Source organism: Streptomyces sp. NPDC050806 (genome assembly GCF_055586425.1).
The window spans coordinates 1-115,343 of the sequence record NZ_JBVJIF010000014.1 but is presented as its reverse complement, the minus strand read 5'-3'; the positions used below and the strand labels follow the sequence as shown (position 1 = coordinate 115,343).

Below are 115,343 nucleotides of genomic sequence, written 5' to 3'. Positions count from 1 at the left end.
CTCGTCCTCCGTACTGGGTGTCCTGCTCTGCCTGCTGGCGGCGGTGGCGTACGGCGCCGGGGTGGTCTCGCAGAAACCCGCCCTGCGGCACGCGACGGCGATGCAGACCACGACGTTCGGCTGCCTCATCGGCACGGTCTGCTGCCTGCCCTTCAGTGGGCAGCTGGTGTCGCAGCTGTCCGAGGCGCCGCTCTCGGCGACCCTCAACGTCGTCTACCTGGGGCTCTTCCCGACGGCCCTGGCGTTCAGCACCTGGGCGTACGCGCTGTCCCGGACGACCGCGGGCAAGATGGGGGCGACCACCTACGCGGTGCCCGCCGTCGTGGTCCTCATCTCCTGGCTCGCCCTGCGGGAGGTGCCCGGCTGGGTCACCCTCCTCGGCGGCGTCATCTGCCTCGGTGGGGTCGCGGTCTCCCGGAGGCGCGGCGTCCGCGCACCGCAGGAGCCGCCGGCCGCGCCCGGACCGGAGCCGACCGGGTCCGAGGCCCCCGCAACGGAGAGCACGCGCTGAAGCGCACGGAACGGCACACGGGAGGGGCCGGCCGGGGAATGCTCCCCGGCCGGCCCCTCCGTCATGTGCACCGCCCCGTGGCGGTCCGCGCCGCTCTTCGTGGGAGCGGGCACGTCACAGGACGATCGTCGTCTCGTTCCGTGCCAGCAGGTAGCCGAGCTGTACCCGGGTGTGCGCCCCGAGCTCCTGCTTCATGGCCGCGATGTGCCCCTGCAGCGACCGTTCGCTGATGCCCAGCCGGCGCGCGATCCGCTTGTCCGAGTACCCCCCGATCAGCAGGCTGCTGATCGATTCCCGGAGTGACGGAATGACCTCGCCGGCCGCTTTCGCCGCATGCAGTGGAACGAACGGAAAATCCTTCGCCCGGTCCCAGGAACGCTCGAAAGTGTCCTTGAGGAACCGCACCACCGCCGGCTCGCGGATAGCCATTGCATGCGTACGGCTTTCATTCGCCGAAATGAAGGCGACCGCGTCGTCGATGACGATCAGCCGGTCGAAGAACTCGGCCAGCGTCCGGACCCGTACGCCGTAATCGGATACCGCCCGCACATACCTTTTGGTCGCCTCGTCGAATCGCGTGGTGTGCTGGTAGAGCGTCCGCATCGCGACACCCGCCTCGATATGTCGCCGCACCGAATCGAGTGCCTTTTCCAGAACAGGTCCCGGCCGGGGCCCGTCCGGCTGTGCGGTCAGGATTTCCCTTCGGGCGCCGGAGAGTGCCTCATTGATGGCCTTCTCTATGGCTTCCAGCCCGTCCAGATGGGAAATGAATGGTTCCGGAGGCCCCGCCGGCACCTCCGGAACGCTGTTGATGCCGTCGATCGGACGGCCCACCGTGAGCCGCGACAGCTCATCCAACTGCGCGGCCAGCCGCCGCAGAGTGCCTTCCGTTCCCTCCGGATCTTCCGGCATGGACTCTAATCGCGCAGATTTCTGTCCGTTTTGACCTGTGTTAGTGCCATTTGCGTCATTCACGCCTCTAACCCCCATGCTGTCTGCATGTCCCTTTAGTGCGTGTAAGTCCCCTCAGTTTCCCGTAGTACGGAAACCCGAACCATCTTAGATCTTCAACTCCGGCTCCAGGCAAGGGACATTGATTGCAGGCGATCAAACGGAATGCGTTCGCTTCGGCCGGGCGGCGCTCTCCTCTTTGTTGATCGGACTCCCCACCACTTCGCAGGGAAGGTTCAGAGAACATGCGGGAAAACTTTTCCTCGTCCAGCCGTTCACCCCGTCGGCCGAACTTCACTCTTCGTATCGGGTTCGTCGCGGTAGCGAGTTTTCTGATGGTCGTCCCCGGGGTGAACGCCGCGGACACCTCGCTATCCGCGGCCCCCACGGGTGACACCAGACTGGACGATGTCGGCTGGAATGCGGCCGGCTCCCGGTCGACTTCCTGAGTCCCCGTCAGGTACGAGAGATCGGTTCCCCACTGTGTCTTCTTCCCCCTGGTTTCTGTGCGACGAAGCCGGACCCCGGCGTGCCGCCCGCGTCTACTGCTTCCCCCACGCCGGAGGCAATCCACGTTCCTTCCTCAGCTGGCAGAAGGACCTGGGAGAGGACGCGGAAGTGGTCGCGGTCTGTCCGCCCGGACGGGGGCCCCGGTACCGGGAGACCGCCCTCACCACCGTGCCGGACCTCGCCGACGGAGCCGCGGCGGCGATCGCCGCGGCCGCCGACCGCCCCTTCCTCCTCTTCGGGCACAGCTTCGGCGCCGTACTGGCCTTCGAGGTCGCGCGGCGCATCGAAGGCCTGCCGGGCTTCCGGCACCTGGTCGCCTCCGGCTGCTCCGCCCCCGCCCTGCTGCCCACGCAGCGTGTGGTGGAGACCGCGCGGCTGGACGGGCGTGCCTTCACCGAGGCCGTGGGCTTCTTCGGCGGACTGCCGCCGGAGGTCGTCGCCGACGAGGCGCTGCAGGAACTGCTGCTCCCCAACCTGCGGTCGGACTTCCGTATGGTCGCGGAGTACGCCTACCGGCCGGCGCCCCCGCTGCACGTCCCCGTCACCCTGATCAACGGCTACGACGATCCGCATGTCACCAAGGACGGCCTCGACCCCTGGGAGCGCGAGAGCAGCGCCGGGGTCACCCAGCACTGGGCCGACGGCGGCCACTTCTACTTCGACGGCAGTCCCGGCGCCGTCACCGGCCTTCTGCGGTCGCTCATAAGTGGGGCACCTGGCGCGAACGCGCCTGTCGATGAGCACGTTGAGCTTATCTGAGCAGTGCCCGACACCTATGACACCCGTACCGCAGAGGGGACCCGCACCATGAACCGCTCCACCGCAGACCAGCAGGGCCGTGCCGAAACGTTCCGGAAGCTCCACGAGGGCCCCCGGCCCTTCGTCGTCCCCAACCCGTGGGACGCCGGCACCGCGCACATCCTGACCGGAATGGGCTTCCCCGCGCTCGCCACCACCGGCGCCGGCCTGGCGCACGGACTGGGGCTGCCCGACGGCCGCTTGGGCCGCGAGGAGATCCTGGCCAACGCGGCAGCGATCGTCGCGGCGACCACGCTGCCGGTCTCCGCCGACCTTGAGAGCGGTTTCGGCGACACACCGGAAGAGGTCGCCGAGACCATCCGGCGCGCCGCCGCCGTCGGCCTGGTCGGCGGGTCGATCGAGGACTCCACCGGCCGTGCCGCGGATCCGATCCGGCCGCTGGAGGAGGCCGTGGAGCGCGTGTCCGCGGCCGTCGCCGCGGCCAAGGAGCTCGACTTCCCCTTCATGGTGACCGCCCGCGCGGAGAACTTCTTCCAGGGCGTCCCCGACCTCGACGACACCATCCGCCGCCTCCGGGCCTACGAGGCCGCGGGAGCCGACGTGCTCTACGCGCCGGCCCTGCCGGACGCCGACGCCATCCGCGCGGTGTGCTCCTCGGTCTCGGCGCCCGTCAACGTCCTGATGGGCTCGCCCGCGCTGCGGCTGTCCGTCACCGAACTGGGCGACCTGGGCGTACGGCGGATCAGCGTCGGCTCGGCGCTGTCCAGGGCCTCGCTCGGCGCCGTCGTCCGCGCCGCCCAGGAGATCCGCGACCACGGCACCTTCGGCTTCGGGGCGGACGCCGTCCCGTATGCCGAGGCCAACACGATGATGGCGCCGGACCAGCCGGCCGGCCCGGAAAGTGACCCCACACCGTGAACACAGCACCGGCGTACCTGTCCGCCCCCTCCTACGTCCTCGGCGAGACGGAGGCCGACCACACGACCATCGCCAACCTGCACGCCCGCGCCCGTGAGTTCGGGATGCCACCGAAAGCCGAGCTGTGGGGGTGGGGCACGGTCCGGCGTACGGCGAAGAGCCTGGAGACCCTCGCCGTGGAGAGCGGCCGGGCGGCGCTGCGCGCCGCCGCGGTCGAGCCCGGCACCGTCGACGGCCTCATCGTGTGCTCGACCAAGTTCCCCGGCGGCCCCCGGACCCACGGCAGGTTCGTGGAGACGGTGATGACCGGTATCGGCCTCGGCGACGCGGCCTTCACCGGCATCACCCTCAACCGCTGTACGAACCTCCTGGTGGGCCTGCGCACGGCCCATGCGCTGGTGGCCGCCGGACAGCACCGCCGGATGCTGGTCCTGTCCATCGACCGGATCACCGACGAGTCCGTGCGCATGGAGAACTTCGCCCTGTTCAGCGATGGCGCGGCGGCCTGTGTGGTGGGGGCGGAGCCGCACGGTGCGGACAGCTACGAGCTGGTCGCCGGGGCCTCCGCGCAGGACCCGGCGTCGCTGGACTGGTCGAACGAGATCAGCTCGGACCTCGCCCGCGTGGTCAACGAGCGGGTGCTCACCGCGGCCGGTATGAAGCCGGGGGACATCGACGGCGTGCTGCACCTCAACCTCTTCAAGCCGCTCGTGGTCATGAAGGAGCGTCAGGCCGGGTTCTCCGCCGAGCAGTTGTTCCTCGACAACATCAGCCGGGTCGGCCACTGCTTCGCCGCCGACCCGCTGATCAACCTGGTGGACCGGGGAGCGGCAGGACAGCTGCGGGACGACGGCCACTACCTGCTGGCCGCGAGCGTTCCCGGTGTCCGGGTGAGCGTCATGCTGCGCAAGCTGCCCGCCACCCCCGCCCCGGCAGCCACCACTTCCCAGGAGCTCTGATGAACGCGCACACCGGATTCCCTCTTCCGGACCTGACCACGTCCCTGCCCCGCGCCCCCTTCCTCTTCAGCCCCAAGACGTTCGAGGAGGCCGCCGCGGTCCTCGACGGCGAGCCGGCCGGCGTCTTCCAGCAGCTGCTCGGCGACCAGGAGAGCGAGACCACGCTCCTCGTCGCCCTGCGGGTCCTGGAGGCGTTCCTCGGCCGTGCCCGCGACGAGGCCGACCCCGCCGCCCTGCAGGAGTGCACGGACGCCGAAGCGGTCGCCGCGTACGTCGGACGGGCGCGTGCCGGCCTGGTGCCGGCCCTGACCGCGCTGCGGGAGGCCGGGGAGGAGACCCGCGACCTGGTCCTGCGGCAGCGTGCGCCCCTGGGACTCCTCGCGGGCTGCTGGCTGGACGTCGTCTCCCAGGCCGCCACCCAGCCGTCCGTCGTCGTCAACCGCCTCCACGGGCAGTACTTCCTCCTGCGGGGCGAGGGCACTCCGCAGCGCGGGCTCCTCGACCGGCGCCGGCGGGCCCTGGACGAGCAGGGCGTCCATCTGCCCCGGATCGAGACCGTCGACTTCCTGCACCGGGCCGGCGCCCGCCCGCTGACCGCGCTGCACGCCGCGTTCCCCCTCGCGCTCTCCCGGCTGCCCGCGTCCTTCCTGCCGGAAGTGGTGGGCGTGCACTACGCGATGTCCGCGCTGGGCGTCGACGACCTGCTGCTGGGCACCGAGGCGTTCCTGCCGGAGGAGGCGACCCGGCCGGTTCTCGCCGAGTACCTCGCGTTCACCGAGCAGTCGCCCACCGGCGACGCGGACCGGCGGCGGATGCTCACCGCGATCGGGCTGGTCCTGCGGCTGGAGCGGGAGCACACCGACATGCTCACCGAGCTGGCCGCGTGGCACGACAGCCTGTCCCTGGACGCCAGGGTCGCCCAGATCGTGGCCCGGCACGCGCCGTTCGCGGGGAAGCAGCACCGCAGCGTCCGGATGGGCGGCCGGCGGCTCTCGGAGTGGCTCGACGACGACAACCTCGACCTCGCGGAGTTCGTCGAGGCGTTCCGGCAGGCCCGGCAGACGCAGCCCGGCCGGTCCGGGACCTGCCGGTTCCTGCAGTCGATCAAATTCGGCGGGCCGATGTTCGGCATCTTCGACGAACGGGAGGCCGCCACCTTCGCGGCGTGGGCGGACTCCATCGCCGCGGGCGAGCCGGCGGACCTAGATTTCCGGCCGAACACCGCGGGTGACGAGCAGGCCGCCGAGTGGGCCGGGGCGCTGCGCCGCGCCGAGCCCGCCGACGCCGTGGCCGCCGAGGTCGCGGCCGGCCTGGACGACCGGGAGCTGTTCCACCGCATCGTCAACGTCGAGCAGTTCCCGCACATCCTGCCGGTGGCCCGGGACCGGGCCGAGGCCGGGCTCGCCGAAGCGGAGCTGCTCTTCACCCACGGCGGCGGCGGGAAACTCACCAACGCCGAGTTCTTCGAGTACACCCCCGAGGCGCTCATGGAGCGCGTCGAGCGGATCTACTGGGACAAGCTGGTGAACCCGTACCGGCCGCTGACGGAGATACCCGACCGCGACGAAGTAATCTTCGGGCAGTCGACGTTCGCGCTGGGCAGCCTGATCGACGGCAGCTGGGCGCACCGCATCGGCAACCTCGGGCGCGACCACCGGCAGAGCGACCACATGCTGTTCGCCATCTACGCCGACGAGATGGGCCGCGGCGACGTCGCCAAGAACCACATCACCCTCATCCACCAGGTGCTGGCCAGCATGGACATCCACCTGCCGCACATCCGGCAGGAGGAGTTCCGGGAGCAGGGCGATCTGCCGGACGGGCTCTACGGGTTCTCCATCCACCAGGTGTGCCTGTCGCTCTTCCCCGACACGCTCTACAACGAGATCCTCGGCTACAACCTGGGCATCGAGATGTTCGGGCTGGGCGAGATGCGGCTGCACGAGATCCAGAAGCTGCGCCGCCACAGCTTCGACGTGGGCTACGAAGAGGCGCACCTGTCGATCGACAACTTCTCCGCGGGGCACGCCCGGCAGTCGGCCGACATCATCGTCTCCTACCTGGACGACGTGCGGCGGGCCTCCGGTGAGGAGGCCGTCCAGCGGGAGTGGCGCCGCATCTGGCGCGGCTACGCGTCCTTCGCGTACTTCGTCGAGCACGAGCTGGTCAAGCAGGTCCGCGACCGGCCGGCCGGCCCGGCCGCGCCGGCGCACGACGCCCGGCCCGACGACGCCGACCTGGTCATCTGACACCGCGCCCCGCGCCCGTACCCGCCCGGAGAACTGCCTTGTCACAGCTCACGAGTTTTGACCCGGAGATCCTTGAACTCCCCTTCTACGAGGAGCCGCACCGCCGGCTCGCGGACGCCGTCGGCGCCTGGTGCGACGACCGTCCGGCCTTCTGGGACGAGATCCGCGCGGAGTCCCCGGAGAAGGCCGGGCTGCGCCTGGTGCGGCAGCTCGGCGAGGACGGCTGGCTCGCCTTCCTGGACCCCGATTCCGGGGCGGCGGGCCTGCCCGGTGACTTCCGGGCGATCTGTCTGATGCGCGAGGCGCTCGCGTACGCCGAGGACCTGGCCGACTTCGCGTTCTCCATCCAGGCGCTGGCCGCCACCCCCGTCATCCGGTACGGCAGCGAGGCGCAGCGGCGGCACTATCTGCCGCGGATGGCCACCGGCTCGCTGATCGGCGCGTTCGCGGTCTCCGAGGAGGAGGCGGGCTCCGACGTCGCGGCGGTCGCGCTGCGGGCCGAGCGGGACGCGGACGGCGGTTACGTGCTCAACGGGCAGAAGGCCTGGATCGCCAACGGCAGCATCGCCGATGTGTACGTCGTCATCGCGCGTACCGGGGAGGGCCCGGGGCCCCTGGGGCTGTCGGCGTTCCTCGTGCCCGCCGACACCCCCGGCGTACGGGTCGGGCGGCGGCTGGACGCCCTCGCGCCGCGCTCGTTCGCGCACCTGGTGTTCGAGGACTGCCGGGTGCCGGCCGACGCCGTGCTGGGCCGGCCGGGCAAGGGCTTCGTCATCGCCATGGACCTCCTCGAACGCTTCCGGATGACCGTGGGCGCGGCGGCGCTCGGCTTCGCCCGCCGGGCCGCCGACACGGCCCTGGCCCGGGCCCGTACGCGGCAAATCGGCGGTGGGAAGCTGATGGACCTCCAGCTGACGCAGGCGTCGCTGGCGGACATGGACGTCCAGCTCAACGCGGCCGCGCTGCTGGTGGCGCGGGCCGCCTGGGAGGCCGACCGCGGCAGCCGGCGCTTCGCCCGGCACTCCAGCATCGCCAAGCTGCACGCCACCGAGGAGGCGCAGCGCATCATCGACGCCTCCGTGCAGCTGCTCGGTGCGTCGGGGGTGGTGAAGGACAGCGTCACCGAGCGCCTGTACCGGCAGATCCGCTCCCTGCGGATCTACGAGGGCACGTCGGAGGTCATGCGGCTGACCATCGCCGGGACCCTCGACACCCGGCGGGCGGCCCGCGCCGCCGCCGACGTCTGACCGACGGCCGCCCCCGTTCCCCCGCCGTTTTCTCAACCGTTCCACCGAGCAAGGAGTTCCACGGGTGACCACCCCCATCGAAGCGGTCCGGCTGCCGGACCCCTACGCCTACTACGCGCCGCTGGTGGCCGAGCGGCCCTTCGCCTTCGACCCCGCGGTGGGCGCCTGGGTGGCGAGCGACGCCGCGGCCGTGCGGGCCGTGCTGACCGACGACGCGCTGCGGGTGCGGCCCGCCGCCGAGCCGGTGCCGGCCGGGATCGACGGCACGCCCGCCGGTGAGGTGTTCGGGTCGCTGGTGCGGATGACCGACGGGGACCTCCAGCGGCGCCTGAAGGCGGTGGTCGTCGACGCGCTGGGCCGGGTGGACACCGCGCACGCCGCCCGGCTGGCCGCGGAGCGCACCCGGGCGTGCCTGACCGGTGCCCGGCCGCCCTTCGAGGAGCTGATGTTCGCGGTGCCCGCGCGGGTGGTGGCGGCGCTGTGCGGGCTGGACGACGGCTCGGACGCCGAAGCGGCCCGGCTCATCGGGGACTTCGTGCAGTGCATCCCCGCCTCGGCCACGCCGGAACAGCAGCAGGCCGCGGCCCGGGCCGCCGGGCGGCTCCAGGAGCTGCTGGGGCCGGGCATCGAGCGGGGCGGGGACGGCACGGGCCTCCTCGCCGAGCTGGTGCGGGCGGCACGGCGCGCCTCCTGGTCCCGTACGGCGCCGCTGCTGGCCAACGCGGTGGGGTTTCTGTCCCAGACGTACGACGCCACCGCGGGGCTGATCGGCAACACCCTGCTGGCGCTGGCCCGGGAGGGGCGGCCGCGGGGCACGATGGACGCCTTCGTCCGGGAGGTCGTGCGGCACGACGCGCCCATCCAGAACACGCGCCGGTTCGCCGCCGAGGTGTTCCGGTACGGCGACGCCGAACTCAAGCCGGGCGAGCAGGTGCTGGTGCTGCTGGCCGCCGCCAACCGCGACCCGGCGGCCAACCCCGACCCGCACGCCTTCCGGCCCGGCCGCACGGACCCCGCGGTGTTCACGTTCAGCACGGCCGCCCACCGCTGTCCGGGAGAGGAGCTGGCCGTGGCCCTCGCGGGCGGCGTCGTCGGTGAGCTGCTCGCCGCCGGCTTCGACCCGGCGGAGCTGCCGGCCGAGGTGGCCTACCGGCCGCTGGCCAACGCCCGTATCCCGGTGCTGTGAGCGCGGTCCGTACAGCTCTTTCCTCCTGACAGCCGACCCCTGAAGAGGAAGTACCAGCCTGATGCCGGACATGCCACGCCTGTGGATGCGCCACGAGACCCGTGCCAGTGAGCGGCGCGCGCCGCTCGTTCCCGAGGACGCCGCGAAACTGGTCGAGCAGGGCGTCGAGATCACCGTCGAGGAGTCGGCGCAGCGCGCCTTCCCGCTCGCGGACTACACCGCCGCCGGCTGCCGGACCGCGCCGGCGGGCAGCTGGAAGGAGGCGCCGGAGGACAGTTACGTGCTGGGCCTGAAGGAGCTGCCCGGCCGGCCGGACCGGCTGCGGCACCGGCACATCTTCTTCGGCCACGCCTACAAGGGGCAGTCGGGCGCGCGGGAGCTGCTCGGCCGGTTCACGGCGGGCGGCGGTGCGCTGCTGGACCTGGAGTACCTGACGGACGACGACGGCCGGCGTCTCGCGGCGTTCGGCTACTGGGCCGGTTACGTGGGTGCCGCGCTGGCCGTGCTGCACCACCGGGGCCGGCTGGAGACGCCGCTGCGCCCGTCCGACCGGCCCGGCCTGGACGCCCTGCTGGGGTCCGGCACCGGGGGGACCGCGCTGGTGATCGGCGCGCTGGGCCGCAGCGGCCGGGGCGCCTGCGACGCCCTGGAGGCCGCCGGCATCGCGCCGACCCGGTGGGACGTGGCGGAGACCCGGAATCTGGACCGGGCGGCCCTGCTCGACCACGACATCGTGGTCAACACCGTGCTGACCACGCGGCCCGTGCCGCCGTTCGTGACCCAAGCGGACCTCGACGCGCCGGACCGCCGCACCGCCGTGATCTCGGACGTGACCTGCGACGTGACCTCGGACTGCAACGTCCTGCCGGTGTACGACGAGGTCACCACGTGGGACCGGCCCGTCCTGCGGCTGCGGGACGGCGACCGGCCCGCCGACCTGATCGCCATCGACAATCTGCCCTCGCTGCTGCCCGCCGAGTCCAGCCGGGCGTTCTCCGCCGAACTGGCGCCCCAGCTCGGCCAGTTGACCGACACCGACCCGGCCTGGGCGCGCTGCCTGCGCACCTTCGAGGCCGCCGCGCACGCCGACCACACAGGGAGCACTCATGTCCGCTGACCGGCCGACCACCGGCCCCGCCGCGGCCGTACCCGCCAGCGGCACCGTCCACTGGATAGGCACCGGCCTGTCCACCGGCCGCACCGGCCTCGGCGTGCTCTGCGAGCAGGCCGAGCGGGTGGTGCTGTGGGACCGTACCGCCGCTCGCGCGGCCGACCGGCTGGCCGCCCTCGGCCTGACCGGCCGGGCCGAGGTGCGGGCTTTGGACGACGGGGCCCTGGAGTCCGCCGTGGGCGCGGGGGACGTGCTCGTCTCCATGCTGCCGGCCACCGAACACCCGCGGCTGCTGCGGCTGGCCGTCGACCGCCGGGCGCACTTCGCCTGCACCAGCTATGTCTCCGACGCCGTGGCGGAACTGGCCGTGGCCGCGGCGGAGGCCGGCCTCGTCGTGCTGACCGAGGCCGGTCTCGACCCGGGCATCGACCACCTGATGGCGCACCGGCTCGTCGGGCACGCCCGGGAGGCGGTCGGCGACACGGCCGAGTCGGTGGAGTTCACCTCGTACTGCGGCGGCATACCGGCCGTGCCCAACGACTTCCGCTACCGGTTCAGCTGGGCGCCCTACGGCGTGCTGGCCGCGCTCGGCTCCCCCGCCCGGTACGTCGACGAGGGCGCGGAGCGCACCGCGGCGCACCCGTGGGAGGCCACCCGCGTCCACCGCCTGGGCGGCGAGGACTTCGAGGTCTACCCCAACCGCGACAGCCTGCCCTTCGTCGCGCAGTACGGCATCCCGGACGGCTGGCGGCTGCGGACGTTCGTCCGCGGGACGCTGCGCAACGCGGGCTGGCGCGCCGCCTGGGAGGAGGTCTTCCGCACCGTACGCGCCGGTGACGAGGCGCGGACCAGGGCGCTGGCCAAGGAGCTGGCCGACCGGTACCCCACCACGGAGGCCGACCGCGACCGTGTGGTGCTCTCGGTCGCGCTCGGCGTCCGGACGGCGGGCGGCGACAGCTGGCAGGGCTCCTACCTGATGGACCTGACCGGTGACGAGACCGAGAGCGCCATGGCCCGCTGCGTGTCCCTGCCGCTCGCCTTCGGCCTGACGCGGCTGCTGGCCGGCGCGCTGCCGGCCGGCCTGAACCGGGCCGCCGAGTCCGCCGGGGAGGCCGGCCGCTGGATGGACTTCCTGGCCGGTCACGGCTTCCGCATCACCTTCGAGTAGTCCGTTCCGCACATCCATCACGGGGAGAAAGATCATGACTGTCGCCGCTCTGCCCGAACCGCCGCCGCGTGCCTTCGTTCTCACCGGTGCCTTCTGGGTGGTCTGCCGCAATCCGCGCTACCTCCGGGAGCTGTCGGCGCGGGGCCTGAAGGTGCTGCTCATCACGCCGGAGAGCTACCGCGAGTCCGCGCAGCGGTGCATGAAGGACGCCGAGCACCCGGCGTCCCTCATCGACGACGTCGCCTTCGTCGACGGCTCCCTCGACCAGGAGGGCTCGTTCGTGCCGGGCTTCATCGCCCGCGCCCGGGCCTGGCGGCGGCAGTACACGATCGTCGGCGCGTACGCCGTGGGCGAGACCCTCGTGGAGCCGACCGGCCTGCTCGGGGACGCCCTCGGCCTGCCGGGCCCCGGGCTGCGGGCGACGCGGGCCTGCCGCAGCAAGTACCTGCAGCGCTGGTACCTGGACGAGTTCAGCCCCGCCTCGCTGGTGATCCCGCCGGGCGAGCGCGAGGAGACCGCCCTCGGCGGCCTGCCCTACCCGGTGGTGGCCAAGCCCGCGACCCGGCACTCCAGTTCGGGGGTGGCCCATGTCGCGGACGCCGCCGAACTGCGGGAGCTGCTGGCGGAGTACCCCGGGTACGAGACCGTGCTGGTCGAGCAGAAGGTCGAGGGCCAGGAGTACTCGGTGGAGAGCCTGGTGCAGGACGGGAAGGTGATCTTCGCTTCCGTCACGAGGAAGGAGACGACCGAGTCGCACGCCCGCACCTTCGTCGAACTCTCGCACTCGGTGCCCAACGCCCGTACGGAGGACGACGGGGCACTGCTGACGGCCAATGAGCAGCTGCTGCGAAGACTCGGCTTCGGCGACGGCATCGCCCACGCGGAGTGGCGGGTCGCCGCCGACGGCCGGCCGTACCTGATGGAGGTCGCGGCCCGCACCCCCGGGGACGGACTGCTCGCGCTCTACCGGCTCGCCACCGGGCAGCCGCTGGAACCCGAGATCGTCCGGATCGCGCTGGGCGAGCCCGCTTCCTACCCCGCCCCGCGCCGCTGGGCCCGCCAGGTCTACCTCGACCACGAGCCCGGCACGCTGGAGGACGTCACGGTCGACTGGCCGGGCGTCGCGCCGGTGTGGGTGGGCGAGGGCGGCATGTGGCCGGAGATCGCGCCGGGCGGCCCGGACGCGCCCCCGACGCTGCGCGCGGTCCTGGTGCTCAAGCCCAAGGGTGCCGAGCTCGCCCCGCTGGCCAGCTCCGACGACCGGGCGGTGACCTTCCTCATCGACGCGCCGACCCCCGGGGAGCTGGACGAGCTGGAACGCCGGGTGCGCGCCGCGGTGACGCTGACCACGGGAACGGCGGGCGGTCACGGTGTCTGAGCCGATCGCCGCGGAGCGGGCCACGGTGTGGCGGACGTTCCGGGAGGCGCCGCTCGCGGTGAAGACCGTGCTCGCCGGCGTCCTGGTGAACCGCCTCAGCGGCTTCCTCCACATCTTCCTGGTCCTGTTCCTGACCGCCCGGGGCTACTCCGACGGCCACACCGTCGCCGCCCTCGGCGTCTACGGGGCCGGGGCCGTGGCCGGCTCGCTGATCGGCGGCACCCTGGCCGACCGGATGGGCGTGCGCACCGCCACCGTGGTGTCCATGGGCAGCACCGCGGCGCTCACGGCCGCCCTGCTGTACCTGCCCGACTTCGCCACGCTGCTGGCGGCCATCGCGCTGGTCAGCCTGGGCGCGCAGCTCTTCCGGCCGGCGTCCGCGACGCTGCTGGCGGAGCTGACGCCCGGCAACCGCCAGGTCATGATCTTCGCGATGTACCGGTTCGGGCTCAATGTGGGAGCGACCGCCGCGCCGCTGGTCGGCTACGGCCTCTACCACGCAGGCGGGCAGCAGTACACCCTGCTGTTCTGGGGCGAGGCGGTGATCGCCCTGGTGTACGCGGTCTTCGCCTGGTCGACGCTGCCCGCGCGTGTCCGGCCGGCGCCGGTGCCGTCCGGCGCGCCGGACGGCGGCCGGTCCCGGGGCGGCTATCTGGCGGTGGTCCGTGACCGGCGGTACCTGCTCTACCTCGTCGCGGCCTTCTGCCACTCCGCGGTCTACATGCAGTACCTGTCCACGCTGCCGCTCTACATGAAGGACGCCGGGCTCGCGCTCTTCTGGTACACCTTCGCGGTCTCCCTCAACGGCTTCATCGTCATCGCCTTCGAGCTGCTGATCACCAAGGTCTCGCAGGAGTGGCCGCTGAAGCTGACGATCGGACTGGGCTTCGCGCTGGTGGGCGCCGGGGTGGCGTTCTACGGGCTGCCGATCGGCCCGGCCGCCGTCGTCGTCGGCACGCTCATCTGGTCGCTCGGCGAGATCATCGGCGGGCCCGCGGTGTTCGCCTACCCCGCGAAGGCGGGCCCGGAGCACCTGCGGTCCCGGTACATCGGCAGCTTCCAGTTCATGTTCGGCCTGGGCACCGCCGTGGGCCCGATGCTCGGCAGCTGGCTCTTCCTCCAGCTCGGCGGATGGGTCTGGCCGGCGGTGGCCGTCGGGTCCTTCCTCGCCACGGTCTTCGGCCTGATCGCCGTACGCCACCGGCCGCCGCCAGTACCGGCGGAACCGGCCCCCGCGGCTCCCGCCCCCGAGGAGAGCGAGGAGCTGCCCGAAGCGCACAAGGCCGCCGCGCCGGCCTGACCCCCCACAACTTCCCTCCCCCGCCGGCCCGGACGGGTCGACCGCCCGTCCGGCCGGAACCGCACGACCGTCCCTCTGCCCGACATCACGCCAAATCACATCTCATATCCGGCACCACTGAGTCGGCTACCGCCGACATCCGCCTGAAGGAGAGATCTCAATGGGGCACGCGAACACCCAGGCCGATTCCGCGCAGTACCACTGCGTAGGAGTGGGTGTGGGACCCGCCAACCTGAGCCTGGCGTCGCTGCTGCACGGCCGCCCGGAGGTGCGCAACCTCTTCCTCGACCGCAAAGCCGCCTTCGGATGGCACGACGAGCAACAGATACCCGGCGCCACGCTGCAGGTGTCGATGTTCAAGGACCTGGTCAGTCTCTCCGACCCGAAGAGTCCGTTCTCCTTCCTGTCCTACCTGCACGACCAGGGCCGGGTGTACCACTTCCTCAACGCGCAGTTCGACGACGTGCCGCGCCTGGAGTTCCGCAACTACCTGGCCTGGGCGAGCCGCCGCAACGAGAACGTCGTCTTCGGCGAGAACGTGGAGGAGGTCGGCTTCGACGGCGTCTTCACCGTCCGCACCGACCGCCGCACCGTGACCGCCGAGAACATCGTCGTCGGCGTCGGCAGCCGGCCGTGGGTCCCGCCGCTCGCCGACGGCCTGCAGGGCGAGACGCAGTTCCACGTCAACGACTACATGAGCGCCGCCAAGAGCCTGGGCGGGAAGCGGGTCGTGGTGGTCGGCGGCGGGCAGTCCGGCGCCGAGGCCTGCCTGGACCTGATGTCGCGCCCCGACAGCGAACTGCCGCGCCGCATCTCGTGGCTCTCCCGGCGCCGCAACTACTTCCCGATCGACGACTCGCCGTTCACCAACGACTACTACATGCCGTCCCACTCGGACTACTTCTACGGCCTGCGGCCGGAGATCCGACAGGCGTTCAACGCGCAGCACATCCTCAGCAGCGACGGCATCTCGGAGTCGACGCTGCGCGACCTCTACCAGCGCATCTACGTCCACCGCTTCGTCCAGGGCAACCCGGACCTCGTCGGGCTGCACCCCAACCGCGAGGTCACCGGTGTCGAGGCCGGCGCCGCGGGCGGCTGGGACATCAGCGTCCGGCACAACGACGAGCCCGACGGCGTCGAGCACTTCGAGGCGGACGTCATCATCTGGGCCACCGGCTTCCGCCCGGCCCGGATGGACTTCCTCGCCCCGATCGCCGACCGCCTGGAGCGCCACGGCGACGAACTGAGCATCGACGAGCACTACGCGGTGCGCTGGGACGGCCCCGACGACCGCCGGATCTTCGTGCAGAACGCGGCCCGCGGACAGCGCGGCCTCGCCGACCCCAACCTCAGCCTGAACGCCTGGCGCAGCCAGCGCATCGCCGACCGGCTGAGCGGGGTGCGCAGCGACGAGCAGCTGGCCTCGTTCATCGAGTGGTCGTCCAAGGCCGGCGCCAAGGTCCTGTGGGGCGCGTGATGACGGGGAACCGTACCGACTTCGCGGTGGTCGGCGGCGGCGTGCTCGGCTGCATGATCACCCGGGAGATCCTGTCCCGCGCCCCGGACGCCTCCGTGGTCGTGCTGGAGCAGGACGCGGTCGGCAGCGGCGCCACCCGCCGCTCGGCCGGCCTGCACTTCCCCCGCGGCTCCACGGAGCGGGTGCGCGGCATGGCGGCGTACAGCCAGGACCACTACGCGGCGCTCAAGGCCGCCCGCCCGGACCTGCCGATCCATCCGCTGGCCATGACGGTGATCGCCGACGCGGCGAACGAGGCGCGGCTGCACGAGACGTACCTGCCCGAGGCGAAGCTCCGGCCGGTCACCGAGGTGGCCGGGGGCACCGCCCTGGTGCCGGACGGCAAGGCCGCGTGGGAGGGGGACGGCTGCCAGTACGCGGACGTCCACGCCCTCACCCAGGTCCTGGCCCGCGACCTGCGCCGTAGCGCGGAGTTCCGCGAGGGCGTCCGGGTCACCGGCGTGACGGCCGGCGCGGACGCGGTGGAGCTGGCGCTGGGCACCGGCGACAGCCTGACCGCGGGCCACGTCGTGCTGGCGCCCGGGCCCTGGCTCGCGGCCCCCGCCTGGAAGGACCTCGTCGCGCCGCTGGGCGCCCGGGTGAAGAAGATCGTGGCCCTGCACATCGAGGTGCCCCCGGTGCCCGGGGACCGCGCGGTCGTCTTCCAGGACGAGGACGCCTTCCTGCTGCCGTACCACGAGCGCGGGCACTGGCTGTTCAGCTACACCTGCCAGGAGTGGGACGTCGCCCCGGACACCCTCCCCACGAGCGTGTCGGCCGCCGACCGGCGCGAGGCGCTGGCGACCCTGAACCGCTACGCCCCCGGCCTGGCCGACCGCTGCGTGTCGGGCCGCATCTTCTGCGACGCCTACGGCCCCGCCATGGAGCCCGTGGTCAGTGCGGTCACCGACGACGCGCGGGTGGTCTTCGCGGGCGCCGCCAACGGCTCCGGATACCGGCTCGCCCCCGCCATCGCGGCGGAGACCGCAGGCCTGCTCCCCCTTCCCTCCCAGCGTAAGGACACGGCGTGATCATCAACACGTACGACGACACCGCCCTGCACGAGGCGTTCGGCATCGACATGAGCGACATCGAGGGCCTCGGTGTGGGCGCGGGCTGGGGACGGGTCGCCCCCGGCCGCAGCTCGGCCAGCCACCAGCACGACGAGACCGAGTTCTTCGTGATCGTCGCCGGCCGCGGCGAGTTCGTCGTCGACGGGCGCCGCCACCCGGCGGCCCCCGGCACGGTGGCCCTCTTCGAGCCCTTCGAGTCCCACGTCCTGGAGAACACCGGCGACACCGACGTGGTCTTCCTGACGCAGTACTGGCGCGACGCGGACCGTGCCCTCGCCTCGGCCCGCAACACGCAGCGCACCAACTTCGGCGAGCGGCCGGTCTTCGTCTTCTCCACCCCGCCCACGCCCAACGGGGACCTGCACCTCGGGCACCTGTCGGGCCCGTACCTCGGCGCCGACGCCTACGTCCGCCACCAGCGGATGAACGGCACCAAGGCGTGGCACCTCACGGGCAGCGACGACTACCAGAGCTATGTGGTGGGCGCCGCCCGCGCCGAGGGCCGCGAGCCGGCCGAGACCGCAGCGCACTACAGCGCCGAGATCGCCCGGACGCTGGCGCTGATGGACATCACGCCCGACCAGTACACCGTGACCGACGACGACCCGTCCTACCGCCCCGGGCTCCAGGACTTCTTCTCCCGCGTGGTCTCCGACGGCACGGTGCGGCCCACCGAGGCCGAGGCGCTCTTCGACGCGGAAAGCGGGCAGTACCTCTACGAGGTGGACGTCAAGGGCGGCTGCCCCGGGTGCGGTTCGGGCACCAGCGGCAACATCTGCGAGGAGTGCGGCGAGCCCAACACCGTCACCGACCTGGTCGACCCCGCCTCGGCGCACTCGGCGGCGACCCCGCGCAGCGCCCCCGTGGCGCGCTGGACGCTGCCGCTGCACTCCTTCCGCGAGCAGATCGCCGACCACCACCGCCTCGGCCGGGTCCCCGCCCGGCTGCGGGAGCTGAGCGACCGGCTGTTCCGCCGCCCGAGCCTGGACATCCCGATCAGCCACCCCTCCGGCTGGGGCGTCCCGCCCGCCGAGAAGGACGTGGACGGGCAGGTCATCTGGGTGTGGCCGGAGATGTCGTACGGCTTCCTGCACGGCATCCAGTCCCTCGGCGCCCGGCTGGGCGAGGAGTGGAAAGCGGCCGCGCCGCAGCAGGACTGGAAGGTCGTCCACTTCTTCGGGTACGACAACAGCTTCTACCACTCCGTGCTCTACCCGGCCCTCTACCGGCTGGCCCACCCGGGCTGGAACCCGGACATCGACTACCACGTCAACGAGTTCTACCTGCTGGAGGGCAGCAAGTTCTCCACCAGCCGGCGGCACGCCATCTGGGGCAAGGAGATCCTCGGCCCCGACTCCGTCGACGCGGTCCGCTACTTCCTCGCCGCCACCCGCCCCGAGGGCCGGCGCACCAACTTCCAGCGCGCCGCGTACGACACGACCCTCGACGAGACGCTGATCGGCACCTGGCAGGGCTGGCTGAACGACCTCGGGGCGCGGGTCACCAAGCGGTACGGCGGCAACGCGCCGGACGCGGGCACCTGGACGCCGGAGCACTCCGCCTTCCTCGGCCGGCTCGGCGCCCGCCTCGCCGCGGTCACCGGCAGCCTCGGCTCCGAGGGCTTCTCGCTCAACCAGGCGGCCGCCGAACTGGACGGCATCGTCCGGGACACGCTGCGCTTCTCCCGCCAGGAGGCCGTCCTCGCGGAGACCGCGGGCTGGGAGAGCGAGGCCCGTACCGCCATCGCCCTCGAACTCGCCGCGGCCCGCCTCCTGGCGCACGCCGCAGCGCCCGTCATGCCCCGCTTCGCCGCGCGGCTCGCCGCGGCGCTCGGCCTGCCCGAGCCGGCCGTATGGCCGCGCACCGTGGAGCTGGTCCCCGCGGACAGCGAGATCCGCCTCGCGGACGCCGTCTTCTTCCGGCCGACGGCCCCCGCGCCCCGGCCCGCGCACGCCGGCCCGCAGCTGGTGCCGTGGCTGAGCGAGCAGGTCCGCACCGTGCTCCAGCTGGCGGCGGACACCGAGGTCAGCGCCAGCAACCTCAGCCAGCTGGGCACCAGTTCGCTGCAGGCCGTGACCTTGCAGTACCAGATCCTGGAAGCCCTCGACGTGGACGTCAGCGTCGAGGAACTGCTCGGCAGCCACGACGTCAACGCGCTGGCCGTGCTGATCGAGGAGCGAGCCGACGAGGCGGCGCTGACCGCCTTCAGTGAGGGGGCCCGATGAACTACCGCGAAGTGCTCCGCGAGATCGACAGCCGGGGCCTGTCCGTCTCCCTGTCCGGCAACGACCTGCGGCTCCAGGGCGGCCGCGAGCGCATGGACCCCGAATTCATCGCCCTCGTCAAGAGCATGAAGGAGGAGCTGGTCGCCCACCTGGCCGAGGAGGAGCGGCACGGACCGGGCTTCCCGCTCACTCCCCTGCAGCGGGCCTACCTGCTCGGCCGCAGCGGCATCTTCGAGATCGGTGACATCTCCAGCCACGTCTACCACGAGTTCGAAGGCGTGTGGGACCTGGACCGGCTGGAGAGCGCCCTGGAAGCGGTGGTGGACGCGCACAGCGCGCTGCGCTCCCGCTTCGTCTCGGACGAGCGGCAGGTCACCGAGTTCCGCCAGCACCGGCCGCGGATCAGCCGCCTCGACCTGCGCGGGGAGAGCCCCGAGGAGCAGGAGCGCATCCGCGGCGAACTGCGCGAGGAACGCTCCCACCGCGTGCTCGACGCCGACGAGGTGCCGCTGATCGCCGCCGAGGTGACCCTCCTCGCCGACGACCGCATGGTGCTCCACGTCAGCCACGACGGGCTGGTGATGGACGGGATCAGCATGTTCCTGTTCTTCCGCGCCTGGTGGCGGCAGTACCGCGACGGCACCGACGGCGACGCGCCGGGCGAACTGCCCTACGAGGAGTACGTCGCGGCCCTCGAAACCGCGCGCGGCAAGGCTCCCGCCCGCCGTTCGCGCGAGTACTGGCTCGACCGCGTCGACGACCTCGCGCCCCACCCGGACCTGCCGCTGCGCACCAGCCCGGCGGCGCTGACCGCCAGCCGCTTCACCCAGCGCCTGGTGCGGCTGGACGAGCAGACCTGGAAGGCCCTGAAGGAGCGGGCCTCCTTCGCCGGGCTGACGCCGTCGGCGGTGCTGCTCGCGGCGTACGCCGAGACGCTCGCCACCTGGGGCGCCGGCCGCCGCTTCACCCTCACCACCACGGTGGCCAACCGCCCGCCGATCCACCCGCGCGTCTTCGACGCCATCGGCAACTTCTCGGACACCCTCCTGGTCGAGGCCGACGTCGACCGGTCCCGCACCTTCGAGGAGCGGGCCCGCGCGCTCCAGGCACGGCTGCGCAGCGACCTGGACCACCGCCACTTCTCCGGCAGCGACGTCATGCAGGAGCTGGCGCGCCGCCGCGGCGGCGTGGCGGGCGCCCGGATGCCGTTCACGTTCAACAGCGCCATCGGCCACGTCAACGGCGAGGTCGACGGTTCCGCGCTGGAGCTGTTCGGGCCCGAGGTCTTCAGCGTCAGCCAGACCCCGCAGGTGTGGCTGAACGCCTTCGCCATGGAGCAGCACGGCGGGCTGGTCGTCCAGCTCGACGGGATCGACGAGCTGTTCCCCGAAGGGCTGCTGGACGACCTCGCCCAGGGCTACGCGTCGCTGCTGGGCACGCTGGCCGACGAGGCCGCCTGGCAGCGGCACACCTTCGACCTGCTGCCGGCGGCCCAGCGCGAGCGGCGCCGGGCGGCCAACGACACGGCCGTGCCGCTGCCGGAGACGCTGCTGGGCGAGGCGTTCGCGGCCCAGGCCGAGCGCACCCCGGACGCGCCCGCGATCATCACCTCCGGCGGCAGCCACGGTTACGGCGAGGTCCTGCGCCGCGCGGCCGCCGCCGCGCGGTGGCTGCGGGACCGGGGCGTCGGCCGGGACGAGCTGGTCGGCCTGGTGATGGGCCGCGGGCCCGAGCAGATCGTCGGCATCCTCGCCACGGTCCTCGCGGGGGCCGCGTACCTGCCCGTCGACGGGGCACTGCCCGCCGAGCGGCAGAGCTACATGCTGCGCGACGGCCGGGTGCGCCAGGTGCTCACCAACCTCGACTGGCAGGACCCGTCGGGCGAACGGGAGGTGCTGCGCCTCGACGTCACGGAGCCCCTGGACACCGGCGCGCCGGTCGACCTCCCCGCCCCGCTGCCCGGCGCCCACCCCGACGACCTCGCGTACGTGCTGTACACCTCCGGCACCACCGGCGCGCCCAAGGGCGTCATGGTCACCCACCGCAACGTGGCGAACGTCGTCGCCGACTGTCACAAGCGGTTCGGCATCACGCCCGACGACCGGTTCTTCGCCATCAGCGCGTTCAACTTCGACCTGTCGGTCTGGGACGTCTTCGGCGCGCTGTCCGCGGGGGCCGCGCTGGTGATGCCCGACCGCGACCGGGCGGTGGATCCGGCGCACTGGCTGGACCTCTGTCGCGATGCCGGGGTGACGGTGTGGAACTCCGTGCCCGCCATCGTGTCCATGCTGCACGAACAGGCCGTCGCCGACGCGGTGGTGCCGCCCGCGCTGCGCCTGGTGATGATGAGCGGCGACCGCATCCCGCCGGCGCTGCCGGCCGCGCTGCGCCGCCTCAAGCCCGGCCTGGACGTCATCTCGCTCGGCGGCCCGACCGAGACGACGATCTGGAACATCCTGCACCCGGTGGGCCCTGAGGAGGACGGCAGCCGGTCCATCCCGTACGGCCGGCCGAACGCGAACAACCGCGCGTACATCCTGGACCGGGACGGGCTGGACGCCCCCGACTGGGTGACCGGCGAGATCTGTGCGGCGGGCACCGGCCTGGCGCGCGGCTACTGGGCCGACGAGGAGCGCACCGCCCAGCGGTTCGCGTACGACACGCGGCGCGACGAGCGGCTCTACCGCACCGGTGACCTGGGCCGCTATCTGCCCGACGGCAGCATCGCGATCCTCGGGCGGAGCGACTTCCAGATCAAGGTCAACGGCTACCGCATCGAGGCGGGCGAGGTCGAGACCCGCCTGGTCGCCGTGGACGCCGTCGCCAAGGCGGTGGTCGCCAGCCGGCCCGGCGCCCGGGGCGACCGGCTGGTGGCCCATCTCGTCCCGAGCGGTGACGTGCGGCCCACCGACGCCGAACTGCGGGACGCGCTCCGCCGCGACCTGCCCGACTACATGATCCCGACCGCCGTCATCTGGCACGAGGACCTGCCGCTCACGAAGAACGGCAAGGTGGACCGCTCGAAGCTCGCCGCGACCGACGTCGAGGAGGCGGCGCCCGCGGCCGACGCTCCGCAGGGCGGCGGCGAGCCCACGACGGACACCGAGAAGGCCCTGGTCGAGATCTGGACCACGGTGCTGCGCGGGGCCCGGGTGGGCGTGCACGACAGCCTGCGCGCGCTCGGGGGCGACTCCATCGCGGCGGCGCGCATCCTCACCGCGGTCCGCAAGCGGTTCGGGGTCACCATCCCGCTCGATGTGATGGCGGAGCTGGACACCGTGTCCGCGATGGCCACGGCGCTGGCGGCGAAGCAGGAGGAGACACGGTGACCGGCCACTCGGTGATCAACCAGATCGTCTCCACGCCGCCGCTGGGAGGCCGGATCTCCTTCTCCCGCCTCGACGGCACGGAGACCATGGAGCTGCCGGAGCTGTACGAGCGGGCCGAGCGGCTGGCGCGCCGGCTGCGGGCGCGGGGCATCGGTCCGGGCGACCGGATCGGCATCCTCGCGGCCAACGGCCTTGAATGGGTGCTGCTGGACCTCGCGGCGCTCCTGCTGAAGGCGGAGACGGCCGGCCTGGAGCCCGGCAAGTTCGCGCCCTCGGCCGAGCTGATGGCGCGCTACGGCATCAAACTGCTCTTCACCGACCGGCCCACCGACGCCCCCGGGACCGTACCGATCGGTGAGGTCCGCGGGCTCGCCGAGGAGCCGGCGGGCCCCGAGGAGAGCACCGCTCTGCCGGCGGTGGAGTGGGCGCCGCGGGACGTGACGACGATCAAGTTCACGTCCGGCAGCACCGGCACGCCCAAGGGGCTGGGCGCGACCGTCGGCAGCATCGACAGCTCGCTCGCCGCGGTGCAGGAGATCTTCGAACACAAGCCGGGGGACGACCTGTTCGTCTTCCTGCCGCTGTCGCTGCTCCAGCAGCGCTACTGGATCTACTCGGCGCTCGTGCACGGCCATGACGTCACCGTCAGCAGCTACGAGGCGGCCTTCGCGGCGCTGCGCCGCGCGAAGCCCACCGTCGTGATGGGCGTGCCCGCCTTCTACGAGACGGCCCGGCGGCAGATCGAGGCCCGGGTGCGCCGCTCCGGCGGCGCGGAGACGGCCCGGGACGCGGGGCGCCACCTGTTCGGGGACCGGATCCGCTATCTGTGGACCGGTTCGGCGCCGGCCGACGCGGCCATGCTCCGCTTCTTCACCGACGCCGGACTGCCGATCTTCGAGGGGTACGGCCTCAACGAGACCTGCATCGTCACCAAGAACCACCCCGGCGCCCACAAGACGGGCAGCGTCGGCAAGGTCCTCCGCGGCAAGGAGGTACTGGTGGACGAGGACGGGGTCGTCAGCGTACGCAGCGATCACCCGGTCAACTACCGTTACGCGTACGCCGAACCCGGCGCCTCCGAGCGGATGTTCGGCCCGGACGGCACCGTACGGACCGGCGACCTCGGGTACCTCGACGAGGACGGTTTCCTCTTCATCCGGGGCCGTGCCGACGACGTCATCGTGCTGGACAACGGCAAGAAGATCGTCGTCCGGCCGATCGAGGAGCACATGCGGACCAGCCCGGCCATCGCCGAGTGCGTCCTGTTCTGCCCCACGCAGACCGACCTCGTCGCCGTCGTCTCCCCGGCCTCCGTACCCGCGGACCTGGAGGCCGTCGCGGCCCAGCTCGCCCGCACCAACGCCGCCTCCGAGGCGGACGAGAAGATCAGCCGGGTCGTGGTCGCCGAGACCCCCTTCAGCATCGACAACGGCCTGCTCACGTCCCAGTACAAGCCCAAGCGGCAGCAGATCCTCGCCGCTCACCACGACCTGATCCACGACAGGAAGGAAGGCATCCATGCTGCCTGACATCGAGAACGCGGCCCGTGAGTCGCTCTCCGCCGTCCTCGACCCCGCGGTCGCCCCCGAAGACCTCGACCTGGACGCGGACATGGCCGGCACCTACGGTCTGACATCGCTCAACAAGGTGCTGTTCCTCACCGAGGTGTGCGAGGCGACCGACGTCGACCTCGCCAACTTCACCGAGCACGACCTCGCCGAGATGCGCACCCTGCGCAGCGTCGCCGAGTCCCTGTCCCGACACACGAAGAAGGTGGCCTGAACCATGACCTGGGCACAGAACGCCGCGGTGGTACTGGAGAACGAGCACGTCCTGCTGCGGCCGGTCGCCGAGACCGACCGCGAGGCCGTACGGGCCGTCGCGATGGACCCCGACATCTGGCGGTACTTCGTCTCCGCCGTCGAGACCGACGCCGACTTCGAGAAGTTCTTCGACACCTGCCTGGCCGACCAGGCCGCGGGACGTCGCGTCGTCCACATCATCACCGACAAGGCCACCGGCCGGGTCGCCGGCAGCATGAGCTACGGCAACATCGCGGAGGCCGACGCCCGGCTGGAGATCGGCTGGTCCTGGCTGGGCCGCGACTTCCGGGGGCAGGGCATCAACCGCTGGGCGAAGTACCTGCTGCTGGAGCACGCCTTCGAGAAACTGGGCGCCGAGCGCGTGGAGTTCAAGACCGACATCCTCAACACCCAGGCCCGCCGCGGGCTGCGCAACATCGGCGCGGTGGAGGAGGGCACCCTGCGCAGCTACAACTTCATGCCCGGCGGGCGCCGCCGCGACGCGATCTTCTACAGCGTGCTGCGCGCCGAGTGGCCCCGCGTGAAGGAAGAGCTGGCCACGAAGCCGAAGGTCGCCCAGCTGGACGCCGTCGGATGAGCGAGGGCGTGGGCATACCTCTCGTCCGCGCGTCGGGCGGTCCCTTCGCCGCCGGGCGGGCCCATGGTGAAGCCCTCGCCGGTCCGTTGCGCGCCTTCCTCGACGACTCGCTCTGCCGGCTGAACAAGGTCATGCCGGAGCCGGTCTCGCTGGACGGTCTGCTGCCGTCGATCGCCGCCTACCGGGCGGCGGTCGCGGCGGCCGCGCCGGACCTCGCGGAGGAGGTCGCGGGCCTCGCGGAGGGGGCCGGGATCCGGCCGGAGGAGGCATGGCTGCTGCAGCTGCGCCGGGAGATCATGGGGTACCGCAAGGTGCCCTCCGCGGGCGACTGCACGACGTACGCCCGCACCGGCGCGGGCGGGCCGGTCCTCGCGCAGACCGTCGACCTCAACGGCAACCTCGACGACCACATCAGCGTGCTGGAGGTCGGCCGCACCGGGTCGGCACGCCGCTCGCTCGTCCTCAGCTTCGGCGGCCTCCTCGGCTACCTGGGCCTGAACAGCGACGGCCTCGCGGTCGGCCTCAACCTGGTCCTGGGCGGCGACTGGCACCCGGGCGTGCCGCCCTACCTCGCCATCCGGCACCTGCTGGACACGGCGCGGGACGTGCCGCAGGCGCTGGAAATCCTGCGCGGCCTGCCCCTGGCGAGCTCCCGCACCCTCGTCCTGTGCGACCGGGAGCGGACCGTCGTCGTGGAGGCCCTGGGCGACGAACTGCGGGTCACCGAGGCCGCGGAGACGGTGCACACCAACCACTTCCTGCACCCCGACTTCGTCCCGTTCGACGAGATCAACGTGTTCGCCCGCAACTCCTCGGTGCGCAGGCTGAAGGCGGCCACCGCCGGGCTCGACGACCTCGCGCCGGGGTGCGGGGCCGAGGAACACTTCGCGCTGCTGTCGACGCCGCCGATCTGTGTGCCGGACCGGGGGGACATCCGCGGCGAACGCACCGTCGCCGCCGTGGTGATGTTCCCGGACCGCGGCGAACTGCACGTGCGCCCCGGAGACCCCTCGCTCTCCGCCACCCAGGTCTTCGGCCTGTAGCGGCCGCGGCCCGGAGACGGAAAGGAGGAGAGAGCCGTGGACCTGTGGCTCGTGGACCTGGACGGGGACGGCCCGGCCGGGGCGACCGACGCGGGCGGTCCGGCCGGGGTGTCCGTCGCGGGCGGTCCGGCCGGGGTGTCCGTCGCGGGCGGTCCGGCCGGGGCGGCCGGGGACGCCGCGTCCGGTGGCCCCGCGCCGCCCGGCCGGGCCCGGCTCACGGAGGAGGAGCAACAGCGCGGCCGGGCCTTCCTGGACGCGACGGCCGCCCGCCGGTTCCGCCGCTCCCGGCTGGCGGTGCGCGACCTGCTGGGCCGCCGGCTGGGGGTGCCGCCCGCGGAGCTGCGCCTCGCGTACACGCCGCTGGGCAAGCCGTATCTGCCGGACCATCCGGCGCTGCACGTCAGCTGGTCCCGGTCCGGCCCCCTGCTGCTGCTCGGCGCGGCCGGCAGCGGTCCGCTGGGAGTGGACATCGAGCGGCTGCGGCCCGTACCGGCCGCCCTGAGCGTGCTCGCCACCGTGTACCCGGCGCTGCCGGCCGCGGCCGCACCCGCCGCGTTCTTCCCCGCGTGGACGCTGCTGGAGGCGTCGGTCAAGGCGACCGGGCGGGGCCTGGACCGGGGAGCGCGGGAGGTCCGCCTCGGCTTCGCTCCCGGTGGCGGGGTGACCCTGCGCGACATCTCCGGGCACGGGCCACGCCCCTGGCACGGCCGTACGGCACCGCTGCCGTCGCGCGACGGCAGCCCGGCGGCCGTCGCGGCCGTCGTCACCCAGGGCGGGCCGGTGCCGCCGGACGCCCTCGGGCGGTGGCCCACCGCGTATCCATGGCGCCGTGCCACCCCGGCCCGCACCGACGCGACGGAAAGCGAGCGGACATGACCGGAGCAACCCGGAACCACCCCGGCGGACGGCTCCGCCTGCACGTCATCGCCCCGCACACCGCGGCGGCCGACCTGGCCGTCGGTGTCTCGCGTGTGCTGACCGGCCGGGACCGCCCGCCGGCGGGCTGGCAGCCCGGTACGTACGGTCAGGTCGTGCGGTCGGCGGGCGTCACGGCCGAGCTGACCGCCGCCTGGGACGGGCCGGAACTCCGGCTGACCTGCGAGGATGCCCGGTCCTTCGCACCGCGGGCCGGGCAGTTCCTGGCGGAGGTCGCCGCGGCGGCGGACGGCTCCGGCACCGGCCGCCCCCGCCCGGCGTCCGCCGACCGGCCGGCCGGTCCGCTCGCGCAGCCCGGCCCGCCCACGCAGCCCTGTCCGCCCACGCGGCCCCGTCCGAACCGCGACAGCATCGCGTACCGGGCCTGGGAGGCCCTCATGGCGTACTGGGAGGTCCCCGGAGCGGCGCGCGCGGAGATCGTCGCGCCCGGCGTGCTGACCGCCCCGGACGCCCCCGGCGAACCCCTCTTCGTCTTCGACCACGTCGGCCCGCCGGTGCCGCCGGCCGGCTGGCTGCTGCGCTCCTGGTACGCGCCCGACACCGGCGTCCACCACTTCTCGGCGCCGCCCTCGCCCGCCGGCCCCCGCCTGAAGGTCGGCTCACCCCGCCCCGCGGAACGGAAACGCGCCGCCGAGCTGCTGCGTACCTGGCGAACCGTGACCGCCGGGCTGACCGCGGCACCCGGCTCGCCGCTCGCCGCCCTGCCCGTCCCGCCGCTGCGATGCGTCCTCGGAGACCGGCAGCCGTCCGGCCGGTGAGAGCGGTGGCGGTTCGCCGGTTGTCAGTGTCATGCGCTTGCATGGACGCATGGACGACACGAACGACACCACTCTGCGCACGGCGGCCGACACGGTGCTCGCCCGCCTCGTCGGCGACGACACCGGCAGGGCACGGCTGCGCGAGGACCAGTGGCGGGCGATCGAGGCGCTGGTCGCCGACCATCGCCGTGCCCTGGTGGTGCAGCGCACGGGCTGGGGCAAGTCGGCGGTGTACTTCGTGGCGACCGCGTTGCTGCGGCAGCGCGGCAGCGGCCCGACCGTGATCGTCTCGCCGCTGCTGGCACTGATGCGCAACCAGGTCGAGGCGGCCGCGCGGGCGGGCATCCGCGCGCGGACGATCAACTCCTCCAACACCGAGGAATGGGACACCGTCCAGGCCGAGGTGGCCGCGGGCGAGGTGGACGTGCTGCTGGTCAGCCCCGAGCGGCTGAACAACCCGGACTTCCGCGACCAGGTACTGCCCAAGCTCGCCGCGGCGACCGGCCTGCTGGTCGTCGACGAGGCGCACTGCATCTCCGACTGGGGCCACGACTTCCGCCCCGACTACCGCCGGCTGCGCACGATGCTCGCGGACCTGCCGCCGGGCGTCCCGGTGCTGGCCACGACGGCGACGGCCAACGCCCGGGTGACGGCCGACGTGGCCGAGCAGCTCGGCACGGGCGGCAGCTCCGACGCCCTGGTGCTGCGCGGCCCGCTCGACCGCGAGAGCCTGAGCCTCGGCGTGCTCCAGCTGCCCGACGCCGCGAACCGTATGGCGTGGCTCGCCGAGCATCTCAACGACCTCCCGGGCTCCGGGATCATCTACACCCTCACGGTGGCCGCCGCCGAGGAGGTGACCGCCTTCCTGCGGCAGTGCGGGCACCCGGTCGCCTCGTACACCGGCAAGACCGAGAACGCCGACCGCCAGCAGGCCGAGGAGGACCTGCTCGGCAACCGCGTCAAGGCGCTGGTCGCCACGTCCGCGCTGGGCATGGGGTTCGACAAGCCCGACCTGGGCTTCGTCGTCCATCTCGGCTCGCCGTCCTCCCCCATCGCGTACTACCAGCAGGTGGGCCGCGCCGGCCGTGGCGTGGAGCACGCCGAGGTCCTGCTGCTGCCCGGCCGCGAGGACCAGGCGATCTGGGAGTACTTCGCGTCCATCGCCTTCCCGCCGGAGGAGCTGGTCCGCCGGACGATCGACGTACTCGCCCACTCCGAGCGGCCGTTGTCGCTGCCCGCGCTGGAACCCCTGGTGGAGCTGCGCCGCTCCCGCCTGGAGACGATGCTGAAGGTCCTCGACGTGGACGGCGCGGTCCGGCGGGTGAAGGGCGGCTGGACCGCCACGGGACAGCCGTGGACGTACGACGCCGAGCGGTACGCCTGGGTGACGCGGCAGCGCGAGGCGGAGCAGCAGGCGATGCGCGAGTACGCCGCGACGGCCGGCTGCCGGATGGAGTTCCTCCAGCGTCAGCTGGACGACGAAGGGGCGGCGCCGTGCGGGCGCTGCGACAACTGCGCCGGTCCGCGGTTCACCACGGACGTCTCCCCCGCCGCGCTGGACGCGGCGCGCGGCGAGCTGGGCCGGGCGGGCGTCGTCGTGGAGCCGCGGCGCATGTGGCCGACGGGGCTGCCGGCGATCGGCGTCGATCTGAAGGGGCGCATCCCGGCGGGTGAGCAGGCGGCCGCGGGGCGGGCGCTCGGCCGGCTCTCGGACATCGGGTGGGGCAACAGGCTGCGTCCGCTCCTCACCCCGCAGGCTCCGGACGGTCCGGTGCCCGCCGACGTGCTCGACGCGGTGGTCGGTGTGCTGGCCGACTGGGCGAAGGGTCCGGGCGGCTGGGCGAGCGGCGATCCGGACGCGCCCGCGCGGCCCGTCGGGGTCGTCACGATGGCGTCGCACACCAGGCCGCAGTTGATCGAGTCCCTCGGTGCCCGGGTCGCGGAGATCGGCCGCATGCCGCTGCTGGGCTCGATCGCGTACGCGGCCGGGGCGGACGACGCGCATCTGCCGCGGTCGAACAGCGCGCAGCGGCTGCGTGCGCTGAGCGGGGCGCTGACCGTACCGCCGCCGCTCGCCGAGGCGTTGGCCGCAGCGGACGGCCCGGTGCTGCTCGTCGACGACGCGACCGAGACCGGCTGGACGCTGGCGGTGGCCGCGCGACTGCTGCGCCGGTCGGGGGCCGGCGCCGTCCTGCCGCTGGTACTCGCCGTGCAGAGCTGACGGGCACCCGGCACCCGGCTGCCCGGGGTTCGGGGGCACGTCGGGGAGTCGGGGGACGCGACGGGGCGGGGCGCTCGGTCCGTCGGGGGGGCCGCCCCGGGGACACTCGGTCCGTCGGGGGTGGCACCGGGCGTTCGGTCCGTCCGGGGGGGTACCGAGGGGGGCGGTCCGTCCGGGGCGATGCCGGGAGTCGGTCCGTCCGGGGCGGCACCGGGCATTCGGTCCGTTCGGGGGGGACTGGAGGGGTTCGGTGCGTCCGGGGCGGCGCCCGGGGGCAGCCCCTTTAGGGGCGATGCCGGGGGCGGCCCCTCCAGGGACGATGCCGGGGGGCGGTCCCTCCGGGGCGATGCCGAGGGCGGTCCCTCCGGGGGCGATGGCGGGCGTTCGGGATGGTTTGTCCGGGCGGGACGATGCCGGGCGTCCGGCGGTCGTCCGGGGGGGCGGCGCCGGGCGCGGCGGGCAACGGTGTTTCCGCCGGTGCCCGTTGTGCGCGAGGAGCCGGTGCGGCGGTTGGCGCTTCGCCGGACGCCTGAGCGGGAAGGATGAGGGGGACGCACCCGACGACTCCGGAACGCCGCGGCGCATTCTGCATTGCCGCAAGCGTGTACGACCGCGAGAATCGTGGTGCTTCCCCATTCCGGCCGTCCGCGGCTCCAAGGGGTGTGTCGTGGTGCGACGCTGCGCCCGGCCGCCCCGGTACCGCCGCGTCGACGAAGGGAGGACCGTGACCTTCGGCATCACTCCGCCCCTGACCGCGTCCCCGCCTTCCTCCGCCACGTCGGCCGCCAGGCTGGGCCGCATGCTGGAGCCCTCCGAATGGGCCGCGGCGGGAATCCCCGTGCTGAGCAACGCGCGTGAGGTCGTCACCGGCCTCCACGACCGGCATCTGCCCGGCCCCTCCACCGCCGTGGTCGCGGTGCTGGACCCCGGGGAACGGGTGACGGCCAGCGCGTCCTTCGTCCTGCGTACCGACGCCCCCGACGGCTGGGAGTTCCGCAACGCACTGCTGGCGCAGCTGCGCCGGGTGACCCCGCACGATCTACGGCTGCGCGCACCGGTACGGACGGCCGTGCTGCTCTACTGCCGCGACGGCGAGCCGTTGTGGACGGAGGCGGACGGCGCCTGGATGTGGGGGCTGCGTGACGCCTGCACCCTGCACGGGCTGCGCTGCGGCCCGTACATCACGCTGACGCGAGACGGCTGGCAGGTGTTCGGCGAGGGCCCCGGCGGCCGGCGGCCGTACATCGGCTCACGGCCGGAACAGCCTCGGCTGTCGGGACCGGCCCGTGGTCGGCGCGACGGCGGTGTCACCACCGGAGCGCCGCGGCGCACGGGAGGCGGCGCGGTGGAGGCCCGCAGGCGCACCGCGGCCCGCTGACCGTACGGCCCGCTGACCGTACGGCCACCGGGCCGTCCCCACCAGGACGTCCCACCCGGGCCGTCCCATCGGAAGCGTCCCACCGGGGTCGTCCCACCGACGGCGGGCCCGGGAGCCCGGCGCGGCCGGACGCGGTCGCGCCGCTGGGCGGCGGGCGACGGGCGACGGGCGACGGGCGACGGTACGGAGCGAGCCCGGCGGCCGTGGTGACCGGTCCGGGTCGCTCCGAGCCGGCTCGCTTACGCCGACGCCCCGATCAGGGCGTTGATGCGCTGCGGGTCACCGCAGACGACCAGCAGGGCGCCGGCCCGGGCCATGGCGGCGGGCAGGGCCTTGGCGACCGTCTCGTCCGAGCCGCCGTTGACCGCGACGACGACCACGGGGCGGCCCGTGGCACGCTCGGCGTCGGCAGCCGCGTAGAAGACGTCGTCCCCGGCGTCGTGCTGCGCCCAGTAGGACGCCTCACCGAAGGACAGCTCGTGCGCGGCCCAGGGGTGCCGTTCGCCGGTGGTCAGGACGAGCACCTCGCTCGGGGCACGTCCGGAGTCCAGCAGCAGGTCGACGGCCTCGTCGGCGGCGTCGACGGCACCGTCGGCCGGCGCGGGGATCAGCTGCAACTGCGCTTCGGCAGCGGCGGCGGCACCCGGCGCGGACGACTTGGGAGCCGTGCGCTGCGGAGGCGGGGCGGCGGCCGGTCCGCGGGACGGACCGGGCTTGCCGGGGCGGGCACTGGCCGCGGGAGCGCCGCGCGGAGGCGCGGGGCGGGGGCCGGGACCAGGTACGGGACGGGGGGTCGACGCGGTGCGGCCGGCGGCCGGAGTTGCGCGGGGACCCGGGACACTCTCGTGAATCTGAGGCTCCTCGGGGATGAGAGGCATGAAGTGATGTCTATCAAACGTAGGTACGGAACATGTCAGGGGGTACCGGATTCACATCCGAACCGCTCAGAAGTCGAAGCCGAGTTGGCCACCGGCCTCCAGAGCGGATGCTTCGGGGGTGACACGCACCTTCTTCAGGTGCTGCCAGCGGGGCAGCGCGTCCATGTAGGACCACGACACCCGGTGGTGCGGGGTCGGCCCCCACTCCTCCAGCGCGGCGCGGTGCACCGGAGAGGGGTAACCGGCGTTGTCCGCGAAGCCGAAGTGCGCGTGCTCCAGGCCCAGTTCGGCCATCATCGCGTCGCGCTGCACCTTCGCGATCACGGAGGCGGCGGAGACGGCGATGCAGGACTGATCGCCCTTGATGACCGTACGGACCTTCCAAGGGGCACCGAGGTAGTCGTGCTTGCCGTCGAGGATGATCGCGTCCGGCCGTACGGGGAGGGCCTCCAGCGCGCGAACGGCGGCCAGCCGCAGAGCGGCGGTCATGCCCAGTTCGTCGATCTCCTCGGGGGTGGCGTGGCCGAGGGCGTGGCAGGTGACCCAGTCGCTGAGCACGGCGGCGAGTTCGTCACGGCGCTTGGGGGTCAGCAGCTTGGAGTCGGTGAGTCCGGCGGGCGGGCGGCGCAGTCCGGTCACGGCGGCGCAGACGCTCACCGGGCCGGCCCAGGCTCCGCGCCCGACCTCGTCCACTCCTGCGATGGTCTTGGCGCCGGTCGTGGCGCGCAGCGATCGCTCGACCGTGTGCGTAGGGGGCTCGTAGGGCATGGCGCCAGACAGAGTACGCCCCCGCCCACCGGCGGCTCGCACCGCGGGTACCTCTCGTACGATTCCTCCCGCACAAGAGGTGTCCACACCGTCCGGAACGGTGTGCGGGCCGCCTTCGCGCGGCACCCCCTGGGACTTCGTACGCATGCCCTTGACCTTCGGAGGACGACCGCCAACCCGTGACATCATCACGGACCTGCCGCCGTCATTTCTTCTCAATGCCACCGATCTTCTCGATGTCACCACCCAATGCCACCGGCCCGACGCGACCGGCCCGACGCGAGCGACTCAATGTCACCGAATCGGTGGCACCGACTCGACGGCACCGGTTCGACATCGCCGGCTCAACGTCGCCGGCTCACCGGCACCGACTCGACGGCACCGGCATGGTCGGCAGCCCCGGAAAGCCTCCGGCCCCGTCGTGGCCGGCAGGCATGACAGCCCACCGGTCGCCGCACCCCCGTCGGTCCCGGCCGGGTGTCCGCCCTGCGGACGGCAGGCCTGCGGGCCCGGTGGTGCCGGGGAGGTCAAGGGTACGCCGTACGGGGTCAGGCGGGACGGGCCGGCAGCCAGGACGGGAGGTCCTCGGTCCGCTCCAGCCACTCCCGCGGCGGCGCGCCCTCCGGCCCCGCGCCCACGATGGCCCCGACGATCGCGCAGGTGGTGTCCACATCGCCGCCCGCCCGGGCCGTGGACCAGATCGCCTGCTCGTAGTCCTCGAGGTGCCGCGCCGCGGCCCACAGGGTGAACGGCACGGTGTCGTGGGCCGTGGTCCGCCGGCCGCAGCCGAGCACCGCGGCGACGGTGCTCGCGTCGCCGTAGTCGAGCATGTCGCGGGCGCGGCGCAGCCCCGCTTGGACAGCACTGCGCGGGATGAGTGCCAGGACGGCGTCCAGCAACGCCTCGGGGCCGGTGGTGCGCCCCGGGCCGGCGACGACCGCGGCGGCGGCCGCGACCGCCATCGCCCCGACGACCGCCTCGCGGTGCTGGTGGGTGACGTACGCGGAGATCTCCGCCTGATGCGTCGCCTGCTCGGGGTCGTCGGCGTACCAGGCGCCCAGCGGGGCGATGCGCATGGCGGCGCCGTTGCCCCAGGAGCCCCGGCCGTTGAAGAGCGCCGAGGCCAGCTCGCGCCAGTCCGCGCCCTCCCGGACCTGCCGGAGCAGGCGGTCCACGGCGGGGCCGTACGCCCGGTCCACGTCGTGGTGCTCGGCGAAGGAGCGGGCGAGCGCGTCCTGGTCGATGCGGCCGTGCTCGGCCAGCACGGCCAGCACGGAGGCCGCCATCTCGGTGTCGTCGGTCCACCGCCAGGGAGCCGGCGGCAGGGCACGGCGCTTGAGCGCGGGGTAATGGGCGGGCACGAAGAACTGGGACCCCAGGGCGTCGCCCACGGCGAGCCCCCGCAGGCTCTCCAGGGCCCGCGCGAAGCGCTCTGCGTCACGGTGATCGGCGGTCATCGAGTGCACTCTAACCGGTGCTGCCGTAGGACTGCGGCGTACACCAGTGCTCGAAGGGCCGGTCGAGGCGGTACCGCCCGTCCGGTCCCAGCAGCAGGGTCCGGTGGTCGGCGTTGTGCGGATTGGACAGCGACTCGAACTCGGCGACGGTCCAGTGGAACCACCGCATGCAGAACAGCCGCATGGTCAGCCCGTGCGTGACGATCAGGACGTTCGGCGGGTGGTCCGGTGCCTCGAAGCTGCGCCACAGGCTCTCCAGGAAGGCGCCGACCCGGTCGTAGACGTCGGCGCCCGACTCGCCCTGCGCGAAGCGGTAGAAGAAGTGGCCGTAGGCGTCGCGGTAAGCCTTCTGGAGCCGTACGTCGTCCCGGTCCTGCCAGTTCCCCCAGTCCTGCTCGCGCAGCCGCGGCTCCTCGCGCACCCGGACCAGGTCGCTGTCCAGGCCGAGCGCCTGGAAGGTCTGGTGCGTACGGCGGTAGGGGGAGACGTACGCGGATATGCGCTCGCTCCCGAACAGGGCCCGCAGCCGCCCGCCGGCCTCCTCGGCCTGCTTGATGCCGCGCTCCGTCAGACTCAGGGCATGATCCGGCTCCCGCTCGTACACCGTGTCGTCGATATTGCCGTCGGACTCTCCATGTCTGATGAGGACGATGCGTCGGGGGCGTGCCATGCCGCCAGCCTAAAACGCGGCGCCTGGCCATGCCCGGGGCGCCACGGCCCCACAGCGAGCGGAACCGGGACACCGAAAAGAACCGAGTGAACATCGTCGCCTCCCCCGAGGCCGCACCGGGCGGCCGAGCGAACGTAACGCAACCCCTGTTGCGTTACGCTGGCAATGATGACACACCGTAACCACTAACGCAACTGGAGTAGTCTTTGTCTGCCGAAGACGAGACCGCGAAGACCGGGCAGGACGCCGGCACCGCCCAGCCGGGCACCCGGCGGCCCGGCGGCCGCACCGCCCGCACGCGGACGGCCGTCCGCGACGCCGTGCTGACCGGCCTCACCGAACACGGCTACTCCGGCCTGACCGTCGAGTACGTCGCCGAGCACTCCGGCGTGCACAAGACCACGTTGTACCGCCGCTGGGGCGGGGTCGACGGGCTGATCGCCGACACCCTCGACCTGGCCGGCGAGGACCGCTGGACACCGCCCGACACCGGCTCCCTCGACGGCGACCTGCGCGCCCTGGCGACGGAGGTGCTGGAGTCGTTCACCGACCCCACGACCGCGGCGCCCAGCTCCGCCGTGATCGCCGCCGCCTTCCCGTCCGAGCGGGCCGCGGCGGCGCTGCGCGCGTACTACACGGAAAGGTTCGCCCGCTGCGAGGCGCTCGTGGACCGCGCGGTCGCGCGCGGCGACCTGCCCGGCCCCCGCCCGGCCCTCGACGCCGGCGCGCTGGTGCGCGCTCTCGCGGCCCCCCTCTTCTTCCGGCTGTTCATCACGCGCGAGGGACTGGACGAGAAGGACACCGAGCAGGCCGTGGCGGTGACCCTGGCTGCGGCCCGGGCGGGGGTCTTCACGACGGGCGGGTGAGGACGAGCACCCCGGCCGGGCCGCTCCGCGGGCCGGACTGCCCCCGGTGGCGCCGGCCGCCCCGCGGCGCTCAGACCGTCCAGGACGGCTCCAGGTCGACCACATCGCCCGTGACGCCCGCGACATCGGCGGCGAACTGGGCTCTCAGGGCCAGTCGTTCCAGCCGTTCGGGGCGGTACTTGCCGCGCTCGGCCGCCGACTGCCACAGGGACAGGACCAGGAACTCCTCCCCCGGAGCGCGCCCCAGCAGGCCGCGCAGCATCCCGGGGGAGCCCGCCATCGCGGGGTTCCAGACCTTCTCCTGCATCAGCTTGTAGTGATCGACGCGGTCCGCCCTGACCTGGCAGTAGGCGAGCCGCAGCACGTCGGCGTCGGCGAAGACGGGGCTGAAGCCGACCTTGACGTCCAGCTCGTGCTCGAAGAGCCGGGTCTGGCCGTTCTTGTACGTGCCGGTCTGGGCGGCGGCCAGGCGGTCGTGGGATCTCGCCATGAACGAGTCGTAGAACGCCCTGCTCTCCCAGAAAGCCACGAGATGCGCGACGCCGGGCCGGGTGCGGCTCCACCCGCCGCCCTGCCCTCGGAAGCCCGGCTCACCGAGCAGCCCCGCCCACTTGCGCTGCCCCCGCTCGAACCCCCGACGGTCCACCACGGTGCAGCGAATCCACTTGACCAGCACCGCGCCATCGTACGGCCCTGGTGTCCCTCGCGTTACTGCGCGTCACAGAACGCACACCTCAACTCACGTGTACAGCGCCCGGAGTTCCGGCGCACGTTCCGGTTCGGGCTCCGGCGTGCGTCCCGATCACCCCCGCGCGCCCGGCGGTTGTCAGTGGCGGCCGTTACGCTCCGGGCAAATCACCGCACTGCGTGTCGCACCGCCGTGGCAGCATGGGTGACTCATGTGAAGCAGCAGGTTGGGTAAGTCTGGGGAAGCAGCCGGTGGTTGGTCGCCGGAGCGGTCTCCGCCGGAAGACCGGCGGCAGACGGGCGGCTCCGGCCACGGTGCCCAGGTCCGAGGAAGGGAAGACCGGTGAGCAGTCTCAACAAGGGGATCGACAAGGCCGAGGTCACGCTGAAATGGGACCCGAGCCCCCAGGGTGAGCCCGCCAACGACCTCGACATCATCGCCGCGACGTACCTCAAGGACTCCGTGTGCGGCGAGCCCGACTACCTCGTGCACTTCGACCAGCGCTCCCCCGACGGGACCATCACCCTGAACCGGGACAGCAGGACCGGCCAGGGATTCGGCGTGGACGAGGCCATGACGCTGGAGTTCTCGCGGCTGGCGGACCGGTACGGCCGGGTGGTGGTGGGCGTCGCCATCCAGCAGCGGAACGGCGGCCGGACCTTCGGCGACATAGCGAACACGGTGGTCCGCGTCCTCGAAGGCTATGACGAGCTGGCCAAGGACGACTTCGGTGCGGTCGCCGGCTCCACCGCCGCGGTGGTCGCGGAATTCGTGCGGGACGACGACGGCGAGTGGCGGTTCAGGAGCGGGCTCCGCGGGTTCGGCGGCGACCCCGAAGAGTTCGCCTCGTGGATGGGGCGCGGGCCCGCGGCGAGCTGATGCCGGCGGAAAACACCGAGGGCGGTGGCGGCGAGACCTCACCACCACCGCCCTCAGCGGTCACCTCAAGCCCCGGAGGGGCTCATCGTCAGCTGCAGCCGCTGGTGGAGCCGCAGCCCTCGCAGAGGTAGCAGCTGCCGGCGCGCTGCATCTTCGTGCCGCAGGAGAAGCACAGCGGGGCGTCGGCGTTGATGCCGAGCTGCATCTCGACCAGCTCCGCGTTGGTGTGCGCCTGCTTCGGGGCCGGCGCCGCGGTCTCCTCGACGACCTCCTCGGTGGAGGTCGGGGCGGACGTCGCCGGGGTCAGCGGGGCCGACTGGGCCAGGCCCTGGATGTCCAGCTCGTCCTCGGCCGGCTCGTAGGAACCGGTCTCCAGGTGACGCTGCCGCTCCTCGACGGAGTGGATGCCGAGCGCCGAGCGGGTCTCGAAGGGCAGGAAGTCCAGCGCCAGGCGGCGGAAGATGTAGTCGACGATCGACTGCGCCATCCGCACGTCCGGGTCGTCCGTCATGCCGGCCGGCTCGAAGCGCATGTTGGTGAACTTCGAGACGTAGGTCTCCAGCGGCACGCCGTACTGGAGGCCCACCGAGACCGCGATGGAGAAGGCGTCCATCATGCCCGCGAGGGTCGAGCCCTGCTTGGACATCTTCAGGAAGACCTCACCCAGGCCGTCGTCCGGGTAGGAGTTGGCCGTCATGTAACCCTCGGCGCCGCCGACGGTGAAGGAGGTGGTGATGCCGGGACGGCCCTTCGGGAGACGCTTGCGGACCGGGCGGTACTCGACGACCTTCTTCTCGGCGACCGGCTCGGCCTTCTTCTCCTCCTCCTTCTTCTTGGCGGAGAGCGGCTGGCCGACCTTGCAGTTGTCGCGGTAGATCGCGAGCGCCTTCAGGCCGAGCTTCCAGCCCTGGAAGTAGACGTCCTCGATCTCCTCGACGGTGGCCGACTCCGGGACGTTGACCGTCTTGGAGATCGCACCGGAGAGGAAGGGCTGCGCGGCGGCCATCATGCGGACGTGGCCCATCGCGGAGATGGAGCGCTCGCCCATGGCGCAGTCGAAGACCTCGTAGTGCTCCGGCTTGAGGGCCGGCGCGTCGATCACGTTGCCGTGCTCGGCGATGTGGGCCACGATCGCCTCGACCTGCTCGGGCTGGTAGCCCAGGCGCTTGAGGGCCTTCGGGACCGTGTTGTTCACGATCTGCATCGAGCCGCCGCCGACGAGCTTCTTGAACTTGACCAGGGCCAGGTCCGGCTCGACGCCCGTGGTGTCGCAGTCCATCATCAGGCCGATGGTGCCGGTGGGGGCCAGCACGGAGGCCTGCGCGTTGCGGAAGCCGTTCTTCTCGCCGAGGCGGAGGACGTCCTGCCAGGCCTCGGTGGCCGCGGCCCACACCGGGGTGTCCAGGTCGTCCATGCGCTTGGCGTCGCCGTTGGCGTCCGAGTGCTGCTTCATGACGCGCTTGTGGGCGTCGGCGTTGCGGGCGTAACCGTCGTACGGGCCGACGACGGCGGCCAGCTCGGCGGAGCGCTTGTACGAGGTGCCGGTCATCAGGGAGGTGATGGCACCGGCGAGGGCGCGGCCGCCGTCGGAGTCGTAGGCGTGGCCGGTGGCCATGAGCAGGGCGCCGAGGTTGGCGTAGCCGATGCCCAGCTGGCGGAAGGCGCGGGTGGTCTCACCGATCTTCTCGGTCGGGAAGTCCGCGAAGCAGATGGAGATGTCCATCGCGGTGATGACCAGCTCGACGACCTTGGCGAAGCGCTCCGCGTCGAACGACTGGTTGCCCTTGTCGTCGTCGCGCAGGAACTTCATGAGGTTGAGCGAGGCCAGGTTGCACGAGGAGTTGTCCAGGTGCATGTACTCGCTGCACGGGTTCGAGGCGGTGATCCGGCCCGACTCCGGCGAGGTGTGCCAGTGATTGATGGTGTCGTCGTACTGGATGCCGGGGTCGGCGCAGGCCCAGGCGGCCTCGGCCATCTTGCGGAAGAGACCCTTGGCGTCGATCTCCTCGATGACCTCGTTGTCCATGCGGCCGCGCAGGCCGAACTTCGAACCGGTCTCGACCGCCTTCATGAACTCGTCGTTCACGCGGACGGAGTTGTTGGCGTTCTGGTACTGGACGGACGTGATGTCGTCGCCGCCCAGGTCCATGTCGAAGCCCGCGTCGCGCAGCGCGCGGACCTTCTCCTCCTCCTTCACCTTGGTCTCGATGAAGGCCTCGACGTCCGGGTGGTCCACGTCCAGGACGACCATCTTGGCCGCGCGGCGGGTGGCGCCGCCCGACTTGATCGTTCCGGCGGACGCGTCGGCGCCGCGCATGAAGGAGACCGGGCCGGAGGCGTTGCCGCCGGAGGACAGCAGCTCCTTGGAGGAGCGGATGCGGGAGAGGTTCAGGCCGGCACCGGAGCCGCCCTTGAAGATCATCCCCTCTTCCTTGTACCAGTCGAGGATCGACTCCATGGAGTCGTCGACGGAGAGGATGAAGCAGGCGCTGACCTGCTGCGGCTGCTTCGTGCCGACGTTGAACCAGACCGGCGAGTTGAAGCTGAAGACCTGGTGCAGGAGGGCGTACGCCAGCTCGTGCTCAAAGATCTCGGCATCGGCCGGGGAAGCGAAGTAACCGTTCTCCTCGCCGGACTTCCGGTAGGTCTTCACCACACGGTCGATGAGCTGCTTGAGGCTCTTCTCCCGGTCCGGGGAGCCGACCGCGCCACGGAAGTACTTGCTTGTGACGATGTTGACCGCGTTCACCGACCAGAAGTCGGGGAACTCGACGCCACGCTGCTCGAAATTGACCGAGCCGTCGCGCCAGTTGGTCATGACGACGTCACGGCTCTCCCACGCCACCTCGTCGTACGGATGCACGCCGGGGGTGGTGTGGATGCGCTCGATACGCAGACCCTTGCTCGCCTTGCTGCCCTTGCGGGAGCCTCGCGCCGGGCCGCTCGTCGTCTCTGTCATGCCGCCTCCCTGTACGGGCGTAAACGCCCTGATGTGCACACTTCTTCCCGTGGCACGGTGTATGTCTTGCTGCGCCGGGGCTCCTGCTCAGCTCCGGCGAGGTCTGGGTCGCGCGCCGACTCAGTCGGCGGCGGGGGCGGGCACGGGGACCGCCGAATTCTCGGCCTCCCCGCAGTTCCCGCAGGCTTGCGAGGGCGGCCGCTGCTCACGCAGCTCCGCGATGGCCGCCTCGAAATCGTCGAGCGAATCGAACGCCCGGTACACGCTCGCGAAGCGCAGGTACGCCACGAGATCCAGCTCCTGAAGCGGGCCCAGTATCGCGAGCCCGACGTCGTGGGTGGACAGCTCGGCGCTGCCGGTCGCGCGGACCGCCTCCTCGACCCGCTGGCCGAGCTTGGCCAGCGCGTCCTCGGTGACCGGCCGGCCCTGGCACGCCTTGCGCACGCCGGCGATGACCTTGTCACGGCTGAAGGGCTCGGTGACCCCGCTCCGCTTGATCACCGTGAGTGACGCCGTCTCGATCGTCGTGAACCGCCGGGAGCAGTCGGGGCACTGCCGGCGGCGGCGGATCGAGGTGCCGTCGTCGGTGGTGCGGCTGTCCACGACCCGGCTGTCGGGGTGCCTGCAGAAGGGGCAGTGCATGGCTTCACCCTCCTCACCCTCGAAAACGGACGTACGCCACTTCATCCGGCGTACGACTAATAGCCCGGACAGGGCCCGAACGGGGGCCTCCGGAGCGACCACAAGCATAGGCGATCCGCAGGCCGAAGAAGACCATGGACCACAACGTCTGGTGGCTGTCGCCCATCCAAGCACTACATGTGGTGCCGGGCGAGAAAATGCACACACCGCGTGTCGCGGCGGCGCGGCAGCCACGAGCGTACGTGAGACCCCCCGGTGGCCGCTCCCGCGGGGCGGCAATGACAGACTTGGGCAGGTCACGGCGGCGCGTCGCGATCGCCGCGGAACCACTGACGGAACGGGGACCCGCCGCGGAGAATTCCCGGCCGGAACGGTACCGTAATGCCCGTTATCGCCTTTCGGACGCCTGTCGGCTATACACCCGATCCCCTGATCAGGTCAGCTAATCCGCGAATTTTCACTCGAACGTGTGTTTGGCGCAACCTTTCGAAAGCAACTACCGTTGGCTAACTAGGGAGAACATTCCGAGAGGGGCCGACGTGACCACCACCGCAGACAGCGCCATCATCGCCGCACAGAGCCACTCCCAGGGCCGCTTCGAGCCGACCCAGAAAGCACCCATGGAAGAGGCCACGATGAACCCGGAGGGTCAGAAGTCGGCGCGCTCGCTGCCCGGTCGCCCCCCAGGAATCCGCGCGGACAGCTCCGGCCTCACCGACCGGCAGCGACGGGTGATCGAGGTCATCCGGGACTCCGTCCAGCGCCGCGGGTACCCGCCGTCCATGCGCGAGATCGGCCAGGCGGTGGGGCTGTCGAGCACGTCGTCGGTGGCGCACCAGCTGATGGCCCTGGAGCGCAAGGGCTTCCTCCGCCGCGACCCGCACCGGCCGCGTGCGTACGAGGTCCGCGGCTCCGACCAGCCGGCCGCGGCCCCCGCCGACACCACGGGCAAGCCCGCGGCGTCGTACGTCCCGCTGGTGGGCCGGATCGCCGCCGGCGGCCCCATCCTCGCCGAGGAGTCCGTCGAGGACGTCTTCCCCCTCCCCCGGCAGCTGGTGGGCGACGGCGAGCTCTTCGTGCTCAAGGTCGTCGGTGACTCCATGGTCGAGGCCGCGATCTGCGACGGCGACTGGGTCACGGTCCGCCGCCAGCCGGTCGCGGAGAACGGCGACATCGTCGCCGCGATGCTGGACGGCGAGGCCACGGTCAAGCGCTTCAAGCGCGAGGACGGCCATGTGTGGCTGCTCCCGCACAACGCCGCGTACCAGCCCATCCCCGGCGACGAGGCGACCATCCTCGGCAAGGTGGTGGCGGTCCTCCGCCGCGTCTGAGCACCACGACCGCCCCGCGGCGCCTCCCCCCGGAGCAGACCGCTCCCCGGAGCCGACCGCGGCGAACGCAACGGGCCCCGTGTACCGATCGGTATACGGGGCCCGCGTGTGTGCGTCCCACGTATGCGCATACGGCCCCGCGTGGGCGGCGGGCGGCGTGCGTCTGGATCTCCGGGACGCGTACGTTCTGGATGAGGATGACCGAACCGTGTACGTCCCGGACCGTCGACCGCGCACGTCCGGGGCCGCCGGGCGGCGGGCGCCCGGAGCGCCCTCTCCGCCGGCTCGACGGGGTCTCTCCGGCCTTGGTTACGCGTCCGCCGACGCAGGCTCCTCGGCGTCCTCCGCATCCGCCTCAGCGGCCGTTCCGGCCTTCTCGGCCGCCTCCGCCTCCGCCTCCGCCGCCTGGGCGGCCGCGTCGATCGCGGCCAGGGAACGGCGGACCTGATTGCGGTCGGTGGTGTACCAGAAGCCGGGCATCGAGGCGCGCAGGAACGAGCCGTACCGCGCCCGCTCGACCCGCGGGTCGAGGCAGGCGACCACGCCGCGGTCCCCGGAAGCGCGGATCAGACGGCCCGCGCCCTGCGCCATCAGCAGCGCCGCGTGCGTCGCCGCGACCGCCATGAAGCCGTTGCCGCCGGCCTCCTCCACGGCCTTCTGGCGGGCGCTCATCAGGGGATCGTCGGGGCGCGGGAAGGGCACCCGGTCCATGACCACCAGCTGGCAGTTGGCCCCGGGCACGTCCACGCCCTGCCAGAGCGACAGGGTCCCGAACAGGCACGTACGGGGATCCGCCGCGAACGCCCGGATCAGCTCGCCGAGCGTCTCCTCGCCCTGCAGCAGGATCGGCACGTCCAGACGGCCGCGCAGCTCCTCGGCGGCGGCCTGCGCGGCCCGCATCGAGGAGAACAGCCCGAGCGTCCGCCCGCCGGCCGCCTCCACCAGCTCCGCCAGCTCGTCCAGCATGTCCGTACGGGTGCCCTCGCGCCCCGGCTGGTTCAGGTGCTTCGCGACGTAGAGAATGCCCTGTTTCGCGTAGTTGAACGGGGAGCCGACGTCCAGGCCCTTCCAGGGCGGCACGTCCTCTCCCTGCGTGCCCTCGGGGGCCAGGCCCAGCGAGGCCGCGACGCCGTTGAAGTCACCGCCGAGCTTGAGGGTCGCGGAGGTCAGCACGACCGAACGGTCCTCGAAGAGCTTCTCGCGCAGCAGCCCGGACACCGACAGCGGGGCGACGCGGAGCGAGGCGCCGAAGCGGTCGTGCCGCTCGTACCAGACCACGTCGTACTCGGAGCCGTTCGCGATCCGCTCGGCGACCGCGTGCACGTTCTCCACGGAGGCCAGCGCCTGCTTGCGGACGGCGTCCTCGTCCTGGACGGACTTGTCGCGGGTCGAGCCGAGCGCCGAGATCACCGTACGGGCGGCGTCCCGCAGCGCCATCAGGCAGTACCCGAGGTCCTCCGGGATCTCCTCCAGGCGGCCGGGCAGCGCCAGCTCCATCAGCCGCTCGAAGGTCTCGGAGGCGGTCTGCAGCTGGTCGGCCGCCTTCTCGTTGACGAGCTTGGCGGCCCGCCGCACCGCGCGGTTGACCTGCCCCGGTGTGAGCTCGCCCGTGGCCACGCCGGTGACCCGGGAGACCAGCTCGTGGGCCTCGTCGATGATCAGTACCTCGTGCTGCGGCAGGACCGGCGCGCCCTCGATGGCGTCGATCGCGAGCAGCGCGTGGTTGGTGACCACCACGTCGGCGAGCTTGGCCCGCTCGCGGGCGGCCTCCGCGAAGCACTCCGCGCCGTACGCGCACTTCGACGCGCCCAGGCACTCCCGCGAGGACACCGAGACCTGGCCCCAGGCCCGGTCGGAGACGCCGGGGGTGAGCGCGTCCCGGTCGCCGGTCTCCGTCTCGTCCGCCCAGTCCCGCAGCCGCAGCAGGTCCTTGCCGAGCTTGCTCGTGGCCGTGGCCTGCTCGAAGGGGTCGAACAGGCCCTCCTCCTCGTCCTGCGGCACGCCCTCGTGCAGGCGGTGCAGGCAGAGATAGTTCGACCGGCCCTTGAGCATGGCGAACTGCGGGCGGCGGCGCAGCTGCGGATGCAGCGACTCGACCGTACGCGGCAGGTCGCGCTCGACCAGCTGGCGCTGGAGCGCCAGGGTGGCCGTCGCGATCACCACGCGCTCTCCATGGGCCAGCGCCGGCACCAGATAGCCGAGGGACTTTCCGGTACCGGTGCCGGCCTGGGCGAGCAGGTGCGTGCCGCCGTCGACGGCCTCGGCGACCGCCTCGGCCATGGCGACCTGGCCGGGGCGCTCGGTGCCGCCGACGGCGGTGACGGCGGCATGGAGCAGTTCGGGGAGGGAGGGCTTCGTCATAGCGCTGCCAGCCTACGCGGGCCCACTGACACCCCGCCCGGTCCAGGCCGCTCCGCGGCCGGTCGCACGGTCGTGTCAGGGGGCGTGCAGCGGGTTCGGGATCATGCCGTGCACGGCGGCGTGCGGGCGGTGCGGGCGATCACGGTATCCGTCCAGGTGGAGACGGTTGCGATTGAGGCAGAGCCGTTCGATCTCCGGCGTGAGCAGGTCGAACATGGCGTGCCGCTCCTTGAGGTGCGGGAAGCGCTCGTGGTGGCGCAGGATCTCGGCCCGTACGAGTGACCAGAACTCGCCCTCGGGTACGCCCAGTTGCTCCTCGCACAACGGCGCCAGATAGCGGAACACGCCGACGAACAGCCCGGAATGGATGAACTGGGTGAGGAAGGCGGGCGGTTCGGTGAGCAGGATCTCGCGCACGTCCTCGGGCATGGCGGCCAGTTCCGGCAGCGGCCCGTCGGTCGTGTTGACGTCGTCGACGAAGTCCTTGACCGCGAGGCGGGTGGGGACGTCGTGCGCGTCGAAACAGACGATCGCGTTCTCGCCGTGCGGGGAGAAGACGGTGCCGTACTGGTACAGGAAGTGCAGCAGCGGCGGCAGCAGGGCGGCGAAGAGGTGGCGCAGCCAAATGCGCGGCGCGAGGCCGGAGCGGTGCACCAGCTCGGCGGTGAGGGCCCGGCCCTGCGGGTCGGTCTGCAGCAGCGAGGCGAGGGTGCGGGCCCGCTCGCCGGGGTCGAGCAGCGGGCTGAGCGGCTCGCGCCAGATGCAGCCGAGCAGTTCCTTGTACTGGTAGGGGACGCCGGGGATGCGGTCGTACAGGGGGTGTTCGACGGTGACGGACGCGGTCTCGCCGAGGAGGATCACGCGGGTCTCGTCGCGGAGGTACGGGTCGGCGTCGCGCAGGCCCTGGACCCAGGCGGTGACGGCGGGTGCTGCGAGGGTGCGTTCGGTGGGCAGGCCGCGCCAGACGAGGGTGTTGAGGACGGACAGCGGCAGTTTGACCGTGCGGGCGTGCGGGCGGCTGGTGTTGAGGAAGGTGCGGATGGACTGCTGCGGCAGCCGGAGGTCGTTGTCAGTGGTGAGTGGGACGATGAATTTGGCAGCGATCTGGGGGGCGAAGAGCGGGGCGATGGTCTCGTCCCACTGCCAGGGATGCACGGGGAGGTAGAGGTAATCGACAGGGTCGAGGCCCTGGTCGGTGAGGGTGCGGGCGAAGGCGTCGCGGAGTTCGGGGGTGAGTTCTTCGGAGTACAGGCAGTCGGGGAGGGCCAGCGGGCCGGTGCCGCGGTAGCGGGCGAGGTCGCGGTGGGCGGCGATCCACGGCAGCCGGCAGGGGGTGCGGGCTTCCGGGGCCCAGCGTCCGGCGTCGGCGGCGGAGAAGCCGAGCCGTCCCTTGTTGGCGATCAGCCAGGGGTGCCCGGTCTGGTGGCCTTCGAGGGCCGCGTAGTCGAGGTCGGCCAGCTCGGCGGCGGAGACGGCGGTGGCGTCCAGGCGGGTGTCGGCGGCAAGGGTGGCGGTCAGTTCACGGATGAGGTGGCCGGTGGTGTCACCGCTCAGGCCCAGGACGGTCTCGTGGGCGTGGAAGAGGAAATGCAGGGGGTCGCCGGTGGGCGTGACGGAGTCCGGGTCGACGCGCCAGTGGCCGTACGCGCCACGCCGGGCGTGGAAGCGGTAGGTGACGTCGGGGGTGAGGGTCAGGCGGTAGCGCGGGGTGCCGCAGGGGGCGGTGCCGTCCGGCTCGGGGGCGATGACCTCCTCGTAGGCCAGTTCCGCGAGGGTCTTGGCGAGGAGGCGGCGGGCGGCGTGCCGCCAGGCGGCGTCGGACGGGCCGGCCGGGGCCGGCGGGCGGGTCGGACCGGACCGGTCGGCGGCACCCGTCGGGTCCGTGACGTCCGACGGGTCGGTGGGGCCGGCGGTATGGGCGGGCTGGGCGGACGGTGACAAGGCTGGCTCCTCGGGGCTCGGCGTGAGCGGCATAAGGGAATTCGCAGCGGGTCGTTGTCGAAGGGAGCTGATACGGGGAGGGCGTGACCGGAGGGGGCCGGGGTCCGGGGCCGGAGCCGGGTCACAGGACGGTGCGCAAGGCGCGGTCGCGGATCATCAAGGCGGCGCGCTTGTCGGGCAGGTCGGTCTCCGCGGCGAATCGGAATCCGCCACTGAGGAAGGCTGCCACGGAGGGGGTGTTGCGCAGGTCGGGTTCGGCCACGATCCGGCCGCACCGGGGCCGGTGGTCCAGGATGAGGTCGGCGGTGGCCCGCAGCAGGGCCGCGCCCAGGCCGCGTCCGCGGTCGGCCACGCCGCCGATGAGCAGGTGGATGCCGGTGTCGTGCGGACGGGCCGGGTAGTAGCGGGCGAGCGGGTCGAGGTCGGCGCGGTAGATCTCCCAGTAGCTCATGGGGACGCCGGCCAGTACGCCCAGGCAGGGCACGCTGCGGCCGTCGCCGTCGAGCTGCGTGCGCAGGTGCGCGGCGGTCCTGGCGGGCGGCCCCGCCAGTTCCCAGAAGGCGGCCACGGCGGGGTCGTTCATCCAGCCGGAGATCAGCGCGAGGTCGCGCTCCAGCCGTACCGGTACGAGCTGAAAGGGCCCGGCCGGGGTCTCGGCGGGCCCCCATCCGGCGAGCGCGTCCAGCAGTGGCCCGGACGCCGGCTCGCCGGGCCGCAGCCGGGGCGCGACGTCCTGGGCTCCGAGGGCGGCCGGCTCGGGCGGCAGCACGAGGTCGAGGGTGTCACCCGAGCTGTCGCGGTGCTCGGGTGCGGGGGCGGCCGCGCCGGGCGCGAGCCCCCTGTCCGACGGTGCCTCGCGCGCGGGGTCGGCCGTGGTCCCGTCCGTGCCGGCGGCAGCGGAGGGCCCGGCCGTGGCGGGCCGCGGGACGCTCACCGGAGCCGGGCCGGCGGGGACGCCGGCGGAGGCATCGGTGGCGACACCGACGGAGGCTCCGGTGGGGGCCGCGGCCGGCGCGGAAGGCGGTTCGACAGGGGGCACGGCGGGTGCTCCTCTCGTGGCCTCGTGGGGGCGGGGTTCCGTGGCCGCTGGGGTCACGTGGCGAGCGGATTGGGGAGGGTGACGTACACGGACTGGGTGTCGACCGGGCCGACCAGTTCGTCCAGGCCGTGCAGCCGGGTGAGCAGGTTGGCCTTGCACCGCAGGGCCGGTGCGCCGAGGAGGTGCGCGGCGAGCGGCGAGCGGTGCTCCTTCGGCTCGGTGGCGGCCGAGGCCAGGAACCGCCGGAACGCCGCGAGGAGCACCCCCTCGTCCGCCAGCTTCTGGGCGCCGAACGCGCCGATCAGGCCGAGGATGTTGTTGATGCCGAGGTAGTACGCGAAGCGCTCGTCGGTGACGTCGTCGGGGACGAACGTGTCGCTCTCGACGCCGATGCCGGGCAGCCGCCGGTCCAGCTCGGCGCGCCGGGACTCGCGGAAGTAGTACCCCTGGTTGTCGCGGTACCGGCCGCCCACGGGCCAGCCGTCGGCGTCGAGCACGACGAGGGTGTTCTGCTGATGTGCCTCCAGGGCGACGCCCGCGGTGCCGTCGAGCCAGAGGACGGGGCGTACGACCGTGTGGAGGTAGCGCAGGAACCACTCGGCGGCGACGGCTCCGGTGGGCCGGCCGGTGCGCGCGGTCAGCGTGCCGATGAGGTCGGCGAGGCGCGAGCGCAGTCCGTCGTGGCCGGGCCAGGGCCGCGGGGAGGTGAGCCCCGCGACGCACACGGCGTCGTCGGCCGGTCCGAAGGGGTTGTGGCGCAGGACGACGTCGAGGCCGCGGACGGGGGTGCCGTCGGCAGCGGTGACGGCGAGCCAGGCCGGGTCGCGGATGACGTCGAAGCCGGGGTGCGCCGCGCGCCACTGCTCGGCGAGGCCGCTGCGGAGCAGGCGGTGCACCTCGACGCCGCGCTGGAGTTCCTTGCGGAGGTTCTCCCGCCGCGAGTTGGTGATCCGGAGCCCGAGGGAGAGCTTGAGCATGGCGTCCGCGCCGGGGCAGTGGACGGTGCGTACGGAGGACGTGGCGTGCCAGTGCGCGCCGTACGCGCCGAGGTCGCGCAGCAGTCCGGCGTCCAGAAGCGCGGCGGCCTCGGGGCGGTGCCGTACCTCGCGGGCCTGCCAAGGGTGCAGCGGCAGCAGCGCGCTGCCCTCCGGGACGGCCGGCGCTTCGCCTGCGAGGCCGGCGAGACCGGCGGTGAGGAGGTCGGCCGGCACGGCGCGGCCACGGGCGGTCCAGGCGGAGTCCATGGCCAGTACGGACCGGTCCACGGCCAGCCAGTGCAGCCGGAAGGAGCCGCGCAGCTCCGGTGAGTACGCGTGGACCTCCCCCTCGGACAGCCCCTCGCGGCTCTTGGGGGTGGGGTGCAGCGGGTGCCCCAGGATCAGCGACTGCTCGCCGTCCAGGAAGCGGTCGTCGTGCGGGGTGGCGGGGTGGTCCCGGCGCTCGCGGAGGATGACGGCGGTGCAGCGTACGGAGTTCGCCACCCGGCCGATCAGCTCGGCGGCGTCCTCGGCGAGGGCGCCCGGGCCGGGCACGGGGGCGCCCGAGCCGGGAACGGTGGTGCCGGGGTGCGTGGGGGCCGCTCCGTTGAGATGCGCCGGGGCGTGCGTGCTCACGCCGTTGACCGCCGGGCCGTCGGAGGCCGGCTTCTCCCACGGCGCTCCGCCGTCCGCCGCGCCGCCGCCGACCGCTTCGCGGCGGAGCAGGGCGGCGAGGGTGACGGCGTCCACGGGCGGAGCGCCGGCCGGCGCCTGCTCCAGTACGGGCGGGCCGAAGCGGTGGCAGCCGGTGGCCGACCAGTAGCGGACCGGGACGCCGAGGACGGTGCCGCTGGCGTCGAGCGGCAGCCGGAGGTGGGCGCCGGCCGGCCGCGGGACGCCGTTCTCCCGGATCCAGCAGCGCAGCAGGTTCTCGACGCCCGCCGCGTCCGCGGCCACCGCCGGGTCGGGGTGCTCCAGAGGGTCGGGGCCCTCCTCGGGACCTGCCGCGGGACCGGCCGCGGGGCCGGGCAGGGACGTCGTGCCGGGCAGCGACGTGGCGCCGGTGCGCTCGGCCACGTCGACGGCCACGCCACCGCTTCCGTCGGCACTCGCCGGCAGGCCCGCCTCGCAGACATGGCCGATGCGTCGCGCCTGACGGGGGACGCTGGGTTCGTCGGCCGGCGGCGTGCTCGCCACCCCGTCGCCGTCTCCGCCGGGGCCGCGCCGTACGTCGGGCTGCGGCGCGGCTCCGTCCTCGCCGGGGCCGGTCGCCGCACGGCCGCCCCGGGGGGCCGTCGCCGCGGAGTCCGGTGAGCCCGGCGCTTTCGCCGGGGGCGCGGCGGCATCGGGGCCGTCGGCCGGTGACGGGGCGGGCTGCGCCGCGTCCGCCGGGTTCTCGGCCGTGGGGGCTGCGTCCGGGGAGGGGCCGGCCGGCCCGTTCGTCGCAGGGCCAAGGCGTTCGGTCATGGGGTGGTGCCTCGCATCGTGGGGAGGGGGGTGCCCGCGGATCCGGGAGTGGAACGGACCGCCGCCGCGATGGCGTCGGCGAGGCGGTCGAGTACGGCGTCGGCCTGTTCGTCGGTGAGGGTGAGCGGCGGGAGCAGGCGCACGACGGCGGACCCGCGCCCGCCCAGCTCCACGATCAGACCGCGGTCGAGACACTGCTGCTGGACCTCGGCGGCGAGCCGGGAGGCGGGCGGCGGCGCGCCGTCGGAGCCCACGGGGCCCTCCGCGTCGACCAGTTCCACGCCGAGCATCAGGCCGCGGCCGCGTACGTCGCCGACGCAGTCGTGGTGCGCGGCCAGGCCGCGCAACCGTGCGAGCATCCGTGCGCCCAGTTCGGCGGCGTGGGCGGCGAGGCCGTTCTCGCGTACGTACGCCAGTGTCGCGGCGCCCGCCGCCATGGCGAGCTGGTTGCCGCGGAACGTGCCGGCGTGTGCGCCGGGGCGCCAGGTGTCCAGCTCCTCGCGGTAGACGATCACCGCGAGCGGGAGGCTGCCGCCGATGGCCTTGGAGAGGACGAGGACGTCGGGGACGATGCCGCTGTGTTCGACGGCCCAGAAGGCGCCGGTACGGCCGACGCCGGTCTGCACCTCGTCGACGATGAGCGGGACGTCGTGCGCCGCGGTGATCTCGCGCATCCGCCGCAGCCAGCTGTCGGGCGCGGGGATCACGCCGCCCTCGCCCTGCACGGGCTCCAGGATCATGGCCGCCGGACGCGGCACACCGCTCTTGGGGTCGGCGAGGGCGTTCTCCGCCCAGCGCGCGGACAGTTCGGCGCCGCGCTCGGCGGCCTCCGCTCCCCCGCCGTCGGCGGCTTCTCCCGTGTCGCGTCCGCCGCCGGTCCCGAAGGGGCAGCGGTAGGCGTACGGATACGGGAGACGGGTCACGGAGGTGTCGCGCGCGCCCCCGGACGCGGCGAGCGCCCCGGCCGTCATGCCGTGGTACGCGCCGGTGAAGGCCATCAGGCCGCTGCGGCCGGTCGCGGTCCGTACGAGCGTCAGCGCGGCCTCGACGGCGTCCGTGCCGGCCGGGCCGCAGAACTGCACCTTCCCGTGCTCGGCCAGCTCGCGCGGCAGGGTGGCGAACAGCTCGCTGGTGAAGGCGTCCTTCACAGGGGTGGCGAGGTCCAGGACGTGCAGCGGGGCGCCGGAGTCCAGGACGGCGCGGATCGCTTCGAGCACGACGGGGTGGTTGTGCCCCAGCGCCAGGGTGCCGGCGCCGGAGAGGCAGTCGAGGTAGCGGCGGCCGTCCGCGCCCTCGATCGTCAGCCCGCGGGCGCGGACGGGGACGACGGGCAGCGAACGCGCGTAGGTGCGGGCGGCGGATTCGCGGAGCGACTGCCTCCGCAGGATCTGCTCATGGGCCAGCGGCGGTGCCATCGGCGGAGGCTGGGTCAAGGCCACGGCGGTGTTGTCCTCCTGCTTTCAACGGGCCACCGGAGCGCCTGGCGGCGCCGGTCGCCGGCTGTGTGGGCCGTCCCGTGAACACGGACCGGCCGTCCCCCGTACGTACCAACGACGTCACGGGCACCCGATCACGGCCTCGACAAAGATCCTTGACGACCGGAACCGCGGACCCGCTCGGTGCCGTCCCCCACGGCACCGGCATAGTGGGGCTCTGCATTCCGGACCGGCCACAAGAACCGGCGGATCGGTCCGAACAAGTCCATATCGATCGCCGACGGTTGCCGAGCGGCCGCCTTTACGGCCGCCGCGGTCGTCGAAGCGGTCGCCGAACACACCCAGGGGGAATCCACTCATGCGATCCATCCGCCCGTCCGCCGCCCGGTCGCGTGCCGGCCGGAGAACCACGCGCGGCGTCCGCCCGGCCGTCGCCGCGGCCGCGCTGGTCGGCGCGCTGGCGCTGACCGCGACCGCCTGCGGCCCCTCGGAGAACGACGCCGGCGCGCAGCCGGACCAGTCCTCCGTGGAGCAGCCGGGCGGGGACAAGCTGAAGATCCCCCAGGAGCTGCAGGACAAGCTCAAGGACCTCGGCGTGAACCTGGACGACTGGAAGCACGGCGAGTGGAAGAACTGGGACAAGGACAAGTGGCTGCGTGAGGCGGGCCAGTTCGTCAACCCCTACATCAAGGGGCTGTGGGACCCGGACCGCATGAAGGACGCCGAGCAGCCCGACAAGCCGGTCGAGCCGGAGGACATCTCCGGTGACCAGGGCGTGACCGACCCCGAACCGGCGCCCGTGAAGGCGCAGCCGGTGAGCGCGCCGTACAGCACCAACGCGCCCGGCGTCGGCAAGGTGTTCTTCGACAGCCCCGAGGGCTCGATGGTCTGCTCCGGCGCCGTGGTCGAGGACCCGGCGAACCCGGGCAAGTCGAACCTGGTGTGGACGGCGGGCCACTGCGTGCACGCGGGCAAGAGCGGCGGCTGGTACCGCAACATCGCGTTCGTGCCCTCGTACAACGACAGCGGCAGGTCGGCGGCCGAGCTGCAGGGCGCCACGAAGGAACAGCTGGCCCCGAAGGGCGTGTTCTGGGCCGACGCCGCGCAGACCTCGGAGCAGTGGATCGACCAGGGCGCGAAGACCGGCGGCCAGGGCGCTCCGTACGACTTCGCCGTGCTGCACGTGAAGCCGGAGGCGGGCAACACCAAGTCGCTGGAGGAGACGGTCGGCCAGGCCTACCCGGTGCAGTTCAACGCGCCGGCCGTGCCGAAGATCCCGTCGATGACCGCGCAGGGCTACCCGGCCGCGAAGCCGTTCGACGGCCAGACGCTGCAGGAGTGCCCGTCGAAGCCCGGCCGGCTGTCGCTGGAGACCGCGCAGCCGACGATGTACCGCATCGGCTGCACCATGACCGCGGGCTCCTCCGGTGGTCCGTGGTTCGCCAAGGACCAGCAGGGCCGGACCGCGCTGGTGTCCAACACCTCGATCGGGCCGGTGACGGCCGACTGGCTGGCCGGGCCGCACCTGGGCGCGGAGGCCAAGGGCGTGTACGAGGCGGTCAGCAAGAAGTTCGCCGGCCGGTGACGGGCACGGCGTCCCTTTGACGGCGTCCCTTGAGCGGACATGCGCGAGGGCCCGCTCCCCGGCGTGGGGAGCGGGCCCTGGTCGTGCGTACGCCCTACGGGTGCGGGCGGATCAGCTGCCGGCGGCCGCCGGCACGTACGGCTGCAGCTCCGCGGCCAGCTCCTCGTGGACGCGGGCCTTGAGGACCGTGCCCTCCGCGGTGTGCTCCTCGGAGATCACCTCGCCCTCGGCGTGCGTCCGGGAGACCAGCTGACCGTGGGTGTACGGGACCAGCGCCTCGATCTCGACGCTGGGCCGCGGCAGCTCCTCGTCGATCAGGGCGAGCAGCTCGTCGATGCCCTGGCCCGTACGGGCCGAGACCAGCATGGCGCGCTTCTCCTGGCGCAGCAGGCGCTGGAGCACCAGCGGGTCCGCCGCGTCCGCCTTGTTGACGACCACGATCTCCGGCACGGCGGTCGCGCCGACGTCGCGGATCACCTCGCGGACGGCCGCCAGCTGCTCCTCGGGCACCGGGTGCGAGCCGTCGACCACGTGCAGGATGAGGTCGGAGTCGCCGACCTCCTCCATCGTGGAGCGGAACGCCTCGACGAGGTGGTGCGGGAGGTGGCGTACAAAGCCGACGGTGTCGGCGAGAGTGTACAGCCGGCCGCTGGGCGTCTCGGCCCGCCGGACGGTCGGGTCCAGGGTGGCGAACAGGGCGTTCTCCACCAGGACACCGGCGCCGGTGAGGCGGTTGAGCAGCGAGGACTTGCCCGCGTTGGTGTAGCCGGCGATGGCGACCGAGGGGACCTTGTTGCGGCGGCGCTCCTGACGCTTGGTGTCGCGTCCGGTCTTCATCTCCGCGATCTCCCGGCGCATCTTCGCCATCTTCTCGCGGATCCGCCGACGGTCCGTCTCGATCTTGGTCTCACCGGGACCACGGGTGGCCATGCCGCCGCCCGTCGAGCCGGAGCCACCGCCACCCATCTGCCGGGACAGCGACTGACCCCAGCCGCGCAGCCGCGGCAGCATGTACTGCATCTGTGCCAGCGAGACCTGCGCCTTGCCCTCCCGGGACTTGGCGTGCTGGGCGAAGATGTCGAGGATCAGGGCGGTCCGGTCGACCACCTTGACCTTGACGACGTCCTCCAGGTGGATCAGCTGGCCGGGGCTCAGCTCACCGTCGCAGACGACGGTGTCGGCACCGGACTCCAGCACGATGTCGCGCAGCTCCTGCGCCTTGCCGGAGCCGATGTACGTCGCCGGGTCCGGCTTGTCGCGGCGCTGGACCACTCCGTCCAGCACCATGGCGCCCGCGGTCTCGGCCAGGGCGGCCAGCTCCGCGAGGGAGTTCTCCGCGTCCCGGACCGTCCCGGAGGTCCATACGCCGACCAGCACCACGCGCTCCAGGCGCAGCTGCCGGTACTCAACCTCGGTGACGTCCTCGAGCTCGGTGGAAAGGCCCGCCACACGGCGCAGCGCCGCGCGCGCGGAACGGTCGTACTGGTCGCCGTCACGCGCCCCGTCGATCTCGTGGCTCCAGGCGACGTCCTCTTCCATCAGGGCGTCGGCCCGAAGGCTCTCGTGGAGGCGCTGTCGGTCCTGCTGAGGAAGGGAAGAAGAGGAGGTCATTTGATCCTTTGTGTCGTTGGGACGTCCCGGGATCGGGCCCGCGGGGCCCGGGGACTCTCGATCGTGACAACGTCCGGACGCCCCGGGAGATTCCCGGCGGTCCCGGCGTCGGCCCGTCGATGGTCGCACGGCGGGTGAGGCCCGTCACGCGACTTTTCCTGCCCTGCCATTGTCCCTGGTGAGCGGGGCGGCACCGGCCTCGGGGGGTCAGGAGGAGTGTGCCTTTGCGGGGCCCGGCTCCTTCTGGTCCTTCTTGACGCGCCAGTCCGGGTGGCCGGGCATCGGCGGGGTGCGGGTGTCGTAGAGCCAGGCGCGCAGAAAGCCGGAGAGGTCCTTGCCGTGGATGCGGGAGGCCAGCGCGATGAAGTCGCCGGTGCCCACGACGCCGTCGCGGTGCTGCGCGAACCAGGCGCGCTCCAGGCGGTCGAAGGCGGCGGCGCCCATCCGCTCCCGCAGCGCGAAGAGGACGAGCGCGCTGCCGTCGTAGACCACGGGGCGGAAGATGCCGATCTTCTGGCCCTTCTCGGGGACCTTCGGGGCGGCCGGCGGCCCGCCCGCGGCCCGCCAGGCGTCGGACTGCTCGTAGGCGCGCTTCATGCGCTCCTCCATGGCGGCCGTGCCCTTGCTCGCACGGTCGGCGTAGAGCGCTTCGTACCAGGTGGCGTGCGATTCGCTCAGCCACACGTCGGACCAGGTACGGGGGGTGACGCTGTCGCCGAACCACTGGTGTGCCAGCTCGTGCACCATCAGTGACTCCACGTACCAGGCCGGGAGCTTGTCGGTGGTGAAGAGGTGCTTCTCGAAGAGCGACAGCGTCTGGGTCTCCAGCTCGAAGCCGGTCGAGGCGTCGGCCATCAGGACGCCGTACGTCTCGAACGGATAGCGGCCCACCTGGCGCTCCAGCCAGGAGATCTGCCCGGGCGTCTTCGCGAGCCAGGGCTCCAGCTTCTTGCGCGCGTCGGCCGGTACGACGTCCCGCAGGGGCAGCCCGTGCGGGCCCTGACGACGGACGACGGCGGACTTCCCCAGGGAGACCTGGGCCAGCTCGGTGGCCATCGGGTGCAGCGAACGGTACGTCCACGTGGTGGCGGGGCCGCGGCCGCTGCGCCCCAGAGGCAGGCCGTTGGCGACGGCCGTGATGCCCCGGGGAGCGGTGATCCGGAAGGTGAAGGCGGCCTTGTCCGAGGGGTGGTCGTTGCTCGGGAAGACGCGGTGCGCGGCGTCCGCCTGGTTGGCCATCGCGAGCCCGTCGCCCGTACGGATCCAGCCGCCGTCCTTGGCGCCCTTGGGATCGCTGGTGTGCCGCACCACGATGCGCATGGTCTGGCCGGGCCCGACGGGGTGCGCCGGGGTCACCACGAGGTCCTCGCCGTGCGTGGCGTGGCGGGCGGGAGCGCCGTTGACCTCCACCGACCGCACGGTGCCGCGGGCGAAGTCGAGGTTGACGCGGTCCAGGTGGTCGGTGGCGCGGGCGGTGATGGTGGTGACGGCGTCCAGCGGGACGTCGTTCTTCCCGGAGTACTTCAGGGCGATGTCGTACGCGTCGACGTCGTAGCCGGGGTTGCCGAGGTGCGGGTAGAGGCGGTCGCCGATCCCCTGGGGGCCGGGCTCCGGCGCGCCCGCCGCGAGGAGGGCGCCGACGGCCAGCACGGCCGGGACGGCGCGGCGGGCGGCCACGAGGCGGCGCGGGGCGGCGGGGCGCGGCAGGTCCGGCGCCTGGCGGGTGGGGAACGCGGTACGGCGGGACGTAAAGGGCATGCGTTACCGCTACCAGCACGGCAACCCGCGTGAACGGCGACGCGGCAGCGCGGCACCCGAATGAGCGGTTCCGCCCGCTTCCCGGGCGCGTCGCCGAGAAGCGGCTCACAGGGCCTCAGGAAGCCGCGCCCCGAAGCCGTGCGCGCCCCCTTCAGAAGCGGAGGGTCGCGGCCGGCTGATTGCGGCCCGCGCGCAGCACGTCGAAGACGCCCGGCACCTGGCGCATCGCGCGCATCAGGGAGGGCAGTTCCGCGGCGTCCGGGAGGTGCAGCGTGTACGTGTGCCGTACGCGCTGCTCGCGGGGCGGTTCCACGTCAGCGGAGACGACGGCGGCGCCCTGCGCGGCGATGGCCTCGGTGAGATCCGCCAGCAGGCGGGGCCTGCTGAACGCCTCGGCGAGCAGCGTGACCCGGCAGCCCTGGTCCGGCGCGGCCGAACGCCGCCACTGCACCCCTACGGGGGCCCGCCCGGCGGCCGCCATCCGGGCCACGGCCGGGCAGAGGGCGCGGTGCACGGTCACGGCGCCGCCGCGTACGGCGAAGCCGGTGACCTTGTCGGGCGGCACAGGGGTGCAGCAGCCGGCCAGCCGGACGGGGGCGTCGGGGAGGTCGGCGACGGCGGGGACGGGCGGCCGCGGCCGGCGTGCCTCGGGGGCCGGGCAGGCCTCCTCCTGGTCGGTGGTGCCGTCCTCCGCGGTGGTCTCCGCCTCGTGGCGCGTGGCGCTCTCCGCGCCGCCCTCGGGGCGCTCCGCCGCCTCCTCGGCCGCTTCGGGCTCCACGGGTTCCGCGCCGGGGTGGGCGGTGAGCCAGCGGGAGATGGCGAGCCGGGCCGCGGGGGTGCGCGCGTACTCCAGCCATTGCGGGGAGGGGCCGGCCGCGGAGTCCGGAGCCATGAGGAGATGCAGGCTGTCGCCGTCGCGGAGGATCGTCGAGAGGGTCGCCAGGCGGCCGTTGACGCGCGCGCCGATGCAACAGTGCGCCCCGGCTCCGTGGAGTGCGTACGCGGCGTCCACGCAGCTCGCGCCCGCCGGCAGCCGGAACGCACCGCGGTCGCCGGAGTCGTCGCCCGCCTCGCGCGCCGTGTCCGCTCCCGCCCCGAAGCCGACGTCCGCGCGGAAGACCGAGATCTCCCGGTCCTCGGCCAGGTCGTCGCGGAGCGAGGTCCAGAACGTGTCCGGGTCCGGCGCGACCCGCTGCCACTCCAGCAGCCGCGAGAGCCAGCCGGGGCGGGTCGGGTCCACCCGTTCCCCGTCGGGCGTCTCCGCGCCCTCCTGGGGCCCGAACGGGCCGCCCTCGGCGAGGACGTGCGGGTCGCCCAGCGCGATCACGCCGGCCTCGGCCACCCGGTGCATCCGGTGGGTACGGATAAGCGTTTCCGCAATATGGCCGTCCTCGCTCATCACGGCCGTGTGCAGGGACTGGTACAGGTTGAACTTGGGCGCCGCGATGAAGTCCTTGAACTCCGAGACGACCGGCGTGAAGCAGGTGTGCAGTTCGCCCAGGACGGCGTAGCAGTCCGCGTCCTCGGCGACCAGCACCAGCAGCCGCCCCAGGTCCGCGCCGGTCAGCTCGCCGCGCCGTATCCGCACGCGGTGCACGGACACGAAGTGCCGCGGCCGGACGAGGACTTCGGCGTCGATGCCGGCGTCGTGCAGCACCGTGCGCATGCGTGCGGCGACGGCCGCGAGCGGGTCCGGGCGCTCGGCGTGCCGCAGCACGAGGGTGCGGGTCGCCGCGTACTCCTCGGGGTGCAGGATCGCGAAGACCAGGTCCTCCAGCTCGGTCTTGAGCGCCTGGACGCCCAGCCGCTCGGCGAGCGGGATCAGCACATCACGGGTGACCTTGGCGATCCTGGCCTGCTTCTCGGGCCGCATCACGCCGAGGGTGCGCATGTTGTGCAGCCGGTCGGCGAGCTTGATCGACATCACCCGGACGTCGTTGCCGGTGGCCAGCAGCATCTTGCGGAAGGTCTCCGGCTCGGCGGCGGCGCCGTAGTCGACCTTCTCCAGCTTGGTGACGCCGTCGACGAGGAAGCGCACCTCGGCGCCGAACTCCTCACCCACCTGATCGAGCGTCACGTCCGTGTCCTCGACCGTGTCGTGGAGCAGGGACGCCGTCAACGCCGTCGTCTCCGCGCCCAGTTCGGCGAGGATGAGCGTCACGGCGAGGGGGTGGGTGATGTAGGGCTCGCCGCTCTTGCGCATCTGTCCGCGGTGCGAGGACTCGGCGAGGAGGTACGCCTTGCTGAGGACGTCGAGGTCGGCGTCCGGGTGGTGGGCCCGGTGGACCTTGGCGACGTGCTCCAGGGCGTCGGGCAGACCGTCGCGTGGGGCGGGCCCCAGCAGCGCCGCGCGGCCGAAGCGGCGCAGGCCTCTCAGTTCCAGCCGGGGCCGGCCGCGTTTACGGACCGCGGCCCCTGCCGGGTGAAGCTCTGCGGGCGCACCGCTGGGTTCAGTGGCCTCTGCGCTCATGGGGCACCTCCGGCAGCATCGACCGGCGGCCGGACGCGATCAGGCGGTGACGGCGGTGTCCGGGCCGGTGCTTGATGCTACCGAGCCCATCACGCACCGCTCACCGCCTCTCGCCCAGAGTGAAACGGATCACCCATTCGAGCGAAACTTCAGCCACGGCCGTTACCGTCCGAAACCGACTTCCGGACTCCTTCCGGAGCCGGCCGGCGGCGCCCCTCAGGCGGTGGCCGCGCGCAGCCAGGAGGGGTCGAGCGTGCCCTCGGCGACGATCTCCGCGGGGCCCGTCATCTCCACCGTGCCGTCCGGCAGCTCGGTGATCACCAGGGTGCCGCCGAGGACGTCGACGGTGTACGTGACGGGGCTGCCCGTCACCGAGGGGTCGGCGCCGTCACGGCGGGCGGTGGCCACGGCGACCGCGCAGGCGCCCGTGCCGCAGGAGCGGGTCTCGCCGGAGCCGCGCTCGTGCACCCGCATCGCGACGTGGCGCGGGCCGCGGTCGGCGACGAACTCGACGTTGACCCCGTCTGGGTAAACGTCGGCAGGGCTGAACGGCGGAGCGCTGTACAGGTCACCGGCGTGGCCGAGGTCCTCGACGAAGGCGACGGCGTGCGGATTGCCCATGTTCACGTTGCGGGCGGGCCAGCTGCGGCCGCCGACCGTGACCGTGACCTGCTCCTCGGGGAGCTCGGCGCGGCCCATCACGACGGTGACGTCGCCCGTCGCGCCGCCGGCCGCGTCCTTGGCGAGGTGCACGCGGCGCACCCCGGCGCGGGTGGCGACGGCCAGGTCGCCGGCCTCGACGAGCCCGGCGTGCTGGAGGTAGCGGGCGAAGACGCGGACGCCGTTGCCGCACATCTCGGCGATCGAGCCGTCGCCGTTGCGGTAGTCCATGAACCACTCGGCCTCGTCGGCCATCGCGCGCGCCTCCGGGTGGGCCGCCGACCTCACGACGTGCAGCACACCGTCGCCGCCGATGCCGGCCCGGCGGTCGCAGAGCCGCGCCACCAGATCGGCGGGCAGCTCCAGCCGGCCGTCGGGGTCGGGGACGATCACGAAGTCGTTCTCGGTGCCGTGTCCCTTGAGGAAGGCGATGCGCTCGTTGCTCACCCTTGAATCGTACGGGTCGGCACCGACGGCGGCGCCATCGGCACGGGCGGCCCGCCGCGCACCGGGGCGGCGCTCAGCCTCGGAGCCGGGCCACGCGCCAGATGGCGAGGGCCGCGAGCACCAGGACGACCGCGATGTACACCGCGACCACCCGCCAGTCCGCGCGCCGGCCCGAGCCGCGGGCCGGCAGCCCCGGCCAGGTGTGGCCGACCCGGCGGGCGGCCATCATGCCCCAGCCCGCAGCGCAGCAGCAGAGCAGCAGCCCCAGCATCGCGAAAACGGCGCCGCCGTCCCCGCCGAACTCGAAGGCCAGCGGGAAGGCGAACATCAGAGAGCCGACGGCGGCCAGGCCCACGATGGGCGCGAGCTGCCAGAGGCGGAGGCGGCGCGGCGGCCGCAGCTCCCGGAAGGACGCGGCGTCCTCGGCGGGCCGGTCGTCCTCCGCCTGCGCGTCGGGCCCGTCCGAGCCGTCCAGCGCGTCCCCGTCCGCCGGTCCGTCGTCCTCCGGGGCCCGGTGTCCGCCCATGAGCGGATCGTCGTCGAGCGGGCGGTCGTCGGGGGCGATGCGGTCGTGCTCGGGAAGGGCCGCGTCCGCGCCCGGTGCGGCGTCGTCCGCGAAGCGGTCGGCCTCGGGGAGGCCCTCCGCGTCCGAAGGCCCGGGGCCGGCGGCCGGCCCGGGGCCGTCGTCGAGGGCGGGTGCGTGGCCCGGGATCGCCTCCCGTGCGCCGCGCTGCCCTTCGGGTCGCGTCTCCGGCTGTTGCGCTCTGCTGCGAGGGCGGGCCTCCATCGCCAATGCCCTCCCAGTTCCAGACGCCACGGCTCGGTCGATGGTCGATAATGACACGCCCTCAGGGGGCCCGATGACGGCCGGAGCGTCCCGATGCCAGGACGTGATCAGGCTGTGACCGGTCGTTCGAGCAACGCCAGCGCGCGGTCCGGAAGTTCCTCGCGGGCGTCCGCCGCGCCGCTGAGCCAGTGGACCCGCGGATCACGCCGGAACCAGGAGTCCTGCCGGCGCGCGAAGCGCTTGGTGGCGCGCACGGTCTCGGCCCGCGCCTCGTCCTCGGTGCACTCCCCCGCGAGGTACGCCAGCACCTGCTGGTACCCGAGCGCACGGGACGCCGTACGCCCCTCGCGCAGGCCCTGGGCCTCCAGCGCGCGTACTTCCGCCACGAGCCCCGCATCCCACATGCGGTCCACCCGTACGGCGATCCGCTCGTCCAGTTCGGGGCGGTCGACGTCGACGCCGATCTGCACCGTGTCGGCGTAGACCTCCCGCTGGTCGCCGGGGCCGGGGAGGTTGGCCGTGAAGGGCCTTCCGGTGATCTCGATGACCTCCAGGGCGCGGACGATGCGGCGGCCGTTGCTCGGCAGGATCGCGCGCGCCGCTTCGGGGTCGGCGGCGGCCAGCCGGGCGTGCAGCACGCCGCTGCCCGCGTGCTCCAGCTCGGTCTCCAGACGGGCCCGCACCTCGGGGTCGGTGCCGGGGAACTCCAGGTTGTCCAGCGCGCCGCGCACATAGAGGCCGGAGCCGCCCACCAGGACGGCGGTGCGTCCCTGGGCGAGCAGCCGGTCGATCTCGGCACGGGCCAGCCTCTGGTACTCGGCGACGCTCGCCGCCTGGGTGACGTCCCAGATGTCCAGGAGGTGGTGCGGGACGCCGGCCCGCTCTTCCTGGGTGAGCTTGGCGGTACCGATGTCCATGCCTCGGTAGAGCTGCATGGAGTCGGCGTTGATGACCTCACCGCCGAGATGCCGGGCGAGGGCGACGCCCAGATCGGACTTACCGGCCGCGGTGGGGCCGACGACGGCGATGACCCGCGGAGCGGGAACTGCGTTGTTCACCGAGCCAGTGTGTCAAACCGCGCGGCCGGTTTCGAATGAACCGGACGGCCGGTCCGCCCGCAGGCGCAGCGGGGTGAGGTTTGACCCGCAAGAGTAGGGTAAAGGCCAGATGCAGACGTTTTTCTAACTATGCGTCCTCCGACCAGGGAAGGTGGCTCATGGGCCTGCTGGACAATCTCAAGGCCAAGGCCGGCCTCCTCAAGGGCAAGGCCGGCGACCTCGCGCAGCAGCACGGGGACAAGATCGATCGGGGCCTGGACAAGGCCGGGAGGACGGTCGACGCCAGGACGAAGGGCAAGTACAGCGGCCAGATCGGCACCGGCACGGCCAAGGCCAAGGAGGCGCTGCGCCGGATGTCCGAGGGCCACGGCGAGCACGGCCCGGGCGCGAGCGGCCGGCCCGGCGAGGACCCGGGCACCGGAAAGCGGCCCGGCGACCCCGTGTGAGGCCGGGAGAGCCGGACAGCCCGGTGGCCGGGGACCACGTGGTCCCCGGCCACCGCCGTTCATCGGGAGCCGCGCCCCGGTGCCTCCCGTTGCGGGCCGGTCAGGACCACGCCGCCACGAAGTACCCCACGCCGTACGGCGCCTCCTCATGGAGCAGCGCGCCGTCCAGTCCGGCACCCTCCGCCGCGCCGGCCAGCACCTGCCAGCTGGACCGGCCCGAGACCATGAGCGACTGGGCGGGCTCCTCGTCCAGCGCCCCGAGGGCGGCCGCGTCCGCGGTGCCCAGCATGCGGGCCAGCTCCGCGTCGAACCCTTCTGCGCGCTCGTCGAAGTAGCCGGGCGCCTTGACCGTGCGGCAGGCGCTGCCGTCGCCCATCACCAGCAGGGCCACGCGCTCCGCCGACGCCGCGAGCTGTCGTCCGGCACCGAGGCACAGCTCCGGTTCGAGTGGTTCGCCCACCCCGAGGGCCGACACGGGAACGCCGCGCCAGTCGGCGCGCTCCAGGAGCCAGGCCCCGAGCGCCAGTGAAGGCGGCAGCTGCCGCCCCTCGGCGGCGCCTTCGCCATCCGGCGTGCCGAGCCGTACGGAGAGGTCCACGCCGAACCCGGAGAACGATCCCGGGGCCCCCTCCTTGAACGCCCCGCGGCCCTCGGGCTCGGCGGGGCCGACGACGACCAGCCGGTCGGCCCGCGCGGCGGCGAGCACGCCGACGGCGTCCGCGCAGGCGGCCCGCAGGCCGTCCAGTTCGGCCGCGGCACCGCCGGCGATCTCGGGGACGAGCAGGGGCGGGCAGGGACACAGAGCAGCAGCTACGAGCATGCTCCGCAGCGTATCCCCGCCGCCGTGGGGCATCGGTCCGCGGCCTCCCGGCCGACGCGGGAACCGGCCGCGCGGACGCCTGTGCGGGCGCGTACCGGCCCGGCGGGCGGCCGGCGCCGTTCCCGTCACCGGGAGGGGCGCCGGAGCCTCAGGAGGTCGGGCAGCAGCCGCCGGCCGGCTCCGCCGGCGCGGGGGCCGGGGCACCGACCGTCGGCAGCCCGAGCATGACGCCGGCGGGCTGCGGCGGAGCGGCGTTGCGGCGCTCCCAGGCGTCGCCGGAGCGGGTCCGGCGGACCGAGACGGCCTCGCCCTCGGCGAGCAGGTGGTGCGGCGCCGCGTACGTGATCTCGACCGTCACCATGTCGCCGGGGCGCACCTCGGCGGCCGGCTTGGTGAAGTGCACGAGGCGGTTGTCGGGCGCGCGTCCCGAGAGGCGGTGCGTGGCGCCGTCCTTGCGGCCCTCGCCCTCGGCGACCATGACCTCGACCGTGCGGCCGACCTGCTTCTTGTTCTCCTCCCAGGAGATCTCCTCCTGGAGCGCGACCAGCCGCTCGTAGCGGGCCTGGACGACCTCCTTGGGGATCTGGCCCTCCATGGTGGCGGCCGGGGTCCCGGGGCGCTTGGAGTACTGGAAGGTGAAGGCCTGCGCGAAGCGGGACTCGCGGACGGCGTGCATCGTCTGCTCGAAGTCCTCCTCGGTCTCGCCGGGGAAGCCCACGATGATGTCGGTGGAGATGGCCGCGTCCGGCATGGCGGCGCGGACCTTCTCGATGATCCCGAGGAAGCGCTCCTGGCGGTAGGAGCGGCGCATGCTCTTCAGGACGGCGTCGGAGCCGGACTGCAAAGGCATGTGGAGCTGCGGCATGACGTTCGGCGTCTCGGCCATGGCGGCGATGACGTCGTCGGTGAAGTCGCGGGGGTGCGGGGAGGTGAAGCGGACCCGCTCCAGGCCCTCGATCTTCCCGCAGGCGCGCAGCAGCTTGGAGAACGCCTCGCGGTCGCCGATGTCGGAGCCGTAGGCGTTGACGTTCTGGCCGAGCAGGGTGATCTCGGAGACGCCCTCGGAGACCAGCGTCTCGATCTCGGCGAGGATGTCGCCGGGGCGGCGGTCCTTCTCCTTGCCGCGCAGCGCGGGGACGATGCAGAAGGTGCAGGTGTTGTTGCAGCCCACGGAGATGGAGACCCAGGCCGCGTAGGCGCTCTCGCGGCGGGTGGGCAGCGTCGAGGGGAACGCCTCCAGGGACTCGGCGATCTCGACCTGCGCCTCCTCCTGGACGCGGGCGCGCTCCAGGAGGACCGGCAGCTTGCCGATGTTGTGCGTGCCGAAGACGACATCCACCCAGGGCGCCTTCTTGACGATGGTGTCGCGGTCCTTCTGGGCCAGGCAGCCGCCGACGGCGATCTGCATGCCGGGCCGCGAGGCCTTCTTCGGGGCGAGCTGGCCGAGGTTGCCGTAGAGCTTGTTGTCGGCGTTCTCGCGTACCGCGCAGGTGTTGAAGACGACGACGTCCGCACCGTCGGCGCCCTCGGGCGCTGGCACGTACCCGGCGTCCTCCAGCAGGCCGGCCAGCCGCTCGGAGTCATGGACGTTCATCTGGCACCCGTGGGTGCGCACCTCGTATGTCTTCGCACTCATCTCAATCGACCAGGGTACGTGCTTCCGGAGGCCGTCCGCCTCCTCCGGGGGCATCCCGGAGGGGCGGACGGGAAGCGGCCGCGGTCAGCGGCTCAGGGGCGGGCCGGCTTCAGTTCGATGTCCTGGTGGATGTCGCCCCGGGAGGGGTCGACCGCCACGAAGCGGGCCGTGGGCGCGTGCGCGGATCCGGAGGCGATGACGGTGTAGCCGCCGGGCTCCAGGCCGGTGATGCGGTAGCGGCCGCCCACCGCGCGGACGCCCGCGCGGCGCTTGCCGCGGTCGCTGACGACCGTGATCCACGCCTCGCAGCCGCCGGGGTGCTCCGGGCAGTGCAGGGAGCCGCTGACGGTGCACGTGCCGGCCGGAGAGGCCGTACGGGCACCGGGGGCCGCCGAGCGGCCGCGGGTCCCGGCAGCGGGCGCCGGAGCGGCCTCCGCGGCCGGCTTCCGCCGGGCGGCGGGGGTGCCGGCCGTGGCGCCGGAGGACACCGGGACCTGCTTGGCGCCCGGAGCGCCCTCGTGCCGGGTGTGCGCCAGCCATGCGGCCAGCGCCGCCTGGGTGCGGCGGTCCAGGGTGGAGGCGGCGTGCGTCGTCGGGGCTGCGGCCTTCGCGGCCGGGGCGGCCTGCGTGGCCGGGGCCGGCTCCGGGGTCGCGGTGGTGACGGTCAGGCCGCGGTCGTCGGCGTAACCGGCCAGCGCCTCGTCCAGCGCCGCCAGTTCCCGCAGCGCCACATGGAGGCGGTCGGCGCGCGGCCCGGAGGGAGCGTGCAGCACGCCTTCCAGTTCGCGGATGAGCGGGCTGACCCGTACCCAGGTGCCCTCGGGCTCCCCCGTGGCGAAGCGGTGGTCCAGGGCGTGCAGCGATTCCACGAAGGTGGCGGTGATGCGGTCGACGCGGCCGGCCAGTTCGGGGGCGAGGTCGATGTCGATGTCGGCGGCGGCCGCGAGCGAGCGGGCGTGACCGGTGGCCGCGGCGAGCAGCGCGAGGCGGTTCTCGGCGCCCCTGCCGCGGACGCCGACCGGCATCCGTACGAGCGGCCGGGCGACGCCGCGCACCTGGTACAGGGCGGCGTCGACGCCGCGGGCGGCGCCGCGCAGCCGGACCGGCGCCGCGGGATCCTGCCAGCGCTCGGCGACCTGGGAGACCAGGTGTTCCAGCGCGGAGACGTAGCCGCGCTCGGCCTCTTGGGCGATCTTGCGGCTGGACACGGGGAAGACCAGCGCGGCACAGGCGGTGGCGATGATGATGCCGAGCCCGTTGTCCAGCAGGCGCTCGCTGAGCAGGGTCTCCATGCCGGTGTACGGGGTGGACAGGCCGTAGAGCTGCACGAGGGCGGTGACCAGGCCGGCGACCCAGTAGGCGTACTGGCGCTGCATGCCCCAGGAGCCGAAGGTCAGGCCCGCGACGATGACGAGCAGCGTCCAGTAGATGTGGCCGGGGCCGATCAGACGGAGCAGCAGGACACCGATGACGGCGCCGACGATGGTGCCCGCCATACGGTGGCCGAGCTTGCGCAGCCTCTCGTGGGTGGTGTTGGTGCCGAACAGCGTGATCATCACGCCGACCAGGCCCCAGTAGAAGCGCTGCGGGTTGATGGCGTCGGTGATCGGGCACACGATGGCCGCGGCGAGCCCGGCGTGCACGGGAGCGCGCAGGTACGGGACGGCACGCCGCCAGCCCTTCTCGTTCTGGGCCGCGATCACGCGGCGGGCGACGGCACCGGTGCCGGCCGGGCGGTTCTGCTCCAGCGCGACCGTGGGCTGGAAGGGCACCTTGGCCCGTGCGGTGGGCGCGTTCCAACCGAGGTCGAGCCAGTGCGCGAGGGAGTCGGCGAGCGTGTCCAGGAGGTGGCCGACCCGGCGGGCGAGCGCGGCGGCCTCGGCCTCCTCGGCGCCCGTCTCCGGCGCCTCCAGGACGGCGGTGGCCTGCTGCTGGATGAGCTGGGCGGCCGGGCGCAGCGCGTCGGCCCGGCCGAGCGGGGTGTCCCGGGCGATGACCAGGCCCACGACCATGGCCTCCCTCAGGTGCGCCGGCGCCGGGAGGCGGGTGAGCTGCTGCACGCACTGGCCGATGCCCTTCAGGGCCAGCTCGGCGTCGAAGAGGTGGCGGTGCAGGAGCTCCGCGGTGCCGGGGTCGGCGGCGACCTCGGGCTGGGCGAGTCGGCCGTCGATGGTGACGGTGGTGACGTTCAGGCGGCGCAGGCTGCGGCGCATCCGCTTGACGGCGACCTCGTGGTCGGCGTCCGGGTCCAGCGCGTCGGTGGCGGCGTCGGCGACCCTGCGGGCCTCGACCACGAATGCGCGCTGCGTACGGAGGAGGTCCTCGCGCGGCATCGGGTAGCACAGCGCGAGGCGGGTCAGCAGGATGGCGACGGCGGACACGAGGGCGACGAGGAACATCTCGCCACAGAGGTTCAGCGGGACGTTCGCCATCATGCCGACCATGAAGGCGTTGAAGAGCAGCATGCCGCCCAGCAGCGCCAGGGTGCCGAACCGGGCGAGGAAGAAGGTCACCGCCAGCGCGGCCACCATGATGGTCAGTTCGACCACGCGGTACTGGTGCAGCCAGGCGGCGAGCGGCAGGGCGGCGGAGAACGGGAGCGGCATCCACAGGATGGCCCGGGTCAGCCGCTGCCAGGTGTTCTCGGCGACGGCGAACGCGCTCATCAGGCCCATCATGCCGCCGGCCATCATGCCCAGCATGGCGGGCAGGCCCAGCGCGACCGACATGCCGTAACCGGTCGCCAGCCCGGTGACCATGGCGACCAGCGTCCGCCACCCGGCCTGCAGCTGGCCGAGTCCGGGGTCGGCGGCGAGCACCCAGTCCCACCAGCGTCTCGGCCCGCCGACGCGCCGGGGCGCCATGGCGCTCTCGTGGGCCGGATCACGGCCCTTGCGGCCGTCGGTGATGTCCGGGGTTTGGGTGGCTGGCGTGGTCAACTGACCTCCGGTTCGATGGCGTGCAGCACGGTCGTTACGGCATCCCGGGCGGCGCCCACGGCGCGCTCCGGCTCGTCGACGTTCGAGCGCAGCCCTTCGAGGAGGGCGGCGGCCATCCGCTGCCGCGCGTGCTCCAGCAGCTCGCGGCCGGCGGGCGTCAGCGACGTCTCGATGCAGCGCCGGTCGTGGGCGCTGCGCTCGCGCTGGACGAGGCCGCGCTCCTCCAGCTCCTGCAGGACCACGGTGACCCGGGGCTGCGCGATGCCGGTGTACGCGGCGAGTCCGGTGACCCGCCGGGGACCGCCCTCCAGGGCGTCCAGGAGTGAGACGTGCGTACGCGGCAGCCCGAATTCACCGAGCCGGAAGAGTGCCTGGGAGAGCCTGCCGATGCCCCTGAGGAGCCCACGAGCGGCGTTCTCTATGCGCTGTTCGTCGGACGTCGACGATGAATGCATATAGCAATTATATAACAGGGGTATGCATCGGCCGGCAGTGGGGTGACCCGCGCCGCACGACGGCCGCCGCTCGCCCCTCCCCTTCGAAGGCCTCGGCTGGCAGGATTCCCGCCATGGTCCACAGCCTCCCCCTGCCCTGCGGACGCCGGGCACTGCAGACGGCGGTCGCTGCGGCGGCCCTCGCCGGGCTGCTGCTGTGGTTCCTGCTGCCGAGCGGACCACCGGCCCCCGGGGGCCGGGTCACGCTGGCCACGGGGGTGCCGACCGGCGTGTACGCCCGGTACGGAGAGCTGCTCAAGAAGGACCTCGCGCACGACCTCCCGGACCTCGACGTCACGCTCACCCGGAGCGAGGGATCCGTCGACAACATCCGCAAGCTGGTCTCGGGGCGCGCCGAATTCACCATTGCGGCGGCCGACGCCGTCGCCACCTATCAGGTGCAGGGCGGTCGGGACGCGCACCGGCTGCGCGCCTGCGCGCGGCTGTACGACGACTACATGCAGCTGGTCGTGCCCAAGGGCTCCGAGGTGCGCTCGACGCGCGACCTGAAGGGGCTGCGGGTGGGGGTCGGCGCCGACGGCTCCGGGGTGCAGCTGATCACCCGGCGGCTGATGCGCTCGGCGGGGCTGGACTTCGACCGGGACATCCACGCGGAGCGGGTCGGCATCGACACGATGCCGCAGCTGCTGGAGCACGGGAAGATCGACGCGTTCTTCTGGTCCGGCGGACTGCCGACCACCGCCGTGCAGCGGCTGGCCGAGCGCTTCCCCGTACGACTGGTGCAGCTCGGCGACCTGGTCGAGCCGCTGCACGCGCAGGGCCGGGGCAGCCGCTACTACCGGGCGGCGGTGATGCCGGCCGACGCGTATCCGGAGACCCAGGACGACCGGGCCGTGAAGACCATCGCGGTGGCGAACCTCCTTGTCACCACCGACCGCGAGGACGCGGACCTGACCAGGGCCGTGACCCGGACGGTGATAGACAGCCGGGACCGCATCGGACGCGAGGTGCACGACGCCCAGAAGGTCGACCTGCGCACCGCGGTCTTCACCGACCCGCTGCCGCTGCACACGGGCGCGCGGCGGTACTACGTCTCGGCCAAGCCCTGACGGGGCGCTGACGGCGCCCGGCGGGGCCGTCAGGGGGCCGCGGGCGCTTCCCGGTGCGGGGGGTCGCGCGGGACGGTGAGCGTGACGCACAGGCCGCGTGGGGCGTTCGGGGCGTAGGAGATCTCCCCGCCGCCCGCGGCGAGCATGGCGCGGGTGATCGACAGCCCCAGGCCCGAGCCGGAGACGTTCTGGTGGCGGCCGCTGCGCCAGAAGCGGTCGCCGATGCGCTCCAGCTCCTCGTCCGTCAGGCCGGGCCCGTGATCGACGACGGTGATCCGGACCCGCTCGCCCTCGGGAGCGGCGGCGACCGTGACCTCCTCCCCGGCCGGGGTGAACTTCAGGGCGTTGTCGACGACCGCGTCCAGCGCGCTGGAGAGCGCCACCGGGTCCGCCCAGCCCGTGACCGCGCCGTGCCCGTCGTACCGCAGGGTCACGCCCTTGTCGTCGGCGAGCGGGCGCCAGGCGTCCGCGCGCTCGGCGGCGAGCGCCGCGACGTCGGTGAGCTGGAGGTCGGCCGGGGTGTGCTCGGCCAGCGCCAGGTCCAGCAGGCCGTCCAGGACCCGGGCCAGCCGCTTGCCCTCCGTACGGACGGAGGCGATCTCCTCGTTGCCGTCGGGGAGTTCCAGCGCGAGCAGTTCGATGCGGAGCAGCAGGGCGGAGAGCGGATTGCGGAGCTGGTGAGAGGCGTCGGCCACGAAGGCGCGCTGCTGCTCCAGCACGTCCTCGACGTTGTCCGCCATCTCGTTGAACGACCGGGCGAGCCTGCGGAGTTCCGGCGGCCCGGTACCGGCGACGACCCGCGACGCCATCCGGCCGGTGGCGATGTCGTGGGTGGCCGCGTCCAGGATCCGTACGGGCCGCAGCACCCACCCCGTGAGCCGGAACGCCGCCCCCACGGCGACGAGCATGGCCAGCGACTCCCCCGCCGCCAGCCACAGCCAGCCGTGCAGGATCCGCGACCGCAGCTGCTCCGTGGGCGAGTCGGTGAAGACCACCGCGACCACGTCACCGTCCCTGATGACCGGCGAGGCCACCGGCAGCCGGCGGTCGTCCCAGGGCCACGCCTGGTGCGGGTCGTGGCTGCGCCGCCCGGCCAGTGCCTCCTCGAAGGCCTGCCGCCCCTCCCCCGTCAGCGGCACCCGCCAGTCGGCCGGCGCGGCAGCCATGGGAGTGCGGTCGCGGTAGAAGACACCGGCACGGATGTCGTACAGGTCGTGGTACCGCTGGAGCTCCGTACGGAGCGTGCTCAGCCGTTCGTCGTCGGCGGGCGCGCGGCCGTCGACGCCGGGCCGGGACGTGACGAACTGCCCCAGTGAGGCGAAGCGCGCGGCGTCGTCGATCCGGTCCACCACCACCCGATTGCTGCTCGGCCGCCGCCTGGCTGCCCGCCAGCGGGAAGCCGAGCGCCAGCAGCACACCGGCCAGCAGGACGATGAGGAGCGGGAGAAGGCGGGTGCGCACGGAAGGGAGCGTCCGTCAGGGAGCCGGAGGCGCGGGAGCGGGCGCCACGAGCCGGTAGCCGACGCCGCGCACCGTCTCGATGAGCGCGGGCATCCGCAGCTTCGAACGGAGCGAGGCGATGTGCACTTCGAGGGTGCGCCCGGTCCCCTCCCAGCTGGTGCGCCACACCTCACTGATGATCTGCTCCCTGCGGAACACCACCCCCGGACGCTGCGCGAGCAGCGCCAGAAGGTCGAACTCCTTGCGGGTCAGCGGAACGGTGCTGCCGTTCACCGCAACGCGTCTCGTGGCCGGCTCGATGGTGACGGCACCGATGCGCAGCAGGTCCTCGCCGGCCGCCTCCTCCGGGGCGTGCTCCCCGGGGCCGTGCACCGTGCGCCGGCTGACCGCGTGGATGCGGGCCAGCAGTTCTCCGGTGTCGTAGGGCTTGACCACGTAGTCGTCGGCGCCGAGGTTGAGGCCGTGGATACGCGAGCGGACGTCGGAGCGCGCGGTCACCATGATCACCGGGGTGCCGGTGAGCTTCCGTATCCGGCCGCAGACCTCGAATCCGTCCTGGTCGGGCAGGCCCAGGTCCAGCAGGACGACCGCGAAGGCGTCGTCCGCGTCCGGTACGAGCGCGTGCAGCGCCTCTTCCCCGCTGCGCGCGTGCACCACCTCGAAGCCGTGCCTGGCGAGCACCGCGGACAGCGCCGCGGCGACATGGTTGTCGTCCTCCACCAGCAGCAGCCGCATCGGCTCTCCCCCTCTCGCCGGCTCGCGTCCCGGGCCATCAGGGCATCTACCGCGATCGACGGCGCACCCGTCAAGAGGCAGCCGAGCCGGTACGGACATCTGTTACGCAGCCGGTACCGGCCCGTACGCAACGGAGCGTTCCGCTCCGCAAACCGGCCGTCGGGGGCGTCCACGCACCCCGCGCCCCGTTCACCCAGAGTGTCCCTTTGCAGCCGGATCGTTATGCTCAATTTCCGCTCAGATGTAATGACGCTGATCGCAGTGCGTCACTACTGTCCTCTCAACCGAGGAGGACGGAGCTACCCGCCGATGAGCGAAGTATCGGTGACCAAGGACCCCGGGGGCCCCGCCCCGGCGGCGGACGATCTGGTCGCGCTGGCAGGCGTCAACAAGCACTTCGGTGCGCTGCACGTACTCCAGGACATCGACCTGACGATCAAGCGCGGCGAGGTCGTCGTGGTGATCGGCCCGTCCGGGTCCGGCAAGTCGACGCTGTGCCGCACGATCAACCGACTGGAGACCGTCGACTCCGGAAGCATCACCATCGACGGGAAGCCGCTGCCCCAGGAGGGCCGGGAGCTGGCGCGGCTCCGTGCCGACGTCGGCATGGTCTTCCAGTCCTTCAACCTCTTCGCGCACAAGACGGTGCTGGAGAACGTCACGCTGGGCCAGCTGAAGGTCCGCAAGGCGGACAAGCGCGCGGCCGAGGAGAAGGCCCGCGCGCTGCTGGACCGGGTGGGCGTGGGCACGCAGGCGGACAAGTACCCCGCGCAGCTCTCCGGAGGCCAGCAGCAGCGCGTGGCGATCGCCCGCGCGCTGGCGATGGACCCGAAGGTGATGCTCTTCGACGAGCCGACCTCGGCCCTGGACCCGGAGATGATCAACGAGGTGCTGGAGGTCATGCAGCAGCTCGCCCGGGACGGCATGACGATGGTCGTCGTCACGCACGAGATGGGTTTCGCGCGCTCGGCGGCGAACCGCGTCGTCTTCATGGCGGACGGCCGGATCGTCGAAGAGGCCGAGCCGACGCAGTTCTTCAACAACCCGCGCAGCGACCGTGCCAAGGACTTCCTGTCCAAGATCCTGCATCACTGAGCCCGCAGTGGCCCCGATGACTGCCCACACCTGCTGAACCGAAGGAACTTCACCATGAGGATGCGTAAGACGGCCGCTGCGGCCACTGTGGTGCTCGCGCTGACCGCGACGGCGACGGCGTGCGGCGGCCAGTCCGGCACGGCCGGCGACAAGCCCAAGGGCGAGAAGGTCTTCAGCGGGACGTACAAGGTCGCCGAGAAGGTCAAGATCGACTCCCCGACGCTGAAGAAGGCCCAGCAGCGCGGCAAGATCATCATCGGTGCCAAGGCGGACCAGCCGTTCCTGGGCTTCCAGGACTCCGACGGCAAGCGCACGGGCTTCGACATCGAGATCGCCAAGATGGTCGCCGCCGACCTGGGCTTCTCCGCCAAGCAGATCGAGTTCAAGACGATCGACTCCAACGTCCGCGAGACCTCGATCTCCAAGGGCCAGGTCGACTACTACGTCGGCACCTACACGATCAACGACGAGCGCAAGAAGCAGGTCGGCTTCGCGGGCCCGTACTACACCGCGGGCGCGGACCTGCTGGTGCGCAAGGACGAGAAGGGCATCACCGGCGCGGACAGCGTCAAGGGCAAGAAGGTCTGCTCGATCGTCGGCTCCACGCCGCTCCAGGAGATCAAGAAGGCCAAGTACGGCGCCGAGACCACCGAGCTGTCCAAGTACTCGCTCTGCGTGAAGCAGCTGCTGGACGGCCAGGTGGACGCGGTCACCACGGACGACGCGATCCTCAAGGGGTACGCGGCGGAGCGTCCCACGAAGCTGAAGCTCGTGGGCAAGCCGTTCACCGAGGAGCCCTACGGCGTCGGCATGGCCAAGAGCGACAAGGCGCTGCGCGACGCGGTCACCGACGCCATCGAGGCGCACATCAAGAACGGTGACTACAAGAAGGCGTACGAAGGCACGCTGGGCAAGTCCGGCTCGCCGTACGAGGCGCCGAAGACGCCGCTGCCCCGCTACTGACCACGCCGCTCACCACCGGCCCGAGCCGTCGCGCCCCGTACGCCCGCCGCGGCGGGCGTACGGGGCGCGCTGCCTCGTGAACGTCCACGTACGGGGCCGGCGCCCCCGCCCGTCCGCCGCCACCTTCTCACCGCCACCGCGGAGACCCCATGAACGTACTCCTCGATCATCTCCCGCAGTTCCGCGACGGATTCCTGGGGACCCTCGCGCTGACCGCGGCCAGCGGGGCACTCGCTCTCGTCCTGGGCGTCCTCATAGCCGGCTTCCGGGTCTCGCCCGTACCGCCGCTGCGCGCCTTCGGCACCGCCTGGGTCACGCTGCTGCGCAACACGCCCCTGACGCTGCTGTTCCTCGTCGCGTTCTTCATCGTGCCGCAGGTCTTCTTCCCCGGTACGAGCCCGTTCGTGCTGGCGATGCTGGCCCTCGGCTTCTACACCTCGTCGTTCGTCTGCGAGGCCGTACGGTCCGGCATCAACACCGTGCCGCTCGGTCAGGCGGAGGCCGCCCGCAGCATCGGGATGACCTTCTTCCAGACCCTGCGCATGATCGTTCTGCCGCAGGCCACGCGTACCGTGATCCCGCCGCTGAGCAGCATCTTCATCGCGCTCACCAAGAACTCCGCGATCGCCGGCGCGTTCAGCAACACCGAGCTGTTCAACGTCTCCAAGCTGCTGAGCGACAAGGGCTTCGCCATCGGCTGGATCTTCCTCTGGATCGCCCTGGCCTACCTGATCATCACCTTCTCCATCAGCGGCCTCTTCCGGCTGCTGGAGCGCCGCCTGGAGGTGGCCCGATGAACGCGCTCAGCGAGCACACCCCCACGAACTGCCCGTCGCCCGAGCGCGCGGCCGAGCGAAACAAGGCGGAAGCATGAGCAGCAGCGTCCTCTACGACTCGCCGGGCCCGAAGGCCCGCGTACGCAACCGGGTCTACACGGTCCTCGGCTCCCTCGCCGTGCTCGCGCTCATCGCCTTCGCCGTGCTGCGGCTGGCCGCTCAGGGGCAGTTCGCGCCGGAGATGTGGGAGATCTTCAACTACGCCGGGGTGCGCACCTCGATCCGTAACGGCGTCCTCACCACGCTCCAGGTCTTCGCGGTGGCGGCGGTGCTGTCGCTGGTGCTCGGCGTGCTGCTGGCCGTGGGCCGGCTCTCGGACCACAAGCCCGTGCGCTGGCTGGCCACCGGCTTCATCGAGCTGTTCCGCGCCGTCCCGCTGCTGATCACGATCTACGTGCTGTGGGTGCTCTTCCTCAGCTACAAGTCCGAGCTCGGCTTCACCGGCGAGGGAACGCAGTTCTGGGCGCTGGTCATCGGCCTGACCGTCTACAACGGTTCCGTGCAGGCGGAGGTGCTGCGCGCGGGCATCAACTCCGTGCCCAAGGGGCAGCGCGAGGCCGCGTACGCGATCGGCATGAGCAAGACGCAGGTCATGATGTCCGTGCTCATCCCGCAGGCGGTCCGCGCGATGCTGCCGACGATCATCAGCCAGCTCGTGGTGACCCTGAAGGACACCTCCCTCGGCTACGTCATCACCTACCAGGAGCTGCTGTACGCGATCCAGCAGCTGGCCGGCAACACGGTCGTCAACGACGAGAACCCGTACGTGCCGATGATCATCGTCGGCGGTGCGATCTACGTCGCCATGTGTCTGCTGCTCTCCGCGCTCGCCAACTGGATCGAGCGCCGCGGCCGGCGCGCCAAGACCGGCATCGCGGTCTCCGAAGCGGGCCAGGCGGTGACGGCCGGCGACGCGATGAGTCCCATCGACGGGGCGACGACCCAGGGCCCCACGGACAGGACCGGCTGAGCCGGCCCCCCTCGGGCGGCGGCCTACTCCCCAAGGAGAGGCGTCAACTGACGGGGCGAAAGGTTGCGGAGGCAGCGGCACGGGTGCCGCTGCCTCTGTCACTTGACGCGGCACGCCCGCACTAGGTTGCATACGCTGTGTGATCGCGCACCGGGCCTCAACTGCCATGTCCTCTACGTCCCGCAAGAGCCTCCGGCCGAGCCCCGGTCCGTTCAGCTCACTCCGCCCGGAGCGCGCTGCCACGGGGCGCCGGCGGACACGTACGGCGGGGCCTTCAGGGGCGTGCGTCGGCAGCGGGGCCGGTAGAGGCGGGGGCGGTACGGGCCATGGGGCCGGAGCGGCCGGCGCGGTCTCTGTGGCCGGCGCGTCCGGTGCAGCCGGTGCGGTCGTCGGATTCGCTCCGCTTCGCTCCGGGGGAGCGTCGTGGACCCGGTGATCGTGGCCGGGGCCGGCCCCGTCGGCCTCTCCCTCGCCGTCGCGCTCGCGCGCCTCGGCGTCCCGTGCATCGTGCTGGACGAGACGGACGGCCGCGACGAGGTCCGGCCCGCCCGTACCGCCGTGCTCCGCCCCGACACCGCCGCGTTCCTGGCCCGGCTGGGCTGCGCCGAGACCCTGGGCTCCGAAGGCACCCGCTGGGCGGCCTGGCGCACGGTCCAGCGCCGTCGGCTGCTGGACCGGGTGGCCTTCGCGGCGACCGGTGCCCTGGCGGTCAGGACGGCGGACGCCGACGCCGCCGGTCACGGCGCGGAGCGCGGCAACGACGGCGCACACGCCCCGCTCTCACCCATACACGTACCTCAACACGCTCTCGCGCGCGCCCTCCGCACCGCGCTCGACCACGAACCACTCGTACAGGTGGTCCCGGAGAGCCGCGTCATCGAGCTGACGCAGGACCGCGACGGGGTCGGCATCCACACCCGCGGCCCCAAGGGCACGTGGTGGCGGGGCAGTTACGTCGTCGGCTGCGACGGCCCGCGGTCGACCGTCCGCAAGCTCCTGGACATCCGCTTCCCCGGACGCACCGCCGTCGAACGGCACGCCGTCGCCGCCCTGCGCACCGAACTCCCCTGGCCCGGCGAAGCCCTGCTGCACCGCGCGCCCCCGCGCCGCGGCGCCGCCGGCACGGGCCGGGCCGGGGTCCTCGGCGGAACGACCGGCGAGGTGACCGCCCGCCCCCTCCCGGACGGCGTCTGGCGGCTGGACTGGCTGCTGCCGCCCGGCCGCGACCTGGTCACCCCGGACGCCCTCGTGGCGCGCATCCGCGACACGCTGGCCGGCTGGACGGAGGCCGGTACCGGGCAGGGCGGGACGGCCGCCGAAGGGGAGGGGCGCGCCTTCAGGGGCGGCCCCGCCTTCGGTCAGGGCCCGGGCGACGCCGGGAACGGCTCGCTCGTCCCCGCGTACGAACTGCTCGACACCGGGGTCCACACGGTCCACCACCGGCTGGCACGGCGCTGGCGCTCCGGCCGCGCGTTCCTCGCCGGGGACGCCGCGCACCTGCTCGGCGCGCTGGGCACACAGGGGCTGGACGAGGGGCTGCGGGACGCCGAGAACCTCGCCTGGAAGCTGGGGGTCGCCTGGCACCACGGCGCCTCCGACGCGCTCCTGGACAGCTACCAGACGGAGCGCAGGAGCGCCGTCGCCGCCCGGCTGCGCGCCGCGGACCAGGCGCTGCCGCTGCTGCGCGACGGCGGTGCCCGGGGGCGGCTGCGAGGTGTGGTCACGGCGGCGGGACGCGGCCGGACGGCGCTGCTCACGGACGGCCACCTGGGGCGCGGTCCGCTGGGCGCCGCTCCGGTGTACGACCGGTCGCCGCTCGCGCCGGCCGTCGCTCCGCCCGGCGCGGTCCGCGTGGACACGGTGCCGGGCGGCCCGGCAGCCGACGTGACGGTGACGGCATCCGACGGCTCGGCCGTACGGCTGCGGGAGCGCCTGGGGCACGGCCTGCTGGTCGTCCTCGTCGCGCCGGGCACGGGGGTGTGGGACCGCAAGCACTGGATGTCGGCCGGGCTCATGCCGCGCCTGGCCGACGCGGTGGCGGCGCTGCCGCTGCCCGCGGAGATCCTGGTCGCCGAGCACTACCCGGGCGCGGCCGCCCACACCGTCCTCCTGATCCGTCCCGACGGCCACCTCGTCACCGCCCTGGCCGGCGTACGCGCCACCGAACTCCAGGCGTGCGCGGAAAGGCTGTGCGGCGATGGCGCGGGCGACGTACCCGATGCGGAGCGGGAGACGGACCCGGACGGGGACACGGGCAGGGACACGGACAGGTACAGGGACAGGGAGTTCACCGAGGAGGGTCTCGGAGGGGAGCGTGGCGGCGCCCCGGAGGCGGGGGCCGGGGGTGCCGGCTAGGCGGGGTGCCCGCTAGGCGGGGTGCCCGCTAGGCGGGGTGCCGGTTGGGCGAAGTGCCGGTCGGGCGAGGTGCCCGTTGGGCGAGGCGCCGGTTGGCGGCTGTGGCTCGGGGGTGACGCCTGCGACTGGCGGCCGGGATCGCGGCTGATGCCTGCCGCCGGTGGCTGGGATCGCGGTTGACCGGGCGGCACCGCCATGCTTCACTACGGAGCGTGACAGACACCGGCTCGCACTTCTGGCGGAGGGTCCATCTGGACCTGGTCCGCTACGCGGGCTGCGTATGTCGTCCGTCCTGCTGACCGGCTCCTGACCCGGACTCCGGTCACCGATCCCCTTCCCTCTCCGCGCGGCGCACGTGCTCATGAGCACGCGTGCCCGGCGTCGCCATGCGTACGTGGCCATACGAGCGTGGGGCCTCAACAAGCGTGGGGTCACACGAGCGTGGCCATGCGTACGTGGCCATACGTACGTGGCCTCACGTGTACGCACAGGCCGGCGTCGAGGGCCGCCGGGCTGCCGGGTCGCCGGGCCGGCTTGCTCCGGCCGGACCGTGCGATCCGGCCGCCCGAACTGCTGCCCGCCCCTGGGCCGTACGCCGCGCGCCTCCTCGTGATCACTCAGGACGGTTCCCATGACCGACGCACCCGCCACCACCGCCGTACGCATCCCCGCGCCCCCGCACCCCGCCGACAACCTCGGTCCCACCGCCTCCGAACTGCTCGACTTCGTCCGCCGGACCGCCGCGGACACGCAGCTCATCACCTCGCTCCCCCTCGACCCCGAGGGCCGGACCTGGATCCGGCTGGACGGGCCGGGCGGCAGCGAAGCGTGGATCATCGGCTGGCCGCCCGGTACGGGTACGGGCTGGCACGATCACGGCGGTTCGCGGGGCGCGTTCGCCGCCGCCGCGGGCGAACTGACCGAGCAGTCCCTCGCTGCCCAACTCCCCACCGAGGGCTGGAAGACGCTGGAACTCGCCGACGACGTGGACCGGGAGCGGCGGCTCGGCGACGGCCGCGGCCGGGCCTTCGGCCCGCACCATGTGCACCAGGTGTTCAACGCCTCGGCCACCACGCACGCCGTTTCCGTACACGCCTACTACCCGCCGCTGCCCCTCATGCGACGCTACAGCCGCACCGGCCCCGTACTGCGACTCGAAGAGGTCGAGCGTCCGGAGGGATGGGAATGAGCGCGATCGACGAGCTTCTGGCACAGGCCCGTACGGAGCTGAAGCGGGTGGAGCCGGACGAGGCGGCGGCCGTCCAGCGGGACGGCGGGCTGCTGGTGGACATCCGTTACGCGGCGCTGCGCGAGCGGGACGGCACGATCCCGGGCGCGCTGATCGTGGAGCGCAACGAACTGGAGTGGCGGCTCGACCCGACCGGCGACCATCGCGCGCCCGAAGCCACGGGGCACGACCTCCGGGTCGTCGTGGTCTGCAACGAGGGCTACGCCTCCAGCCTCGCCGCCGTCTCCCTCCGCCGGCTCGGCCTGCCCCACGCCACCGACCTCACCGGCGGCTTCCAGGCCTGGCGGGCCGCCGGCCTGCCGGTGACCCCGCCCCCCGAAGAACCCACCTGACCATCCGGGGCGAGGGCCCGCGCGGGGGAGCTTTCCCTCCCCGCCGGTCAGTCCCCCATGTACGTGTCGAGAAAGTCCGGGTCGTCCGTGCCCTCCGCTTCGAGGGCGTCGCGGACGACGCGGAGGGCCAGGCCTTCCGGGTAGCCCTTGCGGGCGAGCATGCCCGCGAGGCGGCGGAGTCGCTTCTCCCGGTCCAGGCCCCGCGTGGAGCGGAGCTTGCGGTCGACCAGTTCCCGGGCGGTCTGCTCCTCCTGTTCCGGGTCGAGCTGTCCGACGGCCTCGTCGATCAGTGTGGGCTCCACGCCCTTCGTACGCAGCTCCCGGGCCAGCGCGCGGCGGGCCAGGCCACGGCTGTGGTGCCGGGACTCCACCCACGCCCCGGCGAAGGCCGCGTCGTTGATCAGTCCGGCCTCCTCGAAGCGGGAGAGGACCTCTTCGGCCGCCTCGTCGGGAATGCCGCGCTTCTGCAGCGCGTCCGCGAGCTGCTTCTTCGTGCGGGGGTTTCCGGTGAGCAGGCGCAGGCATATGGCCCGTGCCTGCTCCTCGGGTGTGCGCGGTGGCCCGTCCCCGGCCCTCGACGAGGCCGGGCCACCGCTGTCCGTGCTGCCGCCATCGGCGACGGGCGCGGCGTCGTGTTCGCCGCTGTCGGGCCAGTGCGTTCGGCGGGTCACGGCGGACTAGCTCTTGGCCGCTGCGGCCTTGGTTGCCTTGGCGCCCTTGGCCGCGGGGGCCGGTACGGTCTTGGCGGGCTCGGCCGCCTCGCCGGCCGCGTCCGCGCCCGGTTCCGCCGTCGGGTCCTCGGGCTTCACACCGATGCCCAGCTTCTCCTTGATCTTCTTCTCGACCTCGTTGGCGAGGTCGGGGTTGTCCTTGAGGAAGTTGCGGGCGTTCTCCTTGCCCTGGCCGAGCTGGTCGCCCTCGTACGTGTACCAGGCGCCGGACTTCCGGATGAAGCCGTGCTCCACACCCATGTCGATCAGGCCGCCCTCGCGGCTGATGCCCTGGCCGTAGAGGATGTCGAACTCCGCCTGCTTGAAGGGCGGGGCGACCTTGTTCTTCACGACCTTGCAGCGGGTGCGGTTGCCGACCGCGTCCGTGCCGTCCTTGAGGGTCTCGATACGGCGGATGTCGATGCGCACCGAGGCGTAGAACTTCAGGGCGCGGCCACCGGTCGTGGTCTCCGGCGAGCCGAACATCACGCCGATCTTCTCGCGGAGCTGGTTGATGAAGATCGCGGTGGTCTTGGACTGGTTCAGCGCGCTGGTGATCTTCCGCAGCGCCTGGCTCATCAGCCGGGCCTGGAGGCCGACGTGCGAGTCGCCCATCTCGCCCTCGATCTCGGCCCGCGGCACCAGGGCGGCCACGGAGTCGATCACGATGAGGTCCAGCGCACCGGAGCGGACCAGCATGTCCGTGATCTCCAGGGCCTGCTCGCCGTTGTCCGGCTGGGAGAGGATCAGGGCGTCGGTGTCGACACCGAGCTTCTTGGCGTACTCGGGGTCGAGGGCGTGCTCGGCGTCCACGAAGGCCACCTGGCCGCCGGCCTTCTGCGCGTTGGCAACGGCGTGCAGCGTCAGGGTCGTCTTACCGGAGGACTCCGGGCCGTACACCTCGACCACGCGGCCGCGCGGGATGCCGCCGACGCCCAGGGCCACGTCGAGCGCGGTCGACCCGGTCGGGATGACCTCGATGGGATCGTTCGGCCGGTCACCCATGCGCATCACTGCGCCCTTGCCGAATTGTCGTTCAATCTGTGCGAGCGCGGCGTCGAGCGCCTTCTCGCGGTCAGTGCCTGCCATGGGTTCCACCCGGTTCGCTTGAGTCGATCGCTTCACGTCCATGACGCTAACGCCTGCCACTGACAATGCGCCCGGACCCGGCCTCGGCCTGTGGATAACTTCCAGGGAAGCCCGGAAAATCGGGGCCGTGGCTCTCATGAGAATGGATGTTCGATTTTAGTGTCAAGCGCGCCACGCCGCGCCCCGGCCCCTGCGAGAAGCCCGCCACCGTCCACGGCTCAGCTGCCGTCGGGCCCGTCCTCCGCATGGCTTCCACCGCCCTCCCGGCGCTTCTCGCTCTCTTCCTCGCGCTTCTCGGCGCGTCGGCGTTCCTTCAGCGGGGCCGCCGCCTGCTCGGTGCGGAGGGTGTGGCGCACCTTGGCCAGGAGCGAGGCGCCGCGTCTGCGGCGGCCGCGCCCCAGGACCCGCGGGTCGTCCGTGACCTCGTACCGCTTGACGTACGCGCCGAGGAAGCCCTGCAGCGTCGCGGTCGCCGGGATGGCGATCAGCGCGCCGACCGCCCCCAGCAGCGCGGTGCCGGCGATGACCGAGCCGAAGGCGACCGCCGGGTGGATGTCCACGGTCCGCGCGGTGATCCGCGGCTGCAGGAGGTAGTTCTCCAGCTGCTGGTAGACGACCACGAAGCCGAGCACCCAGACCGCGTACCAGGGGTTCACCGTGAAGGCGATCAGCATCGGCAGCGCGCCCGCGAGGTAGGTGCCGATCGTCGGGATGAACTGCGAGACCAGGCCGACCCACATGGCCAGCGCCGGCGCGTACGGAACGCCCAGGATCTCCAGCAGGACGTAGTGCGCGATGCCGGAGATCAGGGCCATCAGGCCGCGGGAGTACAGGTAGCCGCCGGTCTTGGCGACCGCGAGCTCCCAGGCGCGCAGCACCTCTGCCTGCCGGGTGGGCGGCAGTACGGAGCACAGCGCGCGGCGCAGCCGGGGGCCGTCCGCCGCGAAGTAGAACGAGAACAGTGCCACCGTGAGCAGATTGAACAGCGAGCCCAGCACGGTCGCGGAGACGGCGAGGACGTTGTTGGCGCTGTCCTGGACGTATTTCTGCAGCCAGTCTGACTTCAGCAGGTTGTTCTGCACCTCGACGCGCGAGAGGTGGGTGTGGAACGTGTCGTTCGTCCAGCTGATCACGGAGTCGAGGTACTGCGGGAACTCCCCGACCATCGTGGCGATCTGTCCGGCCAGCATGGAGCCGAGCAGGGTCACGAAGCCCACGCCGACGATCAGGATGGCGAGGAAGACCAGCGCCGTGGCCACTCCGCGCCGCATGCCGCGCGCCGCCATCCAGTCCACCGCCGGCTCGACGGCCAGCGCCAGGAAGAACGCGATGAGGATGTTCAGCAGCAGCGAGATGAGCTGGTGGAACGCCCAGCTCGCCAGTTGGAAACAGGCCAGCAGGGCGAGTGCCAGCACCATCGCGCGCGGCAGCCAGCGTGGCATCCGCGTGGCGTGCGGATCGTTCGGTCGTCGGTCGTCGGGGCCGGTGGGCTTCGGAGTCGCGGACACGGGCCAAGTCTCGCGCACGGGTCGGACATCGCGGACTCCGGCCCGCGCCGCCTGGCGGGTCGGCGGGGTTCGGAACCGGCGGGCGTGGGCGGGGTTCGGAGCCGACGGGCGTGGGTCGGGGTCAGCGGTGCTCCGCCGGCACGCCCATGACCGAGCACACCACGCGCCAGACCTCCTTGGCACTCCAGCCCGCGGCGAGCGCCTCGTGGACGGTCCGGCCGCCCAGTTCGGACATCACGTGATCGCGCGCGAAGGTGTCGGCGTACGACGCGCCGAAGTGATCTGTCATCCGCTGCCAGAAGTCCGTCAACCGCATGACACCAGTATCCCGCCCCTGAGGGTGCAGCCGTGCGCGAGCCGCTGACCGGCCGCGGGTTCCGCCCTACGGTCGGTCCATGGCCGAAACCGCAAGCCCACCGATGACTCCTCTGGCGCGCGCCGAACAGTTCATCTGGCTCACCGCGCGGGTCCTGGAACAGCGCCTCTTCGAGTACCACTTCCTCGGCGGCAGTGCGGACGCCGTGGAGACCGCTCTGAACGCCTACCGCAATGACGACGACGGATACGGTCACGCCCTGGAGCCGGACCTGCGCGGCCCGGTGAGCCAGCCCCTGCACACGTCGCACGCGCTCGGTGTGCTGGACGCCATCGGGCGCTGCGACGGCCGCCGGGTGGAGCAGATCTGCCGCTATCTGACGCACATCTCGACGCCCGAGGGCGCGCTGCCCGCGCTGCACCCCTCGTTGCGCGGCTATCCCGCGGCGCCGTGGATTCCGATCCCGGACAGCCCGCCGAGCGATCTGCTGGCGACCGGTCCCGTCGTGGGACTGCTGCACCGGAACGAGGTGTGGCACGCCTGGCTGTTCCGGGCCACGGACTACTGCTGGCGTGCGGTGGAGGCCCTGGAGAAGACGCATCCGTACGGTGCCGAGGCCGCGCTCGCCTTCCTGGCGGGCGTGCCGGACCGGGCGCGCGCGGCTGCCGCCGCCGGGCGTCTGGGCCGGCTGGTGCGGGACCAGGGCCTGGTCGTCGTGGAGCCGGAACGGGCGCGGGAGGTGCCCGTGGCGGAGGGATACGGGCCCGGCGAACACCATTTCGCGTACGACTACGCCCCCACACCGGCGTCCCCGGCCCGCGGCTGGTTCACGGACGCCGAGATGGACAGGGCGCTGGACCACCTCGTGTCGCTCCAGGAGGAGGACGGCGGCTGGCCGATCAACTGGCGCTCGTGGGCGCCGGGCATCGCGCTGGAGTGCCGTCCGATGGCGACGCTCAAGGCGCTGCTGACGCTGCGCGCCTACGGACGGGACATCGGCTGACCCAGCTGGCGGGCCGGGAGGCGTCACCCCGAGGGCGGCCGGGGAGCGCTGTCCTTGAGGAGCAGCGCGCACAGCGCCAGGGTGGTGCCGCGTGGTGAGGCCAGGTCGATGCCGGTGAGTTCGACGATCCTGGCGAGGCGGTTGTCGACGGTGTTCGGGTGCAGTCCGAGTGCCTGCGCGGTCGCGCGGCGGTCCTGGCGCGTCTCCAGGTGGGTGCGCAGGGTGTCGGCCAGTTCGGGACGGCCGTCGAGCGGGTCGAGGAGGGCGGCGATCATCGAGCTGCTCTCGTCGTGGCGCGTGAGGTGGAAGTCGAGCAGGACGTCGGCGAGCCGGTGCAGTTCCGGGGGCCGTCCGGCGGCGTGCGCGATGCGGATGACTTCGGAGGCGGTACGCGCGGCGTGCGGGATGCCTTCGGGGCTCTCGGCCCGTGCGGCGGCGCAGCGCACCGGGCCGTCGCACACTCCGGCCAGCCGCCGGGCGAGACCGTCCGGGGGTTCGGGCGCTCCGGGGACGAGCGCGTGGCCGCCGGTGGCGTCCAGGGAGGTGAGGACGTCGGTGCCGAAGGCGCGCTCCAGGGCCGTCTGGAGGCGCCGCAGCCGGCGCCGGACGGCGACCGGCGCGGTGGCGGGGCCATCGGCCGGCGGAAGGCGCAGAGCGAGGACCGTGGCGGGCCCTGCCAGGCCCAGGTCGTCCAGTACGGTGCGGTCGGCGGGCGGCGCGCCGTCGATCAGCGCGCGGGCCAGTGTGCGGCGTTCCTCGCGTCGTTCGGCGTCCAGGGCGGCGCGTTCGTCGAGGTAGGTCTCCGCGACCGCGCCGATGACGCTGCTCTGGTTGCGGAGGAGGAAGTCGGCGAGTTCGGCGAGGGCCGCCTCCTCGCCGGGGGCGGCCTCCTCGTGCAGCGTCCGCCACAGGGCGTACGTGCCCAGCGCGTGGGTGCGGAGCAGCAGGTGCAGGGGCAGCCCTTCTTCGGCGCGCTGGGCGGCGCGCTCCCTGAAGAGCGCGTGGTCCCCGTGGCGGCCGTCCTGGCCGCGCGCCCGCCGCATGAAGAGGCGCAGCCCGTGCCGCGCGGTGGCGGCGATCTCGACGTCCTTCATGTCGTCGGGGAGCTCTGCGTATCCGGGGATGTCCGCGAAGACGTCACCGGTCATCTCGCGGGCCAGTTCGTTGACGCGTGTCTCGCAGCGCAGGGCCAGGCGGCGGGCGGCTTCGGAGAGCGGCACTCGTGCCTCCTTCTCGGGGCGCGGCCCCGCGCCGTACGGGTAAGGCGGGGGTTGTGACGCGTCACAGTACCGGCCGCCGGCGGGTGTGACGGCGGCGGATGTCCCCTGGTCCGCGGGCGGCTCAGACTCGGTGCACCGGCCGGAGAAGGCCGCAGCGCACCGGTGGGCATCCGATCCTTTCGTAGGGAGCCGCTTTCTATGACGCAGCACAACCTCGACGACTACCTCGCCTACGTGGACCGCGTCTGGGAGGGCGAGGACACCCTCCTCGCCCACCTCTCGGGGCGGTACACGGGAGACGCTCTCGTGCGCGTCGGCGAGCGGACCGGGTTCTTCCCCGCGTTCGCCAATGTGGCGGTGTTCGACACCGGATCGGACGGGCTGGTGCTGGTGGACTCGGGGGACGTCCGTACGGCCGGGCAGCTGCACACGGCGGTGACGGCGTTCGGCACGCCCGAGGACGGCACGCCGCGCAAGGAGGTGCGGGGCGTCGTGTACACCCACGGGCACGTGGACCACGTCTTCGGGGTCGCGCCGTTCGACGAGGACGCGCGGGCGCGGGGTGTCGCCGTTCCCGAGGTCGTCGCCCACGAGGCGGTCGCGGCGCGCTTCGACCGGTACCGGGAGACGGCGGGCTACAACTCCTGGATCAACCGGCGGCAGTTCGGGGTGCCGTCGCTCGACTGGCCGACCCGGTACCGCTACCCGGACACCACCTACCGGGACCGGCTCACGCTCCGCTACGGGGAGCTGACCTTCGAGCTCTTCCATGCGCGCGGCGAGACGGACGACGCCACCTACGTGTGGGTCCCGGAGCTGCGGACGCTGTGCACGGGCGACCTGTTCATCTGGAACTCGCCGAACGCCGGCAACCCCCAGAAGGTGCAGCGCTACCCCGAGGACTGGGCGCGGGCGCTGCGTGCCATGGCGGAGCTGGGGGCCGAGGTGCTGCTCCCCGGGCACGGCGTGCCCGTCATCGGGGCGTCGCGCGTCGCGCAGGCCCTCGGGGACAGTGCCGAGCTGCTGGAGTCGCTGTGCACCCAGACGCGGGACCTGATGAACGCGGGGCTGCGCCTGGACGAGGTCCTGCACCGGGTGAAGGTGCCGGCCGAGCTGCTGGCCAAGCCCTACCTCCACCCCGCCTACGACGAGCCGGAGTTCGTGGTCCGCAATCTGTGGCGGCTGTGGGGCGGCTGGTACGACCAGAACCCGGCGCATCTGAAGCCCGCGCCCGAAGGGGAGCTGGCCGCGGAACTGGCGGAGGCGGCGGGCGGTGCCGCCGTGCTGGCGCGGCGAGCGGCGGACCTGCTGGGCCGCGGTGAACTGCGGCTCGCCGCCCACCTGGCGGAGACGGCGGCGCTCGCGGCGCCGGAGGACCGCGAGGTGGCCCGGGTCCGCGCCGAGGTGTACGCGAAGCGGGCCGCCGCCGAGTCGTCCACCATGGCCCAGGGCGTCTTCCGGTGGGCCGCCGCGGAGTCGGCGGCGGTGGCCGGGGGGACGGACCTCACCACCGAGCTGACGCGCAGCGAGGGAGGCCGTCGGCGGGCCGCCGGCGGCATCGCGGTAGGTGTCGTGACGGGCGCGGACGAGGACGGCTGTTCGTGCGGCACGGCGGACGGGGGCGGGGCCGCGACGGGGCGGCTCCGGTGACGTCCGCCGCCGGGGCCGCACCGGCCGTCGCCCCGGGCGCGGCCGCCGTCGTACGGGGACGGGCCTGGCGCACGACCTGGCTGCTGCTGGCCTTCATGCTGGTGAACTTCGCCGACAAGACGGTGATGGGCCTGGCCGCGAACCCCGTGATGCGCGATCTGGGCCTGACGCGCGAGCAGTTCGGTACGGCGTCGTCGGCGTTCTTCGCGCTGTTCAGCCTGGCGGCGCTGGCGGGGTCGTTCCTCACCCGTACGGTGCGCACCTCCGTACTGCTGCTGGGCATGGCACTCCTGTGGTCGGCGGCGCAGCTGCCCATGCTGGTCGGCGCGGCCGGCTTCGGGGTGCTGGTGGCGACGCGCGTCCTGTTGGGTGCCGCGGAGGGCCCGGCCTCCCCGGTGGCGCTGCACCACCTGTACGGCTGGTTCGAGCAGAAGGACCGCACGCTGCCGACGGCGGTGCTGCTGGCGGGGGCGGCGGCCGGGGTGGCGATCGCGGCGCCCACGCTGGGCGTGGTGATCGACCACTGGGGCTGGCGCTGGGCCTTCGGGGTCGTCGGCATCGTCGGGCTGGTCTGGGCGGCCCTCTGGCTCCGGTACGGCGCGGAGGGGCCACTGGCCCCCGCGGTGGGCGGACGGCGTGCCCCGGAGGGGGCGGTGGCCGCGGGGCAGGCAGCGCCCGTGCCGTACCGGCGGCTGCTGCTGTCGGGGACCTGGCTGGCGGCCGCGCTGGGCTCGTTCGCCGCGTACTGGACGCTGTCGGCGGGGCTGACCTGGTCGGCGGACTACTTCCAGGAGGTGGGCGGGCTCTCGCTGCGCGGCGCGAGCCTGCTGATCATGTTGTCGGCGCTGACCAAGGGTGGCGCGATGCTGGTCCACGGGGTGCTCGTGCAGCGGTCGGTCAAGCGGGCGGCGGCCGGCCTGCCGCCCCGCCTCCGCTGGCCCTCAGGGGTGAAGACCGGGCTGGTGATGATCGTGGCGGGCGCGGCCACGGTGTGCTTCGCGGCGACGGACGTGCTGTGGCTGAAGATCGTCCTGCTGCTGGGGCCGCTGTCCGTCACGGACATCGTCCTCACGGTTGCCGCGACCGCGGTCTCCCGGATCTCCCCCGCCGACCGGCGCGGTGTCACGCTGGGGGCTCTGACCTGCGTGTTCGCCCTGGCGGGGGTGCTCGCGCCGCTCGTCATGGGGCACATCGTGGACGCGGGCGCGACCGTGGCCTCCGGTTACTTCGGCGCGTACGGGCTGATGGCCGGCCTGGTGACGGTGGCCGGGGCGGCGGTCATGCTCTTCCTGCGCCCGGAGCGGGACGCCCGGCGGCTGGGCACGGAGGGGGCGGAGGACGGGCCGGGCACGCACCCGTAGGCGCACGGCGGCGGGGCTCCCCGTGGGCCGCGTGCCCCGCCGCCCTCGGGGCGGCAGGCACCGAGTACCCGTAAGAAGCGCGCCCCGCCGCCCTTCGGGTCAGCCGCCGAGCGCCCGCACCCCCGCCGTGACCACCACCGCGACGGCGACCACGACAAGGAACGGTGCGCGCAGCACGAGGGCGAGGGCCGCCGCGCCGACGCCGGCCACCTTGGCGTCCAGCAGGAGGTGGTTGCCCTCGCTGAGGGTCTGCTGTGCGGTGAGGGCCGCCAGGAGGGCCACGGGCAGCAGCGCGGCCAGCCGCTTGACGAGAGGCCGCTCCAGGAGGCCGGCGGGCACCAGCAGGCCCGCGTACTTGAGCAGATAGCAGCCGACGGCGGTGGCGGCGATCGCGATCCAGGTGTTCATCGGCTCTCCTCCTCGGCGCCGGAGGTCTTACGGGAGCGGGCGCCCTGGACGAGCAGCACGGCGGGCGCGGCCAGTGCGGAGACCAGGACCGGCACCCCGGCGGGCAACACCGGCAGGGTGACCAGCATCAGGACGACGGCGAGCCCGGCAGCGGCACGCTCCACGGTCGTCCTGAGCATGGGGGCCAGCAGCGCCAGGAAGACGGCGGGCCCGGCCGCGTCCAGGCCCCAGGCGGCGGTGTCACCGAGCGCTTCGGCGCCGAGCGCGCCGGCCAGCGTGGTGAGGTTCCACAGGACGTAGAGCGACAGGCCCGTGACGGTGAAGCCGAGGCGGGCGCTGTGCCGGTCGGGCTGGGCGAGCGTGACGGCAGAGGTCTCGTCGATGACCCAGTGGGCGGCGAACGGCTTGGCCAGTGCGCGGTAGCCGAGGAGCCCGGAGAGCCGCAGTCCGTAGAAGGCGTTGCGGGCGCCCAGGAAGAACGCGCCGGCCGCGGCGGCGAGCGGGTTGCCGCCCGCCCCGAGGGCGCCGACGAGTGCGAACTGCGAGGCGCCGGTGAACACGAGGAGGCTGAGCAGGCAGCTCTGCAGCACGCTCAGGCCGGCGCCCGCCGAGGTGACCCCGAAGGCGAAGCCCGAGAGGCCGACGGCGATTCCGACGCCGAGCGCGTCCCTGACGACGGCGGCATCGGACTTGCGAGGCGCCACGTCCGAGGAGGCGCGGTACGGGTCCGCTGTCTCATGAGGTGCGGTCTGTTCGATCTGTTCAGGCACGTCGTCACGGTAGGCGGGGGCGGTCTCCGCGGTCTTGTACGTTCTTGCGCCCGCTCTCCGAGGCGGAGCAGTGGCCGGCGGCGCCGCGTTCCCGCCGGTACGCGCCGGGCGGCACCCCGACGATCCTGGTGAAGTGCCGGTTCAGGTGCGGCTGGTCCGTGAAGCCGACCGTGGCGGCGGCCTCGGCGGGCGTGCTGCCGGTCTCCAGGAGCCGCCGGGCCCGGCGTACCCGGAGGTCGGTCAGCCAGGTGTGCGGCGGCATCCCGTACGCGTCCTTGAAGGCGCGCAGCAGCGCGAACGGGCTCGTTCCCAGCTGCGTGGCGAGTTCTTCCAGGGACGGTGGCCCGGCCAGCCGCTCCTGGAGGATGTCCCGGGCGCGCGCGGCCCGCAGGGCTCCGGCCGAGCGCGACGTACGGGCCGGGAGGGAGCCGCCGTGCGCGCGCAGCAGACGTGCCACGACGATGCGCAGCACGCTGTCGGCGGCCAGCGCGTTGCCCTCCTCCGCCGCCCGGTGCACCTCGTGGATGAGGCGGGCGGTGTGCGGGTCGGTCACGGCGGTCGCCGCGAATCCGGGGGTGCCGCGGAGCGTGGTGGTCTCGGTGGCGATCCCGGTGACGAGTTCGGCGGAGGGGTAGAGCGTGGAGTACGTCCAGCCCTCGTCGACGCCGGCCCGCGCGGTGTGCGGCACCTCCGGGTTGATCATGACGACGCTGCCGTGGCCGGCCCGTACCGTTCCCTCGGGCAGCCCCACCTCCTCGATGCCGCCGCTGACCGCGGCCAGCACGAACCCGTCGTGGGTGTGGCGGGGGAAGGTGTGGCGGACGTACCGGGCGCGCAGCAGGTCGAGGCCGGGCAGTCCTGCATGCTGCCAGTGCCGCGCCCACTCGCCGGAGGCGCGCCCGCCGGTGCCCCCGCTCCCCCGGCCCGCCGCCGGGCCGCCGCCGCTGCTCCCCATGCACCCATTCTGCGTCCGGCGTGCCACCGCTGACCTGGGCGTCCACCGTCCGGACCGCTCGTCGGCGGACCGTTGTCAGTGGTCCGAGGCACGATGGGGTCATGGCGAGGACCGCGCTCGATTCGTTCTCCCCCGCGACCAGAGGCTGGTTCACGGGGGCCTTCCACGCGCCCACCGCGGCTCAGGACGGTGCCTGGCGCGCCATCGGCGAGGGCTCCGACGTCCTGGTCGTCGCGCCGACCGGCTCCGGCAAGACCCTCGCCGCCTTCCTCGCCTCCCTGGACTCCCTCGCGAGCACGCCCCCGCCCGCCGAGGCCAAGAAGCGCTGCCGGGTGCTGTACGTCTCCCCGCTCAAGGCCCTCGCGGTCGACGTCGAGCGGAATCTGCGCTCCCCGCTGACCGGCATCCGCCAGGAGTCCGTCCGGCTCGGGCAGCCCGAGCCGGACATCCGGGTCGGCATCCGCTCCGGCGACACCCCGGCGGCCGAGCGCCGCTCTATCGCCAACCGCCCGCCGGACATCCTGATCACCACCCCCGAGTCGCTGTTCCTGATGCTGACCTCCCAGGCCCGGGACGCGCTGGCGGGCGTGGAGACGGTCATCCTGGACGAGGTGCACGCCGTCGCCGGCACGAAGCGCGGCGCGCATCTGGCGCTGTCCCTGGAGCGCCTGGACGAGCTGCTGCCCCGCCCGGCCCGCCGCATCGGGCTCTCGGCGACGGTCCGGCCCGTGGAGGAGGTCGCGCGCTATCTGTCGCCGCGCCGCCGGGTGGAGATCGTGCAGCCGGCCTCGGGCAAGGAGTTCGACCTCTCGGTCGTGGTGCCCGTCGAGGACCTCGGGGAACTGGGCGGCTCGCCCGTGAAGGAGACCGGGCCCGAGACCGGCGACTCCGGCGGCGACAAGCCGTCCATCTGGCCGCACGTCGAAGAGCGCATCGCCGACCTCGTACAGGCGCATCGTTCGACGATCGTCTTCGCGAACTCCAGGCGCCTCGCGGAGCGGCTCTGCAACCGGCTGAACGAGATCGCGTACGAGCGCGCCACGGGCGAGCCGCTGCCCGAGGACCACTCCCCCGCCGAGCTGATGGCCCAGTCCGGCGGTGCCAAGGGCGCGCCGTCCCTGCTGGCCAGGGCGCACCACGGCTCGGTCTCCAAGGAGCAGCGCGCGCAGGTCGAGGAGGACCTCAAGGCGGGCCGGCTGCCGGCGGTGGTGGCCACTTCCAGCCTGGAGCTGGGCATCGACATGGGCGCGGTGGACCTGGTGGTCCAGGTCGAGTCGCCGCCCTCGGTCGCCTCCGGGCTGCAGCGGGTGGGCCGCGCCGGCCATCAGGTGGGCGCGGTCTCCACCGGCGTGGTCTTCCCGAAGTACCGCGGCGACCTGGTGCAGGCAGCGGTGGTCACGGAGCGGATGCGCGAAGGGGCCATCGAGGCGCTGCGCGTCCCGGCCAATCCGCTGGACGTACTTGCCCAGCAGCTGGTCGCGATGGTGTCGATGGACGCCTGGGACGTCGAGGAACTGCTGACAGTGGTGCGGCGGGCCGCGCCGTTCGCCGGGCTCCCGGAGTCGGCGTACAGCGGCGTGCTGGACATGCTGGCGGGGCGCTATCCCTCGGACGCGTTCGCGGAGCTGCGGCCGCGCATCGTGTGGGACCGGGTGGCGAACACCGTCACGGGGCGGCCCGGCGCCCAGCGGCTGGCCGTCACCTCGGGCGGCACGATCCCCGACCGCGGTCTCTTCGGGGTGTTCCTGGCCGGCGCCGACCCCAAGAAGGGCGGCGGCCCATCGGACACAGCAGCGCGAAGCGCTTCCACTCGGGGTGGTGGCGGGCGACGGGTGGGCGAACTCGACGAGGAGATGGTCTACGAGTCGCGGGTCGGCGACGTCTTCACGCTGGGCACGACCTCCTGGCGCATCGAGGACATCACCCGGGACCGGGTGCTGGTGTCGCCCGCCCCCGGTGTGCCCGGCCGGCTGCCCTTCTGGAAGGGCGACCAGCTCGGCCGCCCGCTCGAACTGGGCCGTGCGCTCGGCGCGTTCCTCCGGGAGGTCGGCGCACTGGAGCCCGAAGCGGCCCGGAGCCGGCTGTCCGCCGCAGGGCTGGACGACTGGGCGGCGGGCAATGTCCTGAGCTACCTCACCGAGCAGCGCGAGGCCTGCGGCCACGTCCCCGACGACCGCACGATCGTCGTCGAGCGCTTCCGGGACGAGCTGGGCGACTGGCGGGTGGTGGTGCACTCGCCGTTCGGCGCCCAGGTGCACGCCCCCTGGGCGCTGGCGCTCGGCGCCCGGCTCGCCGAGCGGTACGGCATGGACGCGCAGGTGATGCACGCCGACGACGGCATCGTGCTGCGGCTGCCGGACGCCGACCTGATGGGCCTGGACCTGCTGGACACCGACCCGGACGCCGCGGGCGCCGAGTTCGACCCCGACCAGTCCCCGGTGGGCGCCGCCGACGTCGTCTTCGACAAGGGCGAGGTCGACCAGGTGGTGACCGACGAGGTGGGCGGCTCGGCGCTGTTCGCCGCGCGCTTCCGGGAGTGCGCGGCCCGTGCGCTGCTGCTGCCCCGCCGCAACCCGGGCAGGCGCACGCCTCTGTGGCAGCAGCGGCAGCGCGCCGCGCAGCTGCTCCAGGTGGCGAGCGAGTTCGGGTCCTTCCCGATCGTCCTCGAAGCCATCCGCGAGTGCCTTCAGGACGTGTTCGACGTGCCCGGCCTGGCCGAGCTGATGGGGGACATCGAGTCGCGCCGCGTCCGGCTGGTCGAGGTGACCACCCAGGAGCCGTCGCCGTTCGCCCGTTCGCTGCTCTTCGGGTACGTCGCGCAGTTCCTGTACGAGGGCGACTCGCCGCTCGCCGAGCGCCGCGCGGCCGCGCTCTCCCTGGACTCCCGGCTGCTCGCCGAACTGCTGGGCCAGGCGGACCTGCGCGAGCTGCTGGACCCGGAGGTCCTCGCCGACCTGGAGCGCGAGCTGCAGTGGCTGACCGACGACCGCAAGGTCAAGGACGCCGAGGGCCTCGCCGACGTGCTGCGCCTCCTCGGCCCGCTGACCGGCGCCGAGCTGGCCGAGCGCGGCGCCGACCCCGCCTGGGCCGAGGAGCTGGCGGCCGCCCGCCGCGCCATCCGGGTCCGCATCGCGGGCGCCGACCACTGGGCCGCGGTCGAGGACGCCGGACGGCTCCGTGACGCGCTGGGCACGGCGCTCCCCGTGGGCGTCCCCGAGTCCTTCACCGAGCCGGTCAAGGACCCGCTGGGCGACCTGCTGTCCCGGTACGCCCGCACCCACGGCCCGTTCACCTCCGAGCAGGCCGCCGCCCGCTTCGGCCTCGGCACCGCCGTCACCGACGGGGCCCTGCACCGCCTCGCCGGGGCCGGCCGGGTCGTGCAGGGCGAGTTCGCGCCGTCCGGGGTGCACCAGGAGTGGTGCGACGCGCAGGTGCTGCGGCGGCTGCGGCGCCGGTCGCTGGCCGCGCTGCGGCACGAGCTGGAGCCGGTGCCGCCGCCCGCGCTCGCCGCCTTCCTGCCGCAGTGGCAGAGCGTCGGCGGGCAGGGGCTGCGCGGCATCGACGGACTCCTGCGCGCCGTGGAGCAGCTGCAGGGCGCACCGGTGCCGGCCTCGGCCCTGGAGCGGCTCGTCCTGCCGTCCCGGGTGTCGGGCTACTCCCCCGCCCTGCTGGACGAACTGACCTCCACGGGCGAGGTGCTGTGGGCGGGCGCCGGCGCGCTGCCGGGCAAGGACGGCTGGATCGCCCTGTACCCCGCCGACACCGCGCCGCTCCTCCTGCCGCAGCCGCACCCCTTCGAGGTGACGCCGCTGCACCAGTCGGTGCTGGACGCCCTCGCCCCCGGCTACGGCCTGTTCTTCCGTCAGCTCGCGGACCAGGTACGGGCCACGACGCACCCGGAGGCCACCGATCCGCAACTGGCCGACGCGCTCTGGGACCTGGCCTGGTCCGGGCGGCTGACCAACGACACCCTCGCGCCGCTGCGCGCGCTGCTCGGCTCGGGCCGTACGGCCGGCTCCACGGCGCACCGCGCCCGCCGGGCCACGCCGCGCGGCCGGTACGGCAGCCTCACCGCCGCCACCGGCCGGACGGGCCGCCCCACCGCCTCCCGGTCCGGCCCGCCCACGGTCGCCGGCCGCTGGTCGCTGCTGCCCGCCCCGGAGCCGGAGCCCACCCACCGGGCGCACGCCCTGGCCCACACCCTCCTGGACCGGCACGGCATCGTCACCCGCGGCGCGGTCGCCGCCGAAGGGGTCGAGGGCGGCTTCTCCGCCGCGTACCGAGTGCTGGCCGCCTTCGAGGAGACCGGCCAGGCCCGCCGGGGGTACGTCGTGGAGGGGCTGGGCGCGGCGCAGTTCGCGATGGACGGCGCGGTGGACCGGCTGCGCGCGGTCAGTACGAGCCGGGACCGTACGGCCGAGGAGACCGCGCCCGGCGGCTCCTGGCAGCCGGCCGGTCCGGCCCGCGGCGGCACCCCGCGCGCCGTCGTGCTGGCCGCGGCGGACCCGGCCAACGCGTACGGCGCGGCGCTGCCCTGGCCCGAGCCGCCCGAGGGCTCGTCCCACAAGCCCGGCCGCAAGGCGGGTTCGCTGGTCGTCGTGGTCGACGGCGAGCTGGCGGTCTACATGGAGCGCGGCGGCAAGACGCTGCTGGCCTGGCAGGCCGAGGAGGGCGGCACCCGGGTGCGCCTGGCCCTGGAGGCGCTGGCGGCGGCCGTACGGAACGGCTTCGTGGGCGCGCTGACCGTCGAGCGGATCAACGGCTCGTCCGCCCTCACCTCACCGCTGGCCGCCGAGCTGGAGCACGCGGGTTTCCACGCGACACCGAGGGGGCTGCGCCTGCGGACATGAGCGCGGGGAAGGCGTGGCCGACGTGGCCCGGAGCGCGCTCTGCCCAGAGGCCGCGCACGGCATGATGGAGCCATGCCCGAAGGTGACACCGTCTGGCGGGCCGCCGCCGAGCTGCACAAGGCGCTGGGCGGGCGGCTGCTGACCCGTACGGACCTGCGGGTGCCGAAGCTCGCCACGACGGACCTCGCCGGACGCTCGGTGCTGGAGGTGGTGCCGCGCGGAAAGCACCTGCTGACCCGTATCGAGGGCGGGCTGACGCTCCACTCCCATCTGCGGATGGACGGCGCCTGGCGGGTGTACGCGGCGGGCGAGCGCTGGCGCGGCGGCCCCGACCACCAGATCCGCGCGGTACTGGCCACGGCGGAACGCACCGCCGTGGGCTACCGCCTCCCCGTACTGGAGCTGCTGCGCACCGCCGACGAGGAGAACGCCGTCGGCCATCTGGGGCCGGACCTGCTGGGGCCCGACTGGGACGCGGACGAGGCGCTGCGCCGGCTGCTGTCCGACCCGGCCCGGACGCTCGGGGAGGCACTGCTGGACCAGCGCAATCTGGCCGGCATCGGCAACGTCTTCAAATGTGAGCTGTGCTTCCTGCTGCGCGCCTCGCCCTGGCTGCCGGTGGGCGCGCTGCCGCGGCCGGAGCGGGCGATCACGCTGGCGAAGCGGCTGCTGGAGGCGAACAAGCGGCGCCCGGCCCGTACGACGACGCCGAGCGCGCGACCGGACCGCCGCCTCTGGGTCTACGGACGCGCCGACCGCCCCTGCCTGCGCTGCGGTACTCCGGTACGGGTCGCCGACCAGGGGCCGGCGCCGCAGGCCCGGGTCACCTACTGGTGCCCCCGCTGCCAGCCGGAACCGGCCACCGAAGCGGGTGGCTGACACGGCCTTCCGGTACCGGCATCCGCGGTAGGAGATCCTCGCTGTACGGGCTCCCCCGCAGGCCGGCCACCGCGGCCGACGGGTTCCCGGTGCGCGGCTCGGGCCTGACGACCGGCTTCACATGCGGTCGGTACCGCCGCCCCAACGGCGGTACCGCCATGCCCTGACGAGCCGGTCCGTGACGGCGGTGGGTCCCGGAGTCCCCACGCAGCCACTGCGGCGACGCCAGCCGACCGCTCCCACGCGGCCGCCGCCCGAGCGCGTCCGGCGCGGTACGCAGTGCACCGGCAGCAGGCTCAGACCCCAGCCGCCCGCGGCCATCGCACCTTCCACCACCCCGGCGCCCTCGGGCCAGAAGAGCACTCTCAGCACGGCCCACCACCACAGCCCCCCGAGGAGAAGCGCGGCGGTCCAGCGACCGGGCGCCGAACGCAGCAGTTCCGCCGGGCCTTGTCCCGATGCCTCCATCAGGCCGCTGCCCGGCGCCCCCACCGAGCCGCGGCCCGGTGTGCCGGGCGCTCCAGCGCCCGTGCCCCGGACCGGGTGCCGGGAGAAGAAGCCGCGCCGTGCCATGACTGCCTCCTCCGGTCGACGGTAGTCGGCCATGAAGGTGGGGCGGGAGGGCGCACTGGGGCACGAACGGCGCGTTCCGCAATGCGCGACACGCGGTCGAACGAAACCGTTCTCGGATCGGTCCGGCCCCGACCAGAGCCCGTCAGCGGCCATCAGGCCGCGATCGGGCTCCGGCAGGATGCGCCGGAAACGGTCGGTCCGCCGCTGTTGCGCCTCAGGCCGCCTCGGCCTGGAACATCCAGTGGTGCTTCTCGAGGTCGGCGGTGAGCCCGATGAGGATGTCCTGGGTCACCGGATCCGGCTCGTCGGTGACGGCGATGCGCTCCCGCATCCGCTCGATGACGGAGCCCAGGGCCCGTACGAGGGCACCCACCGCGTCGTTGTCCTTGATCCAGCCGCCCTCGACGGTGCCGGCGCCGCTGGTCTTCGCGATCGTCTCGGCGCGGCCGTCGGGGTTCACGCCGATCGCGGAGGCACGCTCGGCGACCGTGTCGGCATGGCCGCGGGCGCTCGCGACGACATCGTCGAGCTGGAGGTGGACGGACCGGAAGCGCGGACCGACGACGTTCCAGTGGACCTGCTTGGCGATGAGCGACAGGTCGACGAGGTCGACCAGGGCGCCCTGGAGCGCGTCGCCGACCGTCTTGCGGTCGCTCTCGGACAGCGTGCTGTTGACGACAGGCATGCATTTACTCCCTGTATCAGAGCGAAAGGTCCTTCTGACCTTCGTATGGCCGGTTGACCTTCGTATAAACGATGCCTCACCGCAGTAAATGCCGCAGTTCGGGGCAACAGGCCCTTCACGCCACAAGAGCAACGCGAAGACCCTGGAGGGCGGGTGCCCTCCAGGGTCTTCTTCATGCATCGAACCGAACGGTCAGGCCGCTACGACATCCACGGCCTCCGCCGGAGCCTTGATCGTCACGCGCTCTTCGGGGACGCCCGTCAGCGAAGCGACGGACACCGCGTTGAACGTGGGCCGCACCGGCGTCGGCACCGGCTCGCTCGCGGCCGCGGACCGTGCCAGCTCCGCGAGCGCCAGCTCGTCGCTGACCTCCCGCATCAGCTCGGACATCCGTACGTCCAGCGCGTCACAGATCGCCGAGAGCAGCTCGGAGGAAGCCTCCTTCTGTCCCCTCTCGACCTCGGACAAGTAGCCGAGCGACACCCGGGCGGAGGAGGAGACCTCGCGCAGGGTGCGGCCTTGACGCTGACGCTGTCGGCGCAGCACGTCACCCAGCAGGCGACGGAGCAGAATCATCGCTGGCTCCCTCCTCGGACCTCGGATCCGGATCCATCTCGCCCCACCGTACCGCCTCGGGCCTCAGCCGTGCCGGGAGCGAGTTCGTGTTCACTCAGGGCTGTAAACATCAGATACCCCCGTGATGTTCCGTATCCTTTGCCCGCGCATTTTCTGTCAGTTCGCTCAACAGCAGATCCACTGCTGCGGTGACGCTGTCCCGACGGATCCGGTCGCGATCGCCGTCCAGCGCCAGTCGGCGCACTTTTCCCTCACCGCCGGGCCCGGTGACCGCGACGTAGACCGTGCCGACCGGCTGCCCGTCCTGTGGGTCGGGGCCGGCGACCCCTGTGGTGGCAATACCCCAGTCGGCGCCGAGCACGCGTCGCACGCCCTGCGCCATTTGCCGGGCGACCTCCGCGTCCACCGCACCACGGGTGGCCAGAAGCGCGCCGTCCACACCCAGTACGAGGCTCTTCAGTTCCGTCGCGTACGCCGTGACCGAGCCCCGGAAGCACCGCGAGGCGCCAGGAACCGCGGTCAGCGCACCGGCGACCAGGCCACCGGTGAGGGATTCGGCCACCGCCAGGGACTGCCCGCGCCCGGCCAAGGCCGCCAGCGCCCGTGCGGCGCCCTGCGGGCCGCCGGAGGTGCCGGCATGCCCCGGAGCCGCCACGGGGGCCTCAGCGCCCGCCCCAGCGCTCTCCTGGGACCCGTGCGCAGCCTCCGTACCACCGTTCACCGTGCCGGCCCCCGGCCGGAGGCCGTCCCACCGGACCGCTCCCGCAGGGCCTCGCGCGACTTCGCCAGCCCGGCCCGCCGCAGGACGACGGCCTGCTTCACGTAGTCCAGGCCCGTGACGACGGTCAGCACCACGGCCACGGCCATCACCCACCAGCGCAGGGTGGCCAGCGGGCCGGTGAGCACGAGGACGTACATCCCGACAGCGGTCCCCTGCGCGAGCGTCTTCAGCTTGCCGCCGCGGCTCGCCGGGATGACTCCGTGCCTGATCACCCAGAAGCGCATCACGGTGATGCCGAGCTCCCGGAAGAGGATCACTCCGGTGACCCACCAGGGCAGGTCGCCGAGGATCGACAGACAGATCAGCGCGGCACCCATGATCGCCTTGTCGGCTATCGGGTCGGCGATCTTTCCGAAGTCCGTGACCAGGTCGTACGCGCGCGCCAGATGCCCGTCGAAGAGGTCGGTGATCATGGCGACGGCGAACGCGGCCCAGGCGAACGAGCGCCATGCGGGGTCGTAGCCGTCGCCGTGCATCAGGAGCAGCACGAACGCCGGCACGAGGACCAGCCGCAGCATCGTGAGGATGTTGGCGATGTTCCACAGCCCGGCCTGCTGCCGCCGGACGGTCTTCGGCCGGCCGGCTCCGCCAGCAGCGGAAGCGCCGGCGGCGGAAGCCGGGATTCCGGTCATCTGGCCGCCTCCTCGGGACAGCCGGCGCCGTGCTCGGCGCCGAGCGGCAGCGGTTCCGCCACGAGGTCCACGCCCTCGGTCGCCACCACCTTTGCTTCGACCATACGACCGGGAACCAGGTCCCGGCTGCCCGTGAGCAGGGTGACGCCGTCGGTCTCCGGCGCCTGGTGCGCGGCGCGGCCGACCACGCCGTCCTCGTCGTCGACCCGGTCGACCATGACGGTGAGGGTCTCGCCCAGGCGCTCCTCGGCGCGCTGCGCGGTCAGCTCCTCGGCCAGCCGGGACAGGTGCGCCAGGCGCTCGGCCACCACGTCGGGGTCGAGCTTGCCCTCGTAGCCGGCCGCCTCGGTGCCGTCCTCGTCGGAATAGCCGAAGACGCCGATGGCGTCGAGTCTCGCCTCGCTGATGAAGCGTTCCAGCTCGGCGAAGTCCTCCTCGGTCTCACCGGGGAAGCCGACGATGAAGTTGGAGCGGGCGCCGGCCTGCGGGGCCTTCGTGCGGATCTGCGCCAGCAGGTCCAGGAAGCGGTCGGTGTCCCCGAAGCGGCGCATCGCGCGCAGCACACCGGGGGCGGAGTGCTGGAAGGACAGGTCGAAGTAGGGCGCGACCTTGTCCGTACCGGTCAGCACATCGATCAGGCCGGGGCGCATCTCGGCGGGCTGGAGGTAGCTGACCCGGACGCGCTCGATGCCGTCGACCGCGGCCAGCTCGGGCAGCAGCGTCTCCAGCAGCCGGATGTCGCCGAGGTCCTTGCCGTAGGAGGTGTTGTTCTCGGAGACCAGCATGATCTCCTTCACGCCCTGCTCGGCCAGCCAGCGGGTCTCCCCCAGCACGTCCGAGGGGCGGCGCGAGATGAAGGAGCCGCGGAAGGAGGGGATGGCACAGAAGGAACAGCGGCGGTCGCAGCCCGAGGCGAGCTTCACCGAGGCCACCGGGCTGCTCCCCAGGCGGCGGCGCAGCGGGGCGCGCGGCCCGGAGGCGGGCGCGACCCCCTCGGGCAGGTCCTGCGGGGCGGAGGCAAGGGCGTCACCGTGGCCGGGGAGCGCGACGCCGGCGCCCTGGCGCTCGGCCGGGCTGATCGGCAGCAGCTTGCGCCGGTCGCGGGGGGCGTGGGCCTCGACGTTGCCGCCGCTCAGGATGGTCTGCAGGCGGCCGGAGATGTCGGTGTAGTCGTCAAAGCCGAGCACGCCGTCGGCCTCGGGCAGCGCCTCGGCCAGCTCCTTGCCGTACCGCTCGGCCATGCAGCCCACGGCGACGACGGCCTGGGTGCGGCCGTGGTCCTTCAGATCGTTGGCTTCCAGCAGGGCGTCGACGGAGTCCTTCTTGGCGGCCTCGACGAAACCACAGGTGTTGACGACGGCGACATCGGCTTCGGCGGCTTCCTCGACGAGCTCCCAGCCGTCCGCTGCCAGGCGGCCTGCGAGCTCCTCCGAGTCCACCTCGTTACGGGCGCAGCCAAGAGTGACAAGGGCGACGGTACGGCGTTCGGGCATGGGGCTCAGCCTACTTCGTCCCGGACGTCCGTATGTCTGGGAGGGTTCCCGCGCGGCCACCGCGCCCCTCACAGGCGGCCGCCCGCCGCCTCTCCCCGAGAGGCGGCGGGCGTTTTCCCCGGAAGGCGGCCGGCGCTCGGTCAGCCCGCCTGCGGATCACCCGGGGTGTAGCTCAGGCGCTCCACGGAGCCCTTGTCGCCGATTTCCTTGATCTCCTTGCCGTTGACGTACAGCTGCACGGCTCCGGCGTTGCCGACGACAAGATCGATCCGCTTCTTGTCGCTGAAGGTCTTGGACTGGCCCTTGCGGAGCAGGCCGTCCTCCAGGAGCTTGCCGTTGGCGTCCTTGGCGGAGACCCAGCTCTGTCCGTCACGGGCGGTGATCTTGATGGTCACCTTGTCCTTCGGCAGCCCGGCGATGGCGCTGTCGGAGGGGTCGGGCTTGGGGTCTGCGGGCTTGGTCTTGGTCGGGGACGGCTTGACCGTCGGGCTCTCGCCGACATTTCCGTCGGCGACCGAGGCCTCCTGGCTCCGGTCACCGTCGCTGAACAGCGTGAAGCCGACGAAACCGACCACGGCGACGATGGCGGCGACCATGGCCGCCGTCCAGTTCGGCCGGCGCGGCTCGGGACGGATGCGTTCCGCCTCGAAGAGCGGCGCCGCCGGGGTCGGCGCGGGCCGGCCGCCGTGCTCGGCGTCGTACTGAGCGATCAGCGGGGCCGGATCCAGCCCCACTGCGCGCGCGAGTGTTCGAATGTGACCACGGGCGTACACGTCCCCGCCGCAACGCGAGAAATCTTCCTGCTCGATCGCGTGCACGATGGGGATGCGCACCCGCGTGGTCGTACTGATCTCGTCGACGGTCAGTCCGGCGTCGACGCGGGCCTGCTGGAGGACTCGACCGACGGAAGGCCGGTCGTCTTCAGGGGAGTTGCCGATGGACACGGGGGCGCCTTTCGAGCGTGTAGCCACCTGCTGGATGTTCAGTCTAGGGGTGTACCGAAAGGGTCGGGCAAGCGGGAGAGCGGACTTTGTACGCCATCGGTATACCCCCCGGACCTGGCCGGGGGCCCGACGGTCGCGCATCGCGCCGTCTCTTCCCTCAACTTGACGTATGGGCAGAAGAAACGGTTGCTTGCGATCTCTTTCGAGTGACCTGTCAGTGAGCCTCCCCCCGAATGACGGCGAGCACTCCTTCCAAATCATCCGGTTTCACCAGAACATCGCGCGCCTTGGAGCCCTCGCTGGGCCCCACGATGTCCCTGGACTCCATCAGGTCCATCAGCCGCCCGGCCTTCGCGAACCCCACCCGCAGCTTGCGCTGCAGCATCGACGTGGACCCGAACTGGGTGGAAACGACCAGCTCAGCGGCCTGACACAGCAGATCCAGGTCGTCGCCGATGTCCTCGTCGATCTCCTTCTTCTTGCCCTGCCCGACCGTGACGTCCTCGCGGAAGACCGGAGCCATCTGGTCCTTGCAGTGCCGGACCACCGCAGCGACTTCGCCCTCCTGGACGAAGGCGCCCTGCATACGGGTCGGCTTGCTCGCCCCCATCGGGAGGAACAGGCTGTCACCCTTTCCGATGAGCTTCTCCGCACCCGGTTGGTCGAGGATGACGCGGCTGTCCGCCAGCGACGACGTCGCGAAGGCGAGCCGCGAGGGCACGTTCGCCTTGATCAGGCCGGTGACCACGTCGACCGACGGGCGCTGCGTCGCCAGCACCAGGTGGATGCCGGCCGCACGGGCCAGCTGGGTGATGCGGACGATGGAGTCCTCCACGTCCCGCGGCGCCACCATCATCAGGTCCGCCAGCTCGTCCACGATCACCAGCAGGTACGGATACGGCGACAGCTCGCGCTCGCTGCCCTCGGGGGCCGAGGCCTTGCCGGAGCGCACCGCCTCATTGAAGTCGTCGATGTGCCGGTACCCGTATGCCGCGAGGTCGTCGTAGCGCAGGTCCATCTCGCGCACCACCCACTGCAGCGCCTCGGCGGCCCGCTTGGGGTTGGTGATGATCGGCGTGATCAGGTGCGGAATGCCCTCGTACGCGGTCAGCTCGACCCGCTTGGGGTCGATCAGCACCATCCGTACGTCGTCCGGCGTGGCCCTGACCATGATCGAGGTGATCAGGCAGTTGATGCAGGAGGACTTTCCGGAGCCGGTGGCGCCCGCGACGAGCACGTGCGGCATCTTCGCGAGGTTCGCCGAGACGTAGCCGCCCTCGACGTCCTTGCCGAGCCCGACCACCATCGGATGGTCGTCGCCCACGGCGTCCGCGGACCGCAGCACGTCGCCGAGGTTCACCATCTCGCGGTCGCTGTTGGGGATCTCGATGCCGACCGCGGACTTGCCCGGAATCGGGTTGATGATCCGCACGTCCGGGCTGGCCACCGCGTACGCGATGTTCTTCGCCAGCGCGGTGATCTTCTCGACCTTCACGCCGGGACCGAGCTCGATCTCGTACCGGGTGACCGTCGGGCCGCGGGTGAAGCCGGTGACCGCGGCGTCCACCTTGAACTCCTGGAACACCTTGCTCAGCGACTCGACCACCGCGTCGTTGGCCGCGCTGCGGGTCTTGCCGGGCCCGCCGCGCTCCATGAGGTCCAGCGAGGGCAGCGCGTACGTGATGTCGCCGGCGAGCTGGAGCTGCTCTGCGCGCGGCGGCAGCTCGCCGGCGGGCTCCGGCGCGGCCTTGGTGAAGTCGGGAACGCTGGACGAGGAGGACGGCGCGGGCTCGGCGTCGCGCGCGGGCGGCACGGAGGTGTGCAGGCCCTTCGTCGCGCCGGAGTCGTCGTACTCGCCCCGGTCGCCCTTGATGCCGCTGCTGAGGTCCGCCACCAGCGGCGAGGGCTGGATGCCGTGCAGCACAGCGCCGTCCAGGTTGGCGGCGTACCCGGCCGCCACGTCCACCGCGTCCTGGGAGCGCTCGTGCTCCGGCTCGGCGGCCGGCTCCACGGCGTCCCGGCGCGGCTTGCGGCGCTTGGCGAGGGCGGCCTCCTCCGCCGCCTCGGGGGACCCCTCCAGGGCCTCCGAACGGCTCCTGCGGCTCTTGCGGGCCGGCTCGGCCACCGGCTCGTCGGCGAAGGCGTCGGCGTCCGGCTCGTACGTCTCCAGCAGGCCCAGCCGGACACCGAGCGCCTTGAAGCGCCGCGGGATGGCCGTGACCGGGGTGGCGGTGACCACGAGCAGCCCGAAGACCGTCACCAGCACCAGCAGGGCGACCGACAGCGTCTGCCCCACCATGAAGAGCAGCGGCTTGGAGACCGCCCAGCCGAGGTAGCCGCCGGCGTCGCGCACGCCGGCGACGTCCTTCTGGTCGGGAGAACCGCACGCGATCGCGACCTGGCCGAGCACGCCGACGACCAGTGCCGACAGTCCGATGACGATCCGCCCGTTGGCCTCCGGCTGCTCCGGGCGGAAGAAGACCCGGGCGGCGATGCCGCCCACCAGTATCGGGACGAGGAGGTCGAGCCGGCCGAACGCGCCGGTGACCAGCATCTCCACGATGTCCCCGACCGGGCCCTGGAGGTTGGCCCAGGTACCGGCCGCGATCACCAGGCCGAGGCCCAGCAGGGCGAGCGCCAGGCCGTCCTTGCGGTGTGCGGGATCGAGGTTCTTCGCGCTGCGCCCCATGCTGCGGAAGAACCAGCCGACGCCGTGCGCGAGGCCCAGCCAGAGGGCGCGCACCGCGCGGTAGACGCCTCCGGTCGGGGACGGTGCGGGCTTCTTCGCCACCGCCTTCTTCGCCGGGGCCTTCTTGGCGGCCGCGGTCTTCTTCGGCGGCGCCTTCTTGGCCGCCGCCTTCTTGGCGGCGGGCGGTTTCGCGGCGGTCTTCTTGGCGGCGCCCCCGGGGCGCCCGGCGCGCTGCTTCGAGGGGCCCGCCGTGCTCTGGGAACCCTTGCCGGACGTACGTGAGGCCATGGTGACGAGGTTACAGGCGACGCCCCGGGGTGACACGGGCGCTCGGGCCTTCACCCGTTCGTGTCGTAACCAACGCGCCATATGGGCGGTTGGCCCGCCTCGGGCCCAACGCCCGGGACTGCACCGGAACCTGCTGGCGGGTCAGCTTCCGTACGGCACCGGGCCGGTGCCGTACGGCCGGACCGGCAGCGTCAGTTCTGCGTCGGTACGGACGGCGTGTCGCTGTTGCCCGCGCCCGGCTCCAGGGCGTCCAGCGCGCGGCGCAGTCCGGTCAGCTTCCGCTCCAGATGCGCGGCGGTCGCCACGGCGGCGGCGTCCGCCGACTCGTCCAGCTGTTTGGACAGCGCCTCGGCCTGCTCCTCGACCGCGGCGAGCCGCGCGGAGAGTTCCGCGAGCAGCCCCGCGGCCTCCTTGGCGTCCTCGCCGGCGGCCGGCTGGCCGCCTTCGAGCTGGAGCCGCAGCAGCGACGCCTGCTCGCGCAGCTTGACGTTCTTCATGTACAGCTCGACGAAGACCGAGACCTTGGCGCGCAGCACCCACGGGTCGAACGGCTTGGAGATGTAGTCGACCGCACCGGCCGCGTACCCGCGGAAGGTGTGGTGCGGGCCGTGGTTGATCGCCGTGAGGAAGATGATCGGGATGTCCCGGGTCCGCTCGCGCCGCTTGATGTGCGCCGCGGTCTCGAACCCGTCCATCCCCGGCATCTGCACGTCGAGCAGAATCACCGCGAAATCGTCGGTGAGCAGCGCCTTGAGCGCTTCCTCCCCGGACGATGCCCGCACCAGCGTCTGATCGAGCGCAGAGAGGATCGCCTCCAGCGCCAGCAGATTCTCCGGCCGGTCATCGACCAGGAGGATCTTGGCCTTCTGCACCATGGCCCGTCCTCCTCGCCCCGGCACTCCACCGGACGCCGCCCCAGGGGACGGCTCCGTCATGCCGCCCGTACTTGTGCCGGTCATGGTAGCCGCACCCCGCCTGTCGCCACACCCTGTCACCGCTATGTCACCGTGCACGTAGCAGAAACGCAGCAGGAGACCAGAAGGTTCCCCGAATACCGTGCTCCCACACGTCCGCGACCACACTGAGTCAGCATAGGGGCCAAGATCCGGTCTCTCTGTGCACGCCCCGTCACTCCGCGCGCATCCATTGCCGCATGACCGCGAGCAGGTGATCGGTGTCCACGGGCTTCGTCACGTAGTCCGAGGCCCCCGACTCGATGCTCTTCTCCCGGTCGCCCTTCATGGCCTTGGCGGTCAGGGCGATGATCGGCAGACCGGCGAACTGCGGCATCCGGCGGATCGCCGCGGTCGTGGCGTAGCCGTCCATCTCCGGCATCATGATGTCCATCAGCACCACTGTCACATCATCGTGCTGTTCCAGCACCTCGATTCCCTCACGGCCGTTCTCGGCGTAGAGCACCGACAGACCGTGCTGCTCCAGGACGCTGGTGAGCGCGAAGACGTTGCGGATGTCGTCGTCGACGATCAGCACCTTCTCGCCGTGGAAGCCGTCGCCGTCGCCGGACGGCGCCACCAGGTCCTGACCGTTGCCCAGCCACGGTTCCTCGGTCGCCGGCTGCGGCTGCGCGGTCGCCGGCTGGCCGGGCAGGGCCGCGCGCTGCGGCGCCGCCGAAAGCCCGCGCCTGCGGCGCCGGTTGAGGCCCGAGGCCGCGGCGTCCGGGGTGGTCGGCTGCTCCTCCGCCGCCGCGCTGTTCGCCGCCTCCTGCTCGGCGATCTCCGCGTCGTGCGCCTCTGCGTCCATCGCGAAACCGCCCGCGACCAGCTGCGGGTAGCCCTGCGGCGGCAGCCCGCCCGGGTTGTACGGGAGGTACAGCGTGAACGTCGAGCCGCGGCCCGGCTCACTGGCGGCGTGGATCTCGCCGCCCAGCAGCCGCGCGATCTCGCGGCTGATGGAGAGGCCCAGGCCCGTACCGCCGTACTTCCGGCTCGTCGTGCCGTCGGCCTGCTTGAACGCCTCGAAGATCACCCGCATCTTGCTGGACGCGATGCCGATGCCGGTGTCGGTCACCGAGAAGGCGATCATGTCGGCATCCGGGTCGCGCAGCGCGCCGTGCTCCAGGAGCTGCTCGCGGATGGCCACGGGGACGTCCGTGCCGGCCGGCCGGATGACCAGCTCCACGGCGCCGGAGTCGGTGAACTTCACCGCGTTGGACAGCAGGTTGCGCAGCACCTGAAGGAGGCGCTGCTCGTCGGTGTGCAGCGTCGCGGGCAGCTCCGGGGAGACCCGTACGGAGAAGTCCAGGCCCTTCTCCGCGGTCAGCGGCCGGAACGTGGCCTCGACGTAGTCCACCAGCTGCACCAGCGCGATCCGCGTCGGGCTGACGTCCATCTTGCCCGCCTCGACCTTGGACAGGTCCAGGATGTCGTTGATCAGCTGGAGCAGGTCGGAGCCCGCACCATGGATCGTTTCGGCGAACTCCACCTGCTTCGGGGAGAGGTTCCCCTCGGCGTTGTCCGCCAGCAACTTGGCCAGAATCAGCAGGGAGTTCAGCGGCGTCCGCAGCTCGTGCGACATGTTCGCGAGGAACTCGCTCTTGTAGCGCATCGAGACGGCCAGCTGCTCGGCGCGCTCCTCCAGGACCTGCCGGGCCTCTTCGATCTCGGTGTTCTTCACCTCGATGTCGCGGTTCTGCTTGCGGAGCTGCTCCGCCTTCTCCTCCAGCTCGGAGTTGGACAGCTCCAGCGCGCGCTGCCGGCTCTCCAGCTCCGCCGAGCGCTCCTTGAGCTGCTCGGTCAGCTCCTGCGACTGGCTCAGCAGGATCTCGGTCTTGGTGTTCACCGAGATGGTGTTGACGCTGGTCGCGATCATCTCGGCGATCTGGCTGAGGAAGTCCTTCTGGATCTGGGTGAACGGCTGGAACGAGGCCAGCTCGATGACGCCCAGCACCTTGTCCTCGAAGAGCACCGGCAGCACGATCACGTTCGCGGGCGGTGCCTCGCCCAGGCCGGAGGAGATCTTCAGGTATCCGGAGGGCACGTTCTCCACCAGGATGGTGCGCTTCTCCTCCGCCGCCGTGCCGATGAGCGTCTCGCCCGGCACGAAGGTGGTGGGCATCGCACCCATCGAATAGCCGTACGAGCCCGTCAGCCGGAGTTCGTAGTCGCCCGCCTCGCCGCCGTCCGCGCCGATCTCCTGGTTGTCGTCGGCCGACGTCGCGAGGAAGAACGCGCCGTGCTGCGCGGAGACCGCGGGCGACAGCTCGCTCATGATCAGCTTGGCCACGTCCTTGAGGTCGCGGCGGCCCTGCATCAGGCCGGAGATCCGGGCGAGGTTGCCCTTCAGCCAGTCCTGCTCCTCGTTGGCGAGCGTGGTCTCGCGGAGCGTGGCGATCATCGTGTTGACGTTGTCCTGGAGCTCCAGGATCTCGCCGGCCGCGTCCACGTCGATGCGGACGTTGTGGTCGCCGAGGGTCACCGCCGCGGCGACTGCGGCGATCGCCCGCACCTGACGGGTCAGGTTCCCCGCCATCTCGTTCACCGACTCGGTGAGGTCCTTCCAGGTACCGGCCACGCCGCGCACCTGCGCCTGACCGCCCAGCTGGCCTTCCGTACCCACCTCGCGGGCCACCCGGGTGACCTGCTCGGCGAAGGACGACAGCTGGTCGACCATCGTGTTGATCGTCGTCTTCAGCTCCAGGATCTCGCCCCGGGCGTCGATGTCGATCTTCTTGGTCAGATCACCCTTCGCGATGGCCGTGGTGACCATCGCGATGTTCCGCACCTGGCCGGTCAGGTTGGACGCCATGGAGTTCACCGACTCCGTGAGGTCCTTCCACGTACCGGCGACGCCCGGCACCCGTGCCTGGCCGCCCAGAATCCCGTCGGTGCCCACCTCACGGGCGACCCGTGTCACCTCGTCGGCGAACGACGACAGGGTCGTCACCATGGTGTTCACCGTGTCGGCCAGCGTCGCGACCTCGCCGCGCGCCTCGACCGTCACCTTCTTGGTCAGGTCACCGTTGGCCACCGCCGCGGAGACCTGGGAGATGTTCCGCACCTGGATGGTCAGGTTGTTGGCCATCAGGTTCACGTTGTCGCTGAGGTCCTTCCAGATGCCGGTGACTCCCGGCACCCGGGCCTGACCGCCCAGCTGGCCCTCCGTACCCACCTCACGGGCCACGCGCGTCACCTGCTCGGCGAAGAGCGACAGCTGGTCCACCATCGTGTTGACGGTCGTGACCAGTTCGAGGATCTCGCCCTTGGCGTCGACGGTGATCTTCTTGGAGAGGTCGCCGCGGGCCACCGCGGTCGTCACCTCGCCGATGTTCCGCACCTGCGAGGTGAGGTTGTTCGCCATGAAGTTCACGGACTGGGTGAGGTCCTTCCAGGTACCGCTCACCCCCTGGACCTCGGCCTGGCCGCCCAGGATGCCCTCGGTGCCCACCTCGCGGGCCACCCGGGTCACCTGGTCGGCGAAGGAGGACAGCTGGTCCACCATCGTGTTCAGCGTGTTCTTGAGCTCCAGGATCTCGCCGCGGGCGTCCACGTCGATCTTCTGGGAGAGGTCACCCCGGGCCACCGCGGTCGCGACCTGTGCGATGTTGCGGACCTGCGCGGTGAGGTTGCCGGCCATGCCGTTCACCGAATCGGTCAGATCGCGCCACACCCCGGCCACACCCGGAACCTGCGCCTGACCGCCCAGCCGGCCGTCCGTACCCACCTCGCGGGCCACCCGGGTCACCTGCTCGGCGAACGCCGAGAGCTGGTCGACCATCGTGTTGATGGTGTTCTTCAGCTCCAGGATCTCGCCGCGCGCGTCCACGTCGATCTTCTGGGAGAGGTCACCCCGCGCGACCGCCGTCGTCACCTGCGCGATCTGCCGCACCTGGGACGTGAGGTTCCCCGCCATGAAGTTGACGGAGTCGGTCAGCTCCTTCCACGTACCGCTCACACCCGGAACCTGGGCCTGACCGCCCAGCCGGCCCTCCGTACCCACGTCCCTGGCCATCCGCGTGACCTGGTCCGCGAACGAGGACAGCTGGTCCACCATCGTGTTCACGGTGTTCTTCAGCTGGAGCATCTCGCCGGAGACGTCGACGGTGACCTTCTGCGACAGGTCACCGTTGGCCACCGCCGTCGTGACCTGCGCGATGTTCCGGACCTGGCCCGTCAGGTTACGGAAGGCCGTGTTCACCGAGTCGGTGAGGTCCTTCCACGTACCGGCCGCGCCCGGCACCTGCGCCTGACCGCCCAGCTCACCCTCGACACCGATCTCCCGGGCCACCCTCGTGACCTCGGCACCGAAGGAGGACAGCTGGTCCACCATCGTGTTCACGGTGTTCTTCAGTTCGAGCATCTCGCCGGAGACGTCGACCGTGATCTTCTGCGACAGGTCACCGTTGGCCACCGCCGTCGTGACCTGCGCGATGTCCCGCACCTGACCGGTGAGGTTACGGAACGCGTTGTTCACCGAGTCGGTGAGGTCCTTCCACGTGCCCGCCGCGCCCGGCACCTGCGCCTGACCGCCCAGCTGGCCCTCGGCGCCGACCTCGTTCGCCACCCTCGTCACCTCGTCGGCGAACGTGCGCAGCGTCTCGGTCATCGTGTTGATCGTGTCGGCCAGCTGCGCGACCTCGCCGCGCGCGCTGACCGTGACCTTCTGGGACAGGTCGCCGTTCGCGACCGCCGTCGTCACCTGCGCGATACCGCGCACCTGGGCCGTGAGGTTGCCGGCCATCAGATTGACCGAATCGGTCAGGTCCTTCCAGACGCCCGCGACGCCCGGCACCCCGGCCTGGCCGCCCAGCTCGCCCTCCGTACCGACCTCCCGGGCCACCCGGGTCACCTCGGAGGCGAAGGAGGAGAGCTGGTCCACCATCGTGTTGACGGTGTTCTTCAGCTCCAGCATCTCGCCGGCGACGTGAACGGTCACCTTTCTCGACAGGTCACCCTTGGCCACCGCGGTCGTCACGAGAGCAATGTCACGCACCTGCGCGGTGAGCCGTGAGGCCATCGTGTTGACGGAATCCGTCAGGTCCTTCCACGAACCGGACATTCCGCGAACCCGGGCCTGACCGCCGAGCTTGCCCTCGGTACCGACCTCACTGGCGACCCTGGTCACCTCGTCGGTGAACGCCGACAGCTGGTCCACGAGCCCGTTGACCGTACGGCCGACCTTCAGGAACTCGCCCCGCAGCGGATGCGCCGTGGTCCCGTCGCTGCTGCGTGTCCGCAGGTCCATCCGCTGTTCGAGGTCACCCTCGGAGACGGCGGAGAGGACCCTGCCCACCTCGGAGACCGGCCGGACGAGATCGTCCACGAGCGCGTTCGAGGCATCGATCGCGGCCGCCCAGGAGCCCTCGCAGGCCCCGACCTCCAGCCGTTCTGTGAGCTTTCCCTCACGTCCTACGACCCGCCGTACGCGGGCCAGCTCGCCCGTGAGGTGCAGATTGCGGTCGGCGACCTCGTTGAAAACGGCCGCCACCTCCGCCATGACACCTTCGCCGGAGACGGTCAGCCGCTTGCGGAAGTTCCCGTCCCGCATCGACACGAGGGCGGACAGGAGGCGGTTCAGCGCCGCCGTGTCCACCTCGGTCGTCCCGTTGTTGCGGGAGCGTCCGCCTTTCGCGCGCGTGCTTGCACCCCGCGCCGCTCCGCCAGACTCCACCGTGTCCCTCCCGCAGGGTCGACCGTTCTACCCGGGCCTTCTCTTGAAGCCTTCCCAGTGTTTCACCATGGCTCAACCAGGCCATAACAGTTCGGCAGCATCGCATACCCGTCCGTGGCGAGCCCGGGGCGGGAAACACACGTGACCGGCATCCATGCGGGCGTCGAAGGTAAGTACCCTGGGCTCCGGCTGTCCACCCGCACTGCCGGTGCGGTGGTGCGAGCACGACGGGCATTCGGAGGGGCGCCGCGATGATGGGGGAGCAGATCACCGACACACGCATGAGGAGACCAGTGATCACCGCGCGGGCCGCTGCCACCTTCGAGCCGGTTGGACGTTCGGTCGCCACGGCCCGGGCTTTCGTGCGCGACACCCTCCAGGGCTGGGGCCACGGCGACATCATCGACGACGCCGTCGTCCTCACCAGTGAGCTGGTCACCAACGCCGTCGTGCACGCCGGCACCGCAGCCGACGTGCTCTGCCTCCGTACCGACACCGGCGTCCGCATCGAGGTCGCCGACCGCTACCCCGAGCGCGAGGTGCCCGTGCAGAGCGCCGGCCAGGCGCTCGCCCACCCCGACCGCGAGGGCGGCCGTGGGCTGCTGCTGTGCGGCGCGCTGGCCACCCGCTGGGGCGTGGAGTACACCGCCTCCCAGAAGCACGTCTGGTTCCAGCTCGACCTGCCGGAGCGGCCCGCCGGCACCCGGACGGCCGGTCCCGCGCTCCCCGTGGACGCCCTGCCCGTCGCCGAGCACCGGGTCCGTGTCGCCGTCATCCAGATCGACCGCGGTGGCTGCATCAGCTCCTGGAACGAGGACGCACAGGATCTTTTCGCCTATGCGCCCGAACAGGTGATCGGCAAGCCCCTCACCGACTTCGCCGCCTGGCCGCACACCCCCGGCACGGGCACCGGCATCGTCGAGGCCCTCCAGCTCTCCCGGTGGGAGGGCTCGTACGGCATAAGGGGTGCCGACGGCCGCGTCGTCCCCGTGTACGCCTCCCACCTCCGCGTACGGGACGCCGACGGCGAGCCCTCCACGGTCTGCCTCCTCGTGCGCGACCACGAGCGCGCCGTGCTCCAGAGCCCGCCGCGCACCCCCTCGGACTCCTCCGGCCAGCAGTCGGAGGGCCACGGCCCCGCCGACCCGTTCGAGGTCTTCATCGGCTCCCCGGCCCCCGACGACCTCGACGGCCTGCTGCAGCGCACGGTCGAGCGCGCCCGCGACATGCTCGACGGCGACGCCGCGTACCTGCTGCTGGCCACCGACGACGAGACCGAGCTGGAGGTACGCGCCTCCACCGGGCTGCCCTCCGCACGGCAGCGCTTCGCACGCGTCCCCGTGGAGGCCGGCAGCGGCCGCTACGGGTCGGCACGCATGCCCGCCGTCCACGAGGACCTCACCGCCGTACAGGGCGCCGTACCGCTGCTCTCCGGTACGGGCATGCGCTCCGTCGTCACGGTCCCCCTCAAGGTCGAGGGCCGGCTCACCGGCTCCCTCGGCGTCGCCGCGGAGTCCCCGGGCCGCTACACCAACGAAGAGGCGCTGCGCCTCCAGTTCGCCGCCGACCGCATCGCGCTCGCCGTGGAACGCGCCCGCCTCACCGAGCTGGAACGGCTCCGCCGCGGCTCGCTCTCCTTCCTCGTCGAGGCCTCCGACCTGCTCGCGGGCACCCTGGACCGCAATCAGACGCTGGCCCTCATGGCCCAGATGACGGTCCCCACGCTCGCCACCTGGTGCGCCGTGTACACCGTCGCCGACCAGGCCTCCGAGCCCGAGCTCTCCTTCGTGCTGCACGAGGACGAGGACCGCATCGACGGCCTCAAGACGCTGCTCCAGAAGGTCCCTCCGCCGGAACCGGTGCCCACCCCCGGAGCCCGCGTCTGGAGCGCCCCCGGAGACGCGGCGCACGACGCCGCACTGCGCACCTCGCTGCGCAGCCTCGGGCTGGGCGCCTCCGCGCGCCCGTCCAGCGGCCCCGGCGCCACGCTCGCCACCGCCTCGGCGGTCGGCGGCGAGACCGTCGTCCTGCCGCTCGTCGCCCGTAACCGCGTCATCGGCATGCTCACCCTCGGCAAGCCCACCGAGGAGCACTTCCGCCAGGAGATCCTGGAACTCGCCGAGGACCTCTCCCGACGGGCGGCGCTGGCCCTGGACAACGCGCGGCTGTACTCGGAGCGCACCGCCATCAGCCAGTCCCTCCAGCGCAGCCTGCTGCCGCCGGAGCTGCCGGACGTGCCCGGCGTCGAGGTCGAGGTCATCTACCGCGCGGCCGGCGAGGGCAACGAGGTCGGCGGCGACTTCTACGACCTCTTCCCCATCCGGGACGGCGCGTACGGCTTCGCCATCGGCGACGTGTGCGGCACGGGCCCCGAGGCGGCGGCCGTCACGGGTCTGGCCCGGCACGCGCTGCGGCTGCTCGCCCGCGAGGGCTTCGGCGGCCCGGCCGTCCTGGAACGCCTCAACGCCGCGATCCTCGACGAGGGCGCGCGCAGCCGGTTCCTCACGCTCCTCTACGGCGAGCTCTGGCCACAGCGCGACGGCAGCGCCGTGCTGAAGGTCGTCTGCGCGGGACACCCGCTGCCCCTGCGGCTGCGGCAGGACGGCACGGTCGAGCCCGCCGCCGAACCGCAGCCCCTGCTGGGCGTCATGGAGGATCTGGAGCTGTACGCCCAGACCGTCACGCTCGACCCGGGCGACGTCCTGCTCTGCGTCACCGACGGCGTCACGGAGCGCCGCGAGGGCACCCGCATGCTCGGCGACGACGGCCTGACCGACGTCCTGACGACCTGTACGGGCCTCACCGCCGGCGCGGTCGCCGCGCGCATCCTGCGTGCCGTCGAGCGCTTCGCCGCCGAACCCGCCTCGGACGACATGGCCATCCTCGCCATGCGGGTGCCGGAGGCCGTGCACGAAGGAAAGCTGCCGTAGGAAATCCGCGCCCCGGGGCACGTCCCCGGGGCCCGACCCGGTGCGTCTGCATATGAAAAAGGCCCCCGCCTGCTGGCGGGGGCCTTTTCTTCAGAGCCCCAATACGGAATCGAACCGTAGACCTTCTCCTTACCATGGAGACGCTCTGCCGACTGAGCTATTGGGGCGCGTCGACGGGTTTAACTATACCCGATCACAGACGATGGTTCGAATCGCCTCCGGACGCCCGGCAAACCCCTCCCGGTCTCTCCGCATAAATCGGAATTACCCGGCGCCATTACCTCGCGCCGGGTTTACCGGAGACTCAGAACGCCGGCTGCAGCAGCCCGCCCAGCGCATTGCATGCACTCACCATCCGCTGCAATTCACGACGGGTCAGCGACTCGGCCACGGGCAGCGCCAGCGTCTCGTCGCACGCCCGCTCCGTGTGCGGCAGCAGCAGGTCCCGCCGGTACTCCGGCATCCGGTACACCGGCACCGGTACGGGCACCCGGCAGGCCACGCCCTTGCCCCGCAGCGTCCGTGCGAAGGCGTCGCGGTCCGGCCGGCCGTTGCCGGGGACCCGCACCACGTACTGCTCGTACGTGTGCTCAGCGTGCTCCACGGGCGTCCGCACGCCGCGGAGCCGCCCGGCGAGGTACGTCGCGTACGTGCGGCGCCGCTCGGCGCCGGCCGGGGCCACACCGGGCTCCGCTGTCGTGTGCACAAGAAGGCCGTGCCGCTCGCCCAGCGCCTGGAGGCGGGCCAGGTCGGCCTGGTGCCCGAAGCGATGGACGGCGATGACGGCGGCGGTCCTGGAGTTCACCACGTCGGCCACGGCGGCCGGGTCGAGGCAGTAGGTGTCCGGGTCGATGTCGGCGAAGACCGGTACGGCTCCGGCACGCACGACGGCCTCGGTGACCTCGGCGTTCCCGAACGCCGGCACCACGACCTCGTCACCGGTGCCGATACCGGCCGACTCAAGCGTTCCACTTGTCCCCATGCCTCCGGATGTTGGCGGCCGAACGTGAACACCAAGTGACACGCGGCACTGCAGCAACCGAACAAAAAAGCTCCGGTCCCTGAACCAAAAGGCTCAGGGACCGGAGCTGAAGAATTGTTCGGCGGCGTCCTACTCTCCCACAGGGTCCCCCCTGCAGTA

At 72.7% G+C, this 115,343-nt stretch carries 86 protein-coding genes, 1 tRNA gene and 1 pseudogene (1 of these 88 running past the window's edge); 43 read left to right on the top strand and 45 right to left on the bottom strand.

Annotated elements, in window-relative coordinates:
• Nucleotides 1–511, top strand: partial view of a DMT family transporter gene (locus ACZ6WH_RS35855; protein WP_432859429.1) — the 3' portion only. The gene continues 452 nt to the left of window position 1, outside the view; 511 of the gene's 963 nt are visible here — the last part of the coding sequence; the start codon falls outside the window, past its left edge; the stop codon is at nt 509–511.
• A gap of 114 nt (nt 512–625) precedes the next feature.
• Here ACZ6WH_RS35855 and ACZ6WH_RS35850 read toward each other — a convergent pair whose 3' ends face one another.
• Nucleotides 626–1,423, bottom strand: coding sequence for a LuxR C-terminal-related transcriptional regulator (locus tag ACZ6WH_RS35850; RefSeq protein ID WP_432859427.1), 798 nt, complete (start codon nt 1,421–1,423; stop codon nt 626–628).
• A gap of 522 nt (nt 1,424–1,945) precedes the next feature.
• Between ACZ6WH_RS35850 and ACZ6WH_RS35845 the strand changes: the two genes are divergently transcribed.
• The 22 genes from ACZ6WH_RS35845 to ACZ6WH_RS35740 all read left to right on the top strand — a co-directional run bounded on the left by ACZ6WH_RS35845 (nt 1,946) and on the right by ACZ6WH_RS35740 (nt 31,129).
• A complete protein-coding gene (locus ACZ6WH_RS35845) occupies nt 1,946–2,731 on the top strand; it encodes a thioesterase II family protein (RefSeq protein WP_469733912.1) in 786 nt (261 codons plus the stop codon).
• Between the two features lie 3 nt (nt 2,732–2,734).
• Complete coding sequence (locus ACZ6WH_RS35840) at nt 2,735–3,649, top strand: isocitrate lyase/PEP mutase family protein (RefSeq protein ID WP_469733910.1); 915 nt, start codon at nt 2,735–2,737, stop codon at nt 3,647–3,649.
• Nucleotides 3,646–4,608 (top strand): 3-oxoacyl-ACP synthase, encoded by a 963-nt coding sequence (locus ACZ6WH_RS35835; protein WP_469733908.1) that lies wholly within the window; start codon nt 3,646–3,648, stop codon nt 4,606–4,608. Before ACZ6WH_RS35840 ends, ACZ6WH_RS35835 begins: the two co-directional genes overlap by 4 nt.
• The gene (locus ACZ6WH_RS35830) at nt 4,608–6,857 is read left to right on the top strand and encodes an iron-containing redox enzyme family protein (RefSeq protein ID WP_469733906.1); all 2,250 of its coding nucleotides are present in this window, start codon (nt 4,608–4,610) and stop codon (nt 6,855–6,857) included. Before ACZ6WH_RS35835 ends, ACZ6WH_RS35830 begins: the two co-directional genes overlap by 1 nt.
• 38 nt (nt 6,858–6,895) lie before the next feature.
• Nucleotides 6,896–8,104 carry an acyl-CoA dehydrogenase family protein gene (locus ACZ6WH_RS35825; protein WP_469733904.1) on the top strand — a complete coding sequence of 403 codons (1,209 nt, stop codon included), beginning with the start codon at nt 6,896–6,898 and terminating at the stop codon, nt 8,102–8,104.
• 64 nt (nt 8,105–8,168) lie between these two features.
• Nucleotides 8,169–9,290, top strand: a complete 1,122-nt coding sequence (locus ACZ6WH_RS35820; protein WP_469733902.1) for a cytochrome P450 — start codon at nt 8,169–8,171, stop codon at nt 9,288–9,290.
• Between the two features lie 61 nt (nt 9,291–9,351).
• Nucleotides 9,352–10,407 (top strand): saccharopine dehydrogenase, encoded by a 1,056-nt coding sequence (locus tag ACZ6WH_RS35815; protein WP_469733900.1) that lies wholly within the window; start codon nt 9,352–9,354, stop codon nt 10,405–10,407.
• On the top strand, nt 10,397–11,569 hold the full coding sequence (locus ACZ6WH_RS35810; protein WP_469733898.1) for a saccharopine dehydrogenase C-terminal domain-containing protein: 1,173 nt from the start codon (nt 10,397–10,399) through the stop codon (nt 11,567–11,569). The genes ACZ6WH_RS35815 and ACZ6WH_RS35810 overlap by 11 nt, the downstream gene beginning before the upstream one ends.
• Before the next feature lie 34 nt (nt 11,570–11,603).
• Nucleotides 11,604–12,947 (top strand): ATP-grasp domain-containing protein, encoded by a 1,344-nt coding sequence (locus ACZ6WH_RS35805; RefSeq protein WP_469733896.1) that lies wholly within the window; start codon nt 11,604–11,606, stop codon nt 12,945–12,947.
• Nucleotides 12,940–14,247 carry an MFS transporter gene (locus ACZ6WH_RS35800; RefSeq protein ID WP_469733894.1) on the top strand — a complete coding sequence of 436 codons (1,308 nt, stop codon included), beginning with the start codon at nt 12,940–12,942 and terminating at the stop codon, nt 14,245–14,247. Before ACZ6WH_RS35805 ends, ACZ6WH_RS35800 begins: the two co-directional genes overlap by 8 nt.
• A 160-nt stretch (nt 14,248–14,407) precedes the next feature.
• Complete coding sequence (locus ACZ6WH_RS35795) at nt 14,408–15,727, top strand: lysine N(6)-hydroxylase/L-ornithine N(5)-oxygenase family protein (RefSeq protein ID WP_469733892.1); 1,320 nt, start codon at nt 14,408–14,410, stop codon at nt 15,725–15,727.
• Nucleotides 15,727–16,797, top strand: a complete 1,071-nt coding sequence (locus ACZ6WH_RS35790) for an NAD(P)/FAD-dependent oxidoreductase (protein ID WP_469733890.1) — start codon at nt 15,727–15,729, stop codon at nt 16,795–16,797. Before ACZ6WH_RS35795 ends, ACZ6WH_RS35790 begins: the two co-directional genes overlap by 1 nt.
• Complete coding sequence (locus tag ACZ6WH_RS35785) at nt 16,794–19,064, top strand: class I tRNA ligase family protein (RefSeq protein WP_469733888.1); 2,271 nt, start codon at nt 16,794–16,796, stop codon at nt 19,062–19,064. Before ACZ6WH_RS35790 ends, ACZ6WH_RS35785 begins: the two co-directional genes overlap by 4 nt.
• Nucleotides 19,061–22,393 (top strand): non-ribosomal peptide synthetase, encoded by a 3,333-nt coding sequence (locus ACZ6WH_RS35780; RefSeq protein WP_469733886.1) that lies wholly within the window; start codon nt 19,061–19,063, stop codon nt 22,391–22,393. The genes ACZ6WH_RS35785 and ACZ6WH_RS35780 overlap by 4 nt, the downstream gene beginning before the upstream one ends.
• Nucleotides 22,390–23,922: an AMP-binding protein gene (locus tag ACZ6WH_RS35775; protein WP_469733884.1), complete on the top strand. Its 1,533-nt coding sequence runs from the start codon at nt 22,390–22,392 to the stop codon at nt 23,920–23,922. Before ACZ6WH_RS35780 ends, ACZ6WH_RS35775 begins: the two co-directional genes overlap by 4 nt.
• On the top strand, nt 23,912–24,175 hold the full coding sequence (locus ACZ6WH_RS35770) for an acyl carrier protein (RefSeq protein WP_361563014.1): 264 nt from the start codon (nt 23,912–23,914) through the stop codon (nt 24,173–24,175). The genes ACZ6WH_RS35775 and ACZ6WH_RS35770 overlap by 11 nt, the downstream gene beginning before the upstream one ends.
• Nucleotides 24,176–24,178: 3 nt before the next feature.
• Nucleotides 24,179–24,793, top strand: a complete 615-nt coding sequence (locus ACZ6WH_RS35765) for a GNAT family N-acetyltransferase (RefSeq protein ID WP_469733882.1) — start codon at nt 24,179–24,181, stop codon at nt 24,791–24,793.
• Between the two features lie 8 nt (nt 24,794–24,801).
• Complete coding sequence (locus ACZ6WH_RS35760) at nt 24,802–25,836, top strand: C45 family autoproteolytic acyltransferase/hydolase (RefSeq protein ID WP_469733880.1); 1,035 nt, start codon at nt 24,802–24,804, stop codon at nt 25,834–25,836.
• A gap of 36 nt (nt 25,837–25,872) precedes the next feature.
• Nucleotides 25,873–26,712: a 4'-phosphopantetheinyl transferase family protein gene (locus ACZ6WH_RS35755; protein WP_469733878.1), complete on the top strand. Its 840-nt coding sequence runs from the start codon at nt 25,873–25,875 to the stop codon at nt 26,710–26,712.
• Nucleotides 26,709–27,530 (top strand): hypothetical protein, encoded by an 822-nt coding sequence (locus tag ACZ6WH_RS35750; RefSeq protein WP_469733876.1) that lies wholly within the window; start codon nt 26,709–26,711, stop codon nt 27,528–27,530. Before ACZ6WH_RS35755 ends, ACZ6WH_RS35750 begins: the two co-directional genes overlap by 4 nt.
• 49 nt (nt 27,531–27,579) lie before the next feature.
• Complete coding sequence (locus ACZ6WH_RS35745) at nt 27,580–29,751, top strand: RecQ family ATP-dependent DNA helicase (protein ID WP_469733874.1); 2,172 nt, start codon at nt 27,580–27,582, stop codon at nt 29,749–29,751.
• 724 nt (nt 29,752–30,475) lie between these two features.
• Nucleotides 30,476–31,129 carry a hypothetical protein gene (locus ACZ6WH_RS35740; RefSeq protein ID WP_469733872.1) on the top strand — a complete coding sequence of 218 codons (654 nt, stop codon included), beginning with the start codon at nt 30,476–30,478 and terminating at the stop codon, nt 31,127–31,129.
• 239 nt (nt 31,130–31,368) lie between these two features.
• On the opposite strand, the gene ACZ6WH_RS35735 is transcribed toward ACZ6WH_RS35740, so the two are convergent.
• The 4 genes from ACZ6WH_RS35735 to ACZ6WH_RS35720 all read right to left on the bottom strand — a co-directional run bounded on the left by ACZ6WH_RS35735 (nt 31,369) and on the right by ACZ6WH_RS35720 (nt 34,902).
• On the bottom strand, nt 31,369–32,007 hold the full coding sequence (locus ACZ6WH_RS35735) for a hypothetical protein (protein WP_432859385.1): 639 nt from the start codon (nt 32,005–32,007) through the stop codon (nt 31,369–31,371).
• Nucleotides 32,008–32,073: 66 nt separating this feature from the next.
• Nucleotides 32,074–32,775, bottom strand: coding sequence for a ribonuclease HII (locus tag ACZ6WH_RS35730; protein WP_469733870.1), 702 nt, complete (start codon nt 32,773–32,775; stop codon nt 32,074–32,076).
• A 548-nt stretch (nt 32,776–33,323) separates the two neighbouring features.
• Nucleotides 33,324–34,232, bottom strand: coding sequence for an ADP-ribosylglycohydrolase family protein (locus ACZ6WH_RS35725; RefSeq protein ID WP_469733868.1), 909 nt, complete (start codon nt 34,230–34,232; stop codon nt 33,324–33,326).
• Nucleotides 34,233–34,242: 10 nt separating this feature from the next.
• Nucleotides 34,243–34,902: a histidine phosphatase family protein gene (locus tag ACZ6WH_RS35720; protein WP_399715606.1), complete on the bottom strand. Its 660-nt coding sequence runs from the start codon at nt 34,900–34,902 to the stop codon at nt 34,243–34,245.
• A 206-nt stretch (nt 34,903–35,108) separates the two neighbouring features.
• On the opposite strand from ACZ6WH_RS35720, the gene ACZ6WH_RS35715 reads away from it, so the two are divergent.
• Nucleotides 35,109–35,768, top strand: coding sequence for a TetR/AcrR family transcriptional regulator (locus ACZ6WH_RS35715; RefSeq protein ID WP_469733865.1), 660 nt, complete (start codon nt 35,109–35,111; stop codon nt 35,766–35,768).
• A 70-nt stretch (nt 35,769–35,838) separates the two neighbouring features.
• Here ACZ6WH_RS35715 and ACZ6WH_RS35710 read toward each other — a convergent pair whose 3' ends face one another.
• Entirely contained in the window at nt 35,839–36,444 is a 606-nt protein-coding gene (locus tag ACZ6WH_RS35710; protein WP_361563035.1) for a YdbC family protein, read from the bottom strand.
• A gap of 354 nt (nt 36,445–36,798) precedes the next feature.
• Here ACZ6WH_RS35710 and ACZ6WH_RS35705 point away from each other — a divergent pair, with 354 nt between their 5' ends.
• Complete coding sequence (locus tag ACZ6WH_RS35705) at nt 36,799–37,335, top strand: TerD family protein (protein WP_432859379.1); 537 nt, start codon at nt 36,799–36,801, stop codon at nt 37,333–37,335.
• A gap of 88 nt (nt 37,336–37,423) precedes the next feature.
• Here ACZ6WH_RS35705 and ACZ6WH_RS35700 read toward each other — a convergent pair whose 3' ends face one another.
• Both ACZ6WH_RS35700 and nrdR read right to left on the bottom strand, forming a co-directional pair.
• On the bottom strand, nt 37,424–40,294 hold the full coding sequence (locus ACZ6WH_RS35700) for a vitamin B12-dependent ribonucleotide reductase (RefSeq protein WP_432859377.1): 2,871 nt from the start codon (nt 40,292–40,294) through the stop codon (nt 37,424–37,426).
• A 120-nt stretch (nt 40,295–40,414) separates the two neighbouring features.
• A complete protein-coding gene (nrdR, locus tag ACZ6WH_RS35695; protein ID WP_361563041.1) occupies nt 40,415–40,936 on the bottom strand; it encodes a transcriptional regulator NrdR in 522 nt (173 codons plus the stop codon).
• 539 nt (nt 40,937–41,475) lie between these two features.
• Here nrdR and lexA point away from each other — a divergent pair.
• Complete coding sequence (gene lexA / locus ACZ6WH_RS35690; RefSeq protein ID WP_469733862.1) at nt 41,476–42,267, top strand: transcriptional repressor LexA; 792 nt, start codon at nt 41,476–41,478, stop codon at nt 42,265–42,267.
• Between the two features lie 309 nt (nt 42,268–42,576).
• Here lexA and ACZ6WH_RS35685 read toward each other — a convergent pair whose 3' ends face one another.
• The 5 genes from ACZ6WH_RS35685 to ACZ6WH_RS35665 all read right to left on the bottom strand — a co-directional run bounded on the left by ACZ6WH_RS35685 (nt 42,577) and on the right by ACZ6WH_RS35665 (nt 51,491).
• A complete protein-coding gene (locus ACZ6WH_RS35685; protein WP_469733860.1) occupies nt 42,577–44,628 on the bottom strand; it encodes an ATP-dependent DNA helicase in 2,052 nt (683 codons plus the stop codon).
• A gap of 75 nt (nt 44,629–44,703) precedes the next feature.
• A complete protein-coding gene (locus ACZ6WH_RS35680) occupies nt 44,704–46,602 on the bottom strand; it encodes an IucA/IucC family protein (protein ID WP_469733858.1) in 1,899 nt (632 codons plus the stop codon).
• 88 nt (nt 46,603–46,690) lie between these two features.
• A complete protein-coding gene (locus ACZ6WH_RS35675; protein ID WP_469733856.1) occupies nt 46,691–47,608 on the bottom strand; it encodes a GNAT family N-acetyltransferase in 918 nt (305 codons plus the stop codon).
• A 53-nt stretch (nt 47,609–47,661) separates the two neighbouring features.
• Nucleotides 47,662–50,052 carry an IucA/IucC family protein gene (locus tag ACZ6WH_RS35670; protein WP_469733854.1) on the bottom strand — a complete coding sequence of 797 codons (2,391 nt, stop codon included), beginning with the start codon at nt 50,050–50,052 and terminating at the stop codon, nt 47,662–47,664.
• Nucleotides 50,049–51,491, bottom strand: coding sequence for a diaminobutyrate--2-oxoglutarate transaminase family protein (locus tag ACZ6WH_RS35665; protein ID WP_432859369.1), 1,443 nt, complete (start codon nt 51,489–51,491; stop codon nt 50,049–50,051). The genes ACZ6WH_RS35670 and ACZ6WH_RS35665 overlap by 4 nt, the downstream gene beginning before the upstream one ends.
• 355 nt (nt 51,492–51,846) lie before the next feature.
• Here ACZ6WH_RS35665 and ACZ6WH_RS35660 point away from each other — a divergent pair, with 355 nt between their 5' ends.
• Nucleotides 51,847–53,073 carry a trypsin-like serine peptidase gene (locus tag ACZ6WH_RS35660; protein WP_469733851.1) on the top strand — a complete coding sequence of 409 codons (1,227 nt, stop codon included), beginning with the start codon at nt 51,847–51,849 and terminating at the stop codon, nt 53,071–53,073.
• A gap of 111 nt (nt 53,074–53,184) precedes the next feature.
• On the opposite strand, the gene hflX is transcribed toward ACZ6WH_RS35660, so the two are convergent.
• From hflX to miaA, 6 genes are all read right to left on the bottom strand, one after another.
• Nucleotides 53,185–54,684 carry a GTPase HflX gene (gene hflX / locus ACZ6WH_RS35655; protein ID WP_432859365.1) on the bottom strand — a complete coding sequence of 500 codons (1,500 nt, stop codon included), beginning with the start codon at nt 54,682–54,684 and terminating at the stop codon, nt 53,185–53,187.
• Between the two features lie 207 nt (nt 54,685–54,891).
• The gene (locus ACZ6WH_RS35650) at nt 54,892–56,442 is read right to left on the bottom strand and encodes a M1 family metallopeptidase (protein WP_469733848.1); all 1,551 of its coding nucleotides are present in this window, start codon (nt 56,440–56,442) and stop codon (nt 54,892–54,894) included.
• A gap of 151 nt (nt 56,443–56,593) precedes the next feature.
• On the bottom strand, nt 56,594–58,912 hold the full coding sequence (locus ACZ6WH_RS35645) for a RelA/SpoT family protein (protein ID WP_469733846.1): 2,319 nt from the start codon (nt 58,910–58,912) through the stop codon (nt 56,594–56,596).
• Between the two features lie 216 nt (nt 58,913–59,128).
• Nucleotides 59,129–60,019: a diaminopimelate epimerase gene (gene dapF, locus ACZ6WH_RS35640; RefSeq protein WP_469733844.1), complete on the bottom strand. Its 891-nt coding sequence runs from the start codon at nt 60,017–60,019 to the stop codon at nt 59,129–59,131.
• A gap of 73 nt (nt 60,020–60,092) precedes the next feature.
• Complete coding sequence (locus ACZ6WH_RS35635; RefSeq protein ID WP_469734020.1) at nt 60,093–60,545, bottom strand: hypothetical protein; 453 nt, start codon at nt 60,543–60,545, stop codon at nt 60,093–60,095.
• Between the two features lie 368 nt (nt 60,546–60,913).
• Nucleotides 60,914–61,864, bottom strand: a complete 951-nt coding sequence (miaA, locus tag ACZ6WH_RS35630) for a tRNA (adenosine(37)-N6)-dimethylallyltransferase MiaA (protein ID WP_469733842.1) — start codon at nt 61,862–61,864, stop codon at nt 60,914–60,916.
• 158 nt (nt 61,865–62,022) lie between these two features.
• Between miaA and ACZ6WH_RS35625 the strand changes: the two genes are divergently transcribed.
• Nucleotides 62,023–62,310, top strand: a complete 288-nt coding sequence (locus tag ACZ6WH_RS35625) for an antitoxin (RefSeq protein ID WP_469733840.1) — start codon at nt 62,023–62,025, stop codon at nt 62,308–62,310.
• Nucleotides 62,311–62,410: 100 nt separating this feature from the next.
• Here the strand turns inward: ACZ6WH_RS35625 and ACZ6WH_RS35620 are convergent, their stop codons facing one another.
• The 4 genes from ACZ6WH_RS35620 to ACZ6WH_RS35605 all read right to left on the bottom strand — a co-directional run bounded on the left by ACZ6WH_RS35620 (nt 62,411) and on the right by ACZ6WH_RS35605 (nt 68,160).
• Nucleotides 62,411–63,130, bottom strand: coding sequence for a class III extradiol dioxygenase subunit B-like domain-containing protein (locus tag ACZ6WH_RS35620; protein ID WP_469733838.1), 720 nt, complete (start codon nt 63,128–63,130; stop codon nt 62,411–62,413).
• Between the two features lie 148 nt (nt 63,131–63,278).
• Complete coding sequence (gene miaB, locus ACZ6WH_RS35615) at nt 63,279–64,766, bottom strand: tRNA (N6-isopentenyl adenosine(37)-C2)-methylthiotransferase MiaB (protein ID WP_469733836.1); 1,488 nt, start codon at nt 64,764–64,766, stop codon at nt 63,279–63,281.
• A 92-nt stretch (nt 64,767–64,858) separates the two neighbouring features.
• Nucleotides 64,859–67,705: an FUSC family protein gene (locus tag ACZ6WH_RS35610; protein WP_469733834.1), complete on the bottom strand. Its 2,847-nt coding sequence runs from the start codon at nt 67,703–67,705 to the stop codon at nt 64,859–64,861.
• On the bottom strand, nt 67,702–68,160 hold the full coding sequence (locus tag ACZ6WH_RS35605) for a MarR family winged helix-turn-helix transcriptional regulator (RefSeq protein ID WP_469733832.1): 459 nt from the start codon (nt 68,158–68,160) through the stop codon (nt 67,702–67,704). Before ACZ6WH_RS35605 ends, ACZ6WH_RS35610 begins: the two co-directional genes overlap by 4 nt.
• A gap of 113 nt (nt 68,161–68,273) precedes the next feature.
• Here ACZ6WH_RS35605 and ACZ6WH_RS35600 point away from each other — a divergent pair, with 113 nt between their 5' ends.
• Nucleotides 68,274–69,269 carry a TAXI family TRAP transporter solute-binding subunit gene (locus tag ACZ6WH_RS35600; RefSeq protein ID WP_469733830.1) on the top strand — a complete coding sequence of 332 codons (996 nt, stop codon included), beginning with the start codon at nt 68,274–68,276 and terminating at the stop codon, nt 69,267–69,269.
• A gap of 29 nt (nt 69,270–69,298) precedes the next feature.
• Here the strand turns inward: ACZ6WH_RS35600 and ACZ6WH_RS35595 are convergent.
• Nucleotides 69,299–70,730, bottom strand: a pseudogene (locus ACZ6WH_RS35595) (HAMP domain-containing sensor histidine kinase).
• 15 nt (nt 70,731–70,745) lie between these two features.
• Nucleotides 70,746–71,465: a response regulator transcription factor gene (locus tag ACZ6WH_RS35590; protein ID WP_432859343.1), complete on the bottom strand. Its 720-nt coding sequence runs from the start codon at nt 71,463–71,465 to the stop codon at nt 70,746–70,748.
• Nucleotides 71,466–71,774: 309 nt separating this feature from the next.
• Between ACZ6WH_RS35590 and ACZ6WH_RS35585 the strand changes: the two genes are divergently transcribed.
• The 8 genes from ACZ6WH_RS35585 to ACZ6WH_RS35550 all read left to right on the top strand — a co-directional run bounded on the left by ACZ6WH_RS35585 (nt 71,775) and on the right by ACZ6WH_RS35550 (nt 79,265).
• Nucleotides 71,775–72,560 (top strand): amino acid ABC transporter ATP-binding protein, encoded by a 786-nt coding sequence (locus tag ACZ6WH_RS35585; protein ID WP_432859341.1) that lies wholly within the window; start codon nt 71,775–71,777, stop codon nt 72,558–72,560.
• Between the two features lie 54 nt (nt 72,561–72,614).
• Nucleotides 72,615–73,523: a glutamate ABC transporter substrate-binding protein gene (locus ACZ6WH_RS35580; protein ID WP_361563078.1), complete on the top strand. Its 909-nt coding sequence runs from the start codon at nt 72,615–72,617 to the stop codon at nt 73,521–73,523.
• A gap of 149 nt (nt 73,524–73,672) precedes the next feature.
• Nucleotides 73,673–74,320, top strand: coding sequence for an amino acid ABC transporter permease (locus ACZ6WH_RS35575; protein ID WP_399715675.1), 648 nt, complete (start codon nt 73,673–73,675; stop codon nt 74,318–74,320).
• A 73-nt stretch (nt 74,321–74,393) separates the two neighbouring features.
• Entirely contained in the window at nt 74,394–75,329 is a 936-nt protein-coding gene (locus ACZ6WH_RS35570) for an amino acid ABC transporter permease (RefSeq protein WP_432859338.1), read from the top strand.
• A 423-nt stretch (nt 75,330–75,752) separates the two neighbouring features.
• On the top strand, nt 75,753–77,684 hold the full coding sequence (locus ACZ6WH_RS35565) for an FAD-dependent monooxygenase (RefSeq protein WP_469733826.1): 1,932 nt from the start codon (nt 75,753–75,755) through the stop codon (nt 77,682–77,684).
• 212 nt (nt 77,685–77,896) lie between these two features.
• Nucleotides 77,897–77,983, top strand: coding sequence for a putative leader peptide (locus ACZ6WH_RS35560; protein ID WP_324605607.1), 87 nt, complete (start codon nt 77,897–77,899; stop codon nt 77,981–77,983).
• A gap of 332 nt (nt 77,984–78,315) precedes the next feature.
• Nucleotides 78,316–78,873, top strand: a complete 558-nt coding sequence (locus ACZ6WH_RS35555; protein WP_469733824.1) for a cupin domain-containing protein — start codon at nt 78,316–78,318, stop codon at nt 78,871–78,873.
• The gene (locus ACZ6WH_RS35550; protein ID WP_469733822.1) at nt 78,870–79,265 is read left to right on the top strand and encodes a rhodanese-like domain-containing protein; all 396 of its coding nucleotides are present in this window, start codon (nt 78,870–78,872) and stop codon (nt 79,263–79,265) included. The genes ACZ6WH_RS35555 and ACZ6WH_RS35550 overlap by 4 nt, the downstream gene beginning before the upstream one ends.
• A gap of 47 nt (nt 79,266–79,312) precedes the next feature.
• Here ACZ6WH_RS35550 and recX read toward each other — a convergent pair whose 3' ends face one another.
• From recX to ACZ6WH_RS35530, 4 genes are all read right to left on the bottom strand, one after another.
• Entirely contained in the window at nt 79,313–79,936 is a 624-nt protein-coding gene (gene recX, locus ACZ6WH_RS35545) for a recombination regulator RecX (protein WP_469733820.1), read from the bottom strand.
• Nucleotides 79,937–79,942: 6 nt separating this feature from the next.
• Complete coding sequence (gene recA, locus ACZ6WH_RS35540; RefSeq protein ID WP_361563090.1) at nt 79,943–81,064, bottom strand: recombinase RecA; 1,122 nt, start codon at nt 81,062–81,064, stop codon at nt 79,943–79,945.
• A gap of 218 nt (nt 81,065–81,282) precedes the next feature.
• Nucleotides 81,283–82,506, bottom strand: a complete 1,224-nt coding sequence (locus tag ACZ6WH_RS35535; RefSeq protein ID WP_469734018.1) for an AI-2E family transporter — start codon at nt 82,504–82,506, stop codon at nt 81,283–81,285.
• Between the two features lie 187 nt (nt 82,507–82,693).
• Nucleotides 82,694–82,888, bottom strand: a complete 195-nt coding sequence (locus ACZ6WH_RS35530) for a DUF3046 domain-containing protein (protein ID WP_432859330.1) — start codon at nt 82,886–82,888, stop codon at nt 82,694–82,696.
• Between the two features lie 79 nt (nt 82,889–82,967).
• Here ACZ6WH_RS35530 and ACZ6WH_RS35525 point away from each other — a divergent pair, with 79 nt between their 5' ends.
• Nucleotides 82,968–83,891, top strand: a complete 924-nt coding sequence (locus ACZ6WH_RS35525) for a hypothetical protein (protein WP_469733816.1) — start codon at nt 82,968–82,970, stop codon at nt 83,889–83,891.
• 23 nt (nt 83,892–83,914) lie between these two features.
• Here the strand turns inward: ACZ6WH_RS35525 and ACZ6WH_RS35520 are convergent, their stop codons facing one another.
• Entirely contained in the window at nt 83,915–85,111 is a 1,197-nt protein-coding gene (locus ACZ6WH_RS35520) for a PucR family transcriptional regulator (RefSeq protein ID WP_469733814.1), read from the bottom strand.
• A gap of 198 nt (nt 85,112–85,309) precedes the next feature.
• Here ACZ6WH_RS35520 and ACZ6WH_RS35515 point away from each other — a divergent pair, with 198 nt between their 5' ends.
• Entirely contained in the window at nt 85,310–86,761 is a 1,452-nt protein-coding gene (locus ACZ6WH_RS35515; protein ID WP_469733812.1) for an alkyl sulfatase dimerization domain-containing protein, read from the top strand.
• Nucleotides 86,758–88,122, top strand: coding sequence for an MFS transporter (locus tag ACZ6WH_RS35510; protein ID WP_469733810.1), 1,365 nt, complete (start codon nt 86,758–86,760; stop codon nt 88,120–88,122). The genes ACZ6WH_RS35515 and ACZ6WH_RS35510 overlap by 4 nt, the downstream gene beginning before the upstream one ends.
• Nucleotides 88,123–88,221: 99 nt before the next feature.
• On the opposite strand, the gene ACZ6WH_RS35505 is transcribed toward ACZ6WH_RS35510, so the two are convergent.
• Genes ACZ6WH_RS35505 through ACZ6WH_RS35495 form a run of 3 tightly spaced genes read right to left on the bottom strand, consistent with a single transcriptional unit; the run spans nt 88,222 to nt 90,255 of the window.
• The gene (locus tag ACZ6WH_RS35505) at nt 88,222–88,530 is read right to left on the bottom strand and encodes an AzlD domain-containing protein (protein WP_432859320.1); all 309 of its coding nucleotides are present in this window, start codon (nt 88,528–88,530) and stop codon (nt 88,222–88,224) included.
• Nucleotides 88,527–89,300, bottom strand: coding sequence for an AzlC family ABC transporter permease (locus tag ACZ6WH_RS35500; RefSeq protein ID WP_469733807.1), 774 nt, complete (start codon nt 89,298–89,300; stop codon nt 88,527–88,529). Before ACZ6WH_RS35500 ends, ACZ6WH_RS35505 begins: the two co-directional genes overlap by 4 nt.
• 4 nt (nt 89,301–89,304) lie before the next feature.
• Entirely contained in the window at nt 89,305–90,255 is a 951-nt protein-coding gene (locus ACZ6WH_RS35495; RefSeq protein WP_469733805.1) for an AraC family transcriptional regulator, read from the bottom strand.
• 101 nt (nt 90,256–90,356) lie between these two features.
• Here ACZ6WH_RS35495 and ACZ6WH_RS35490 point away from each other — a divergent pair, with 101 nt between their 5' ends.
• Both ACZ6WH_RS35490 and ACZ6WH_RS35485 read left to right on the top strand, forming a co-directional pair.
• Nucleotides 90,357–95,105 carry an ATP-dependent helicase gene (locus tag ACZ6WH_RS35490; protein ID WP_469733803.1) on the top strand — a complete coding sequence of 1,583 codons (4,749 nt, stop codon included), beginning with the start codon at nt 90,357–90,359 and terminating at the stop codon, nt 95,103–95,105.
• 72 nt (nt 95,106–95,177) lie between these two features.
• The gene (locus ACZ6WH_RS35485; RefSeq protein ID WP_361563107.1) at nt 95,178–95,984 is read left to right on the top strand and encodes an Fpg/Nei family DNA glycosylase; all 807 of its coding nucleotides are present in this window, start codon (nt 95,178–95,180) and stop codon (nt 95,982–95,984) included.
• A gap of 117 nt (nt 95,985–96,101) precedes the next feature.
• Here the strand turns inward: ACZ6WH_RS35485 and ACZ6WH_RS35480 are convergent, their stop codons facing one another.
• The 10 genes from ACZ6WH_RS35480 to ACZ6WH_RS35435 all read right to left on the bottom strand — a co-directional run bounded on the left by ACZ6WH_RS35480 (nt 96,102) and on the right by ACZ6WH_RS35435 (nt 111,272).
• A complete protein-coding gene (locus ACZ6WH_RS35480; protein WP_469733801.1) occupies nt 96,102–96,557 on the bottom strand; it encodes a hypothetical protein in 456 nt (151 codons plus the stop codon).
• 214 nt (nt 96,558–96,771) lie between these two features.
• Nucleotides 96,772–97,242 (bottom strand): Dps family protein, encoded by a 471-nt coding sequence (locus tag ACZ6WH_RS35475; RefSeq protein WP_361563109.1) that lies wholly within the window; start codon nt 97,240–97,242, stop codon nt 96,772–96,774.
• A 192-nt stretch (nt 97,243–97,434) separates the two neighbouring features.
• On the bottom strand, nt 97,435–97,818 hold the full coding sequence (locus ACZ6WH_RS35470; RefSeq protein ID WP_432859306.1) for a helix-turn-helix domain-containing protein: 384 nt from the start codon (nt 97,816–97,818) through the stop codon (nt 97,435–97,437).
• Between the two features lie 109 nt (nt 97,819–97,927).
• Complete coding sequence (locus ACZ6WH_RS35465; protein WP_469733798.1) at nt 97,928–98,473, bottom strand: CinA family protein; 546 nt, start codon at nt 98,471–98,473, stop codon at nt 97,928–97,930.
• A 62-nt stretch (nt 98,474–98,535) separates the two neighbouring features.
• Nucleotides 98,536–99,231: a CDP-diacylglycerol--glycerol-3-phosphate 3-phosphatidyltransferase gene (gene pgsA / locus ACZ6WH_RS35460; RefSeq protein ID WP_469733796.1), complete on the bottom strand. Its 696-nt coding sequence runs from the start codon at nt 99,229–99,231 to the stop codon at nt 98,536–98,538.
• On the bottom strand, nt 99,228–100,724 hold the full coding sequence (gene rimO, locus ACZ6WH_RS35455; protein ID WP_469733794.1) for a 30S ribosomal protein S12 methylthiotransferase RimO: 1,497 nt from the start codon (nt 100,722–100,724) through the stop codon (nt 99,228–99,230). Before rimO ends, pgsA begins: the two co-directional genes overlap by 4 nt.
• A 140-nt stretch (nt 100,725–100,864) precedes the next feature.
• Nucleotides 100,865–101,668 carry a helix-turn-helix domain-containing protein gene (locus ACZ6WH_RS35450; protein ID WP_361563116.1) on the bottom strand — a complete coding sequence of 268 codons (804 nt, stop codon included), beginning with the start codon at nt 101,666–101,668 and terminating at the stop codon, nt 100,865–100,867.
• A gap of 214 nt (nt 101,669–101,882) precedes the next feature.
• Nucleotides 101,883–104,645 (bottom strand): DNA translocase FtsK, encoded by a 2,763-nt coding sequence (locus ACZ6WH_RS35445; RefSeq protein ID WP_469733792.1) that lies wholly within the window; start codon nt 104,643–104,645, stop codon nt 101,883–101,885.
• A 191-nt stretch (nt 104,646–104,836) separates the two neighbouring features.
• Nucleotides 104,837–105,520: a response regulator gene (locus ACZ6WH_RS35440; RefSeq protein WP_361563119.1), complete on the bottom strand. Its 684-nt coding sequence runs from the start codon at nt 105,518–105,520 to the stop codon at nt 104,837–104,839.
• A 253-nt stretch (nt 105,521–105,773) separates the two neighbouring features.
• Nucleotides 105,774–111,272, bottom strand: coding sequence for a HAMP domain-containing protein (locus ACZ6WH_RS35435; protein WP_469733791.1), 5,499 nt, complete (start codon nt 111,270–111,272; stop codon nt 105,774–105,776).
• A 281-nt stretch (nt 111,273–111,553) separates the two neighbouring features.
• Between ACZ6WH_RS35435 and ACZ6WH_RS35430 the strand changes: the two genes are divergently transcribed.
• Complete coding sequence (locus ACZ6WH_RS35430) at nt 111,554–114,202, top strand: SpoIIE family protein phosphatase (RefSeq protein WP_432859298.1); 2,649 nt, start codon at nt 111,554–111,556, stop codon at nt 114,200–114,202.
• A 94-nt stretch (nt 114,203–114,296) separates the two neighbouring features.
• Here ACZ6WH_RS35430 and ACZ6WH_RS35425 read toward each other — a convergent pair.
• Nucleotides 114,297–114,369: transfer RNA gene (locus tag ACZ6WH_RS35425), tRNA-Thr, on the bottom strand.
• A 137-nt stretch (nt 114,370–114,506) separates the two neighbouring features.
• Entirely contained in the window at nt 114,507–115,184 is a 678-nt protein-coding gene (locus ACZ6WH_RS35420; protein WP_432859296.1) for a DegT/DnrJ/EryC1/StrS family aminotransferase, read from the bottom strand.
• Nucleotides 115,185–115,343 lie beyond the last annotated feature (159 nt).

What these genes read in the sequence shown, in the direction of transcription:
- ACZ6WH_RS35850 (WP_432859427.1), bottom strand. Translation starts at nt 1,423, where the DNA reads ATGCCGGAAGATCCGGAGGGAACGGAAGGCACTCTGCGGCGGCTGGCC.
- ACZ6WH_RS35830 (WP_469733906.1), top strand. Translation starts at nt 4,608, where the DNA reads ATGAACGCGCACACCGGATTCCCTCTTCCGGACCTGACCACGTCCCTG.
- ACZ6WH_RS35815 (WP_469733900.1), top strand. Translation starts at nt 9,352, where the DNA reads ATGCCGGACATGCCACGCCTGTGGATGCGCCACGAGACCCGTGCCAGT.
- ACZ6WH_RS35810 (WP_469733898.1), top strand. Translation starts at nt 10,397, where the DNA reads ATGTCCGCTGACCGGCCGACCACCGGCCCCGCCGCGGCCGTACCCGCC.
- ACZ6WH_RS35805 (WP_469733896.1), top strand. Translation starts at nt 11,604, where the DNA reads ATGACTGTCGCCGCTCTGCCCGAACCGCCGCCGCGTGCCTTCGTTCTC.
- ACZ6WH_RS35795 (WP_469733892.1), top strand. Translation starts at nt 14,408, where the DNA reads ATGGGGCACGCGAACACCCAGGCCGATTCCGCGCAGTACCACTGCGTA.
- ACZ6WH_RS35790 (WP_469733890.1), top strand. Translation starts at nt 15,727, where the DNA reads ATGACGGGGAACCGTACCGACTTCGCGGTGGTCGGCGGCGGCGTGCTC.
- ACZ6WH_RS35780 (WP_469733886.1), top strand. Translation starts at nt 19,061, where the DNA reads ATGAACTACCGCGAAGTGCTCCGCGAGATCGACAGCCGGGGCCTGTCC.
- ACZ6WH_RS35770 (WP_361563014.1), top strand. Translation starts at nt 23,912, where the DNA reads ATGCTGCCTGACATCGAGAACGCGGCCCGTGAGTCGCTCTCCGCCGTC.
- ACZ6WH_RS35765 (WP_469733882.1), top strand. Translation starts at nt 24,179, where the DNA reads ATGACCTGGGCACAGAACGCCGCGGTGGTACTGGAGAACGAGCACGTC.
- ACZ6WH_RS35750 (WP_469733876.1), top strand. Translation starts at nt 26,709, where the DNA reads ATGACCGGAGCAACCCGGAACCACCCCGGCGGACGGCTCCGCCTGCAC.
- ACZ6WH_RS35745 (WP_469733874.1), top strand. Translation starts at nt 27,580, where the DNA reads ATGGACGACACGAACGACACCACTCTGCGCACGGCGGCCGACACGGTG.
- ACZ6WH_RS35735 (WP_432859385.1), bottom strand. Translation starts at nt 32,007, where the DNA reads ATGCCTCTCATCCCCGAGGAGCCTCAGATTCACGAGAGTGTCCCGGGT.
- ACZ6WH_RS35730 (WP_469733870.1), bottom strand. Translation starts at nt 32,775, where the DNA reads ATGCCCTACGAGCCCCCTACGCACACGGTCGAGCGATCGCTGCGCGCC.
- ACZ6WH_RS35725 (WP_469733868.1), bottom strand. Translation starts at nt 34,232, where the DNA reads ATGACCGCCGATCACCGTGACGCAGAGCGCTTCGCGCGGGCCCTGGAG.
- ACZ6WH_RS35720 (WP_399715606.1), bottom strand. Translation starts at nt 34,902, where the DNA reads ATGGCACGCCCCCGACGCATCGTCCTCATCAGACATGGAGAGTCCGAC.
- ACZ6WH_RS35700 (WP_432859377.1), bottom strand. Translation starts at nt 40,294, where the DNA reads ATGACAGAGACGACGAGCGGCCCGGCGCGAGGCTCCCGCAAGGGCAGC.
- nrdR (WP_361563041.1), bottom strand. Translation starts at nt 40,936, where the DNA reads ATGCACTGCCCCTTCTGCAGGCACCCCGACAGCCGGGTCGTGGACAGC.
- ACZ6WH_RS35685 (WP_469733860.1), bottom strand. Translation starts at nt 44,628, where the DNA reads ATGACGAAGCCCTCCCTCCCCGAACTGCTCCATGCCGCCGTCACCGCC.
- ACZ6WH_RS35680 (WP_469733858.1), bottom strand. Translation starts at nt 46,602, where the DNA reads ATGCCGCTCACGCCGAGCCCCGAGGAGCCAGCCTTGTCACCGTCCGCC.
- ACZ6WH_RS35670 (WP_469733854.1), bottom strand. Translation starts at nt 50,052, where the DNA reads ATGACCGAACGCCTTGGCCCTGCGACGAACGGGCCGGCCGGCCCCTCC.
- ACZ6WH_RS35660 (WP_469733851.1), top strand. Translation starts at nt 51,847, where the DNA reads ATGCGATCCATCCGCCCGTCCGCCGCCCGGTCGCGTGCCGGCCGGAGA.
- hflX (WP_432859365.1), bottom strand. Translation starts at nt 54,684, where the DNA reads ATGACCTCCTCTTCTTCCCTTCCTCAGCAGGACCGACAGCGCCTCCAC.
- ACZ6WH_RS35650 (WP_469733848.1), bottom strand. Translation starts at nt 56,442, where the DNA reads ATGCCCTTTACGTCCCGCCGTACCGCGTTCCCCACCCGCCAGGCGCCG.
- ACZ6WH_RS35645 (WP_469733846.1), bottom strand. Translation starts at nt 58,912, where the DNA reads ATGAGCGCAGAGGCCACTGAACCCAGCGGTGCGCCCGCAGAGCTTCAC.
- ACZ6WH_RS35635 (WP_469734020.1), bottom strand. Translation starts at nt 60,545, where the DNA reads ATGGGCGGACACCGGGCCCCGGAGGACGACGGACCGGCGGACGGGGAC.
- ACZ6WH_RS35625 (WP_469733840.1), top strand. Translation starts at nt 62,023, where the DNA reads ATGGGCCTGCTGGACAATCTCAAGGCCAAGGCCGGCCTCCTCAAGGGC.
- ACZ6WH_RS35620 (WP_469733838.1), bottom strand. Translation starts at nt 63,130, where the DNA reads ATGCTCGTAGCTGCTGCTCTGTGTCCCTGCCCGCCCCTGCTCGTCCCC.
- miaB (WP_469733836.1), bottom strand. Translation starts at nt 64,766, where the DNA reads ATGAGTGCGAAGACATACGAGGTGCGCACCCACGGGTGCCAGATGAAC.
- ACZ6WH_RS35605 (WP_469733832.1), bottom strand. Translation starts at nt 68,160, where the DNA reads ATGCATTCATCGTCGACGTCCGACGAACAGCGCATAGAGAACGCCGCT.
- ACZ6WH_RS35600 (WP_469733830.1), top strand. Translation starts at nt 68,274, where the DNA reads ATGGTCCACAGCCTCCCCCTGCCCTGCGGACGCCGGGCACTGCAGACG.
- ACZ6WH_RS35590 (WP_432859343.1), bottom strand. Translation starts at nt 71,465, where the DNA reads ATGCGGCTGCTGCTGGTGGAGGACGACAACCATGTCGCCGCGGCGCTG.
- ACZ6WH_RS35585 (WP_432859341.1), top strand. Translation starts at nt 71,775, where the DNA reads ATGAGCGAAGTATCGGTGACCAAGGACCCCGGGGGCCCCGCCCCGGCG.
- ACZ6WH_RS35580 (WP_361563078.1), top strand. Translation starts at nt 72,615, where the DNA reads ATGAGGATGCGTAAGACGGCCGCTGCGGCCACTGTGGTGCTCGCGCTG.
- ACZ6WH_RS35575 (WP_399715675.1), top strand. Translation starts at nt 73,673, where the DNA reads ATGAACGTACTCCTCGATCATCTCCCGCAGTTCCGCGACGGATTCCTG.
- ACZ6WH_RS35570 (WP_432859338.1), top strand. Translation starts at nt 74,394, where the DNA reads ATGAGCAGCAGCGTCCTCTACGACTCGCCGGGCCCGAAGGCCCGCGTA.
- ACZ6WH_RS35555 (WP_469733824.1), top strand. Translation starts at nt 78,316, where the DNA reads ATGACCGACGCACCCGCCACCACCGCCGTACGCATCCCCGCGCCCCCG.
- ACZ6WH_RS35550 (WP_469733822.1), top strand. Translation starts at nt 78,870, where the DNA reads ATGAGCGCGATCGACGAGCTTCTGGCACAGGCCCGTACGGAGCTGAAG.
- recA (WP_361563090.1), bottom strand. Translation starts at nt 81,064, where the DNA reads ATGGCAGGCACTGACCGCGAGAAGGCGCTCGACGCCGCGCTCGCACAG.
- ACZ6WH_RS35535 (WP_469734018.1), bottom strand. Translation starts at nt 82,506, where the DNA reads ATGCCACGCTGGCTGCCGCGCGCGATGGTGCTGGCACTCGCCCTGCTG.
- ACZ6WH_RS35530 (WP_432859330.1), bottom strand. Translation starts at nt 82,888, where the DNA reads ATGCGGTTGACGGACTTCTGGCAGCGGATGACAGATCACTTCGGCGCG.
- ACZ6WH_RS35525 (WP_469733816.1), top strand. Translation starts at nt 82,968, where the DNA reads ATGGCCGAAACCGCAAGCCCACCGATGACTCCTCTGGCGCGCGCCGAA.
- ACZ6WH_RS35515 (WP_469733812.1), top strand. Translation starts at nt 85,310, where the DNA reads ATGACGCAGCACAACCTCGACGACTACCTCGCCTACGTGGACCGCGTC.
- ACZ6WH_RS35505 (WP_432859320.1), bottom strand. Translation starts at nt 88,530, where the DNA reads ATGAACACCTGGATCGCGATCGCCGCCACCGCCGTCGGCTGCTATCTG.
- ACZ6WH_RS35495 (WP_469733805.1), bottom strand. Translation starts at nt 90,255, where the DNA reads ATGGGGAGCAGCGGCGGCGGCCCGGCGGCGGGCCGGGGGAGCGGGGGC.
- ACZ6WH_RS35490 (WP_469733803.1), top strand. Translation starts at nt 90,357, where the DNA reads ATGGCGAGGACCGCGCTCGATTCGTTCTCCCCCGCGACCAGAGGCTGG.
- ACZ6WH_RS35485 (WP_361563107.1), top strand. Translation starts at nt 95,178, where the DNA reads ATGCCCGAAGGTGACACCGTCTGGCGGGCCGCCGCCGAGCTGCACAAG.
- ACZ6WH_RS35480 (WP_469733801.1), bottom strand. Translation starts at nt 96,557, where the DNA reads ATGGCACGGCGCGGCTTCTTCTCCCGGCACCCGGTCCGGGGCACGGGC.
- ACZ6WH_RS35475 (WP_361563109.1), bottom strand. Translation starts at nt 97,242, where the DNA reads ATGCCTGTCGTCAACAGCACGCTGTCCGAGAGCGACCGCAAGACGGTC.
- ACZ6WH_RS35470 (WP_432859306.1), bottom strand. Translation starts at nt 97,818, where the DNA reads ATGATTCTGCTCCGTCGCCTGCTGGGTGACGTGCTGCGCCGACAGCGT.
- pgsA (WP_469733796.1), bottom strand. Translation starts at nt 99,231, where the DNA reads ATGACCGGAATCCCGGCTTCCGCCGCCGGCGCTTCCGCTGCTGGCGGA.
- rimO (WP_469733794.1), bottom strand. Translation starts at nt 100,724, where the DNA reads ATGCCCGAACGCCGTACCGTCGCCCTTGTCACTCTTGGCTGCGCCCGT.
- ACZ6WH_RS35445 (WP_469733792.1), bottom strand. Translation starts at nt 104,645, where the DNA reads ATGGCCTCACGTACGTCCGGCAAGGGTTCCCAGAGCACGGCGGGCCCC.
- ACZ6WH_RS35440 (WP_361563119.1), bottom strand. Translation starts at nt 105,520, where the DNA reads ATGGTGCAGAAGGCCAAGATCCTCCTGGTCGATGACCGGCCGGAGAAT.
- ACZ6WH_RS35430 (WP_432859298.1), top strand. Translation starts at nt 111,554, where the DNA reads ATGAGGAGACCAGTGATCACCGCGCGGGCCGCTGCCACCTTCGAGCCG.
- ACZ6WH_RS35420 (WP_432859296.1), bottom strand. Translation starts at nt 115,184, where the DNA reads ATGGGGACAAGTGGAACGCTTGAGTCGGCCGGTATCGGCACCGGTGAC.